The organism is Streptomyces sp. NPDC039480 (assembly GCF_055597165.1).
Window position 1 is genome coordinate 281,378 of record NZ_JBVITX010000003.1, and the last position, 112,078, is coordinate 393,455.

Annotated in this window: 99 protein-coding genes and 1 pseudogene (2 of these 100 cut by a window edge); 51 read left to right on the forward strand and 49 right to left on the reverse strand. The window is 72.2% G+C overall.

The genetic code is table 11. The features are described from left to right. The 4 genes from ACZ56E_RS11960 to ACZ56E_RS11975 form a co-directional block, all read right to left on the reverse strand. A protein-coding gene (locus ACZ56E_RS11960) for a cytochrome P450 (protein WP_471213473.1) crosses the window boundary here: on the reverse strand, positions 1-1,115 show its 5' portion. It extends 130 nt beyond the left edge of the window; the window shows 1,115 of its 1,245 coding nt (coding positions 1-1,115); the start codon lies at positions 1,113-1,115; its stop codon lies off the left edge, out of view. Positions 1,116-1,231: 116 nt separating this feature from the next. Further along, entirely contained in the window at positions 1,232-4,108 is a 2,877-nt protein-coding gene (locus ACZ56E_RS11965; RefSeq protein ID WP_471213474.1) for an AfsR/SARP family transcriptional regulator, read from the reverse strand. Between the two features lie 230 nt (positions 4,109-4,338). Then, positions 4,339-5,715, reverse strand: coding sequence for a diaminopimelate decarboxylase (gene lysA, locus ACZ56E_RS11970; protein WP_471213476.1), 1,377 nt, complete (start codon positions 5,713-5,715; stop codon positions 4,339-4,341). A gap of 55 nt (positions 5,716-5,770) precedes the next feature. Further along, positions 5,771-6,181, reverse strand: coding sequence for an SAV_915 family protein (locus ACZ56E_RS11975; RefSeq protein WP_471213478.1), 411 nt, complete (start codon positions 6,179-6,181; stop codon positions 5,771-5,773). 350 nt (positions 6,182-6,531) lie between these two features. On the opposite strand from ACZ56E_RS11975, the gene ACZ56E_RS11980 reads away from it, so the two are divergent. The 5 genes from ACZ56E_RS11980 (at position 6,532) to ACZ56E_RS12000 (ending at position 13,627) form a co-directional block, all read left to right on the forward strand. After that, a complete protein-coding gene (locus tag ACZ56E_RS11980) occupies positions 6,532-7,320 on the forward strand; it encodes a GNAT family N-acetyltransferase (protein ID WP_471213479.1) in 789 nt (262 codons plus the stop codon). Positions 7,321-7,470: 150 nt separating this feature from the next. Beyond that, positions 7,471-9,321, forward strand: coding sequence for a methylmalonyl-CoA mutase small subunit (mutA, locus tag ACZ56E_RS11985; RefSeq protein WP_471213481.1), 1,851 nt, complete (start codon positions 7,471-7,473; stop codon positions 9,319-9,321). Further along, on the forward strand, positions 9,321-11,522 hold the full coding sequence (scpA, locus tag ACZ56E_RS11990; protein ID WP_471213482.1) for a methylmalonyl-CoA mutase: 2,202 nt from the start codon (positions 9,321-9,323) through the stop codon (positions 11,520-11,522). The genes mutA and scpA overlap by 1 nt, the downstream gene beginning before the upstream one ends. An 18-nt stretch (positions 11,523-11,540) precedes the next feature. Continuing rightward, positions 11,541-12,533 (forward strand): methylmalonyl Co-A mutase-associated GTPase MeaB, encoded by a 993-nt coding sequence (gene meaB / locus ACZ56E_RS11995; RefSeq protein ID WP_471213484.1) that lies wholly within the window; start codon positions 11,541-11,543, stop codon positions 12,531-12,533. A gap of 32 nt (positions 12,534-12,565) precedes the next feature. Beyond that, positions 12,566-13,627, forward strand: coding sequence for an enoyl-CoA hydratase/isomerase family protein (locus tag ACZ56E_RS12000; protein ID WP_471213486.1), 1,062 nt, complete (start codon positions 12,566-12,568; stop codon positions 13,625-13,627). 22 nt (positions 13,628-13,649) lie between these two features. On the opposite strand, the gene ACZ56E_RS12005 is transcribed toward ACZ56E_RS12000, so the two are convergent. From ACZ56E_RS12005 to ACZ56E_RS12015, 3 genes are read right to left on the reverse strand one after another with little or no spacing between them, the layout of a single operon-like run. After that, positions 13,650-14,114 carry a hypothetical protein gene (locus tag ACZ56E_RS12005; protein ID WP_471213487.1) on the reverse strand — a complete coding sequence of 155 codons (465 nt, stop codon included), beginning with the start codon at positions 14,112-14,114 and terminating at the stop codon, positions 13,650-13,652. Between the two features lie 49 nt (positions 14,115-14,163). Further along, positions 14,164-14,910, reverse strand: coding sequence for an ABC transporter permease (locus tag ACZ56E_RS12010; protein ID WP_471213488.1), 747 nt, complete (start codon positions 14,908-14,910; stop codon positions 14,164-14,166). A 2-nt stretch (positions 14,911-14,912) separates the two neighbouring features. Next, positions 14,913-15,851 carry an ABC transporter ATP-binding protein gene (locus ACZ56E_RS12015; RefSeq protein ID WP_471213490.1) on the reverse strand — a complete coding sequence of 313 codons (939 nt, stop codon included), beginning with the start codon at positions 15,849-15,851 and terminating at the stop codon, positions 14,913-14,915. A 108-nt stretch (positions 15,852-15,959) separates the two neighbouring features. Here ACZ56E_RS12015 and ACZ56E_RS12020 point away from each other — a divergent pair, with 108 nt between their 5' ends. The 3 genes from ACZ56E_RS12020 to ACZ56E_RS12030 all read left to right on the forward strand — a co-directional run bounded on the left by ACZ56E_RS12020 (position 15,960) and on the right by ACZ56E_RS12030 (position 19,111). After that, on the forward strand, positions 15,960-17,171 hold the full coding sequence (locus ACZ56E_RS12020; protein ID WP_471213492.1) for a sensor histidine kinase: 1,212 nt from the start codon (positions 15,960-15,962) through the stop codon (positions 17,169-17,171). A 14-nt stretch (positions 17,172-17,185) separates the two neighbouring features. After that, positions 17,186-17,848 carry a response regulator transcription factor gene (locus ACZ56E_RS12025; protein WP_468610781.1) on the forward strand — a complete coding sequence of 221 codons (663 nt, stop codon included), beginning with the start codon at positions 17,186-17,188 and terminating at the stop codon, positions 17,846-17,848. Positions 17,849-17,953: 105 nt separating this feature from the next. Further along, complete coding sequence (locus tag ACZ56E_RS12030; RefSeq protein WP_471213494.1) at positions 17,954-19,111, forward strand: ROK family transcriptional regulator; 1,158 nt, start codon at positions 17,954-17,956, stop codon at positions 19,109-19,111. A gap of 39 nt (positions 19,112-19,150) precedes the next feature. Here the strand turns inward: ACZ56E_RS12030 and ACZ56E_RS12035 are convergent, their stop codons facing one another. Both ACZ56E_RS12035 and ACZ56E_RS12040 read right to left on the reverse strand, forming a co-directional pair. Next, a complete protein-coding gene (locus tag ACZ56E_RS12035) occupies positions 19,151-19,912 on the reverse strand; it encodes a GntR family transcriptional regulator (protein WP_468610777.1) in 762 nt (253 codons plus the stop codon). A gap of 308 nt (positions 19,913-20,220) precedes the next feature. Then, on the reverse strand, positions 20,221-21,111 hold the full coding sequence (locus ACZ56E_RS12040; RefSeq protein WP_471213495.1) for an RNA polymerase sigma-70 factor: 891 nt from the start codon (positions 21,109-21,111) through the stop codon (positions 20,221-20,223). 187 nt (positions 21,112-21,298) lie between these two features. Between ACZ56E_RS12040 and ACZ56E_RS12045 the strand changes: the two genes are divergently transcribed. Further along, a complete protein-coding gene (locus tag ACZ56E_RS12045) occupies positions 21,299-22,132 on the forward strand; it encodes an alpha/beta fold hydrolase (protein ID WP_471213496.1) in 834 nt (277 codons plus the stop codon). A gap of 87 nt (positions 22,133-22,219) precedes the next feature. Here ACZ56E_RS12045 and ACZ56E_RS12050 read toward each other — a convergent pair. After that, positions 22,220-23,008, reverse strand: a pseudogene (locus tag ACZ56E_RS12050) (EamA family transporter); the annotation flags it as partial. Positions 23,009-23,181: 173 nt separating this feature from the next. Between ACZ56E_RS12050 and pdxR the strand changes: the two are divergent. Beyond that, positions 23,182-24,735, forward strand: a complete 1,554-nt coding sequence (pdxR, locus tag ACZ56E_RS12055) for a MocR-like pyridoxine biosynthesis transcription factor PdxR (RefSeq protein ID WP_471214081.1) — start codon at positions 23,182-23,184, stop codon at positions 24,733-24,735. Here the strand turns inward: pdxR and ACZ56E_RS12060 are convergent. Beyond that, on the reverse strand, positions 24,693-25,103 hold the full coding sequence (locus ACZ56E_RS12060) for a VOC family protein (protein ID WP_471213498.1): 411 nt from the start codon (positions 25,101-25,103) through the stop codon (positions 24,693-24,695). The genes pdxR and ACZ56E_RS12060 overlap by 43 nt on opposite strands. Before the next feature lie 301 nt (positions 25,104-25,404). Here ACZ56E_RS12060 and ACZ56E_RS12065 point away from each other — a divergent pair, with 301 nt between their 5' ends. After that, positions 25,405-26,985 (forward strand): alkaline phosphatase D family protein, encoded by a 1,581-nt coding sequence (locus tag ACZ56E_RS12065; protein ID WP_471213500.1) that lies wholly within the window; start codon positions 25,405-25,407, stop codon positions 26,983-26,985. A gap of 127 nt (positions 26,986-27,112) precedes the next feature. Further along, complete coding sequence (locus ACZ56E_RS12070; protein WP_471213501.1) at positions 27,113-28,552, forward strand: GNAT family N-acetyltransferase; 1,440 nt, start codon at positions 27,113-27,115, stop codon at positions 28,550-28,552. On the opposite strand, the gene ACZ56E_RS12075 is transcribed toward ACZ56E_RS12070, so the two are convergent. Further along, on the reverse strand, positions 28,512-29,828 hold the full coding sequence (locus ACZ56E_RS12075) for a trans-sulfuration enzyme family protein (RefSeq protein ID WP_471213503.1): 1,317 nt from the start codon (positions 29,826-29,828) through the stop codon (positions 28,512-28,514). The two genes, ACZ56E_RS12070 and ACZ56E_RS12075, sit on opposite strands and share 41 nt — an antisense overlap. Positions 29,829-29,888: 60 nt before the next feature. On the opposite strand from ACZ56E_RS12075, the gene ACZ56E_RS12080 reads away from it, so the two are divergent. Genes ACZ56E_RS12080 through ACZ56E_RS12090 form a run of 3 tightly spaced genes read left to right on the forward strand, consistent with a single transcriptional unit; the run spans position 29,889 to position 33,072 of the window. Continuing rightward, positions 29,889-30,392 (forward strand): Lrp/AsnC family transcriptional regulator, encoded by a 504-nt coding sequence (locus ACZ56E_RS12080; RefSeq protein ID WP_468610763.1) that lies wholly within the window; start codon positions 29,889-29,891, stop codon positions 30,390-30,392. A gap of 32 nt (positions 30,393-30,424) precedes the next feature. Beyond that, a complete protein-coding gene (locus ACZ56E_RS12085; protein ID WP_471213509.1) occupies positions 30,425-32,143 on the forward strand; it encodes a DUF885 domain-containing protein in 1,719 nt (572 codons plus the stop codon). Further along, on the forward strand, positions 32,140-33,072 hold the full coding sequence (locus tag ACZ56E_RS12090) for an ATP-grasp domain-containing protein (protein ID WP_471213510.1): 933 nt from the start codon (positions 32,140-32,142) through the stop codon (positions 33,070-33,072). Before ACZ56E_RS12085 ends, ACZ56E_RS12090 begins: the two co-directional genes overlap by 4 nt. Here ACZ56E_RS12090 and ACZ56E_RS12095 read toward each other — a convergent pair. Then, positions 33,041-33,886: an SDR family oxidoreductase gene (locus tag ACZ56E_RS12095; RefSeq protein ID WP_471213513.1), complete on the reverse strand. Its 846-nt coding sequence runs from the start codon at positions 33,884-33,886 to the stop codon at positions 33,041-33,043. The genes ACZ56E_RS12090 and ACZ56E_RS12095 overlap by 32 nt on opposite strands. A 122-nt stretch (positions 33,887-34,008) precedes the next feature. Beyond that, positions 34,009-34,527: a rhodanese-like domain-containing protein gene (locus ACZ56E_RS12100; protein WP_471213515.1), complete on the reverse strand. Its 519-nt coding sequence runs from the start codon at positions 34,525-34,527 to the stop codon at positions 34,009-34,011. 456 nt (positions 34,528-34,983) lie between these two features. Between ACZ56E_RS12100 and ACZ56E_RS12105 the strand changes: the two genes are divergently transcribed. The 3 genes from ACZ56E_RS12105 to ACZ56E_RS12115 all read left to right on the forward strand — a co-directional run bounded on the left by ACZ56E_RS12105 (position 34,984) and on the right by ACZ56E_RS12115 (position 37,080). Continuing rightward, positions 34,984-35,724, forward strand: a complete 741-nt coding sequence (locus ACZ56E_RS12105; protein ID WP_471213518.1) for a S1 family peptidase — start codon at positions 34,984-34,986, stop codon at positions 35,722-35,724. A 140-nt stretch (positions 35,725-35,864) separates the two neighbouring features. Continuing rightward, a complete protein-coding gene (locus ACZ56E_RS12110) occupies positions 35,865-36,311 on the forward strand; it encodes an Lrp/AsnC family transcriptional regulator (RefSeq protein ID WP_468610752.1) in 447 nt (148 codons plus the stop codon). A gap of 91 nt (positions 36,312-36,402) precedes the next feature. Beyond that, positions 36,403-37,080: a hypothetical protein gene (locus ACZ56E_RS12115; RefSeq protein WP_471213522.1), complete on the forward strand. Its 678-nt coding sequence runs from the start codon at positions 36,403-36,405 to the stop codon at positions 37,078-37,080. Between the two features lie 71 nt (positions 37,081-37,151). Here the strand turns inward: ACZ56E_RS12115 and ACZ56E_RS12120 are convergent, their stop codons facing one another. After that, the gene (locus ACZ56E_RS12120; protein WP_471213524.1) at positions 37,152-37,700 is read right to left on the reverse strand and encodes a YciI family protein; all 549 of its coding nucleotides are present in this window, start codon (positions 37,698-37,700) and stop codon (positions 37,152-37,154) included. A gap of 59 nt (positions 37,701-37,759) precedes the next feature. Further along, the gene (locus ACZ56E_RS12125) at positions 37,760-38,212 is read right to left on the reverse strand and encodes a DUF6326 family protein (protein WP_471213526.1); all 453 of its coding nucleotides are present in this window, start codon (positions 38,210-38,212) and stop codon (positions 37,760-37,762) included. A gap of 162 nt (positions 38,213-38,374) precedes the next feature. Here ACZ56E_RS12125 and ACZ56E_RS12130 point away from each other — a divergent pair, with 162 nt between their 5' ends. Both ACZ56E_RS12130 and ACZ56E_RS12135 read left to right on the forward strand, forming a co-directional pair. Continuing rightward, positions 38,375-39,514, forward strand: coding sequence for a sensor histidine kinase (locus tag ACZ56E_RS12130; RefSeq protein ID WP_471213528.1), 1,140 nt, complete (start codon positions 38,375-38,377; stop codon positions 39,512-39,514). Next, a complete protein-coding gene (locus ACZ56E_RS12135; protein ID WP_471213530.1) occupies positions 39,511-40,167 on the forward strand; it encodes a response regulator in 657 nt (218 codons plus the stop codon). Before ACZ56E_RS12130 ends, ACZ56E_RS12135 begins: the two co-directional genes overlap by 4 nt. 95 nt (positions 40,168-40,262) lie before the next feature. Here ACZ56E_RS12135 and ACZ56E_RS12140 read toward each other — a convergent pair whose 3' ends face one another. The 3 genes from ACZ56E_RS12140 to ACZ56E_RS12150 all read right to left on the reverse strand — a co-directional run bounded on the left by ACZ56E_RS12140 (position 40,263) and on the right by ACZ56E_RS12150 (position 45,213). After that, on the reverse strand, positions 40,263-43,355 hold the full coding sequence (locus tag ACZ56E_RS12140) for an AAA family ATPase (RefSeq protein WP_471213532.1): 3,093 nt from the start codon (positions 43,353-43,355) through the stop codon (positions 40,263-40,265). Beyond that, positions 43,352-44,515: an exonuclease SbcCD subunit D gene (locus ACZ56E_RS12145; RefSeq protein ID WP_471213534.1), complete on the reverse strand. Its 1,164-nt coding sequence runs from the start codon at positions 44,513-44,515 to the stop codon at positions 43,352-43,354. Before ACZ56E_RS12145 ends, ACZ56E_RS12140 begins: the two co-directional genes overlap by 4 nt. A gap of 71 nt (positions 44,516-44,586) precedes the next feature. Then, positions 44,587-45,213: a YigZ family protein gene (locus tag ACZ56E_RS12150; RefSeq protein ID WP_362988575.1), complete on the reverse strand. Its 627-nt coding sequence runs from the start codon at positions 45,211-45,213 to the stop codon at positions 44,587-44,589. Between the two features lie 131 nt (positions 45,214-45,344). Between ACZ56E_RS12150 and ACZ56E_RS12155 the strand changes: the two genes are divergently transcribed. Next, positions 45,345-46,028, forward strand: coding sequence for a 4'-phosphopantetheinyl transferase family protein (locus ACZ56E_RS12155; RefSeq protein WP_471213536.1), 684 nt, complete (start codon positions 45,345-45,347; stop codon positions 46,026-46,028). Between the two features lie 111 nt (positions 46,029-46,139). Here ACZ56E_RS12155 and ACZ56E_RS12160 read toward each other — a convergent pair whose 3' ends face one another. Further along, entirely contained in the window at positions 46,140-46,841 is a 702-nt protein-coding gene (locus tag ACZ56E_RS12160) for a transcriptional regulator (protein ID WP_471213538.1), read from the reverse strand. Positions 46,842-46,990: 149 nt separating this feature from the next. On the opposite strand from ACZ56E_RS12160, the gene ACZ56E_RS12165 reads away from it, so the two are divergent. Further along, positions 46,991-47,446 (forward strand): tellurite resistance TerB family protein, encoded by a 456-nt coding sequence (locus ACZ56E_RS12165; protein ID WP_398306810.1) that lies wholly within the window; start codon positions 46,991-46,993, stop codon positions 47,444-47,446. Between the two features lie 104 nt (positions 47,447-47,550). Here ACZ56E_RS12165 and ACZ56E_RS12170 read toward each other — a convergent pair whose 3' ends face one another. Together ACZ56E_RS12170 and ACZ56E_RS12175 are read right to left on the reverse strand one after the other, a co-directional pair. Then, positions 47,551-48,483, reverse strand: a complete 933-nt coding sequence (locus tag ACZ56E_RS12170) for a M56 family metallopeptidase (RefSeq protein ID WP_468610731.1) — start codon at positions 48,481-48,483, stop codon at positions 47,551-47,553. A 20-nt stretch (positions 48,484-48,503) separates the two neighbouring features. Beyond that, positions 48,504-48,938 (reverse strand): BlaI/MecI/CopY family transcriptional regulator, encoded by a 435-nt coding sequence (locus tag ACZ56E_RS12175; protein ID WP_468610729.1) that lies wholly within the window; start codon positions 48,936-48,938, stop codon positions 48,504-48,506. A gap of 200 nt (positions 48,939-49,138) precedes the next feature. Between ACZ56E_RS12175 and ACZ56E_RS12180 the strand changes: the two genes are divergently transcribed. Beyond that, positions 49,139-49,714 (forward strand): TerD family protein, encoded by a 576-nt coding sequence (locus tag ACZ56E_RS12180; RefSeq protein ID WP_362988564.1) that lies wholly within the window; start codon positions 49,139-49,141, stop codon positions 49,712-49,714. A gap of 22 nt (positions 49,715-49,736) precedes the next feature. Beyond that, positions 49,737-50,144, forward strand: a complete 408-nt coding sequence (locus ACZ56E_RS12185) for a CoA-binding protein (protein ID WP_471213540.1) — start codon at positions 49,737-49,739, stop codon at positions 50,142-50,144. A 33-nt stretch (positions 50,145-50,177) separates the two neighbouring features. Here the strand turns inward: ACZ56E_RS12185 and ACZ56E_RS12190 are convergent, their stop codons facing one another. Next, positions 50,178-51,257 carry a PucR family transcriptional regulator gene (locus tag ACZ56E_RS12190; protein ID WP_471214083.1) on the reverse strand — a complete coding sequence of 360 codons (1,080 nt, stop codon included), beginning with the start codon at positions 51,255-51,257 and terminating at the stop codon, positions 50,178-50,180. A gap of 128 nt (positions 51,258-51,385) precedes the next feature. Here ACZ56E_RS12190 and ACZ56E_RS12195 point away from each other — a divergent pair, with 128 nt between their 5' ends. Continuing rightward, a complete protein-coding gene (locus ACZ56E_RS12195) occupies positions 51,386-51,826 on the forward strand; it encodes a nitroreductase family deazaflavin-dependent oxidoreductase (protein WP_471213542.1) in 441 nt (146 codons plus the stop codon). A gap of 37 nt (positions 51,827-51,863) precedes the next feature. Here the strand turns inward: ACZ56E_RS12195 and ACZ56E_RS12200 are convergent, their stop codons facing one another. The 5 genes from ACZ56E_RS12200 to ACZ56E_RS12220 all read right to left on the reverse strand — a co-directional run bounded on the left by ACZ56E_RS12200 (position 51,864) and on the right by ACZ56E_RS12220 (position 56,088). Continuing rightward, complete coding sequence (locus ACZ56E_RS12200) at positions 51,864-52,517, reverse strand: CGNR zinc finger domain-containing protein (protein WP_471213544.1); 654 nt, start codon at positions 52,515-52,517, stop codon at positions 51,864-51,866. A gap of 98 nt (positions 52,518-52,615) precedes the next feature. Then, positions 52,616-53,782 carry an oxidoreductase gene (locus ACZ56E_RS12205; RefSeq protein ID WP_471213545.1) on the reverse strand — a complete coding sequence of 389 codons (1,167 nt, stop codon included), beginning with the start codon at positions 53,780-53,782 and terminating at the stop codon, positions 52,616-52,618. Between the two features lie 75 nt (positions 53,783-53,857). Next, entirely contained in the window at positions 53,858-54,910 is a 1,053-nt protein-coding gene (locus ACZ56E_RS12210; RefSeq protein ID WP_471213547.1) for an LLM class flavin-dependent oxidoreductase, read from the reverse strand. Further along, entirely contained in the window at positions 54,910-55,455 is a 546-nt protein-coding gene (locus ACZ56E_RS12215) for an SRPBCC family protein (protein ID WP_471213549.1), read from the reverse strand. The genes ACZ56E_RS12210 and ACZ56E_RS12215 overlap by 1 nt, the downstream gene beginning before the upstream one ends. Positions 55,456-55,590: 135 nt before the next feature. Next, entirely contained in the window at positions 55,591-56,088 is a 498-nt protein-coding gene (locus ACZ56E_RS12220) for a winged helix-turn-helix transcriptional regulator (RefSeq protein ID WP_471213551.1), read from the reverse strand. A 179-nt stretch (positions 56,089-56,267) separates the two neighbouring features. Between ACZ56E_RS12220 and ACZ56E_RS12225 the strand changes: the two genes are divergently transcribed. Both ACZ56E_RS12225 and ACZ56E_RS12230 read left to right on the forward strand, forming a co-directional pair. Then, positions 56,268-57,137, forward strand: a complete 870-nt coding sequence (locus ACZ56E_RS12225; RefSeq protein ID WP_471213553.1) for an AAA family ATPase — start codon at positions 56,268-56,270, stop codon at positions 57,135-57,137. Further along, positions 57,134-58,567 carry a VWA domain-containing protein gene (locus tag ACZ56E_RS12230; RefSeq protein WP_471213555.1) on the forward strand — a complete coding sequence of 478 codons (1,434 nt, stop codon included), beginning with the start codon at positions 57,134-57,136 and terminating at the stop codon, positions 58,565-58,567. Before ACZ56E_RS12225 ends, ACZ56E_RS12230 begins: the two co-directional genes overlap by 4 nt. Here ACZ56E_RS12230 and ACZ56E_RS12235 read toward each other — a convergent pair. Continuing rightward, on the reverse strand, positions 58,533-59,501 hold the full coding sequence (locus ACZ56E_RS12235) for a tellurite resistance/C4-dicarboxylate transporter family protein (protein WP_471213556.1): 969 nt from the start codon (positions 59,499-59,501) through the stop codon (positions 58,533-58,535). The genes ACZ56E_RS12230 and ACZ56E_RS12235 overlap by 35 nt on opposite strands. A gap of 135 nt (positions 59,502-59,636) precedes the next feature. On the opposite strand from ACZ56E_RS12235, the gene ACZ56E_RS12240 reads away from it, so the two are divergent. The 3 genes from ACZ56E_RS12240 to ACZ56E_RS12250 all read left to right on the forward strand — a co-directional run bounded on the left by ACZ56E_RS12240 (position 59,637) and on the right by ACZ56E_RS12250 (position 64,783). After that, complete coding sequence (locus ACZ56E_RS12240) at positions 59,637-60,950, forward strand: ATP-grasp domain-containing protein (protein WP_471213557.1); 1,314 nt, start codon at positions 59,637-59,639, stop codon at positions 60,948-60,950. 72 nt (positions 60,951-61,022) lie between these two features. Beyond that, complete coding sequence (locus ACZ56E_RS12245) at positions 61,023-63,062, forward strand: CocE/NonD family hydrolase (protein ID WP_471213559.1); 2,040 nt, start codon at positions 61,023-61,025, stop codon at positions 63,060-63,062. Between the two features lie 176 nt (positions 63,063-63,238). Then, positions 63,239-64,783 (forward strand): FAD-dependent oxidoreductase, encoded by a 1,545-nt coding sequence (locus ACZ56E_RS12250; protein ID WP_471214084.1) that lies wholly within the window; start codon positions 63,239-63,241, stop codon positions 64,781-64,783. Here ACZ56E_RS12250 and ACZ56E_RS12255 read toward each other — a convergent pair. From ACZ56E_RS12255 to ACZ56E_RS12285, 7 genes are all read right to left on the reverse strand, one after another. Beyond that, positions 64,778-66,055 (reverse strand): carboxylesterase family protein, encoded by a 1,278-nt coding sequence (locus tag ACZ56E_RS12255; RefSeq protein ID WP_471213561.1) that lies wholly within the window; start codon positions 66,053-66,055, stop codon positions 64,778-64,780. The two genes, ACZ56E_RS12250 and ACZ56E_RS12255, sit on opposite strands and share 6 nt — an antisense overlap. A 91-nt stretch (positions 66,056-66,146) precedes the next feature. Then, the gene (locus ACZ56E_RS12260) at positions 66,147-67,115 is read right to left on the reverse strand and encodes an anti-sigma factor RsbA family regulatory protein (protein WP_471213562.1); all 969 of its coding nucleotides are present in this window, start codon (positions 67,113-67,115) and stop codon (positions 66,147-66,149) included. Then, positions 67,112-68,005: an MEDS domain-containing protein gene (locus tag ACZ56E_RS12265; RefSeq protein ID WP_471213564.1), complete on the reverse strand. Its 894-nt coding sequence runs from the start codon at positions 68,003-68,005 to the stop codon at positions 67,112-67,114. Before ACZ56E_RS12265 ends, ACZ56E_RS12260 begins: the two co-directional genes overlap by 4 nt. A 64-nt stretch (positions 68,006-68,069) precedes the next feature. Then, positions 68,070-69,266 carry an XdhC family protein gene (locus ACZ56E_RS12270; RefSeq protein WP_471213566.1) on the reverse strand — a complete coding sequence of 399 codons (1,197 nt, stop codon included), beginning with the start codon at positions 69,264-69,266 and terminating at the stop codon, positions 68,070-68,072. Further along, positions 69,259-71,388: a xanthine dehydrogenase family protein molybdopterin-binding subunit gene (locus tag ACZ56E_RS12275; RefSeq protein ID WP_471213567.1), complete on the reverse strand. Its 2,130-nt coding sequence runs from the start codon at positions 71,386-71,388 to the stop codon at positions 69,259-69,261. Before ACZ56E_RS12275 ends, ACZ56E_RS12270 begins: the two co-directional genes overlap by 8 nt. Next, positions 71,385-72,377: an FAD binding domain-containing protein gene (locus ACZ56E_RS12280; protein WP_471213569.1), complete on the reverse strand. Its 993-nt coding sequence runs from the start codon at positions 72,375-72,377 to the stop codon at positions 71,385-71,387. The genes ACZ56E_RS12275 and ACZ56E_RS12280 overlap by 4 nt, the downstream gene beginning before the upstream one ends. Next, a complete protein-coding gene (locus ACZ56E_RS12285; protein ID WP_398306851.1) occupies positions 72,374-72,919 on the reverse strand; it encodes a (2Fe-2S)-binding protein in 546 nt (181 codons plus the stop codon). The genes ACZ56E_RS12280 and ACZ56E_RS12285 overlap by 4 nt, the downstream gene beginning before the upstream one ends. Positions 72,920-73,166: 247 nt before the next feature. Between ACZ56E_RS12285 and ACZ56E_RS12290 the strand changes: the two genes are divergently transcribed. The 4 genes from ACZ56E_RS12290 to ACZ56E_RS12305 all read left to right on the forward strand — a co-directional run bounded on the left by ACZ56E_RS12290 (position 73,167) and on the right by ACZ56E_RS12305 (position 76,572). Next, a complete protein-coding gene (locus ACZ56E_RS12290) occupies positions 73,167-73,745 on the forward strand; it encodes a TetR/AcrR family transcriptional regulator (protein ID WP_468610691.1) in 579 nt (192 codons plus the stop codon). 164 nt (positions 73,746-73,909) lie between these two features. Continuing rightward, positions 73,910-74,605: a type 1 glutamine amidotransferase domain-containing protein gene (locus ACZ56E_RS12295; RefSeq protein WP_471213571.1), complete on the forward strand. Its 696-nt coding sequence runs from the start codon at positions 73,910-73,912 to the stop codon at positions 74,603-74,605. Positions 74,606-74,609: 4 nt separating this feature from the next. Continuing rightward, positions 74,610-75,173 carry a TetR/AcrR family transcriptional regulator gene (locus ACZ56E_RS12300; RefSeq protein ID WP_471213573.1) on the forward strand — a complete coding sequence of 188 codons (564 nt, stop codon included), beginning with the start codon at positions 74,610-74,612 and terminating at the stop codon, positions 75,171-75,173. A 64-nt stretch (positions 75,174-75,237) separates the two neighbouring features. Further along, positions 75,238-76,572, forward strand: coding sequence for an aldehyde dehydrogenase family protein (locus ACZ56E_RS12305; protein WP_471213575.1), 1,335 nt, complete (start codon positions 75,238-75,240; stop codon positions 76,570-76,572). Positions 76,573-76,588: 16 nt separating this feature from the next. On the opposite strand, the gene ACZ56E_RS12310 is transcribed toward ACZ56E_RS12305, so the two are convergent. Both ACZ56E_RS12310 and ACZ56E_RS12315 read right to left on the reverse strand, forming a co-directional pair. After that, a complete protein-coding gene (locus tag ACZ56E_RS12310) occupies positions 76,589-77,248 on the reverse strand; it encodes a M15 family metallopeptidase (protein ID WP_471213576.1) in 660 nt (219 codons plus the stop codon). A gap of 325 nt (positions 77,249-77,573) precedes the next feature. After that, positions 77,574-80,720, reverse strand: coding sequence for an AfsR/SARP family transcriptional regulator (locus ACZ56E_RS12315; RefSeq protein WP_471213578.1), 3,147 nt, complete (start codon positions 80,718-80,720; stop codon positions 77,574-77,576). 215 nt (positions 80,721-80,935) lie between these two features. Between ACZ56E_RS12315 and ACZ56E_RS12320 the strand changes: the two genes are divergently transcribed. After that, positions 80,936-81,562 (forward strand): histidine phosphatase family protein, encoded by a 627-nt coding sequence (locus ACZ56E_RS12320; RefSeq protein ID WP_471213580.1) that lies wholly within the window; start codon positions 80,936-80,938, stop codon positions 81,560-81,562. Between the two features lie 30 nt (positions 81,563-81,592). On the opposite strand, the gene ACZ56E_RS12325 is transcribed toward ACZ56E_RS12320, so the two are convergent. The 4 genes from ACZ56E_RS12325 to katG form a co-directional block, all read right to left on the reverse strand. After that, on the reverse strand, positions 81,593-82,957 hold the full coding sequence (locus ACZ56E_RS12325; protein ID WP_471213582.1) for an FAD-dependent oxidoreductase: 1,365 nt from the start codon (positions 82,955-82,957) through the stop codon (positions 81,593-81,595). 183 nt (positions 82,958-83,140) lie between these two features. Then, positions 83,141-83,677 (reverse strand): NUDIX hydrolase, encoded by a 537-nt coding sequence (locus tag ACZ56E_RS12330; RefSeq protein ID WP_471213584.1) that lies wholly within the window; start codon positions 83,675-83,677, stop codon positions 83,141-83,143. A gap of 5 nt (positions 83,678-83,682) precedes the next feature. Beyond that, positions 83,683-84,300 carry a TOPRIM nucleotidyl transferase/hydrolase domain-containing protein gene (locus tag ACZ56E_RS12335; protein ID WP_471213585.1) on the reverse strand — a complete coding sequence of 206 codons (618 nt, stop codon included), beginning with the start codon at positions 84,298-84,300 and terminating at the stop codon, positions 83,683-83,685. 104 nt (positions 84,301-84,404) lie between these two features. Beyond that, positions 84,405-86,630, reverse strand: a complete 2,226-nt coding sequence (gene katG, locus ACZ56E_RS12340; RefSeq protein WP_471213587.1) for a catalase/peroxidase HPI — start codon at positions 86,628-86,630, stop codon at positions 84,405-84,407. Positions 86,631-86,864: 234 nt separating this feature from the next. Between katG and ACZ56E_RS12345 the strand changes: the two genes are divergently transcribed. Next, positions 86,865-87,281 carry a Fur family transcriptional regulator gene (locus ACZ56E_RS12345; RefSeq protein ID WP_471213588.1) on the forward strand — a complete coding sequence of 139 codons (417 nt, stop codon included), beginning with the start codon at positions 86,865-86,867 and terminating at the stop codon, positions 87,279-87,281. 54 nt (positions 87,282-87,335) lie between these two features. On the opposite strand, the gene ACZ56E_RS12350 is transcribed toward ACZ56E_RS12345, so the two are convergent. Beyond that, positions 87,336-88,490 carry an acyl-CoA dehydrogenase family protein gene (locus ACZ56E_RS12350; protein WP_471213590.1) on the reverse strand — a complete coding sequence of 385 codons (1,155 nt, stop codon included), beginning with the start codon at positions 88,488-88,490 and terminating at the stop codon, positions 87,336-87,338. A gap of 251 nt (positions 88,491-88,741) precedes the next feature. Here ACZ56E_RS12350 and ACZ56E_RS12355 point away from each other — a divergent pair, with 251 nt between their 5' ends. The 5 genes from ACZ56E_RS12355 (at position 88,742) to ACZ56E_RS12375 (ending at position 94,936) form a co-directional block, all read left to right on the forward strand. Continuing rightward, positions 88,742-89,956, forward strand: coding sequence for a cytochrome P450 (locus ACZ56E_RS12355; protein WP_471213593.1), 1,215 nt, complete (start codon positions 88,742-88,744; stop codon positions 89,954-89,956). Between the two features lie 157 nt (positions 89,957-90,113). Further along, positions 90,114-91,181 (forward strand): polyprenyl synthetase family protein, encoded by a 1,068-nt coding sequence (locus ACZ56E_RS12360; protein ID WP_471213595.1) that lies wholly within the window; start codon positions 90,114-90,116, stop codon positions 91,179-91,181. Next, complete coding sequence (locus ACZ56E_RS12365) at positions 91,178-92,113, forward strand: terpene synthase family protein (protein ID WP_471213596.1); 936 nt, start codon at positions 91,178-91,180, stop codon at positions 92,111-92,113. The genes ACZ56E_RS12360 and ACZ56E_RS12365 overlap by 4 nt, the downstream gene beginning before the upstream one ends. Before the next feature lie 10 nt (positions 92,114-92,123). After that, entirely contained in the window at positions 92,124-93,515 is a 1,392-nt protein-coding gene (locus tag ACZ56E_RS12370) for a cytochrome P450 (protein WP_471213597.1), read from the forward strand. Positions 93,516-93,577: 62 nt separating this feature from the next. Continuing rightward, a complete protein-coding gene (locus tag ACZ56E_RS12375) occupies positions 93,578-94,936 on the forward strand; it encodes a cytochrome P450 (protein ID WP_471213599.1) in 1,359 nt (452 codons plus the stop codon). Between the two features lie 48 nt (positions 94,937-94,984). Here the strand turns inward: ACZ56E_RS12375 and ACZ56E_RS12380 are convergent, their stop codons facing one another. Further along, positions 94,985-96,175, reverse strand: a complete 1,191-nt coding sequence (locus tag ACZ56E_RS12380; protein WP_471213601.1) for a cytochrome P450 family protein — start codon at positions 96,173-96,175, stop codon at positions 94,985-94,987. A gap of 129 nt (positions 96,176-96,304) precedes the next feature. Here ACZ56E_RS12380 and ACZ56E_RS12385 point away from each other — a divergent pair, with 129 nt between their 5' ends. After that, positions 96,305-96,931, forward strand: a complete 627-nt coding sequence (locus ACZ56E_RS12385; RefSeq protein WP_471213602.1) for a TetR/AcrR family transcriptional regulator — start codon at positions 96,305-96,307, stop codon at positions 96,929-96,931. Beyond that, positions 96,928-98,202: a phthiocerol/phthiodiolone dimycocerosyl transferase family protein gene (locus tag ACZ56E_RS12390; RefSeq protein ID WP_471213604.1), complete on the forward strand. Its 1,275-nt coding sequence runs from the start codon at positions 96,928-96,930 to the stop codon at positions 98,200-98,202. The genes ACZ56E_RS12385 and ACZ56E_RS12390 overlap by 4 nt, the downstream gene beginning before the upstream one ends. A 54-nt stretch (positions 98,203-98,256) precedes the next feature. On the opposite strand, the gene ACZ56E_RS12395 is transcribed toward ACZ56E_RS12390, so the two are convergent. Beyond that, on the reverse strand, positions 98,257-98,679 hold the full coding sequence (locus tag ACZ56E_RS12395) for a secondary thiamine-phosphate synthase enzyme YjbQ (RefSeq protein ID WP_471213606.1): 423 nt from the start codon (positions 98,677-98,679) through the stop codon (positions 98,257-98,259). 102 nt (positions 98,680-98,781) lie between these two features. Here ACZ56E_RS12395 and ACZ56E_RS12400 point away from each other — a divergent pair, with 102 nt between their 5' ends. From ACZ56E_RS12400 to ACZ56E_RS12425, 6 genes are all read left to right on the forward strand, one after another. Further along, positions 98,782-98,865 (forward strand): putative leader peptide, encoded by an 84-nt coding sequence (locus ACZ56E_RS12400; RefSeq protein ID WP_355809829.1) that lies wholly within the window; start codon positions 98,782-98,784, stop codon positions 98,863-98,865. A 269-nt stretch (positions 98,866-99,134) separates the two neighbouring features. After that, the gene (locus ACZ56E_RS12405; RefSeq protein WP_471213609.1) at positions 99,135-100,019 is read left to right on the forward strand and encodes an ABC transporter permease; all 885 of its coding nucleotides are present in this window, start codon (positions 99,135-99,137) and stop codon (positions 100,017-100,019) included. Then, positions 99,992-100,747, forward strand: coding sequence for an ABC transporter ATP-binding protein (locus ACZ56E_RS12410; RefSeq protein ID WP_471213611.1), 756 nt, complete (start codon positions 99,992-99,994; stop codon positions 100,745-100,747). The genes ACZ56E_RS12405 and ACZ56E_RS12410 overlap by 28 nt, the downstream gene beginning before the upstream one ends. A gap of 54 nt (positions 100,748-100,801) precedes the next feature. Continuing rightward, the gene (locus ACZ56E_RS12415; protein WP_471213612.1) at positions 100,802-101,848 is read left to right on the forward strand and encodes an ABC transporter substrate-binding protein; all 1,047 of its coding nucleotides are present in this window, start codon (positions 100,802-100,804) and stop codon (positions 101,846-101,848) included. Between the two features lie 2 nt (positions 101,849-101,850). Continuing rightward, positions 101,851-103,059 carry an LLM class flavin-dependent oxidoreductase gene (locus ACZ56E_RS12420; protein ID WP_471213613.1) on the forward strand — a complete coding sequence of 403 codons (1,209 nt, stop codon included), beginning with the start codon at positions 101,851-101,853 and terminating at the stop codon, positions 103,057-103,059. 117 nt (positions 103,060-103,176) lie between these two features. Next, positions 103,177-104,244 (forward strand): NAD(P)-binding domain-containing protein, encoded by a 1,068-nt coding sequence (locus tag ACZ56E_RS12425; RefSeq protein WP_471214085.1) that lies wholly within the window; start codon positions 103,177-103,179, stop codon positions 104,242-104,244. Positions 104,245-104,270: 26 nt separating this feature from the next. On the opposite strand, the gene ACZ56E_RS12430 is transcribed toward ACZ56E_RS12425, so the two are convergent. The 4 genes from ACZ56E_RS12430 to ACZ56E_RS12445 all read right to left on the reverse strand — a co-directional run bounded on the left by ACZ56E_RS12430 (position 104,271) and on the right by ACZ56E_RS12445 (position 109,309). Beyond that, positions 104,271-105,611 carry a S8 family peptidase gene (locus tag ACZ56E_RS12430; protein ID WP_471213614.1) on the reverse strand — a complete coding sequence of 447 codons (1,341 nt, stop codon included), beginning with the start codon at positions 105,609-105,611 and terminating at the stop codon, positions 104,271-104,273. Positions 105,612-105,823: 212 nt separating this feature from the next. Then, positions 105,824-106,525, reverse strand: a complete 702-nt coding sequence (locus tag ACZ56E_RS12435) for an antibiotic biosynthesis monooxygenase (protein WP_471213615.1) — start codon at positions 106,523-106,525, stop codon at positions 105,824-105,826. Between the two features lie 119 nt (positions 106,526-106,644). Continuing rightward, entirely contained in the window at positions 106,645-107,457 is an 813-nt protein-coding gene (gene mltG / locus ACZ56E_RS12440; RefSeq protein WP_471213617.1) for an endolytic transglycosylase MltG, read from the reverse strand. 43 nt (positions 107,458-107,500) lie between these two features. Continuing rightward, positions 107,501-109,309, reverse strand: a complete 1,809-nt coding sequence (locus ACZ56E_RS12445; protein WP_471213618.1) for an ABC transporter ATP-binding protein — start codon at positions 109,307-109,309, stop codon at positions 107,501-107,503. A 94-nt stretch (positions 109,310-109,403) separates the two neighbouring features. Here ACZ56E_RS12445 and ACZ56E_RS12450 point away from each other — a divergent pair, with 94 nt between their 5' ends. Together ACZ56E_RS12450 and ACZ56E_RS12455 are read left to right on the forward strand one after the other, a co-directional pair. Beyond that, entirely contained in the window at positions 109,404-109,847 is a 444-nt protein-coding gene (locus tag ACZ56E_RS12450; RefSeq protein WP_471213620.1) for a MarR family winged helix-turn-helix transcriptional regulator, read from the forward strand. Positions 109,848-109,881: 34 nt separating this feature from the next. Further along, positions 109,882-112,078, forward strand: partial view of an FAD-binding and (Fe-S)-binding domain-containing protein gene (locus tag ACZ56E_RS12455; protein ID WP_471213622.1) — the 5' portion only. 728 nt of this gene lie beyond the right edge of the window; the window shows 2,197 of its 2,925 coding nt (coding positions 1-2,197); its start codon is at positions 109,882-109,884; the stop codon falls past the right edge of the window.

Genomic DNA, 112,078 nt, shown 5'->3' on the forward strand with positions numbered 1-112,078 from the left:
GTGCTGAGGACCGCAAGGGTGACGTCCTCGCCCGGGCAGCGGTGGCCCTGGGAGGCATCCCCACCGCCCTGCGGGACCAGTTCGTCGCGTCCGGGTTCGCGGCCGGTGAACCGCTCGGGGTCGAATGTGTAGGGCGCGTCCCACAGTTCGGGGTCGTGGTTCTGTCCGTAGAGGTCGAGGAGGACCATGGTGCCCTCGGCGATGGGTTCGCCGTGCCATTCGATGTCGTCGGGGGCGAGGCCTGCGACGAACGGCGCGAACGGGTAGAAGCGCCGCACCTCGTGGGCGAACGCCCGCGCGTAGCCCTCGTCCTGCGCGGCCAGTCGCTTCCGGAGCGCCGGGTGCCGGTGCAGGGCGTGCGCCCCGAACACCGTGAACCAGGTGACGGCGACGGTCGGCCGGAGGATGTTGAGGAGCTCGACGGCGGCCGTACGCGGTTCGAGCAGCTCACCGTCGGCGTCGCGGTGGAACGCCACGGCCGCCACCACGGAGGGCGGTTCCCCCGCCCCCTGCTCCCCCGCCGACCGGACGTCCTCGATCAGCCGGGCAAGGCGTGCCTCCTGGCGCCGCCGGGCGAGGCGGGCCTTCCAGTGCCTCGGCCCCGCCGTGGCGAAGCCGTCGACCATCGCCACCAGGTCCTGCGCGGTCCGCCGCGATTCGTCGTCGGGGTGCTCCGGAAGAGGGACGCCCGCCCACGCGCACACGGCCCGTGTGATCAGGACGCTCACTTCGTCGAACAGCGTCACCTGGGGGTGGTCGGCCCACTCCTTGCAGGACCGATCCCACTCGTCGGCGACATGCCGGGCCAGTCCGGTGACGCCCGCGGTGTCCTTGAGGACCGTCACGAAGAGCTCCTTGCGCCGCCGGTGCTCCGCCCCGTCGAGGGTGTGCACCGCGCCCTTGCCGAAGAGCGTGGCCAGGATGGGTTCGGGCAGGGCCGTCCGGCGGCGCACGTGGTCCTCGTCGTAGAAGAACCCGACGGCCGCGGGGCCGCGCAACGCGATGGCCTGCTTGCCCAGCAAGCGGGTACGGACGGCGCCCGGGCCCCGGCGGCGGGTCAGGTCGGGGAGCCACGCGTAACCCTGACTGAGCAGCGGCAGCGTGTTGTCCAGCATGGAGTCCTCCTGAAGGGAAAGGCTCAGGCCCAGGCGGTCGGCCGACGACTCGGTCGGCTCGGCCTCCGTGGCCTGTTGATCACTGCACACGGGTTCCCCGGTGCCGCCTTCGCGAATCAGGACGAAAGGGAGCTATTTGGGGCGTCCGCCTCCGGCTGGGCGACGCGACCCCGCTGGCCGACGAGACGGGCTTCCACCCGCTCGGCCGGTCCCGTGCGGTTCTGGGACCGGTACAGCGTCAGCGCCTGCTGCCAGGCCTCACGGGCGAGGTCGGTGCTGCCCATGGCGTCGTGGGTCTCGGCGAGGTTGGCCAGGGTGTCCGCCTCGTTCGACGCGTCCTCGTGCCCGCGGAAGAGGGCCAGAGCGCGCCGGTAGTACGCGAGGGCCTGCTCGTGTCGGCCGGTGTGGTGGGCGATGTAGCCGAGGCTGTCGAGCGTGGTGGAGGCGTCGATGGGGCGCGCGTGCTCCTCGTAGAGACGCAGCGCCTGCTCGCAGTGGGTGCGGGCCTGCGGATAGCGGCCGAGCTGCGCGTACATCCAGCCGACGGCGTTGAGCTGGTTGGCCTGCCAGACGGGGTTGTCCAGCCGCTGGTAGAGGGCGAGGGCGCGCCGCGCGTGGTCCAGGGCGCGGGCGTCGTCGCCGTGCTGTTCCCAGACCCGGCCGAGGGTGCGGGAGATGTGTGCCTGGCCCGCGACGTCGTCGGCGTGTTCGGCCAGGGTGAGGGCCAGGCCGAGGTGTTCCAGGGCTTCGTCGTAGTCGTCGGTCAGGGAGCGGGCGTGGCCGTAGCGCCAATGTGCCAGGGCTCTGGCGGCGGGGTTGTCGCCGTGGCGTTCGGCCGCGGTCAGGGCGGCCTGCCAGACGGTGACGTACTCCGTGAGGTGGTAGCCGCCCTGGTGGTACGAGATGAGGGACCAGGCCAGTCGCCACACCTGGGGCTCGCGGCCGGTTGCCAGGGCGAGGGACTGGACGGCGAGGAGGCACGCGTGTTCCTCCTCGAACCACCGGAGCGCGGCCGTGGTGTCCGCCGGGTCCAGCGGTTCGCACCCGGCCGCCGGCGGCTCGAGCCGGAAGGCGAAGGGGGTGTTCGGGCCGTCCAGGCGCCGGTTGGCCGCATGGGCGGAGTGGACGTAGAAGTCGACGAGCCGGGTGAGGGCGGCTGCCCGGTCCTGGTCGGGCCGCTGCTGGGCGAGTTCGGCCGCGTACAAACGCACCAGGTCGTGCATCCGGTAGCGGCCCGGGCGCTCCTGCCGCACCAGGTGGGCGGAGTCCAGCTCCATCAGCAGAGCCCGCGCCCTGGCCCGGGGCAGCGCGGCGAGGCTCGCCGCGGCGGCCAGGCCGATGTCGGGGCCGGGAGCCAGGCCGAGCAGGACGAACAGGGCGCCGGCCGCCGGGGTGAGGGCCCGGTGGGAGGCGGCGAAGGCGGCACGGAGGCTGGCCGTGAGGTCGCCGATGTCGAGTGCGTCGAGGCGGTCGGCGGACCGGCTCAGCTCCGCGGCGAGGACGGTCAGCGGGAAGTCCGGGTGGGTGGCGGCGCGGGCGGCCACGACCCCGAGGGCCAGCGGCAGTCCGGCGCAGTGGTCGATCAGCGCGGCCACGGAATCCGGTTCGGCCGCGACCCGGGACGCGCCGAGGTGGCTGACCAGCAGGTGGTGCGACTCGTCCCGGCCGAGGACGTCGAGCGGCACCAATTGGGCGCCGTGCGTCGCCGCCAGGGCGGTCAGGCGGTTGCGGCTGGTGATCAGGACGGTGCACGACGGGCTGCCGGGCAGCAGCGGGCGGACCTGGTCGGCGTCGCGGGCGTCGTCCATGAGGATCAGCATGCGCCGCCCGGCCACGAGGCTCCGGTACCGCGCGGCCTGCGCCTCCGGGTCCGCCGGGATGCTGTCCGGGTCGGCGTGCAGCGCGTCGAGCCACGCGCGTACCGCGAGGGCGGTGGGCATCGGCTGCTCGGCCGGGTCGAACCCGCGCAGGTTCACGTACAGCTGGCCGTCCGGGAACCGGTGGGCGTTCTCGTGCGCCCAGCGCAGGGCCAGCCAGGTCTTGCCCAGGCCGCCGATGCCGCCGATCGCCGAGATCACCACGGTCCCGCCGGGGCCCTCGCCCTCCGAGGCGTCCAGGGCCTGCGAGAGCTGGTCCAGTTCCTTGCCGCGGCCGGTGAACACCCCGGGCGGCGCCGGTAATTGACGGGGCACGGGCAGCGGGGCGGCGACCGCGGGCGGGGCGTCCGGCTCCAGCGAGGCGTCGGCCGTGAGGATCCGCTGGTGCAGGTCCCGCAAGGCCGCTCCGGGGTCCACGCCGAGCTCCTCCGCGAGCCGTTCCCGGGTGTGCCGGTAGTGGCCCAGGGCGTCGGCCGCCCGCCCGGATCTGTGCAGGGCGAGCATCAGCTGGCCGGCCAGCCGTTCGTCCAGCGGGTGCGCCTGCGCCCGCGCGGTCAGCTCGGCCAGCAGTTCACCATGACGGCCCCGGCCCAGTGCGAGGTCGGTGCGGTCCAGCTCGGCCGCGAACCGTTCGCGTACGAGATTCTCGCGCAGCCCGCCGAACCAGGGCGTGTCCAGAGTGGCGAACGGCTCGCCCCGCCACAGGGCGAGGGCTTCCTCGTACAGGGCCAGGGCGCGCTCGCCGTCCTCGGCGGCCCTGGCCCGCGCCACCAAACTCCGGAAGTGGTGCATGTCCACCGCTGAGGGGTCCACTGTGAGCCGGTAGCCGCCGGGCTCCTTCACGATCCGCGCACCGGCGCCGTCTGCTTCCTCGGCGCCCCCGGCCCCCAGCAGGGCCTGCCGCAGGCGGGACAGGTAGCTGTAGAGGGTGGTGCGGAACCGCCGCGGCAGCCGGTCCGCCCAGACGCGGTCGGCCAGTTGGTCCACCGAGACGGTGCGGTTGGCCTCGGCCAGCAGCACCGCGAGCACAGAGCGCTGCCGCAGATGACCCACGTCGATGTGCCGACCGTCCACCTGGACCTCGACGTCACCGAGCACCGTGAACCGCGCCGTCACTGCCCGGACCTCCCCGTTCCCACCGTCCCCGCCATCCCCACGGCTCAGCGTTACGACTCAGCGTTCGGCCGCTTCGCGGCCCAGCCTGACCTGGTGGTTCAAGGTCTGTCCAAGGTTTGGCCATACTCGGCCGGAAAAAGTGGGCTGTGCGGCGCCCGCCGGGGGGAGCGGGCGCCGCGTCGACCGTGGGGGGCGTGGGCCGACCGCCGAGGGCACGGGCGGCGGCAGGGCTACAGGCCCACGTCGCGGCTGCGGAAGTCCTCCAGGGATTCGCGGCGGACCAGCAGCCGCGCGTGGCCGTCGGTCACCGCGACCACGGGCGGGCGGCCCACCATGTTGTAGCCGGAGGCCATCGACAGGTGGTACGCCCCGGCGACGGGCACGGCGAGCAGGTCGCCCGGGCGCACGTCGCCGGGCAGCGGGACGTCCGAGGCGAGGATGTCACCCGCCTCGCAGTGCCGTCCGACGACCGTCGCCGGGGCGGCCTCCGCCGAAGAGCGCCGCCCGACCAGCCGGGGCACATAGCGCACTCCGTAGAGCGCGGGTCTCGGGTTGTCGCTCATCCCGCCGTCCACGGCGACGAAGGTCTTCCCGCCGGTGCGCTTCACGGCGAGGACCCGGTACAGCGCGACGCCGGCGGGGCCGGCGATGGCGCGCCCCGGTTCCACGATCAGGCGCGGCACCGGCAGGCCCGCCGCCGCGCAGCTCGCGGTCAGCTCGGCCCGCACCTTGCGGGCGAGCGCGGTGATGTCGAGCGCCTCCTCGCCGGGGCGGTACGCGATGCCGTGCCCGCCGCCGAGGTCCAGCTCGGGGAGGGTGACACCGTGCTGGTCCTCGATCCGGGCCAGCAGCCCGACCATGCGGCGCACCGCGGCGATGAAGGGCTTCTCCGTGGTGATCTGGGAGCCCAGGTGGCAGTGCAGGCCCACGAGCTCCAGCGTCGGCTGGCCGAGGATGCGGGCCACCGCGTGCTGGGCGGAGCCGTCCGCGAGGGACAGGCCGAACTTCTGGTCGTCGGTGCCCGTACGGATCTTGGCGTGGCCGCCGGCCGCGATGCCCGGCACCACCCGCACCAACACCTTCTGCCGGCTGCCCGGCGGGACGGCCGCGGCCAGGCGGGCGATCTCCGACGCGCTGTCGATGACGATTCTTCCCACGCCGAGCCGGAGGGCGGCCCGCAGGTCGTGCGGGCTCTTCGCGTTGCCGTGCAGGACGATGCGGTCCGCGGGGAAGCCCGTGGTGACGGCGAGCTCCAGCTCGCCGGCCGAGCAGACGTCGAGGCCCAGGCCCTCCTCGTCCATCCAGTGCGCCATGGCGCGGCACAGGAACGCCTTCGCGGCGTAGAGGACTTCGGCGTCGGGGAAGGCCTGCCGGTACGTACGGCAGCGGGTGCGCACGTCGTCCTCGTCGATGAGGTACGTGGGGGTGCCGAAACGCTCGGCTATGTCGGTGAGGGGCACGCCGCCGACGGCGAGGTCGCCGTGGGCGAGCCGTGTGGTGGAGGTGGGCCAGACGGACAGTTCTGCGGAGGCCGGGGCCGGTACTGGTGTGCTTTCCGGTGCCGGGGCCGGTGTTGCCGGGAGCGGGGATTCGCGGAGTGTGGTCATGACAGCTTCTCTCGTCGTCTCGCGTGTCGTCGGCTCGCGTGTCGTCGTCTCGTCGTCAGTCGTTCCGTGCCGCGGTCAGAGCGCCCACGAGGGCGGCGCCCGCACCCGTGTCCCGTGGTGCCTCACCGCCCCTCCGCGGGGCCGGACCCCGGCCGACGACGATCGACTGCGGCAGACCGACGGGGTGCGCGGCGAGGCGCGGATCGACGGTGACTTCGCTGACGCCGAGCGGCTCGGCGAGGGCCCGCAGCGCCGGTTCCGAGAGCCTGATCCAGGCCTGCCGGTGTCCGAGTGCGGTGCTCAGGCGGTGCGGAGTCGTGAAGGCGACGGCGGTGCGCCCGCCGACGGATGTGCGGAACAGGCGGGCCACGCAGCCCGCGGGTCCCGGCCGGACGGGGACGAACAGCGGCCCGGCCGGGCCCGGTTCACAGGGCTCGGGGTCCTCGCCGCACGGAAGCTCGGCCATGGGTACCTCCAGTGGAGACAGAGACAGCAGGAAAGCTGAGAAGCGCCGCAGGCCCGTTCGGTGCTCTGCGGCACACGACGACGTTATGCCCGTTAGCGGGTGGCAACCGAGCGGTCATGACGCGACGTTGACGTATCCGCGTCCACCCCTGACGCGATGCTGGCGTCCGGCCCGTGCCGTTGATCAGGGCAGCATCAAAGCGGCGGGACGCTCTTGCGGTCCGTAGGCGCGGACCAGTTGGATGACCCACGGAGCGGGAACCGGGCGCCGGGACGCCCGGCCCCCGGCCGTGGCCCGGCCGCCGCCCGGCGCACCGTTTCACTCGAAGGTTTCACTCCGGAGGAGCCCCGATGATCCAGCTTCCGCCGCACCACCTGCCCGCCGTGCCCCGCTGGTTCGCTCCCGGGGCGCCCGGGGCCGCCGCCCTGCCCGAGCACGTCGCGGCCACCGGCGTCGGCAGCTGGTGGGCCGACCGCGCCCTGGACCCGCGGGCCGTGGCGGTCTCGTGCGCCGGGCATGTGCTGCTGAGCGGTGATCCCGGCAGTGTCGCGCCCGACCTGCTGGCGCCGTTCGCGCACAGCCATGTCGAGGCTCCGGTCCGTTTCCTGCCGGTCCTCGGCAGCGCCTTCGACCGCGTCGTACCGGACGAACGCATGGTGTACATCCACCGCGAGCCGGTGGAGCCGCCCCGTCCGCCGCGGGGTGTGACCGTCCGCCGTCTGACACCCGCGGACGCGCCCGCGCTCGCCGCCCTGTCGACCGACTCGTCCTGGATACACGACAGTTGGGGCGGGCCCGAGGGACTCGCGGCCTCCGGGCACGCCTGGGCCGCGGTCGACCGCGACGGCCGGGTCGCCGCCGTGGCCTGCGGCTACTTCACCGGAAAGGCGTACGAGGACGTCGCCGTGCTCACCACGCCCGAGCGCCGCCGTGAGCGCCTCGCCCTCGCCTGTGTCACGGCCCTGTGCGCGGACATCACCGCGCGCGGCCGCACCGCGAGCTGGTCCTGCGGGCGCGAGAACCGCCCGAGCCGCCTGCTGGCCTGGACGGCGGGCTTCCGGCTGGAGCGCGAGTACGTGCAGTACGTCACCGGAAAGCACGTGGCACCACCCCGGCACGCCACGGACGTGCCCGCCTGAGCTGCCCGCCCGATGTGAGCGCCTGACGTGAGCGCCTGACGCGCCAAGCAATAGCCGCCCGCTCGTTCGAGATCAAGAGCGATCAGGAGAGGGCAAGGTCACAGGGTTCAGTGGCACCGCGTGCCATGGGTTGCGCCCTAGCATCGGGGCATGACGGTCCTGCCTGACGACGGGCTTTCCCTGGCCGCCGAGTTCCCTGATGCGACCCATGAGCAGTGGCACCGCCTTGTGGAAGGCGTGCTGCGCAAGTCGGGTAAGGACGTATCGGGGACGGCCGCAGAGGAAGCGCTGTCCACCACCCTCGAGGACGGGCTCACCACCCGCCCCCTGTACACCGCGCGCGACGCCGCGCCCGATGCCGGTTTCCCCGGCTTCGCCCCTTTCGTCAGGGGTTCCGTTCCCGAGGGCAGCACCCCGGGCGGCTGGGACGTCCGGCAGCGGTACGCGAGCGCCGATCCCGCGCGCACCAATGAAGCCGTCCTCACCGACCTGGAGAACGGCGTCACCTCGCTCTGGCTGACGCTGGGCTCCGCCGGTCTTCCGGTCACCGGCCTGGAGCGTGCGCTCGACGGCGTCTACCTCGACCTGGTGCCCGTCGCGCTCGACGCGGGCAGCGAGTCCGTGACCGCCGCGCGCGAGTTGCTGCGCCTGTACGAGGCCGCGGGGGTCGCGGACGACGCGGTGCGCGGCACGCTCGGCGCCGACCCGCTCGGGCACGAGGCCCGCACCGGGGAGAAGTCCACCTCGTTCGGGGCGGTCGTCGAACTGGCCCGGCAGTGCGGGGAGCGCCACCCCGGCCTGCGCGCGCTGACCGTGGACGCGCTGCCGTACCACGAGGCGGGCGCCTCCGCCGCGCAGGAGCTCGGCGCCTCGCTCGCCACCGGTGTCGAGTATCTGCGGGCCCTGTACGACAGGGGCATCGGCGTCGAGAAGGCCTTCGCACAGCTGGAGTTCAGGTTCGCGGCCACCGCCGACCAGTTCCTCACCATCGCCAAGCTGCGCGCCGCGCGCCGCCTCTGGGCGCGTGTCGCCGAGGTGTCCGGGGTGCCGGCCGCCGGGGCGCAGCGGCAGCACGCGGTGACCTCGCCGGTGATGATGACCCGCCGCGACCCGTGGGTGAACATGCTGCGGACCACCGTGGCCTGCCTGGGCGCGGGTGTGGGCGGTGCCGACGCCGTCACGGTCCTGCCGTTCGACCACGAGCTCGGGCTGCCGGACGCGTTCGCGCGCCGCATCGCCCGCAACACGTCGACGATCCTCCTCGAGGAGTCGCACCTCGCGCGTGTCATCGACCCGGCGGGCGGCTCCTGGTACGTGGAGCGGCTCACCGACGAACTCGCCCACGCGGCCTGGGACTTCTTCAAGGAGATCGAGCGCGCGGACGGTCAGATCGCGGCGCTCCGCTCCGGCCTGGTCGGCGAGCGGATCGCCGCGACCTGGGCCGAGCGCAGCAAGAAGCTGGCCCGGCGCCGCGAACCGATCACGGGCGTCAGCGAGTTCCCGCTGCTCACGGAGCGACCGGTCGAGCGTGAGCCCGCGCCCGCCGCCCCGTCCGGCGGTCTGCCCCGGGTGCGCCGCGACGAGGCGTACGAGGAGCTGCGGGGCCGCTCGGACGCGCATCTCGAAGCGACCGGCGCCCGCCCGAAGGTGTTCATCGCCGCGCTGGGGCCGGCCGCCGCGCACACGGCGCGCGCGACGTTCGCCGCCAACCTGTTCATGGCGGGCGGCGTCGAGCCGGTGCACGACCCGGTGTCGGTGGACGCGGAGACGGCCGCCGAGGCGTTCGCGGCGAGCGGCGCCACGGTCGCGTGCCTCTGCTCCAGCGACTCGCTCTACGCCGAGCAGGCGGAAGCGGTCGCGCGGGCCCTGAAGTCGGCGGGCGCGCTGCGGGTGTTCCTCGCGGGGCGCGGGGAGTTCGCCGACGTCGACGAGCATGTCTTCGCGGGCTGCGACGCGGTCGCGGTGCTCACCTCCACCCTCGACCGCATGGGAGTGGCGTAATGCGGATCCCCGAATTCGACGACATCGAACTGGGCTCGGGCGTCGGTCCGTCCGGCTCGGCGGAGCAGTGGCGCGCCGCCGTGAAGGAGTCCGTCGGCAAGTCCGAGTCCGACCTCCTGTGGGAGACGCCCGAGGGCATCGCGGTCAAGCCGCTGTACACGGGCGCCGACGTGGAGGGCCTCGACTTCCTGGCGACGTACCCGGGCGTGGCGCCGTATCTGCGCGGCCCCTACCCGACGATGTACGTGAACCAGCCGTGGACGATCCGGCAGTACGCGGGATTCTCCACCGCCGAGGAGTCCAACGCCTTCTACCGCCGCAACCTCGCGGCAGGACAGAAGGGGCTCTCGGTCGCCTTCGACCTGCCCACGCACCGCGGGTACGACAGCGACCATCCGCGCGTCACCGGTGACGTCGGCATGGCGGGTGTGGCCATCGACTCCATCTACGACATGCGTCAGCTCTTCGACGGCATTCCGCTGGACAAGATGACGGTGTCGATGACGATGAACGGTGCCGTGCTGCCCGTTCTCGCGCTGTACATCGTGGCGGCCGAGGAGCAGGGCGTACCGCCGGAGAAGCTGGCGGGGACCATCCAGAACGACATCCTCAAGGAGTTCATGGTCCGCAACACCTACATCTATCCGCCGAAGCCCTCGATGCGGATCATCTCCGACATCTTCGCGTACACGTCGCAGAAGATGCCGCGCTACAACTCCATCTCGATCTCCGGCTATCACATCCAGGAGGCGGGTGCGACGGCCGATCTGGAGCTGGCGTACACGCTCGCCGACGGTGTGGAGTATCTGCGGGCCGGGCAGGAGGCGGGCCTGGACGTGGACGCGTTCGCGCCGCGGCTCTCCTTCTTCTGGGCGATCGGCATGAACTTCTTCATGGAGGTCGCCAAGCTCCGCGCGGCGCGCCTGCTCTGGGCGAAGCTCGTGAAGCAGTTCGACCCGAAGAACGCCAAGTCTCTTTCGCTGCGCACCCATTCGCAGACGTCGGGTTGGTCGCTCACCGCGCAGGACGTGTTCAACAACGTCACGCGCACGTGCGTCGAGGCGATGGCGGCGACGCAGGGCCACACGCAGTCCCTGCACACGAACGCCCTGGACGAGGCGCTCGCCCTGCCGACCGACTTCTCCGCGCGGATCGCCCGCAACACCCAGCTCCTGATCCAGCAGGAGTCGGGGACGACGCGGACGATCGACCCGTGGGGCGGCAGCGCGTACGTGGAGAAGCTGACGTACGACCTGGCGCGCCGTGCCTGGCAGCACATCGAGGAGGTCGAGGCGGCGGGCGGCATGGCGCAGGCCATCGACGCGGGCATCCCGAAGCTGCGCGTCGAGGAGGCCGCCGCGCGCACCCAGGCGCGCATCGACTCGGGGCGTCAGCCGGTCATCGGCGTCAACAAGTACCGGGTGGAGACCGACGAGCAGATCGACGTCCTGAAGGTCGACAACTCCTCGGTGCGCAGCCAGCAGATCGCGAAGCTGAAGCGGCTGCGCGAGGAGCGCGACGAGGCGGCCTGCCAGGACGCGCTGCGCACGCTCACCGCGGCGGCCGAGCGCGGTCCCGGCCAGGGTCTCGAGGGCAATCTGCTCGCGCTCGCGGTCGACGCGGCCCGGGCGAAGGCCACGGTCGGTGAGATCTCCGACGCACTGGAGAGCGTGTACGGGCGGCACGCGGGCCAGATCCGTACGATCTCCGGTGTGTACCGCACCGAAGCAGGCCACTCCCCGTCCGTCGAGCGGACGCGTGCCCTGGTGGACGCGTTCGACGAGTCCGAGGGGCGCAGGCCCCGCATCCTCGTCGCGAAGATGGGCCAGGACGGCCACGACCGCGGCCAGAAGGTCATCGCGAGCGCCTTCGCCGACCTGGGCTTCGACGTCGACGTCGGCCCGCTGTTCCAGACGCCGGCGGAGGTCGCGCGGCAGGCCGTCGAGGCGGACGTGCACATCGTCGGCGTCTCCTCGCTGGCCGCGGGTCACCTCACTCTCGTACCGGCGCTGCGCGAGGAGCTGGCCGCCGAGGGCCGCGACGACATCATGATCGTCGTGGGCGGCGTCATCCCGCCGCAGGACGTCGAGGCCCTGCACGAGGCGGGCGCGACAGCGGTGTTCCCGCCCGGCACGGTGATCCCTGACGCGGCGCACGACCTGGTGAAGCGTCTGGCGGCCGATCTCGGCCACGAACTGTGAGCCGGTGAGAGCCACTCCATGCCTGTGACGATCGACATCGATGCGTATGTGAAGGGCGTCCTCGACGGGAAGCGCGCGTATGTGGCGCGTGCCATCACCCTCGTCGAGTCGACCCGGCCCCAGCACCGCGCCTTGGCGCAGGAGTTGCTGACGGAGCTGCTTCCGCACAGCGGGCGGGCGCGGCGGGTCGGCATCAGCGGGGTGCCGGGCGTGGGCAAGTCCACGTTCATCGACGCGCTCGGCGTGCTGCTCACGTCGCTCGGCCACCGGGTCGCGGTGCTCGCCGTGGACCCGTCGTCCACCCGCACGGGCGGCTCCATCCTGGGTGACAAGACCAGGATGGAGCGGCTCTCGCTGGATCCCGCCGCTTTCGTACGTCCCTCTCCCTCCGCCGGGACGCTCGGCGGGGTCGCCAAGGCGACGCGGGAGTCGATCGTGGTGATGGAGGCGGCGGGGTACGACGTGGTGCTCGTGGAGACCGTGGGCGTCGGCCAGTCGGAGACGGCGGTCGCGAACATGGTCGACACGTTCCTGCTGCTGACCCTCGCCCGCACGGGCGACCAGCTGCAGGGCATCAAGAAGGGTGTGCTGGAGCTCGCGGACGTCATCGCGGTGAACAAGGCGGACGGGCCGCACGAGCGCGACGCGCGCTCGGCCGCGCGGGAACTCGCCGGCGCCCTCCGTCTCATGCACCCCGCCGACGCGGCCTGGACCCCGCCGGTCCTGACGTGCAGTGCCCGTGAGGCGAGCGGTCTGGACACGCTCTGGGAACGCATCGAGCAGCACCGCGGACTCCTCGACTCGACCGGCCGCCTCGCCGCCAAGCGCCGCGACCAGCAGGTCGACTGGACGTGGTCGATGGTGCGGGACGAGTTGCTCGGCAGGCTGCGCGGCGACGCGGAGGTGCAGCGGGTGGCCCCGGAGCTGGAACAGCGCGTCCGCGAGGGTACGTTGACGGCCACGTCGGCCGCCGAGCGGATCCTCGACGCGTTCCGGGCCGACCGCCCCTGACCCCGCCCCACCCGAACGGAGCCACCCGCCCCATGCACGCCACGCCCGACGCACCCGCCGACTCCCCCGTGCTGCTCCGCCGCGAGGGACGCGCCGGACACCTCGTCCTGAACCGGCCCCGGGCCATCAACGCCCTGAACCACGCCATGGTGCGGATCATGGCGGACGCCCTCGACGCCTGGGAGCGGGACGCGTCGGTGGCGACGGTGGTCCTCACCGGCGCCGGGGAGCGCGGGCTGTGCGCGGGCGGCGACATCCGCTCCATCCACGACGACGTCCGCGCGGGCCGTGCGACCGCGTCCGCGGCGTTCTGGCGCGACGAGTATCTGCTCAACGCCCGGATCGCCCGCTTCCCGAAGCCGTACGTGGCCGTCATGGACGGCATCGTGATGGGCGGCGGCGTCGGCGTGTCGGCGCACGGGAGCGTGCGGGTGGTCACCGAGCGGTCGCGGGTCGCGATGCCGGAGACCGGCATCGGCTTCGTGCCCGACGTGGGTGGTACGTACCTCCTCACGCGCACGCCCGGTGAGCTCGGCACCCACCTGGCCCTCACCGGCACGGCGGTGGGCGCGGGCGACGCGCTGCTGTGCGGGCTCGCCGACCACTTCGTACCGTCGGAACGGCTGCCGGAGTTCACCGCGGCGCTCGCCGGGGCGGAGGCGGCCGATGTCGTACGGCAGCACGCGGCCGAGCCCGCCGCCGGTGAACTGGCCGGGCACCGCGAGTGGATCGACCACTGCTACGCGGCGGACTCCGTGGAGGAGATCATCGACCGGTTGCACGCCTGCGGTGACCGGCACGCGAAGGAGGCGGCCGAGACGATCCTGGCCAAGTCGCCGACCTCCTTGAAGGTCACCCTGGCCGCGCTGCGCCGGGCTCGTGAACTGCCGTCCCTGGAGGCCGTCCTCGAGCAGGAGTACCGCGTCTCCTGTGCCGCGCTGGGCTCGCCCGACCTGCCCGAGGGCATCCGGGCGCAGGTCGTCGACAAGGACCGCAGGCCGCGCTGGTCGCCGGCGGAGCTGGGGCAGGTGACGGAGGCGGACGTCGCCCGGTACTTCGAGCGGACGGGCAGGGACGCGCTGGGCCTCCTCTGACGAGAGCTCGGCGCTTTCGCCGTCACGGCGGGTCCGTCTCCGTGACCACGGCGAGGAGCTGGAAGGGCAGCTCCTTGTCCCACTGCGCGATGCCGAGGGCTATCCAGCGGCCGTCCACCTGCCACAGGTGCAGATCCGGCACGCAGGAGCTCAAGTGGGCCCACGGCTCCGGTATCTCCTCCGTCTCCTCGTCCGCGTCGCCGAAGTCCACCGCCACGGTGCGCTCGAAGAGGCTCGCCAGGCTGAACTTCTGCGGCGGTCCCCAGCGGTCGGCGAGGAGGACGGTCAGCGCGTCACGCTCGGCCTCGTACTGCTCCTCGGTGGCCTCTCGGAGGGTGCCGTCGTCCTCCCAGAAGGTCTCGCTCGTCAGTAACTCCGCGATATGGAACCCCGGTCCCCCGGAACCGCTCGGCGACCTGCCGGGTTCGGCGGGGAAGTCCCGGGAGCGCAGCAGGTCGAGCGTGGCGAGATGCTGTGCGGTACTCATGGCATCCAGACTCATGCCACCCAGTAAAGCGGGCGCCACTGACAATCAGTCACGCGTCGCGGCGCCGTACCGCCCACCAGCCGGCGAGGAGCGCGACGGCCGCCCAGGCGGCGCACACCGCGAGCCCGGCCGCCGGACCGAGGCCGTCTGTCGGATTCTCGTGCAGCACCTGCTGCCCCGCCTTGTCGGGCAGGTATCCCGCGGCGCCGCTCGCCACGTCGCCGACCACGAAGGAGACGATCAGGGTGAAGGGGATGAGGATGCTCAGGACGGCGACTCCGCTGCGCAGCACGGCTGTCAGGCCGGCCGCGAGGAGTGCCATCAGCGCCAGATAGACACCGCCTCCGACGCAGGCCCGCACGGCGCCCGGGTGGCCGAGCCCGATCGCGTGGTCCCCCATGAAGGCCTGGCTGGTCAGGAAGGCACCGAAGGCGGTGGCGACTCCGGCGACCAGGGCGAGGCCGCCGACGACCGCCATCTTGGCCCCGTAGAAGAGTCCGCGGCGCGGCACGGCGGCGAGCGAGATCCGCAGGGCGCCGCTCGTGTACTCGGCTGACACGGCGGTGGCGCCGAAGCTGATGGCGGCGATCTGGCCGAAGTTGAGGGCGTAGAAGGCGTCGAAGAGCGGTTCGGCGTCCGCGTTGTCCGCCTCGGCCTGGCCGACCGACGCGAAGGCCAGGGCGGTGATGGCGACGGTGACCGCGAACACGGCGATCAGTGAACCCCAGTTGGACCGCAGGGTCCTGATCTTGATCCACTCGGCGTGGGCCACGGGCAGCACGGCGGTGTTCGACATGGTCAGGCCTCCTGGCGGGACGTGGCGGCGGTGGCCGTCTTGAACTCGGTCTCGTCGGCTGTCAGGGCGAGGTACGCCTGCTCCAAGGAGGCTTGTTCGTCGGCGAGTTCGAGGATCTGGACCCCGGCGCCCGCGGCGATGGCGCCGATCTCCTCGGCCCTGGCCCCGTCGACGGTCCACCGGCCGTCCACGGCCTCGCCGAGGGTGTAGCCGTTCTTCTCCGACAGGATGCCGCGGAGCCGGTCGGGGTCCGTCGTGCGCACGCGGACCCGCGGCCGGCTGTGCGCCGCGATGAACTCGGCCATGGGGTCGTCCGCGAGGAGCCTGCCGCGGCCGAGGACCACGAGGTGGTCGGCAAAGGTCGCGGTCTCATTCATGAGGTGGCTGGAGACGAGGACGGTGCGGCCCTCCCGGGCCAGGCGCCGCAGCAACTCGCGGATCCAGATGATGCCTTCGGGGTCGAGGCCGTTGGAGGGCTCGTCCAGCAGCACGACCTCGGGATCGCCCAGGAGCGCGGCCGCGATGCCGAGGCGCTGCCGCATGCCCAGCGAGAACGTCTTGATCCTCTTGTCCGCGACGGACCCGAGCCCCGCCTCGTCGAGCGCCTCGTCGACGCGGCGCGCAGGGAGGCGGTTGCTCACCGCGAGGGCGCGGAGGTGGTTGCGGGCGGTGCGCGACCCGTGGGGCGCCTGGGCGTCGAGGAGCGCCCCGACGTGGCGCAGCGGGTCGGTGAGCGCGGTGTAGGGGCGGCCGCCCACCGTGGCCGTGCCCGAGGTGGGGCGGTCCAGGCCGAGGACGAGGCGCATGGTGGTGGACTTGCCCGCGCCGTTGGGGCCGAGGAATCCGGTGACACGGCCGGGGCGGACGCTGAACGTGAGGGTGTCCACGGCGCGGGTCGTGCCGTACTCCTTGGTGAGGTCTTGGACGTCGATGCTGGTCATGGACTCAGCCTGGCGGCCGGGGCCCCTAGGGGTCTTCCCCCGCCCGGGGAGGTCGTCTCCCCCGCACGGGGGAGCCGGGCGGCCCGTGTCACCTGGCACGATGGCGCAATGCCCGGCTTGCTGAGACCTCTGACGCGTGCGGTCACCTATACGCGGTGGCTGCACCTCCTCATCGGTTCGGGGGTCGCCTGGGTCTGCGGCGCGATCTACCCGGGGCTCTCCAGCCCGTCACGCACCGCCTGGCTGCTCGTGGTGCTCGATCCCATCCCCCTGCTGCTCATCGCGGCCATGGTGCCCGCCATGCGGCGTGCGGAGGGCCTGCAGGCCTGGATGATGCTGTTCCCCGGCCCGCACGCGACGCGGGGCGACAGGGAGGATCCGGGCGTCTCGGTGGCTCCTTCGGCCTCGTGGCGCGACCGGGGCAGGACCGCGGCCTGGCTCGTGCTCCGGCTGGAGGCCGGCTGCGCCATGGTCCTGATGACGGGACAGCTCCTCGGGATGGTCTTCGCGTCGCTCGGCGCGAACGACGAGCCGCCGGACACCGACGGGCTGCTCCTGCCGGTCGTGCGCGGGTGGGCGGCGCTGCCGCTGGGCGTTCTCCTGGTCCTGGCCGAGTTCGCGATGATCGTCGCGATGGGCCGCCTGATGGCCCGGGCCGCCCGCCGCCTCCTCGGCCCCTCCCCCGCCGAGCGCCTCGCCGTCCTGGAGGAGCGGACCGAGCAACTCCTCGAACGCAACCGCATCGCGCGGGAACTGCACGACTCCATCGGTCACGCGCTGACCGTCGCCGTCGTCCAGGCGGGCGCCGCCAGGGCCGCGGGCGACCCGGAGTTCACCGACCGCGCCCTGGAGGCCGTGGAGGAGACAGGCCGGGCCGCCCTGGAGGACCTGGAGCGGGTGCTGCGCGTGCTGCGGGAGGACGAGCGGCCCGCGAGCGCCCGGCCGACGCTCGCCGACGCCGAGCGCCTGCTGGACTCCGCCCGCGCCTCGGGGGCGAAAGTCGACGTCGAGGTGACGGGCCCGGTGGAGCGGGTGCCGGGGCCGGTGTCGCGCGAGGGTTACCGCATGCTCCAGGAGGCGTTGACGAACGTCCTGCGCCACTCGGGTCCGGTGCCGGTGCGCCTGCGCATAGCCGTCGACGACGCCCGCCTCGTCATGAACGTACGCAACGCGCTCCCGCCGGAGTCGTCCGCTGTCACCGGACGCGGCGGCAGCGGACTTCGCGGCATCAGGGAGCGGGCCACCCTGCTGGGCGGGCGTGCCACGACAGGACCGCACGAGCATGAATGGCAGGTGCACGTCGAGCTGCCCCTGAAATGATCTACGCTGGCCGGATGCCGGTCACAGTGCTCCTCGTCGACGACGAACCTCTCGTACGCGCGGGCCTGCGGGCCGTCCTCGAGGCGCAGCCCGACATCCGGGTGGTCGGCGAGGCGGCGGACGGCGCGGCGGTCATCCCCCTCGTCCGTGAACTGCGCCCCGACGTGGTCGCCATGGACGTCCGCATGCCGCTGCTCGACGGCATCGAGGCCACGCGCGCGGTGCTGCGCACGGTGCAGGACCCGCCGAAGATCCTGGTGGTGACGACCTTCGAGAACGACGAGTACGTGTACGAGGCGCTGCGCGCGGGCGCCGACGGGTTCCTGCTGAAGCGGGCCAGGCCGGCGGAGATCGTGCACGCGGTGCGGCTGGTCGCGGAGGGCGAGTCGCTGCTGTTCCCGCAGGCCGTCCGGCAGCTGGCCGGCGCGTACGGCGGGGAGCGCGGCAATCCGCAGGCGCGGGCCGCGCTGGAGAAGGCGGCGCTGACGGAGCGCGAGGCGGAGGTGCTGCGGCTGATGGCGCGCGGTCTGTCGAACGCGGAGATGGCCGCCCGTCTGGTCGTCGGCACGGAGACGGTCAAGTCGCACGTCAGCGCCGTGCTCGCGAAGCTGGGCGCGCGGGACCGGACGCAGGCGGTCATCGCCGCGTACGAATCCGGTTTCGTCTCCCCGGGGTGACGGGATGAGGAAGCCGCACGGTCCACGGACGGGCCCGGCACTCGCCGTCGAACCGTCGTGCGAGTACGATCCGGCCATCATGCGCACGAGCTGGGAGGACGGACGTTGGGGCGGCTGACCGGCGGGGACCCCTCTCTGTTGCGGCGGATCAACTCCGCGGTGGTGCTGCACGCGCTGCGCGCCGCGGACTTGGCGACGCTCACGGAGATCACCCGCGTGACCGGGCTCTCCCGGCCCACCGTCGAGGGGGTCGTCGAGGGGCTCATAGAGGCCGGGCTCGTGGTGGAGTCCGCGGCCGAGGAGGTCGGTGCCCGGCGCCAGGGACGGCCCGCGCGGAAGTTCCGGTTCCGTGCGGAGGCGGGTCATCTGCTCGGTCTGGAGATCGGCCCGCACCGGGTGGCCGCGGCCCTCTCCGATCTGGACGGCAAGATTCTCGGCACGGCGTCGAAGGGCGTCTCCGAAGAGGCCTCCGCGGACGACCGGCTGGAACGGCTGCGGACCGCGGTCGCCGATCTGCTGCGCCGGGCCGGGATCGCCCGCAGTTCGCTGCGCGCCGTCGGGGTGGGCAGCCCCGGGATCCTGGACGCGGACGGCACGGTGCGGCTGAGCACGGCGCTGCCCGAGTGGACGGGGCTCCAGCTGGGCGAGCGGCTGCGCCGGTCGTTCAAGTGCCCGGTCCTGGTGGAGAACGACGCCAACGCCGCGGCCGTGGCCGAGCACTGGAAGGGCGCGGCGACCGACACCGACGACGTGGTGTTCGTCCTGGCCGGGCTCAGTCCGGGTGCGGGGTCGCTGATCGGCGGGCGGCTCCACCGGGGGTACGGCGGTGCGGCGGGTGAGATCGGCGCGCTGCACCTGCTGGGCCGGGAGGTCACTCCGGAGACTCTGCTCTCCACCACGGGCGAGCCGCTGCACCCCTTGGACGAGCAGGCCGTCGCCGAGGTCTTCGCCCACGCGCGCGAGGGGGACGAGCGGGCGCAGGCGGCCGTCGAGCGCTTCATCCAGCGGCTCGTGCACGACGTGGCGGCGCTGGTGCTCGCCCTCGATCCCGAGTTGGTCGTGGTGGGCGGCTGGGCGGCGGGCCTGGACGGTGTTCTGGAGCCGCTGCACCGGGAGCTTGCGCGCTACTGCCTGCGGCCGCCGCGGGTCGCGCTGTCCCTGCTCGGCGAGGCGGCGGTGTCGACCGGCGCGCTGCGGCTGGCGCTCGACCACGTCGAGGAGCAGCTCTTCGCCGTCGAGGGGACCGTCACCGCGCGGCGGTGAGGATCCCCTCGACGGCGGCCGACGGCCCGCGGCCGGACGTCAGGAAGCGTCGCGCTCCGACTCGTGGTGTATCTCCACGCCGCCGGTGTCTCCGAAGGTGAGCCTGCAGGTGTCGGCGCGGTACGTGGCCACGGACACCGCCGCCGTACGTCCTTCGGCGAAGAAGCGGGTCGTCACGACGAGCACCGGCGCCCCGGGAAGCCGGTCGAGCGCCTTGGCGTCGTCGGCGCGGGCGGAGCCGAGCTCGACGGCCCGGTCCTGGCCTTCGAGGCCGAGCCTGGCCAGGTCGCGCAGGACCACACGCGCGCGTGCCGCGCCGGACGGGGCGTCCATGCCGGTCAGTTCGGCGACCGATGACGTGGGCACGTACAGCAGCTCGGCGGCCACCGGCTGGCCGTTCGATACGCGGGTGCGGCGCACCACGTGCACCTGCTCGTCCGCGGGGAGCCCCAGCATGCGGGCCACCTCCGCGGGCGGGGCCGCCGGGGCGCAGTCGGCGGGCTGCCAGGCGTCGCCGACCGCGCCCGGCCAGGCGCCCTGCGCGGATCCGACGGCCACGCCCATCCGCGGCGGGGCGACCGTCGTGCCCACTCCGCGGCGGCGCTGCAGCCTGCCTTCCAGTTCCAGCTGTTCCAGTGCCTGCCGGAGCGTGGCGCGGGCGACACCGAACCGGGCCGCGAGATCGCGCTCGTTCGGCAGGATCTCCCCCACGGCGAATTCGGAGTCGAGCGCCTCACTGAGCACCGTCTTCAGGTGCCAGTACTTCGGCTCCGGCGCCGTTTCGAGCTGCGTGGTCCCCACCCTGTCCTCCGCAATCGCCGTCGTCCGGCGGCGTTTTAGCGCCCTTGTTTATTAAAGGTTCCTGCACTATCTCTGCGACCATAGGCCTGCACCCACCCTTGGTCAAGACCAATCCTCGATCCGTTACAGCCTGCACAGGGGTGATGCCACAGAGCATTCATGCGGAGTTCGCACGGGGCCAAGCAGGCGTAATCGGCCACGCGCGCGTGAACGGCGGGCAAAGAGCGCGCGGTAAAGCCCCCGCCCATCCCGGACGGGGGCTCTGTACTGCGCGAACGCGCCCCTGAGGGCGATCCGGGTCCCGAGATCTACGGAACGAGCGCCGTGAGCTTGTCCGGATTACGGACGATGTAGACGTCCTGGATGCGACCGTCGACGACATCCAACTGGAAGACGCTGTCGGGCTTGCCGTCGATGAGGACGAACAGGGACTCGGCGCCGTTCACCTCGATGAAGCGGAATTCCAGCTCGGTCGCCTCCCTGCGCACCCTGGCCGCGGTGTGGTGCAGGAACCTGCCCACCTTGCCGGCGGTCTCCAGGACCCGCAGCGGAGCCTTCGTCTTGCCGCCGCTGTCGCCGACCAGCCGGACGTCCGGCGCGAGGAGGGACATCAGCCCGTCCAGGTCGCCCTCGGACGCCGCGGCGAGGAACCGTTCGGTCAGGTCGCGGCGCTCGGCGGGGTCCACCTTGTAGCGGGGGCGGCCCGCGTCGACGTGCTTGCGGGCCCGCCCGGCGAGTTGGCGCACGGAGGCCTCGCTGCGGTCGAGTGTCGCCGCGATCTCGGCGTACGGGAATCCGAAGGCCTCGCGGAGCACGAACACGGCCCGCTCCAGCGGCGACAGGGACTCCAGGACCACGAGGACGGCAAGGGAGACCGACTCGGCGAGGACGGCCCGCTCCGCGGTGTCGGGGACCGTCGGCCCGAACTCGGTGACGCAGGGCTCGGGGAGCCAGGGCCCCACGTACGCTTCGCGCCGGGACTGCAGGTGGCGCAGGCGGTCGATGGCGAGCCGGGTGGTGACGCGCACCAAGAAGGCGCGTGGTTCGCGCACTTGGCCGTGGTCGGTCGCCGACCAGCGCAGCCACGCCTCCTGGACGACGTCCTCCGCGTCGACCACCCGGCCGAGCATGCGGTAGGCGACGCCCATCAGGACTGGTCGGTGCTCTTCGAAGACGTCGGTCATGCTGTCGGTAGCCACCCTCCCATCCCAGCTCACGGGAGCGCGCCTGTCCAGGCACGGCCTTCTCGAGCCGGAGCCTCTCGCCACGGGAACGAATCGGAGCCTCCGGCCTCTTGTAACCGGCGCCTACCGAGCGGTAATTGTTGCTGACAACGTGTCTAACGCACTCAGGGGCCGTCGCCCGGCGGCGGGAACAGGAGCAGTCATGGCCACAGAGGTCTCCTTCGGCGTCGCGTCGCCCGACGGCCCGCACACGGCGACGATCTCCTACGAACGCGCGGGCGCGGGTGAGCCGTTGCTGCTGCTCCACGGCATCGGCCACCACCGGCAGGCGTGGGACCCGGTGTTCGAGATCCTGGCCGCCGAGTACGACGTGATCGCGGTGGACCTGCCGGGGTTCGGGCGGTCGCCCGTCCTCCCGGACGGTCTTGCGTACGGGCTCGCCACGATGGTCCCCGCGCTCGGTGCGCTGTGCGAAGCGCTGGAGGTGGAGCGTCCGCACGTGGCGGGCAACTCCCTGGGCGGGCTGCTCGCCCTCGAAATGGCCCGCGAGAAGCTGGTCCGCTCCGTCACCGCCCTCTCCCCCGGCGGCTTCTGGTCGCCCGCCGAGCGCCGGTACGCGTTCGCCACGCTCCTCGCCATGCGGCGGGGCGCGCGCCTGCTGCCGGTGCCCGCGATAGAGCGTCTTTCGCGCAGCGCGGCCGGGCGCACGGCGCTCACGAGCACCATCTACGCCCGCCCCTGGAGCCGTTCACCGGAGGCGGTCCTCGCCGAGACGCTCGCGCTGCGCGAGGCCGCGGGGTTCGCGGCGACACTGAAGGCCGGGCGCGACGTCCTCCTCCAGAACGATGTGACGGGCCTGCCGATCACCATCGCCTGGGGCACGCGGGACCGGCTGCTCCTGCGTCGGCAAGGGGTCCGCGCCAAGCGCGCCATCCCCGCCGCGCGGCTGGTCCGGCTCCCCGGCTGCGGACACGTCCCGATGCACGACGACCCGGCCCTGGTCGCCCGCGTCATCCTCGACACCTGCCGCCGCTGACCGACGCCGACCGACCACTCCGGAGCCCAGGGCCACCCCGGCGCCGACGAGCACGCTGCCGACGGCCTGGGGCGCCCCGTACGCGCCGGTGCCGACCAGCGGGGCGGTGCAGGCCGCCGCGACGGGGATGAGGCCGGAGAAGAGCGTGGCCCGCTCGGCGCCGATGCGCTGAACCCCCGAGTACCAGAGCACGAATCCGACGACGGTCACGACGACCGCCTGCCACAACAGGGCCGCGCCTTCGGTGCGGTCCGGCCACCGCACGAAGCCGCCGCCGTCGACGACGAGCCCCAGCACAGCCGATTCGACGGCGGCGACGGCACACACCGTCGCCGCAAGGAGCCGGGGCCCGAGCGGCCGCAGCACGGGGACGGCGAGCACCGCGAAACCGACCTCTCCCAGGAGCGCCCCCACCGAGAACAGGAGACCTGCCGCATCCGTGCGGCCCCAGCCCTGCACGGTGAGCGCCCCGGCGGCCACGAGCAGCGCACCGTGCAGGACCACCCGCTGGGGCGTGCGCCCTTCCATGAGCGGCACCAGGAGGGCGACGACCACGGGGGCGCATCCTACGAAGACACCCGGTACGGCAGGTTCCGCCGACCGTTCCGCAGCGAGGATCGCCAGGTTGAAGCCGACCATTCCCACGGCCGCGAGCAGCGCGAGACGCCCCCACTGGGGACGCGGCAGCCGGCGCAGCGCCGCGGTGCCGCCCCTGCCGAGCCACGGCAGCAGGAGCAGACAGGCCAGGCCGTAACGCAGGAACTGGCCGCCCGTGTACGGGTAGTCGCCCAGCAGGCTGTTGGCGGTGAAGGAGCCGCCGACGAGGAGACAGGCGAGGGCCGCGAGGAGCGCCCCGCGTGAGGAGTTCGCGTTCATGCCCCGACGCTAGGAAGTGGGGCGGTCCCCTTTAAGGTCCACTTCTGTGGCCGCTTAGGGGTCCACTTCTCAGCGGACCTCTCATCAGAGGACCACTTTCGCGACCGCCCCCGTGGACCACCTTCCCCTGTGGACCACCTTCATAGACAGCTCTTCCGGAGAGGTGCATCGCTCTGACGCCGAAGACCCCCGAGACAGCACAGAGTGCCGACGACGACCGCGCAGGGTGGAGCGCCGCCTGGGAGCTGCTGCTGCCCGCCGCGTCCGCCCCCGCGCGCAGCCGTGGCCGCAGCCTGGCGTCGGCCCTGCGCGAGGCCGTCAGGTCGGGGCGGCTCACGGCGGGGACCCGGCTGCCGTCCAGCCGCGAGCTCGCCGCCGACCTGGGCGTCTCCCGCGGCCTGATCACGGAGACGTACGAGCAGTTGACGGCGGAGGGCTATCTGCGCAGCGGGCGCGGGGCGGGGACATGGGTGGGCGACGCGGCGCGGGCCGCCGTGCCCGCAGTCCGTGACCTTGCGCCCCGGGACGGCCACGCGCGCGTGGACTTCCTGCCCGGTGTCCCGGACCTGTCCCTGTTCCCCCGCTCCGCCTGGTCCGCCGCCCACCGCCAGGTGCTCGCCGAACTGCCGCACCAGATGCTGGGCTACCCGGATCCGCGCGGCCTGCCGAGACTGCGCAGGGTCCTCGCGGACCTCCTGGTGCGGCGCCGTGGCGCGGTCGCGGACCCGGAGCGCGTCATCGTCTGCTCCGGAGTGGCCCAGGCCATGACGCTGCTGGCGCTGGCGCTCCGCGCGCGGGGGCACACGGCGATCGGGGTCGAGGACCCGGGCAGCCCCGAGCACGCCACGCTGCTCGCCGCGGCGGGCATCACGCCGGTGGGCATACCTGTGGACGACGAGGGCGCGGATCCCGGGGCGCTGCGGGAGCGAGGCGTACGCGCGGTCGTCACCACACCCGCCCACCAGTTCCCCTCGGGCATCGGCTACTCGGCCCGGCGCCGCACCGAACTCCTGGAGTGGGCCCGGTCCGTCGACGGGCTGATCGTCGAGGACGACTACGACGGGGACTTCCGTTACGACCGCGCCCCGGTGGGCGCCCTGCAGGGACTCGACCCCGAGCATGTCGCCTACACCGGGTCGGTCAGCAAATCGCTCGCTCCGGGGCTGCGGCTCGGCTGGCTGCTGGTGCCGGACGGGCTCGCCGCCGATGTCGTCGAGCGCAAGCGGGTGATGGACCTGGGCAATCCGGCGCTCGACCAGGAGCTGCTCGCCCGGTTCGTCGAACGGGGCGACTACGACCGGCAGTTGCGTCGTTGCCAGCGCGCCTACCGGGAGCGCCGGGACACCCTGGTGGCCGCCCTGCACGAGCACTTCCCCGGCGCGCGGGTCACCGGCATCTCCGCCGGTCTGCATGTCATCGCCCGGCTGCCGGGCCACTGGGGGCCGCAGGACGCGTTCCTGGCGCGGGCGGCGGCAGCCGGCATCGCGGTCCGGCCACTGAGCGACTACACCATGCCGACCGCCCCCGCCGACGGTCCCCGCGAAGGCACCGCCATCGATGGCGCCCCCGGAGACACCGCCGCCGACGGGGTTCACCTGGTCCTCGGCTACGCGCACCTCTCCCCGGCCCGGATCGCCGACGGCGTCCGCCTGCTGGCGGAGGCGGTGCAGAACGCCGAGGGAGCTCAGGAGTTGGACCACGCGCGCGTGCAGAGCACCAAGCGGTAGCCGTCCGGGTCCTCGACGGTGACGCCCCACTCGTTCCAGTAGGGGTTGGGGGACAGGACCCGCTTTCCGCCCTGCTCCTCGAGGCTCGCCACCAGCTCGTCGGGCACCTCCCCGTCGACGTACACGACGAGCAGGTCCTCCTCGGTGGGGCTCGGCCGGACGGGAGCGGCCGCCTCGTGGACGAGTTCGAGGTGCCAGGAAGCGTCGGGCCACCCCACCATGAGCAGGTCGTGCTCGCCGGGGGCGTCGCCGCCCTCCGCCCGGTACAGCACGCTCAGCCCGAGCCCGTCGACCCAGAAGTGTTCGGCGGCCGCGAGGTCGCGGGTCGGGCGGGCGACGCGGATGTGGCTCTGACCGTTGACCGGCACGGGACTCCCCCTTCGCTACGGCACGCCCGGTGACGTGCTCTCGTGCCGAGCGTAGGCAGTTGTGGATCTTGCGGCCATCGGTCGTACGTCCCCGGCCGTGCGTCCCCACCGCGTACGACCGGAGCCCTAGGCCGACGCCCGCACGGCCCCGGTTCGGGCCGGCTCCGGTTCGTGCCGGCTCCGCGCGGCGGTTCCCCTCCGCCCGTGGGGAGTTGTTCACTTGTGCTTCGCGTGGACGCTGTGGCGCGGTACCGGCCGGGCTCCCGCACACTGGTCGCACCCGTCAACTGGAGGCGCATTCATGTCGCAACGTCAGCCGAGCCCGTCCCCCCGCCGCCGCAGCGTGCTGCGCGGTTCGCTCGCCGTACCGGCGGCGCTCGCCGTGCCCGCGCTGGCCGGGGCGGCCCCCTCGCTCGCGCTCTCGGGACGCCCGAAGGCCGCGTGGGGCGTGCAGGCCGGAGACGTGAGCGCGCACTCGGGACTCGTGTGGGTCCGCTCCGACCGTCCGGCGCGGATGATCGTGGAGACGTCGGCCACCGAGTCGTTCCGCAACCCGCGCCGGTGGCACGGCCCGCTGCTCGGCCCGGACACGGACTTCACGGGGACGACGCAGCTGCGCGGCCTGCCCGCGGGCGAACAGATCCACTACCGGGTGCTCCTCACCGACCCCGACGACCCCCGGCGTGCGGGCAAGCCCGTCGAAGGCACGTTCCGCACGGCGCCCAGGAGCCGCAAGGAGGACGTGCGCTTCCTGTGGTCGGGCGACATCGCGGGCCAGGGCTGGGGCATCAACCCCGACCGGGGCGGCTTCCGCGTCTTCGAGGAGATGCGCGGGCGGAACCCGGACTTCTTCCTGTGCAGCGGCGACAACATCTACGCCGACAACCCCATCCCGCCGAGCCTCACACTGCCCGACGGCACCGTGTGGCGGAACATCACGACGGAGGAGAAGTCCAAGGTCGCCGAGTCCCTGGCGGAGTTCCGCGGCGCCTTCCGCTACAACCTGCTCGACGAGAACGTCAGACGGTTCAACGCCCAGGTGCCGTCCATCATCCAGTGGGACGACCACGAAGTGCGCAACAACTGGTACCCGGGGCAGATCCTCGACGACCCCCGGTACACGGAGAAGAGCGTCGACGTCCTCGCGGGCCGCTCCCTGCGGGCCTTCAGCGAGTACTTCCCCCTGTCCACCCTGCCGCCGGGCGACGAGGACGGCCGGGTGTACCGGGTGCAGCGGCACGGCCCGCTCCTGGATGTGTTCGTGCTGGACATGCGCACCTACCGCAACGCCAACTCGCCGGGCAGACAGCCCGACGAGGCCACCGGAATCCTCGGCGCCCGCCAGCTGGCCTGGCTCAAGCGTGAGCTGTCCCGCTCCCGTGCCGTGTGGAAGGTCATCGCCTCCGACATGCCGCTGGGCATCGTCGTGCCCGACGGCAGGACGAACTTCGAGGCCGTGGCGCAGGGCGACCCCGGCGCGCCGCTGGGCCGCGAGCTCCAGATCGCCGACCTGCTGCGGCACATCAAGCACCGGAGGATCACGGGCACGCTGTGGCTGACCGCCGACGTGCACTACACCTCCGCGCAGCACTACGACCCGTCGCGTGCGGCGTTCAAGGACTTCGCGCCGTTCTGGGAGTTCGTGTCCGGGCCGCTCGCCGCGGGCGGTTTCCCCGCGACTCAGCTCGACGCGACCTTCGGTCCCGAGCAGAAGTTCCTCAAGGCTCCGAGCCGGGCCAACACCTCGCCGGCCGAGACCCCGCAGTACTTCGGCGAGGTCGACATCGACGGCGGAAGCGGCGAGTTGACCGTGCGGCTGCGGCAGGAGGGCGGCGGCGTGCTGTTCAGCCAGGTCCTGCGGCCCGGGCGGGTGGGGCAGTAGCCTCCGTGCCGGACTGACGTCGGCCGAATCGCCGCCAAAAGGGGCAGATGACCTCTTTACCCATCAGTCACAGAGCGTTCGTGATCACGAAACACCGGTCCAGCACAGTAAACGTATGAGAGCTGACATGTCTGACGTGACACGGACCAAGCATGGCCGCCCCGTCCATCACTGGCGGCGCGACGTGGTGGAGCTGGCGGCCCTGTTCACCGCCGTCGCGGTGGCCGACGCCGTGGCGAACATGGTGGGGCACAGCCCCGACGGGCCCGCCCTGCTGCTCGTGTCGGCCGTGGTGCTGCTCGCCACGGCCGGCTTCCACGTCTGGTGGGCGCGACGCCACAACCACGCGCCGCCGCCGGCGCACGATACCGTCGCCCGGCCGCCCGCGGACGCGGAGCAGGCCGGGCACACCATGAACGCCACCTCGGGCGCACCCGTGGAGCCGGCCCAGCCGGGCGACACCACCCTGTGGCGCATGCGTACGACGGTGCGGGACGAGCCGGGCTCGCTGGCCGCGCTGTGCGTGACCCTCGCCGAGCGCCGCATCGACATCCTCAGCCTGCAGGCCCACCCGCTGGCCGAGGGCACCGTCGACGAGTTCCTGCTGCGTGCGCCCGCCGAGCTGTCCGGCGCCGACATCACGCGGTCGATCGCCGGGGCGGGCGGCGCGGGCACCTGGATCGAGCGCGCCGACGCCCACGATCTGGTGGACGCGCCCACCCGCATCCTCGGTCTCGCCACCCGCACCGCGCTCGACGCGGCCGAACTCCCCCTGGCGCTGCGCCATCTCCTGGGCCGCTGCACCATCCGCTCGCTGCCCGCCGCGTCGCGGCCGAAGCCCCGTCAGGACGAGGTCACGCCGCCGGACGGAACCCCGGTCGACGGCGTACTCGAAGGGACCGTCCTGCGTCTGAACGGTCCCGACGGCGAGGTCATCACCGTCGAGCGCCCCTATCTGCCGTTCACGCCCACGGAGTTCGCCCGCGCCCGGGCCCTCGTGGAGCTCGACACGCGGCTCGGCCCGCGCATCCCCCGGAGCCAGGACGTCCTGACCCTACCGGAGGGCAACTCCATCACCGTCCAGCGGGCCGACACGTCGGACGTCGAGGCCGCCAAGGCCATGCACGAGCGCTGCTCGCGGCGCACCCTCGACATGCGCTACCACGGCCCGGTGCACGACGCCGACCGCTATCTGAACCACCTCCTCAGCCCCCGCTTCGGCCGCACGCTCGCGGTGCGGACCGCGTCCGGGCGGATCGTCGGCATCGGCCACCTCCTCTGGGACGGCGACGAGACCGAGGTGGCGCTGCTCGTCGAGGACGACTGGCAGCGCCGGGGCATCGGCAGCCAGCTGCTCGGCCGCCTGGTGACGATGGCGGTCGAGGCGGGCTGCGAGAGCGTGTACGCGGTGACGCGGGCGTCCAACACGGGCATGGTGGCGGCGATGCGGGGGCTCGGCCTGCCGCTCGACTACCAGATCGAGGAGGGCACGCTGGTGATCACGGCCCGTCTCGACACCACGCCGGTCAGCTCGCGGCTGCCGTACGACCACGCGCGGCGCCCCTGAGGCCATCGGAACCCGTGCCGGTGGCCACCGGCGCGGGGATGGTGACGGGGACGGGGCCGAGGGCCCGGTCGAGGTCGCGCCACAGGTCCTCGGCGTCCTCCAGGCCGCACGACATCCGCAGCAGCCGGTCGCTCACGCCGGCCGAGCGCCGGTCGGCGGCGTCCACCACGCGGTGGCTGATGGACGCCGGGTGCTGGATGAGCGAGTCGACGCTGCCGAGGCTGACCGCAGGGGTGATCAGCCGTACGCCGGCGATCACCGCGTGCGGGTCGCCGCGTACTTCGAAGGCGACCATGGCACCGCCGAGGCGCGGATAGTGGACGCGGTCCACGCGCGGGTCGGCGGCGAGGCGGCGCGCCAGTTCCGCCGCGTTCGCGGAGGCGGCCCGCACCCGGACCGGGAGCGTGGACAGGCCGCGCAACAGCAGGTAACCGGCGAGGGGATGCAGCACCCCGCCCGTGGCGAACCGCACCTGGCGCAGCCCGCGCGCGAGCTCCTCGTCGCAGGCGACCACGCCCCCGAGGACGTCGCCGTGCCCGCCCAAATACTTCGTGGCGCTGTGCAGCACGAGCCGGGCGCCGCTCTCGGCGGGCCGCTGGAGCACCGGCGTGGCGAAGGTGTTGTCGGCGAGCAGCGGCACCGTGCCGCACGCGCGGGCGACCTCGGCCAGGTCGAGTTCGGCGAGGGTGGGGTTGGCGGGCGACTCGACCATCACCAGGCCGGTGTCGGGCCGGATGGCGTCGGCGATGCCCTCCGGGTCCACCCAGGTCACCTCGGTGCCGACCAGGCCCGCGGTCAGCAGGTGATCGCTGCACCCGTACAGGGGCCGGACGGCCACGACGTGGCGCAGCCGCGCGGATCCTCGTACGAGGAGCACCGCGGTCAGGGCCGCCATGCCGCTCGCGAACGCGACCGCGCTCTCGGTGCCTTCGAGCCGGGCGAGGGCGGTCTCGAAGCGGGCGACGGTGGGGTTGCCGAGCCGGGCGTAGACCGGCGGTCCTTCGTCGACGGCACCTTCGGCGGCGAAGGCGTCGATGCGGGCGGCCTCCGCCCGGCTGTCGCGGGAGGGGTAGGTCGTGGAGAGGTCGATCGGCGGGGCGTGCAATCCCATGTCGGCCAGATCGTCGCGCCCCGCGTGCACGGCCTCGGTGGCCAGCGCACGCGGCGGTGACGTCCGGTCGGCGGACGGCTTGTTCCGCGCTGTCCCGGTGTTCGCCGCTGTTCTGGTGTTCGCTGCTGTTCTGGTGTTCGCTGCTGTCCCGGTGTTCGCTTCCATGCGGCACAGGCTGAACAACGACCGGGCCTCGCGGCCCATGTCCCGTGCTACGTTCGGCCGATGGCCGATTCCGTCGCACTGGACCCGGTGGACCTCCACATCCTGCGTCTGCTGCAGAACGACGCCCGGACCACCTACCGTGACCTCGCCGCGCAGGTCGGTGTCGCGCCGTCCACGTGTCTCGACCGGGTGACGCGGCTGCGGCGGTCGGGGGTGATTCTCGGACATCAGCTGCGGCTCGACCCGGCGAAGCTCGGCCGTGGGGTCGAGGCGCTCCTCTCCGTGCAGGTGCGGCCGCACCGCCGGGATCTCGTGGGCCCCTTCGTGGAGCGTGTGCGGGCGCTGCCCGAGTCCCTGTCGCTGTTCCACCTCACGGGCCCCGAGGACTTTCTGGTGCACGTGGCGGTGGCCGGTCCCGCCGATCTGCAGCGGCTCGTCCTCGACGAGTTCACCGCACGGCCCGAAGTCGCGCGCGTGGAGACCCGGTTGATCTTCCAGCAGTGGTCGTGCGGTCCGCTCCTGCCACCCGACGCCCCGCAGGATCCGCCGGGCGAATCATGGTGACGCGCACCCGTCCCTCGTACGAGGATGTCCGCATGTCAGCCTCGAAGAACCCGCATCCGAACACCGGACCCCTGCCCCGCGCCGTCGCCGACGCGTACGTCGACGAGCTCATCGCCCTCGACCCCATCACGGGCACCTACCTCGGCGTGAAGGAGAGCAACAGCAAGCTCCCCGACACCTCCCCCGAGGGCCAGGAGGCGCTGGCGCGGCTGGCACGCACGACCCTGGCACGGCTGGCCGAGGCCGAGGCGCGGCCCGGCGCGGACAGCGATGTCGAGCGCCGCTGCGGTCGGCTCCTGCGCGAGCGGCTCACCGCGCAGCTGGCCGTGCACGAGGCCGAGGAAGGGCTGCGCGCCGTCGGCAATTTGCACACGATGCCGCATCAGGTGCGGGAGATCTTCACCGTGTCCCCCGTGGACACGGAGGACGACTGGGCGGCGCTCGCCGAGCGGCTGCGTGCCGTACCGGCCGCTCTGGAGGGTTACCGCGCGTCGCTCGAACTCGGCCTGGAACGCAAGCTGTACGGAGCTCCGCGCCCCACCGACACGTTCATCGGGCAGCTCACCGAGTGGGCGGGGGCGGCCGGCGGCGGCGCGAGCGGGCGCGGCTGGTTCGAGGAATTCGCGTCCGCGGGCCCCGAAAAGCTGCGCGCCGACCTGGACGCCGCGGCGCTTGGCGCCACCGAGTCCGTCGTGGCGCTGCGCGACTGGATGCGGGACGTCTACGCGCCCGCGATCCAGGGCTCCCCCGACATCGTGGGCCGCGAGCGATACGCCCGCCTGTCCCGCGAGTGCAACGGCACCGATCTGGACCTCGACGAGGCATACGCGTACGGCTGGTCGGAGTTCCACCGGCTGCTCGCCGAAATGCGGACCGAGGCCGAGAAGATCCTGCCCGGCGCGGCCACACCGTGGGTGGCGCTCGCCCACCTCGACGAGCACGGGGCGCACATCGAGGGCGTGGAGGAGGTGCGGGTCTGGCTGCAGGAGCTCATGGACGAAGCCATCGACGCCTTGGACGGCACGCACTTCGAACTGGCCGAGCGGGTACGGAAGGTGGAGTCCCACATCGCGCCGCCCGGTGGCGCCGCCGCGCCGTACTACACGGCCCCGACGGAAGATTTCTCCCGCCCGGGCCGCACCTGGCTGCCGACGATGGGCGAGACCCGCTTCCCTGTCTACGACCTCGTCTCCACCTGGTACCACGAGGGCGTGCCCGGCCATCACCTCCAGCTCGCCCAGTGGGCGCACGTCGCGGAGGACCTCTCCCGCTACCAGGCGACCGTCGGCATCGTCAGCGCCAACGCCGAGGGCTGGGCGCTGTACGCGGAGCGGCTCATGGACGAGCTGGGCTTCCTCACCGACCCCGAGCGCAGGCTCGGCTATCTGGACGCCCAGATGATGCGGGCGCTGCGGGTCATCGTCGACATCGGCATGCACCTGGAGCTGGAGATTCCGGCGGATTCGCCTTTCCGTCCGGGTGAGCGCTGGACGCCCGACCTCGCCCAGGAGTTCTACGACGCGCACTGCAGCCGCCCCACGGACTATGTGGCGAGCGAGATGACGCGCTACCTCACCATTCCGGGCCAGGCCATCGGCTACAAGCTGGGTGAGCGTGCCTGGCTGCTCGGCCGGGAGAACGCGCGGCGTCGGCACGGCGACGCGTTCGACGCCAAGGCGTGGCACATGGCCGCGCTGTCGCAGGGCTCGCTGGGCCTCGACGACCTGGTGACCGAATTGTCCGAGCTGTGAGCTCCGCGTTCCTCTTCCCGTCCGATCCCCTGCGCGCCACGCGGCCCGACCCCGAGTTCGCGCCGGAGGTCACGGCCGCGCGCGCGACGGGTGCCGAGGTCGCCCTCGTCGACCACGACGCGCTGCTGGCCGGTGACGCGGCTCGCGCCGTCGGACGGGTGCCGCGCGGGTCGGGGCCGTACTGGTACCGGGGGTGGATGGTGCCGGTCGCGCGCCACGGAGAGCTGGAGCGGGCTCTCGCGGCGCGCGGCTGCGCCCTGCTCACCGGGTCCGGCGCGTACGGTCGCGCTCACGAACTGCCCGGCTGGTACGACACGTTCGAGCGGGCCTCGCTCACGCCGCGCAGCGTCTGGTGCGCGGCGGCTCCGGGTGAGCCGCCCTCGGCCGAGCGGCTCACGGACCTCGTGGCGCCGCTCGGCCCCGGCCCGGGGATCGTCAAGGATTACGTGAAGTCCCGCAAGCACGAGTGGGACGAGGCGTGCTTCGTACCCGAACTGGCCGACAGCGCGCGGCTGTCCGAGGTCGTCGACCGGTTCTTCGCGCTCCAGGAGGAGACTCTCGCGGGCGGGTTGGTGGTACGCGCCTATGAGCCGTTCGTCGCGGGAGGCGAGGCCCGCGTGTGGTGGCTGGACGGAGAAGCGCTGCTCGTGACCGCACATCCGGACACCCCGGACCGGTCCCCCGAGCCCGAACTCGACGCTGTGCGAGGGGCGGTGGCGGAGCTCGGCTGCCGGTTCGTGACGACGGATCTCGCGCTGCACTCGGACGGGCGGTGGCGGGTCGTGGAGGTGGGTGACGGACAGGTCAGCGGGCTGCCGCGGGGGGCCCGGGACACCACGGCCACCACCGCGCTGTACACCGGCCTGGCAGGCGCCCCCGCGGGTCGGGACGGCGACGTCAGTGGCGACAGCCACCCTCCGAGTCGATGACCTGGCCGGTGATCCACTCGGCCTCGTCCGTGGCGAGCCACGCGATGAGCCGGGCCGGGTCGTCCGGCATCCCCCACCGGCCCGCCGGGAAGCACGCGGCGACCGCCTCGTACGCCTCACCGGTGAGGTAACCCGTGTCCACGGGGCCGGGGTTGACGCAGTTCACGGTGATGGCGAGGTCGGCAAGCGCGGTGGCGAGCGTGCGGGTCGCGGACGCCAGCGCGCCCTTCTGCAGGCTGTACGCGATCTCGTCCGGCATGCCGCCCGCGATGTCCTGCCCGGACGTCATCATCATGACGCGCCCGCCAGGAGTACGGTCCGGCAACCGCGCACGCAGCCGGGCGTACGCCTGGACGAGCAGGATCACGGAGCGGGTGTCGACCGCCCAGTGCGCGTCGAGCATCGCCGCGTCGATCGCGTCGAGCGTTCCGTCGCTGCCGCTCAGCGCGTGGTTGGCGACGAGGATGTCGATCCGGCCGCCGAGCGCGTCGGCGGCCGTGTCGATCAGGCGGGCCGGGGCGTCGGTCTCCGTCAGGTCGCCCGGCCCCGCGTGGACCGGCGCGTCCGGGTCGCCGAGTGCTTCGCGCACCCCGGCGAGGACGGCCTCCGGGCGGTCGGCGCCCCAAGGCATCGCCGCGTCTTGCGGGACGTGGTGGTGCAGATAGACCCCGGCGCCGTACGCGGCGAGCCGCCGGGCGACGGCGTATCCGATGCCGCCGCGTCGGCTGGCCCCGGTGACGAGCGCGGTGCGTCCGCGCAACGGGAGCGGGTCACGGCGGAGTTGGGCGGGTGAGGGCTGCGGCAGGTGAGGCATGACAGACCATGCTGGACTCCCGGGCCCGCACGCGCACCCGGATTTTTCGCGCCTCCCGGGCGCGTGGGCGCTGTCCCGGGCGCGTTGGGCGCTGCGCCGGGGCAGGCGGGCGGACGTGGCCGTCAGCAGCCGCAGTCGTCGGCGTCCACCGGCGCGGTGAGCGCGTCGGGAGCGTGCCGCTCGCGGCCCTGCCACGTCTCGTACGCGAAGCCCTCGCGCGCCCAGTACTCGAAGCCGCCCAGCATCTCCTTGACCTGAAAGCCCAGTTGGGCGAGGGCGAGGGCCGCGCGGGTGGCGCCGTTGCAGCCGGGCCCCCAGCAGTAGGTGACGACCGGCACCGACTTGTCGAGGAGCGCTTCCGCCTGCTCGGGGATGAGGGCGGTCGGCAGGTGGACGGCGCCGGGGATGTGCCCTTGGTCCCAGGAGGCGGTGGAGCGGGTGTCGATCACGACGAAACCCGGGTCGCCGCCGGCGGCGAGGGTGGCGGCCACGTCGGATACGTCGGCGTGGAAGGCGAGGCTGGCGCCGAAGAACGCGGCGGCTGCCGCCGGTGAGGCGGGAGGCACGCTCAGGACCCGGTTCGCACCCGGGCTCCCGGCTTCCGTGGCGTTCGTGTTGTTCATGTTGTCCGTCTTGTTCATGGCGAAAAATCTACGGCCGGCGGCCGGAAGGCTGAAGCGCCGAATCCCGGCGTTCCGCCGATGACGCCGACGAATCCCCGGCACATCGCGCGTACGGCACGACTTTCCCGCGTCAGCCGTACAGGCGGGTCCAACAGGGTTGTCGCGAAAGGGCGTTGGCAAGGCCACACCCCTTCCGCCGAGAATGGTCCGTACCAGGAATCGGTTTGATCATGCAGTGGGTCGCAAGCCCACCCACAGCACCCCGGTCGTCACCGAGCCGCCCGAACGATGACGCCGCACAGGAAGCCCCGCCCGCCTCTTGCGCCGCGCACAACTCCTCTGCCAGATTCACCTCTGCCGCACATGGCATGCACGCGACAGAAGAACCCGCCTTCCGAGCGTGCCCTCGGGCTGCATACCTATGCGGCCTTGTCCTCATCCAGGACGCTTCACCCCCACACAATGGAGACGAACATGCGTATATCCAGACTCGTCCCCGCGCTCGCGGCCACCGCCCTCGCCGTTCTGGGGCTCGCCCCCACGGCAGCGGCCCAGGCCGCGGCCCGCGCGGACGCCCCCACCGTGGCGGCGAGCAGCAACGGCCCCCAGCCGATCATCGGCGGCGGTTACGCCAGCAACGCGCCCTGGGCCGCCAGGCTCTTCTCCAACGGCCGGCAGACCTGCAGCGCCACGATCATCGCCCCGACCTGGATCCTCACCGCGAAGCACTGCGTCAGCGGCGGCGGCCTCTCCTTCCGCATCGGCAGCCTCGACCAGACGTCCGGCGGCACCACGGCCAACGGCATCAGCATCAGGAACCACCCGTCCTCGGACCTGTCCCTGGTCCAGCTGGACCGCTCCGTGGCGGGCACCTACGCGCGCCTCGGCAGCCCGGGCTCCGTGTCGGTGGGCCAGACCGTGCAGGTGTACGGCTGGGGGGCGACCTCCCAGTGCGGCTCGGAGATCAACTGTCAGTCCCGGCTCCTGAAGGTCGCCAACGTCGTGGTGACCGGCGGCTGCCGTGACGCGTACCAGGGCCAGGCCATCTGTGCCCGGCGCGGCGACGGCATCACCGCGGGCGGCGACTCGGGCGGCCCGATGATGGCCAACGGCGTACAGGTGGGCGTGGCCTCCACGAGTGACCGCCAGACCACGACGGCGTACACGAACGTGACGGCGTACCGCTCCTGGATCCAGAGCATCGCGGGCGTCTGACACCCACGCTGCAAGCCACGCCGCAACCCGCACTGACACCCGCACTGGTACCCGCACTCGGGTCCTCGGTTACGACTCGGGTACGAACAATCCCCGGCCGCCTCTTGAACGGCCGGGGATTTCCCTGTTACCTCTCGGGGATGACCGGATATTCCACGGACGCCACCGACTGGCGCATACTCGACGTCCTCCAGCGGGAGGGCCGCGCCAGCTACGCCGAGTTGGCGCGCGCCGTCTCGATGTCCGCGAGCGCCGTCACCGAACGCGTGCGGCGCCTGGAGGAGGCGGGTGTGATCCAGGGGTACGCGGCGGTGGTGGACCCGGACCGCCTCGGCCTGCCGATCCTCGCGTTCGTACGCCTCCGCTACCCGACCGGAAACTACAAGCCCTTCCACGACCTGGTCGAGGTGACTCCGGAGATCCTGGAGGCGCACCACGTCACGGGCGACGACTGCTTCGTCATCAAGGTCGCCGCCCGCTCGATGCAGCACCTGGAAGAGGTGTCGGGCAGGATCGGCTCACTCGGCTCGGTGACGACCAGCGTCGTCTACTCCTCTCCTCTGCCCCGCAGACCACTGGGCCGCTGACGACCACTGGGCGGCTGTCCCCTCCGGGGGAGAGAGTGGTAACGTCGCTCTCTTCTCCGGCCCGGCCGGACGGAGTCCAGTCAGGCACCCCATGACCGACCCGCACCAGCGCCTCCAGAACGCCCTCGACGCCCTGGACATCGCCTTCGCCCCGCTCGCCGACCTGCCGTTCCCCGTGAGCGGCTGCACCTACTGCTACGCCGAGTCCGACCTCGAAGCCGTCGCCGGGCCCGTGCACCTGGTGCCGGAAGACCTGATCCCGTACGTCGCCCATGAAGCGACGAACCACTGGGACGACTTCCCCGGCCTGTACCGCAGACTGACCCCCCGCATCGTGCGTGCGCTCACCGAGGGCCGGCTCCACAACGCCATGGTCGCCTCCCGCTTCCTCGCCGCGGGTTGGCGGGACTGGCCCGCGCCCGAACAAGCGGCGCTGGAGGAGGTCTGGCACGCGTGGTGGCGCTCGACCCTGCACACTCACCCCAGCACCACACCAATCCACGACCTTCTCGAAACACTCGCAGTCACCACAGGCACCCTCACCCCCTGGCTGACCGAATGGGCGGCAACCCGCACGGAGGCATCCGCCCGTCACCTCAAGGACGCCCTCGACATCTGGCTCATCGAGGACGACATCGCCGACCTGCAACTCGGCTTCTACGACGAGCTGTACGCCGCACCTCAACTGCTCCGCTGGCTCTGCTCCCTGGAAAGGGGACGCATCAACACCGCCCAGCTCAGGGAGATAGAGCGCATCGTGTGCGGCTGAGAGGACGCTTCACATCAAGCCCCGTTCTCCGGCGCGGCGGCGGTGCGGCCGACCTCAACACCTCCGGTTCATCACGACCGCCCGCCGAACTGCCAGTTGTGGACCTCGATGTCGGCGTACCGGTCCGAGGTCAGGACGGTCCGTGCCGTGTCCGGGTCCGGCGCCCTGACCAACGCCGCCGTACCCAGCCACTCAGCTCCGCTGTCGGACAGCAGCGGCCCGTAGGCGATCAACTCGTCCTGAACGAGCGGCACGGCGACATCGGCGGCCCGTCCCGCACCCAGGCCGAGCACCAGATACCGGTTGCCGCCGGTCCGGCCGCCGGGGAAGTCCCACATGGTGCGCCCCAACACGTTGCGCCACCGTCGCAGCAGCACGTCCCGGTAGACGCCGGCCTGGTAGTTCGGTTCATCGAAGGCAAACGCGCGGGCAGCGGCGGGATCGGGCAGGTCGACGATGTGCAGGCTTCCGGTGGGTGTGTCGCCGTCGTCGGAGAAGGTCGGCCCCCGGGCGATCATCTCCTTCGCACACCCGTCCATATAGGACCAGTGCTCTTCCAACAGCTCGTCACGCAGCGGCAGGGATCCGGGCCGGTCACGGTGATAGCAGAGAAACTCCATGCCAAAGGATCTCTTCAGGAGACGGCCGGGTCCAGCAGTTCCCGTGAAGACCTGAGCCCTCAGATCCCACCCGCTGCCGCACCACCTACCTGGGGCCAGGTCCAGGCGTACCGCAGGATGAGGGCGAGAACGATTACTTCCAGTGCGACGCCAAGACCGTAGAAGTACGTCCAGGACTCGCCCACCGCGTTGAATGCCGCGAAGGGGACCTGTACCGAGGCCACGATGAGGTTCGTGATGCGGTTTGCCCGGGCGGGCAGCGTCATCGACAGCACGACCATGAGGATCGGGATCGCCATGAGCACGAGGAAGGCGGTCAACAACGTCTGGCTGATGTTGAACTCCCAGACGATGCCGGCCTCGATGTCATCGATGACGCCGGGCTTGAAGAAGGCGAGGATGTCCACGTAGACGTACAGGAACAGGAAGCTTGTCCACGCTGCGGCGAGCTTGGCTCTCACCGGGATCTGCTCGTTTTCCAGTGCGGTCGTGGTGGGTTGACGCGTTCTCATCACAGGCTCCGTTGTTGTGGTGAGGGCTGGTGGGCCCACGATCGGTGAGCCCGGCGGCGCGCACATCGGCGTCGAGGCCGGATCCGCCTCGGCCGATGGGAGAAGCGGCGTCTCGTTCTTTCGGTCGGTCCCCGACGCCTCGGCGGTCCCTAAGCTGGGAGCGTGACCACCAACGCCCTGGGCTCGCTGTGGGCCGAGCCCCGCGCCACGGACGCTCCCGAACGGGTGTCGCGCGACTGGGTGCTGGTCGGGGTGTCGATGGTGACGGCGCTGCTCGAAGGGGTCCTTCGGGACGACGTCGCCTGGCGGCCGTTTGCGACCATCGTGGCGGTCGGACTTGCGCCGGTGCTGCTGTGGCGGCGTACCCACCCGTTGGCCTGTGTCGTGGTGGCCTTCGGCACCGCGATGGCGTTGGGACTGGCGAGCCTGCTGGGCGGGGCCCCGAGCGTGGGCCTCGACACGATGTTCTACGTCCTGGTGCTCGTCTACGCGCTGGTCCGCTGGGGTTCGGGGCGCGAGATCGTGATCGGGCTGGCGGTGGTGGCGGTCGCTGCGGGGATCGGTACGGTCGCCGACTACACCGGGCCGGCCGACGTCATCGGCGGGTTCGCCGTCCTGACGGCGGCGGCGGGCGGAGCGGCGTTCCGCTACCGCGCCGAGAGCTGGCGCCGGGCGTTGGACCAGAGCCGCAGCCAGGAGCGGGTCGGCCTCGCGCGCGAGCTGCACGACATCGTCGCCCACCACGTCTCGGCGATCGCTGTGCAGGCGCAGGCGGGCCGGGCGATGGCCGGGCAGCGACCTGAAGCGGCGCTCGAGGCGCTGGTGGTCATCGAAGGGGAAGCGTCGCGGACGCTCGCGGACATGCGGGCGATGGTCCGGGTGCTGCGCGACGGAGCGCCGGCGGAGTGCGCCCCTCAGCCCGGCGTTGCCGACCTGGTGTCCCTCGCCCGACGCGCCCCGGTCCCGGTCGTCGACGTAGAGCTGCCGGACGACAGGGGCGAACTTCCGCCCCAGGTCGACGCGGCGGTCTACCGGCTGGCGCAAGAGGCGCTGACCAACGCCCTGCGGCACGCCCGCAACGCCTCGCGTGTGGAGATCCGGGTCATAGAGGGCGCGGGAACGCTGCGACTGCGCGTCACCGACGACGGACAGATCGACCCGGCTCGGTCGGTGCACCACGGCTTCGGGCTGCTGGGGATGACCGAGCGCGTGCAGCTGCTCGGCGGCACGCTGCGTGCCGGCCCTGCGCCCGAGGGCGGGTGGACGGTCGACGCCGAAATGCCGACGAGGGTGGGCCGATGACGGTACGCGTGCTGGTGGCCGACGACCAGGATCTGGTGCGCACCGGCCTTTCGATGATCCTTGACGCGCAGCCCGACATCGAGGTCGTCGGTCAGGCCGCCGACGGCCACGCCGCCGTCGAGCTGGCGCAGCGGCTCCGCCCCGACGTGTGCCTGGTCGACATCCAGATGCCCGGGCTCGACGGCATCGAGGTGACCAAGCTCCTCGCGGGGCGGGACGTCCCGGACCCGATCGCGGTAGTGGTGATCACGACATTCGACCTCGACGAGTACGTCCAGGGCGCCCTCCGGGCCGGCGCCCGAGGCTTCCTGCTCAAGGACGCCGGACCGGCGCTGCTCGTCCAGGCCGTCCATGCCGCCGCCGTCGGCGATGCCCTGATCGCGCCGAACATCACCCGGCGGCTGCTGGCCACCCTGGCCGCCAAGGAACCGTCGAGCCGACGGACCCGACCGATCGAGCCGCTCACCGAACGCGAGGAGGAGGTGCTGACGCTGGTCGCCCGTGGCCGCACGAACGCCGAGATCGCCGCCGAGCTGTTCATCGGCTTGACGACCGCCAAGACCCACGTCGCCAGCCTGCTGGCCAAAATCGGCGCCCGCAACAGGGTCGAGATCGCGATGTGGGCCTACGACACCGGCCGGGTGGGGCCCTGAACCTGGGCCCACCGCGCTGCAGTTCCTCGGCGAGCGCGTCCGGCTCGCTCCGGCGCGCCGTGATCCGCTCCAGCTCGGGCCGTGGATCTGGGCCCTCACCCACCGCCCCGCTGCCGCACCGCCGACCCCGCCCGGCCCTTCACGACCTCCAGTTGTGCGTGGACGCGTCGTCGGAGGTCTGCGACGTGGCTGACGATGCCTACGCTGCGGTCGCGTTCGCGTAGGGAGTCCAGGACGTCCAGGACCTCGTCGAGGGTCTGGTCGTCGAGGCTGCCGAAGCCCTCGTCGATGAAGAGGGTGTCCAGGCGGACACCGCCCGCCTCGTCCGTGACGACGTCGGCCAGGCCCAGTGCCAGTGCGAGGGAGGCAAAGAAAGTCTCTCCGCCCGACAGGGTCGCCGTGTCGCGTTCGCGGCCCGTCCAGGCGTCGACGACGTGCAGGCCCAGGCCCGAACGGCCGCGGCCCGTGCGGTCGTCGGAGTGGACGAGGGTGTAGCGCCCGGACGACATGCGTCGTAGCCGTACAGTCGCGGCCGCAGCCACCTGTTCCAGGCGGGCGGCGAGCACGTACGACTCCAGGCGCATGCGGCGTTCATTGTCCGCCGAGGTGCCCGCGGTGAGTCCTGCGAGCCGGGCCACCCTGTCGTACGCGGCCCGCAGAGGGCCCAGCTTGCGCATCGTGGCGAGCGAGCGGACGGAGAGCCGGTCCAGTTCGGCACAGCGTCGCGCGGCGGCGTCCCGCGCGGAGGCGGCGTCCCGCAGGCGTCGCCCCGCCGCCTCGGCCGCGGCCTGTGCGGTCGGGAGGTCGGCGGGCGGCTGCTGGGCGGCGGCGGCCGTGTCCGGCTCGGCGAGGACGGAGCGCACCGCGGCCTCTTCGTTCCGCCAGGCGTCGATGCGGTGCTGGATCTCGCGGTACCGGGCGTCGTCGAGCAGGGCGTCCGCCGCGGCCGTCGGCGTGTCGAACCCGGCGCGGAAGGCCGCGTCGGCGAGTCGCGCGTCGGCGGTTTTCAGGCGCTCGGCGGTGTCGTCGGCGGCGCGGGCGGCGTCGGCGGCCTCGGTGAGGAGTGCGGCCTGCCGCTCCAGCTGGGCGGCGCGTGCGGCGACACTGTCCGCGGCGCCCCGCGCGCGCGTCAACTCCGCTTCCAGTGAGAGCTGTTCGCGTTCCAGGGCGTCGCGGAGCGTCGCACGGGACGCGGCGCGCCGGGCGGCCTCCTGCTGCTCTGCGAGCCTGCGGTCGTACTCGCGCTCCGCCTGCGCCAGCGCCTCCCGGGCGGCGTGCAATCCGGAGGCACGGTCTCGGGCTTCCGCGTATGCCTGTCGCAACTCTGTGACGGCCGTGGCGAGTTCGTCGGCCGTGGGCTGGGTGTCGGAGGGCGCTTCCTTGGAGTCGGTCTCGTCGGCGGTGCTCGTCTCGTTCGGTTCCGTCACCGGGCCGCTGCCGGCCGCGGCCGTCGCTGCGGCCAGTGATCCCCGTACGTCCCCGAGAGCGCGCTCGGCGGCGGCGCGGGCCTCGTCCGCGCGGCGGTGCTCGGCGAGGGCGGCCTCCTCGGTGTGGCGGTCCACGTGTCCGGCGATCTTCCGCGCGGGCGCGGGGTGCTCCGTGGCGCCGCATACCGCGCAGGGTTCACCGTCGGTCAGGTGCGCGGCCAGTTCGGCGGCGATGCCGGTGAGGCGCTGCTCCTTGAGGGCGAGCCAGTGTTCGTGCGCGGCGGTGGCGGACTCGCGGGCGGCGAGGGCACGTTCCTTCGCCGCCGCCGCGTCCTCGGCGAGGCGGTCGCGGCGGCGGGCCGCGTCGAGGCGGGCCTGGGCCGGTTCGAGCCGGCCCGCGAGGCGCTCGGCGCGGGTGGCGGCTTCCTGGGCGGACTCGATGCGCTCCTGGAGCGCGGCCCGGGTGGCCTCCCAGCCGTCGAGCCAGCCGGACGCGTCCTGGAGCAGTTCATCGTCGGCCCGCTCCTGGCGGTCCAGCGTCGCGCGTTCCGCGGTGATCTCGGCGGTCCGCCGCTCGGCGCGCCGAGCCGATGTGAGACCGCCCAGCTCCTCGGCCGCCGTGCGCGCGGCGGCGGCGAGGCCCGCGGCGCCGGCGGAGGCGAACGTCGCGGGCAACAGGCCACGCGCGTGTGCCTCCGCTTCCGTGGCACGCCGGTGTTCGGTGTCGGCGGTGTCGCGCAGACCGAGCGCGGGCGCGACCGTCTCGGCCTTGCGGGCCCGTTGCAGACGCTCTTCGAGGTCGCGCTGTTCGTCCACGCGCGCGTGGAGCCGCGCGGCGCGTGACTGCGCCTCGGCGAAACGGCCCTGCAACCGGTCGAGTTCGCGTACGTCACCGAGCCTGCGCTCCGCTGCCGCCTGGGCGGATTCGGCGGCTGTGAGCGCGCAGTCCGCGACAGTGAGGCGCTCCCGCGCGCTCGTGCGGGCGACGGCCGCCCAGGTGAGGACGGCGTCCGCCAGGCCCGGGTCGCCGGGCGCGAGGTCCGGCAGGGGCACTTCGGCGTCCCGGCCGCCGTCGTCCGCGGCCTGCTGCATGCGGTGCGCGTCGGCGAGGAGCGCGGCGTCCCCGTCCTTGACCTCGGCCTCGGTGGTGCGCCGCTGCTCGGCGAGCCGCTGTTCCACGGCGGCGAACCTGCGCGTGTCGAAGAGCCGCCCGAGCAGCTTGCCGCGCGCCTCCGCGTCCGCGCGCAGGAACCGCGCGAAGTCACCCTGGGGCAGGAGCACGACCTGGCAGAACTGCTCCTTGCTCATGCCGAGGAGCTGGGTGATCTCCTCGCCGATCTCCTGGTGGGACCGGCTCAGGTCCTTCCAGGCGCCCGGGGTCGCCGCGGCGTCGTACTCGCGCAGCCAGCTCTGGGCCTTCTCCGTGGTGGTGCCCGTGCCGCGCTTCTTGGGGCGCGCCCACGGCGGCTGGCGGGTGATCTCCAGGCGCCGCCCGGCAACGGTGAGTTCGAGGCACACTTCTGTGCGCGTGCCCTGCTCCGCGTGGTCGCTGCGCAGCGTCATGCCCTGTCCGCTGCCCTGCCGGGCGCCCGGCACCGAGCCGTAGAGGGCGAAGCACACGGCGTCCAGGACGGAGGTCTTGCCGGCGCCGGTCGGGCCGTGCAGCAGGAACAGTCCGGCGGCGCTGAGGTCGTCGAAGTCGATGTCCTGGGTGGTGCCGAAGGGCCCGAAGGCGGTGATGCGGAGCCGGTGGAGCCTCATCGGGCGACCTCGCTGAGCGTGGCGTCGGTGCGGACCGCGTCGAACGCCGACCGCAGTACTTCCTGTTCCTCCTCGTCGGGCCCCGCACCGCGCACATGGGTCACGAAGTCCTCGGCGACCTGCTGGTCGCTGCGGCCCTTGAGGCGCTGGGCGTACGAGACGTCCGGGTCGTCAGGGGCCCGGTCCGGGGCGAAGACGAGGCTGAGGGTGTGCGGGAACCGCTCGCAGAGGCGGGCCATCGGGTCGTCGGGGCGGACCGCGTCGGTGAGGGTGGCCTCGACCCACGCCTCTTCGTGGCGGGCGAGACCGGGGTCGTCGAGCAGGTCGTCGAGGGTGCCCCTGATGCGGGCCAGCAGGCGCGGCACGGGGCAGTCGACGCGCTCGGCGTCGATGTCCCCTTCCGGGCCGAGGTCGACGAGCCACATGCTCTTGCGGTGGTCGGCCTCGGAGAAGGAGTACGGCAGGGGGGAGCCCGAGTAGCGCACGCGCGTGGAGAGGGTCTGGCTGCCGTGCAGGTGGCCGAGGGCCGCGTAGTCCACGCCTTCGAAGACTCCGGCGGGCACGGCGGCGACCCCGCCGACCGTGATGTCCCGCTCGCTCTCGCTGACCTGGCCGCCGCTGACGAAGGCGTGGGCGAGGACGACGGAGCGGGTGCCCGGCGCGCGGGCGGCGAGGTCGGCGCGCACCCGGTCCATGGCGGCTCCGAGGACCGCCTCGTGCCCCGCCTTGGCCACTCCGAAGGTGTCCTTGACGAGGGCGGGTTCGAGGTAGGGCAGGCCGTAGAACGCCACGTCCCCGTGGCGGTCGGTGAGGATCACGGGCTCCGCGCAGGCGGCCGGGTCGGTGCGCAGGTGGATGCCTGCGCGGTCGATGAGGCCCGCGCCGACGCCGAGGCGGCGCGCCGAGTCGTGGTTCCCGGAGATCATGACCGTCGGCACGCCGAGGTCCGCGAGCCGGTGCAGGGCGTCGTCGAAGAGCTCGACGGCGGCGAGCGGCGGCACCGCCCTGTCGTACACGTCCCCGGCCACCACGACGGCGTCCACGTCACGCTCGCGCACGGTCGCCAGCAGGTGACCGATGAACGCGGCCTGGGCGTCGAGCATGTTCACACGGTGGAACGATCGCCCCAGATGCCAGTCGGACGTGTGCAGAAGCCTCATGATTCCCGAGACTATCGGGCGGGTCGGACATCACGGGTGGCCACTCCCGTAACTCCTGCCGGCCGGGCTTGTCAGGCGTCCCCGTACGCCTCTCCCCCGAGCTCCAGGACGGCGCTGCCCGCGGTGGCGTCGGCCAGCCAGCCGCGGAAGGCGTCCACGTCGGCGTCGGGCAGGCCGATCTCGATCGTGACGGCATCGCCGTAGCGGACGTCGCGCACCTCGCGGCCCGCCGCCCGCAGATCGTTCTGGACCTTGCCCGCGCGCTGGTGGTCGACGGTGACGGTGGCGAGGCGGAAGCGGCGGCGGGTGACGGTGCCGAGGGTGTCCAGTGCCTCGCCGACCGCTCCTCCGTAGGCGCGGATGAGTCCGCCCGCGCCGAGTTTGACCCCTCCGTAGTAGCGTGTCACGACCGCGGCGACGTACCGCATGTCGCGGCGCATCAGCATCTGCAGCATCGGGACGCCCGCGGTGCCGCCGGGCTCGCCGTCGTCGCTCGCCTTCTGCACGGCGGCGTCGGCCCCGATGACGTACGCGAAGCAGTTGTGGCTGGCGGTCGGGTGTTCCTTGCGGACGCGGGCGACGAAGTCCTGGGCCTCCCGCTCGGTGGCCGCGGGTGCCAGGGCGCACAGGAAGCGCGAGCGGTTGATCTCAGTCTCGTGCACGCCCTCGCGGGCCACTGTGCGGTATTCGTCCTGCATCACGCCAGCGTAGGCGCTCCTCGGGGGCCGGCCGCGACCGGGAGGGGCGCCGGGTGGCGTAGGCCACAGCACGCGTTCCCGTGCGGGCCGCCCCGGTACCGTGATCTCTTGTGACGTCACCTTCGACAACCGTGCCCCAAGTCCCGGACCCGACGGGCCCTTTGGCAGCCCTGCTCGCCGGCGTGCCCGTCACCGTCGTCGAGACCCACGACGACCCGGCGGACGCCGTCCTCTTCCCGGAGGAGGAGGCGGTGGTCGCGAACGCGGTGGCCAAGCGGCGCAACGAGTTCACCACCGTGCGGCACTGCGCCCGCACCGCGCTGGCCCGGATCGGTGTGCCGCCCGCGCCGATCCTGCCGGGACACCGGGGCGCGCCCGGCTGGCCGGCCGGCGTCGTCGGCAGCATGACGCACTGCGCCGGGTACCGCGCGGCGGTCGTGGCCCGCGCGGGCGAGGTGATATCGCTCGGCATCGACGCGGAGCCCGGCGAGCCGCTGCGCGATCCGGACGTCCTGAACCTGGTGGCCGACGAGACGGAGCGTGCCGCGCTGGCCGCGCTCGGCTCCCGCTATCCGGCCACGCCCTGGGACCGGCTGCTCTTCAGCGCGAAGGAGTCCGTCTACAAGACGTGGTTCCCGCTCACCGGGCGGTGGCTCGGTTTCGAGGAGGCACGGGTGGAGCTGAAGCCGGACGGCACGTTCACCGCGCGGCTGCTGGTCGAGGGGCCCGTGGTGGCGGGCGTCGAACTGAAGGTGTTCGCAGGTCAGTGGGTGGTGCGGGACGGGATCGCCGCCACGGCCATCGTGCTGCGCTGAGGCCCTGGCGCCCGACGGCCGGCCGGGCCGGTGCCCGGCACGCGCGCGTGGCGCATGTCCGCCGGGTCGCCCGCGCGCGGCACGGCGGGGTGAGTCAGCGGCTGCGGCGAGTCAGCGCCCGCCCGCCGTCGCGTCCCCGTCCCCGCCCCCATCCCCCTCGGCAAGCGTCCTCCAGAACATCTCCTCGTACTGCCCCAGCAGGCGCCCGTAGCGCAGGTGTGCCGTCGTGATCCGGCCCCGGTCGAGACCGGCCTGCACCGCGGCGAGTGCCTGCCGGTCGAGGTCCGGCGCGGGCTCCGCGAAGAAGTCGAAGAACCCGCAGGCCTCGTCGCCGAAGCCGTAGTGGTCGCGCAGCGCGCGGGCGACGGTGGCGCAACAGGCGCCCCAGGCGGCGAAGTTGACGGTGAGCGCGAGGACGACGTCGGCCGGTTCGCCGTTCAGGGCGAGCCACGCCACGTACGCGGGGTAGGTCTGGCAGCCCGCCCGCGGTTCGTACGCCGCCGCCTCGGTCCTGCTCACCCCGCAGGCGTCGAGCAGCGGCGCGAGCCGTTCCCGGGCGAGGCTCTCGCCGTCGGCGAGGGTGTCGAAGAAGGCGGCGGACTCGGGGTCCTTGGCCTCGGCGGCCCGCCTGGTCAGGTGCTGGAAGGAGCGCCGGTCGGCGGGGATGACGTGCCGCTGCTCCAGTGCGAGGACGGCGACCGTCCGCGCCCGCGCCCGGCCGCCGGCGATGCGCGGCACGAGGGGGTTGGCGGCCGGGTCGGGGGCGAGGCGGGCGGCTGTGGTCCGCAGGAGCTCATGTGCCGTCGGAGTCATCACGCGCACCTTCCGCTGGGCGGGAACTTCTCGGCCCGGCTGCTAGTTTCTACTCTGCTGTAGAAATTGGCGGGGGCCCGGACTTGCGCGCAGCGTACCGGGGCCGCGCCGGACACCCCTGATTCATCAATACGTTTATGGAGTTCCCCATGGCTCTGTGGGACCGCGTCAAGGAATCCGCATCGACGATGCAGACCCAGTTGATGGCGAAGAAGAACGACCTCAAGAGCGGCGCCTTCCGCGACGCCAGCATGGCGATGTGCGCCCTGGTGGCGGCCGCCGACGGCACCGTGGACCCGTCCGAGCGCCACCGCGTCGCCCAGCTCATCGGTACGAACGAGGTGTTGCAGAACTTCCCCGCGGACGACCTGCGCCGCCGCTTCGACGAGTACGTGGACAAGCTCACCGCGGACTTCGCGTTCGGCAAGGTGAGCGTGCTCCAGGAGGTCGCCAAGGCGAAGAAGAAGCCCGCGGAGGCCCGCGCGGTGATCCAGATAGGCATCGTGATCGGCGGCGCCGACGGCGACTTCGACAAGGACGAGCAGGGCGTGGTGCGCGAGGCGTGCTTCGCGCTCGACCTGCCGCCGCACGAGTTCGACCTCTAGTCACTCCTGTAGTCACTCCTGCCGGACCGGCCCCCTGCGGCCGGTCCGCCCCCGGCGTCGACGCTCGACGCCAAGGGGCAGCGCCGGGGCGCGGAGCCGGGAGCTCAGAGCGGTGTGGCCGCCCGCAGGATGAGGACCATCGTCACGGCGGAGTTCGCCGAGGACATCGCGGACACGGCGGTGCCGACGGCCGCGGACCACAGCGCGAGCCCGACCGCCGTGAACACGGAAGGCCGGGTGCGGGCGGACGGCGCCGGGGCGAGGAGCGCGGCGACGCGGCGCGGCACCGGCCCCGGCGCCGCGAGGCCCGCGAGGGTCGGCGCGGGCACGCCCCGGGAGACCATGGCCGCCTTGCCGATGGCACGGGCGACGGCCCGCCGGTCGCGCACCGCGCCGGCCGCCGCCTCGTCGGCCCAGCGCTCGGCGGCGTAGGCCACGGAGGTGCGCAGCGGCCGCAGGAAGGGGTTCGCGCGGGCCGCCAACTGCGTGACGAGCAGGTGCCGGTGGTGCCGTGCGGAGAGGTGGGCCCGCTCGTGGGCGAACAGCGCGCGGCGCTCGGCGGACGCGAGCCGGGACAGCATGCCGGTGGTGACCACCACACGGCCGCCGGCCCGGGTCGGCAGGGCGTAGGCGTACGACGCCTCGTCGGTGAGTACGGCGACCGAGCCGCCGCGCAGCCCTTCGAGGGCGCGGCGCCCCCTGCGTCGTACGCGCGCGTGCCGCCACAGCGTGCGCGCGCACGCCGCGCACACGGCGAGCAGCGCGGGGATCGCGGCCTTCCCCGCGACCTCGTCATAGGGGACGGCCGCCCGCACCTCGGGGTCGGACCAGCCGTCCGGCAGGGGGTTGCCCGGCAGTTGGGCGGTGCCGACGACCATCAGGAGCGCCAGACAGAGCGTGCTGCACACGGCCATCACGCCGGCGACGGCGGTGAGCAGGCGGGTCGCGGTGCGCGGGTGGAGGTGCTGCTCGGCGAGGCGGGCGATCGGCCACGCGGTCAGCGGCAGCACGAGAGGCAGGAAGACGAAGACGCCCATCAGTGAACCTCCCTCGGGCGTCAGTCGTCGGCCTCGGCGCCCGCCTGCCCGAGCAGGCCGCGCAGCAGCTCCTCGTCGTCGGGCGTGAGCGTCGTGACGAAGCTGGCGAGCACGGCCTCGCGGTCGCTCTCGCCGTCGAGCACCTTGCGCATGCGGAAGGCGGCGAGCCCGGCCTCGTCCGACGCGGGCAGCCATGCGAACGACCGGCCCGCGCGCTCGCGGGTGACCGCGTTCTTCGCGAGGAGGCGGGTCAGGATCGTCATGACGGTGGTGTACGCGAGGTCGCCGCCGATCCGCTCCTGCACCCAGGCGGCGCTGACGGGTCCGCGCGCGGCGTGCAGCGCGGCGAGGACCTGCGACTCCAGTTCGCCCTGCGCACGGCGGCGCAGTCGCGGCTGCCGCTCGGCGCGCTCGGGGTTCTCGGGGTGCTCGCCGTACCCGTCGGCATGCGTCATGCCCGCAATCCCTCCAGCCTCAGTGTGCTCACCAGTCTCTGTGCGCTCCACGGCGGACGGGGAGCGCCCTATCGTAACGGGGCACCGCCGCACCACCCACTTCTACACTCCTGTAGATTTTTGGGAGCCAGAATCCATATCGCGCCAAATTCAGATCGCGCGGTATCCGCATCGCAGAACTCTGACCGTAGGAGGACATCGTGGGAGTTTCCCTGGCCAAGGGCGGCAACGTCTCGCTCAGCAAGGAGGCGCCGGGCCTCACCGCCGTACTGGTCGGCCTGGGCTGGGATGTGCGCACCACGACCGGCACGGACTACGACCTCGACGCCAGCGCGCTGCTCTGCGACGACTCCGGCAAGGTCGTCTCCGACCAGCACTTCGTCTTCTACAACAACCTGACGAGCCCGGACGGCTCGGTCGAGCACACCGGCGACAACCTCACCGGTGAGGGCGAGGGCGACGACGAGGCCGTGAAGGTGAACCTCGCGCAGGTGCCCGCCGACATCTCGAAGATCGTCTTCCCGGTGTCGATCCACGACGCCGAGAACCGCGGCCAGAGCTTCGGCCAGGTCCGCAACGCCTTCATCCGCGTGGTGAACCAGGCGGACGGCGTGGAGATCGCCCGCTACGACCTGTCGGAGGACGCCTCCACCGAGACCGCCATGGTCTTCGGCGAGCTCTACCGACACGGCGCCGAGTGGAAATTCCGTGCGGTCGGCCAGGGTTATGCCAGTGGGCTGCGCGGCATCGCGACAGACTTCGGTGTGAACGTCTGACAGTTTCGAGGAGGCAGGTCATATGTACGGCGACCAGGAGACGGTGCGCAGGATCCTGACGGAGCTCGGCGACACCTGGGCCGTCGTGGGCCTGTCCAACAACCGCGACCGGGCGGCGTACGGCGTCGCGGCCGTCCTGCAGCGCTTCGGCAAGCGCGTCGTGCCGATCCATCCCAAGGCGGAGACGGTCCACGGCGAGCAGGGATACGCGTCCCTGTCCGCCGTGCCGTTCCGGATCGACGTGGTGGACGCGTTCGTCAACAGCGCGCTGGCGGGCCAGGTGGCCGACGACGCGGTGGCCGCCGGCGCGCGGGCGGTCTGGTTCCAGCTCGGTGTGGTCGACGAGGCGGCGTACGACAGGACGCGTGCGGCGGGCCTGGACATGGTCATGGACCGCTGCCCCGCCATCGAGATCCCGAAGCTGGGCTAGCCCGAAGCCACCCTCCAGAAGGCCCGACCGGCCTCAGAACGGCTGGTCGGGCCAGTCCAGCAGGCGGGCGCCGATCACCGCGGTCTGCAGGGTGTAGCGGTGCACGGGATCGGCCGGGTTGGCGCCGGTGAGCTTGTGTATGCGCTCCAGACGGTACGTCAGGGCGCGCACGCTCAAGGAGAGGCGACGGGCCGCCTCCGCCGCGACGCAGCCCACGTCGAAGAACGCGGCGAGCGTGTCGATGAGCGGCTGCGCCCCGCCGCGGGCCTGCCGCAGCGGGCCGAGCGTATGGACCACCAGGTCGGCCATGGCCTGCCGGTCGCGGGTCAGCACGGGGTAGACGAGCAGATCGGCGGCGCGCAGCACGGGCTCGTCGAGTTCCAGGCGTTCGGCAAGGTCGAGGGCGTTGAGTGCCTCCTCGTACGACTGGACGACACCGCCCGGGCCCGGTTGCGAGCGGCCGATGACGACCCGGCCGCCCTCGACGGCGGCGTACGCGTGCTTGGCGAAGAAGGCGAGAACCTCACCCTGGTCGCCGGGGGCGATGCACACCAGCCGGCCGTCCTTGGTGGTGAGCAGGATGCTGCGGTCGCCGAACCGGCCGAGCAGGGCGCGCTCGACCTCGCGGGGCACGGCGTCCCCCTCCTCGTATCCGCTCGCTCCCTGGGCGACGGCGACCGCGTGTTCGTAGGAGAGGCGAAGGCCGAAGCGTTCGGCTCGTTCGGCGAGCAGGCCCAGGTCGCTGCGTCCGTGGAGGAGGTCGTCGATGAACTCGCGCCGGGCGGCCTCCTCCTGACGGACCGCGAGGCGCTGTGCGCGTTCGTACCCCTCGGCGAAGGCGTCCACGGCCTGCTCGACGGCGGCCAGCGCGCTGTCCGTGGAGACCGTCCGTGCGGCGGGCCAGTGCTCGCGGGCCGCAGCCAGGTGTGCGCCCACCAGAGTCCGCAGTCCGAGCCCCGCCTCGGCCGCCCGCTCCCCCAACACCCGCCGCGAGTCCAGCTCGTCGCGGTTCAGCCTGCGCCCGGTCGCGGCCGCGGCGGCCAGGATGCGGGCATAGCCGTCGAGGTACTCCCCGGGTACGCCGTACCCCTCCACACCTGATCCGTCCGCCATGCCCGCCCCGATGCCGTGGTGAACCGCTGCCACCGTACTGAATGATTTGATACCTTTTTAACGCATACGGAGTCGGTAGCCGCCGACCGGGTCGGAACAATCGGCGGTCCCGCGCCGTTGAAGCCGGTATGCCTCTGACTGGTGAATACGAACCCGGCACATGGGACTGGGCGAGCAAGCAGGCCCAGCTGTACGAGAGCTCCGGCGGCACCGACGGGACGACCATGCAGGGAAAGCCGGTCATCCTGCTGACCTCGGTCGGCGCCAAGAGCGGCAAGCTCCGCAAGAACCCCCTGATGCGCGTCGAGTTCGACGGGGAGTACGCGGTGGTCGCGTCGAAGGGCGGCGACCCGGCGCACCCGTCCTGGTACCACAACCTGATCGCGCATCCGCATGTGGAGCTGCAGGACGGCCCGGTGAAGAAGGACTACCGCGCGCGGGTCGCCTCCGGTGAGGAGCGGCGGCTGTGGTGGGAGCGGGCGGTCGCGGTCTGGCCGGCGTACGACGAGTACCAGAAGAAGACGGACCGGGAGATCCCGCTCTTCATCCTGACCCCGTTCGAGTCCTGACCCTCTTCGGGTCGGGTTCCGAACCTGTTCGGGAGGCCTACCGCTCTCGCTGTCGGGCGCGGTAGGCCCGCAGGTTCGCCGCGTTGCCGCACGTCTTGACGTCGTGCCAGACGCCGCTGTTGTTGCGGGAGCGGTCGTAGAAGGCCACGCGGCAGACGGGGTTGCGGCAGGACTTCAGCCGCCGGGCGGTGTCCGCCTGCTGTGCCTCGTACACCGCCGCGAGGACAAGTGCGGTGAGCCGGCGCCACCCGTCGTCGCCGTGGGGTTCGAGTCGTACGACACCGTCCTCGCCGAGCCGCAGTGCCGCCGCGGCGGTGTGCTCCGGCACCGGTGGCGGGTCCCCGGCCTCGCCCCGCGTTCCCCGCGCGGCGATCTCCTGAAGGCTGTCGCGGAAGGCCCGGAGCTCGGGCAGCGCGCCGACGTCCAGGATCACGCGCGGCGCCGGTCGCCCGGTGACGGCCGCCCACTCGGCACACGCCTCGCCCGCCCACGCCTGCGCGTCGGCCACGTCCGCGAGGAAGTCAGCCCTTCCGGATCCCGCCGATCCCGCCGATCCTGCTGAACCCGCCGCTCCCGCCGAACCCGCGTCCCCCGGCGCCCCCGCCGACACGGTGTTGAGCAGGTCCTGGACGAGGCCGAGCCCACCGGGCGCGGGCTCCAGCCGGTACCGCTCGGTCGCCGACCAGCTCATCGTGGATCACCTTCCGGGGTGCGCGGGAACGCCCCGATCTTCGGGGCGCCCCACTCTTTCACGCCGGACCGGCACCACCGTCCCCCTGCCGTCAGGCGTCACACCAGCGCGCTCAACAGCGCGGCGTCGTACGGCACCGCCTCGTCGAGGTGCCCGGTGAGAGCCTTCGTCGGCCACTCGGGATCGGCGACGAGCGCGCGGGCGACGGCGACCAGATCGAACTCGTCGCGCTCCATGCGGTCGAGGAGCGGGGCGATGCCGGTCACGCCGGACCGCTGGGTGCGTCCCGGCGCGCCCGCGAACTGCTGAGCGAGACCGACGGAGCCGACGGTGACCGACGGCTTGCCGGTGAGCTTCTTCGTCCAGCCGGCGAGGTTCAGGTCGCTGCCCTCGAACTCGGGGAGCCAGTAGCGCCGCGTCGAGGCGTGGAAGGCGTCCGCTCCCGCCTCGGCCAGCGGGACGAGGAGCGCCTCCAGTTCCCGCGGCCCCTCGGCGATCCGCGCGTCGTAATGGTCGGTCTTCCACTGCGAGAGGCGGAACAGGACAGGGAAGCCGGGCGAGACCGCCGCCCGCACGGCGGCGACGACCTCGGCGGCGAACCGGGCCCGGGACGCGGGGTCACCGCCGTAGGCGTCGGTGCGGGTGTTGGTGCCGCTCCACAGGAAGTTGTCGATCAAGTAGCCGTGGGCTCCGTGCAGTTCGACGCCGTCGAAGCCGATGCGTTCGGCGGCGGCCGCGGCCTCGGCGAAGGCGCGGACGACCGCGTCGATGTCGTCGAGCGTCATGGCCCTGCCGTGTGCACGCCCGTCGAGGTCGACGCCGGACGGCCCCTCCGCGGGGACGCTGGACGGACTTTCCGCAGGGCCGCCGTGCGGCTGCCCGGCACCGGCCACCCGCAGCACACCCGTGTGCCACAACTGAGGCATGATCCGGCCGCCCGCCGCGTGGACCCGCTCGACCACCGCCGCCCAGCCGGCCAGGGCCCGCTCACCGTGGAAGTGCGGCACGCCGTCGTACGCGGCGGCCGCCTCCCGCCGCACATAGGTGCCCTCCGTGACGATCAGACCCGCGCCACCGGCCGCGCGCCGCGCGTAGTACGCGGCGACGTCCTCGCCGGGCACGCCGTCCGGCGAGAAGCGCCGGGTCACCGCGGCCATCGCGATGCGGTTGCGCAGCGTCAGGTCGCCGAGGGTGAAGGGGCGGCCCAACAGACGTGCGGCGCGCGACGCGTACTCGTTCGATACGCCACTGTCCACGGTCTCCATGGCGGGTTCCTCTGTTCTCTAGTGCTCTTGAGTACGAGCACTATGACAGAAGCGTAGCCACTTTGCCTATGTCGCTCAGCCAGGCTCCCCCTCCCGTACGAGCTCGATCGCCCGGCCCAGCGTGCTCAGCCGCGCGTCGAGCGTGTCGCCCTCCGGATAGAGCCGGACCGTGTCGACGCCCGCGGCGCGCCAGACCCGCAGGCGTTCGCGCACCATGTCCTCGGTGCCGATCAGGGTGGTCGCGAGGACCATCTCGTCGCTCACGAGGCCGGCCGCGCCGTCCCGGTCGCCCGCCTGCCAGCGTTCGCGGACCGCCGCGGCGACCTCGGCCCAGCCCTGCCTGCTGTAGGCGGCGTTGTAGAAGTTGGTGGTGGCGGAGCCCATCCCGCCGAGGCTGAAGGCGAGTTCCTTCTTGCGGCCCGCGACCATCGCGCGCAAGGCGTCCTCGTCGTCCGCGAACGCCACTTCGGCGCCCTGGCAGATGTCGAGGTCGGCGCGGGTGCGGCCGGCCGCGGCGAGGCCCGCGTCCAGATGGTCGAAGTACGCCTCCTTGGCGCCCTCCGGCACGAAACTGGTGCCGAGCCAGCCGTTCGCGACCTCTCCCGTGAGGCGGAGCATCTTCGGGGAGAGGGTGGCGAGGTAGATCGGCAAGTCGTGCTCGGTGCGCAGCGACAGACGCATGGGCCTGGCCTCGCCGCCGGGCAGCGGGACGGTGAACTCGCGCCCCTCGTGGACGATCTTCTCGCCGGAGGCCGCCCGCCGGATGATGTCCACGGTCTCCCGCATCCGGGAGAGCGGCCGCGCGAACGGCACGCCGTGCAGCCCCTCGATCACCTGCGGCCCCGACGGACCGAGACCCAGCAGGAACCGCCCTTCGGAGATGTGCGAGAGCGTGAGGGCGGCCCGGGCGATGGCGACGGGGCTGCGGGTGCCGAGCTGGATGATGGCCGAGCCGAGCAGCAGCCGTTCGGTGCGGGCCGCCAGGTAGCCGAGCGGGGAGGGCGCTTCGGAGCCCCATGCCTCTGCCACCCAGCAGATGTCCATGCCCAGCTTCTCGGCCTCGGTGACGAAGTCGACCGTCTCCCGCCAGTCCGCCCCGGACGCCTCGATCGTCGTCGACGTACGCATCAGGACCGTGCCCCTTCCGCGGTGGGCGCGCCGGCCGTGCCCTCGGCCAGCGCCTTGATCGCGTCGACCGTGGCGGTCATGCTCCGCTCGAACTCCCGCAGCCGTACGAACACGATCTTCTGTTCCTTCTCCGGCATCCGTTCGATCGCGTGGCTGAGTCCCGAGCGGCCGGGGCCGAGCCGCATCCACTGCGTCAGGAGCGTGCCTCCGTCGTCCTGCGCCGCGAGGCCGAACCTCCACAGGGCGCTGGGGTGTTCGGGGTCGCTCACCGCCCACGCGAACTCGCGCGGCGCCTCGCACGCCACGACGTACGACGTGGTCTCCCACTCCCCCAGCGAGTCGTGCCTGCTGCGCCCGGTGAACCGCGCGCCGAGAGCGGGGCCGCTCGCTCCGTCCAGCCATGCGACCGACTGCAACTCCGCACTCAGCGTCGGCAGCAGGCCGATGTCGGAGACGAGCTCCCAGACCCGTTCCGGTGACGCGGCGATCCGCCCGCTCACCTCGACCGTCGGCCCGTCCGCGTACCGTGCGCCTGTCCACTCCATCGAAGACCGCCCTCCACGTCGCCTACGAGGCTTACGCCTCTGAGTCATGCGCCTTCTGACCTTGAGAGTTGCGTAGATAGACTCACTCGTCAAGGGTCGAGCAGCGTCGTACGGACGCGGCGGCGCGCGCCGTCTTCAGCGGTTGAACCGCGCCTGCACGTCCGGGCGTTCGGCGAGGCGCGGCGGGTAGCCGGGGCCGAGCCGCGGGCTCGTGTTCGCGGCCGTCATCGGCTCCCCACAGTCGGCGCAGACGACCTCGGCGCGACTGTCATGGCCGCAGCGGTCGTGGTGGAACACGACCGGCGCGCCTTCCTCGCCGCTCAGCCAGCGGTCGCCCCAGCTGTTCATGGCGGCGAGGACACCGAAGAAGTCGCGGCCCTTCTCGGTGAGCACGTAGTCGTAACGCATCGGCTCGCTCTGGTAGGCCCGCTTCTCCAGGAGGCCCTCGTCGACGAGGCGGCGCAGCCGGTCGGTGAGGGTGTTGCGGGCGATGCCGAGCTCTCGCTGGAAGGCGTCGAAGCGCTTGATGCCGTAGAACGCCTCGCGCAGGACGAGCGGTGTCCACCAGTCGCCGAGCAGGTCCATCGTGCGGGCGATGGAGCACGGCCAGTTCGCAAAGGAAGTCCGCCTCATGACGCCAGCATACGAAGGTCGGTCTCAGCATGAGACCCAGCAGAGAGGAACGGCTCCCGGGGACGTGACGTTCGACGCAAACGACGCCCGCCTGTTGTGAGCGGGCGCCCGCGGCTGATCAGGTACGGGGACCGGGCCCCGCGGGAACCGGCCGAGCCGAGCAGTCAGGAGAACTCCCCATGACGACCGGGTACTTCACATCCGTCGACGACGTCTCGGCACGCCTGGCCACGACCGGCTATCTGGCCTCCCCCGCCGTCGCCACGACCGTCTTCCTCGCGGACCGGCTCGGCAAGCCGCTGCTCGTCGAGGGTCCGGCCGGCGTGGGCAAGACGGAGCTGGCGAAAGCCGTCGCCGAGGTCGCGGACGCCCGGCTCGTACGGCTGCAGTGCTACGAGGGTGTCGACGAGTCGCGCGCGCTGTACGAGTGGAACCACGCCAAGCAGCTCCTGCGCATCACCGCGGGCCGCGACGAGTCGTGGGACGAGACGCGCACCGACATCTTCAGCGAGGAGTTCCTGCTCTCGCGCCCGCTGCTCACCGCGATCCGCGGCGACGGGCCGAAGGTCCTGCTGATCGACGAGACGGACAAGGCCGACGTCGAGGTCGAGGGACTGCTCCTGGAGGTCCTCAGCGACTTCCAGGTCACGGTGCCGGAGCTGGGCACGATCCGCGCCGGGCGCCGCCCGTTCGTCGTCCTCACCTCCAACGCGAGCCGCGAGCTGTCCGAGGCCCTGCGCCGCCGCTGTCTGTTCCTCCACATCGGCTTCCCCGAGGAGGATCTGGAGCGGCGCATCGTCCGGATGAAGGTGCCCGGGCTCGACGAGGCGCTCGCCGCGTCGGTGGTGCGGGTGGTCGGCGCGCTGCGCGCGATGGACCTGCGGAAGGTGCCGTCGGTCGCGGAGACCATCGACTGGGCGCGTACGCTCCTCGCGCTCGGCGCCGACACGCTGGACGAGACCGTCGTACGCGACAGCCTCGGCGTGGTCCTCAAGCATCAGGACGACGTGCTGAAGGCCGTCGCCAAGCTGGACCTGGACGCCGTGTGACGGCCCCGCCCTCCGAAGGCGGGCCCCGTCTGCCCGTCCCCGGTATCACCGGCCGCCTCACCGGCCTGGTCGGCACCCTCCGCTCGCATGGCCTGCGCATCGGTCCCGGTGAGACCGTCGACGCCGCGGCCGCCCTGGAAGCGCTCGGTCTCACCGACCGGGAGCGGGTGAGGGAAGGGCTCGCCGCCGCGCTGCTCCACCGGGAGGACCAGCGCGCGGTCTTCGACCCGGTTTTCGACCTGTACTTCCCGCTGGGCGTGGGTGCGCCGGACGACGGGAGCGGCCGCGTGCACGAGGGCGGCGGTGACGCCGAACGGGACGCGCTGCGAGAACGGCTCGTCGCCGCGCTCGCCGCGAACGACCAAGCACTCCTCGGCCAGTTGGCGGGTGAGGCGGTGGACGGCTTCGGCGGTTACGGCTCCTCCTCGTCGGGCGCGGACGGCTGGTCGTCGTACCAGACACTGAGCCGGCTGCGTCCGGAGACGCTGCTCACCCGGGTCCTCGCCGCCCTCCGCGCGGGCTCCACCGGGCAGGACACCGGCGAGGCGGCGTTCACGGACCGCCTCCTGGCGGACGAGGTGCGGCGCCGCATCGAGGGGTTCCGTGAGCGGGTCCGTACCGAGGCGCGCCGCCGGGTCGCCGAGCGGCGCGGCACGGAGGAGATCGCCCGCCGTGCCGTGGCGACCACCGCCGACCGCGTCGATTTCCTCCTGGCGGGCCGTGCGCACCTGGACGAACTCCGCCGGGCGGTGCATCCCTTGGCGCGCAGGCTCGCGACCCGGCTTGCGGCCCGTCGCAGGCGGGCCGCGCGCGGCAGCATCGACCTGCGCCGCACCCTGCGCGGTTCGCTGTCGACGGGTGGGGTGCCGATGCGCCCTGTGCTGCGTCGTCGCCGTCCGGCGCGCCCCGAACTGGTCCTGCTGTGTGATGTGTCCGGCTCGGTGGCGGGCTTCGCGAACTTCACGATGCTGCTGGTCCAGGCGTTGCACGACCAGTTCAGCAAGGTGCGCGTGTTCGCCTTCGTCAACCGCGTGGACGAGGTGACGGGGCTGGTCGCGCGCGGCGCCGCCGACCCGGGTGGCCTCAGCGCCCGGATCCTCGGGCAGGCCACCGTGACGGGCTGGCACGGGAGCAGTGACTACGGGACCTCCCTGGGCGAGTTCGCCGAGCGGTACCTCGACGCGGTCGGCCCGCGCTCGACGGTCTTCGTCCTCGGCGACGCCCGGACGAACATGAGCGATCCGAACCTCCCCGCGCTGCGGCACATCGCCGAGCGGGCCCGCCGGGTCTACTGGCTCAATCCGGAGGGGCGCTCGCAGTGGTCGACCGGGGACTCGGCGGCGTACGCGTACGCCGATCTCGTCGAGATGCACGAGTGCCGCAACGCGCGGCAGCTCAGCGGTCTGGTCGCACGTCTGCTGCCCGTCTGACCATTCCCGCGAACGCGCACAGCCAGGCCGCCACCGCGATCCACAGCAGCACCCTGCCCGGCTCCCGCAGCCAGGGGATGTCCGCCGCCGCGCTCACCGAGAGCGTGGCGACGGCCGTCATTCCCATCGGGAAGACCGTGGCCCAGCGCCGCACGTCGTAGCGCGGGCGCGGCCAGCGCACCTCGGCGACCAGCAGGACGAGGTACCAGGCGAGGTCCAGCGCGAGGACGAGCAGGGTCACCATGCGCAGGACGTCGTGCCAGGCACCCGTGAACAGGGGCGCGGCCACGAGCTTCGTCCCGGCGAGGGCGGAGATCGCAAGGGCGCCGCCCGCCACCCACTGGTCGCCCGCGCCCGTCCGCAGGCCGGAGAGGTCGAAGCGGGCGAAGGCCGCCCCGTACAGCACCAGGCCCAGGCAGAAGAAGCCGAGCGCGACGCCGGAGAGCGGGCGCGCGGGCAGGGCGAGGGCCAGGGTGCCGCACAGCACCGCGATCCCCTGGGTGGCGACGCAGACGAGGAAGACCGCGCCCGGCATGCGGTGTCCCCAATGGCGTACGACAGCGGGCAGCAGGACCGGCCAGAGGACGGCGGCGATCACCAGCAGGGTCACGGCGAGCGGCTGCCGGCCGAGCAGCGAGAGGCGGGTGCCCAGCACACAGGTGGCGGCGACGGCGGTGAGCGCGGGCGGCGTGTCCGCCTCCGCCGCCCAGCGCGAGCGTCGGCGCGTCAGGCGGAACGTGAAGTCCGCGGCGAGCGCGATCCAGGCGGCCGCGGCCATCGCCAGGGCCGCGCGGGAGAGCGTCTCGTGGCCGAGGAGGTGCAGGCCCACGGAGATGATCCCGGTGGCCATCACCGCGGATCCCGCCGCGGGCGGCAGCCCCGTCCACCAGGCGGTGAACCGGGCCCGGCGGGTCGTCGGCGGGCTGGGCGTCATGGCTCCAGGATCGGCGACCGGGCCCGGGTCCGCCGGTCGGGCGGAGCCGGTCGGGATCTTCCCGCGCCCCACCTGACGTGTGCCTTTTCGACGTGCGGGTACCCGGCCGCTCCGACGACGACTGGAGGAGAATCCGTGGCTGCACCCCGCAAGAACGTCTTTGTGCTCGGTCTGGACGAAGCCAATCTGCCCATCCTGAACAGCGTTCCCGACGCGGCGCACTACCGCTTCCACCCGCTGCTCACCGTCGAGGAGCTGCAGGGCGGTGAGGTCTCCGTGCCGGATCTGCTCGACAAGGCCCAGGGCATCCTCGACTCGTTCGACGGAAGCATCGACGCGATCGTGGGCTACTGGGACTTCCCCGTCAGCACGCTGGTCGCGATACTCGGCGACCGCTACGGCACCCGCAGCACCAGCCTGGAGTCGGTCGTCAAGTGCGAGCACAAGTACTGGAGCAGGCTGGAGCAGCAGAAGGTGATCGACGAGCACCCGCGCTTCGGCCGGGTCGATCTCGACGCCGACGATCCGCGGCCGCCGGAGGGGGTGCGGTTCCCGATGTGGCTCAAGCCCGCGCTCTCCTATTCCTCCGAGCTGGCGTACAGCGTCAAGGACCAGGACGAGTTCCGGGAGGCCTGTGCCCGGATCAAGGAGGGCATCAGCCGGGTCGGGCGCCCCTTCGAGTACATACTCCAGCAGCTCGACCTGCCCCCTGAGATGGAAGGGGTCGGTGCCCAGGTCTGTCTCGCGGAGGAGGCGATATCGGGCGTCCAGGTGGCCGTCGAGGGATACGTGCACCGGGGCGAGGTCACCGTCTACGGCGTCCTCGACTCCATCAACTATCCCGACTCCTCCTGCTTCCTGCGCCACCAGTACCCCTCCGGCCTGCCGGAGCCAGTGATACGGCGGCTGCACGACGTGTCGAAGCGGGTGATCCGACAGGTCGGCATGGACTCGGCGACGTTCAGCATCGAGTACTTCTACGACCCGAGCACGGACGCCATCAACCTCCTGGAGATCAACCCCCGGCACTCCCAGTCGCACGCGGAGCTCTTCGCGTACGTCGACGGCGTCCCCAACCACCACTGCATGGTCAGCCTCGCCTTCGACGAGGACCCGGCGCTCCCCCACCGCGGAGGCCCGTACGCGACGGCGGCCAAGTGGTACTACCGCTGGTTCGCCGACGGCGTGTCGCACCAGGTGCCGACGCCCGAGGAGATCGAGCGGATCGAGCACGACAACCCGGGCGTACGCGTCGATGTCCTCGCCGAGGAGGGCAGGAAGCTGTCCGAGGTGACCGACCAGGACAGCTACAGCTACGAGCTGGCCCACATCAGCACCGGCGGCGACAGCGAAGAGGACCTGCGGCGCAAGTACGACCGGTGCGTGGCCGCGCTGGGGCTCGCCTTCGACGGCACCGAGCCCGGCGGCCGCGACCTCACCAACGACTAGCCGCACCACCGAACCACCCCGCACCACCCGTCGGCCCCGGCGGGAAAGCAACTGAGAGGACGGCCCCGCACCATGCGTTACGTGGGCAATCTCCCGTACGCGACGAAAGAGGAAGAGCACGTCGTCATCCCCATGTCCGACGGCGTCCGGCTGTCGGCCCGCGTCTGGCGGCCCACCGCGTCGGACGACGACCCGGTGCCCGCCATCCTGGAGTACATCCCGTACCGCAAGCGCGATCTGAGCTCGCAGCGCGACTCGATCCACCACCCCTACATCGCGGGGCACGGGTACGCGTGCGTGCGGGTCGACCTGCGCGGCACCGGCGAGTCCGAGGGCGTGCTCACGGACGAGTACCTGGAGCAGGAGCAGACCGACGCCGAGGAAGTCCTCGCCTGGCTGGCGGAGCAGCCGTGGTGCGACGGCTCCACCGGCATGATGGGCATTTCCTGGGGCGCGTTCGCCGCCCTCCAGGTCGCCGCCCGACAGCCGGAGAGCCTCAAGGCGATCGTCATCTCGTCGTTCACGGACGACAGGTACGCCGACGACATGCACTACATGGGCGGCGCGATGCTGTCGGACAACCTCGCCGAGGCGGGCACCATGTTCGCCTACGCCACCTGTCCCCCGGACCCCGCGGTGGTCGGCGACCGCTGGCGCGAGATGTGGCAGGAGCGGCTCGACCACGCCCGGCCCTGGGTCCTGGAGTGGCTGCGCCACCAGCGCCGCGACGCGTACTGGGAGCACGCCTCCGTCTGCGAGGACTACCAGGCCGTGCGCTGTCCCGTCCTCGCCTCCAGCGGCTGGGCGGACGGCTACTCCAACGCCGTGACCCGGCTGCTCGGCCATCTCGACGTGCCGCGCAAGGGCCTCGTCGGCCCCTGGTCGCACAAGTATCCGCACCTGGGTGAGCCCGGCCCCGCCATCGGCTACCTGCAGGAGGTGGTGCGCTGGTGGGACCACTGGCTCAAGGGTGAGGACAACGGCGTGATGGAGGGCCCGATGCTGCGGGCCTGGATGCAGGAGAGCGTGCCGCCCTCCACCTCGTACGAGGAGCGTCCCGGGCGCTGGGTCGGCGAGCCCGACTGGCCCTCGCCGCACATCGAGCAGGTCAGCCGCCCACTGGCGCGGCACCGCATCCTCATGGACGGTGAGGCGCCCGGCGACGAGGTGCCCACGGGCGAGGCGATGACCGTGCAGTCCCCGCTCTCCGTCGGCCAGTTCGCCGGAAAGTGGGCGTCCTACAACGCGCCGCCGGACCTGCCCTACGACCAGCGCGAGGAGGACGGCGGGTCGCTCGTCTTCGACTCGCCCGAGCTCACCGAGACCGTGGAGATCCTCGGCTCGCCCTCCGTCGAACTCGACCTGTCGGTCAGCGAACCGGTGGCCACCGTCGCCGCCCGCATCTCCGACGTCGCCCCCGACGGGCGCGCCACCCGGGTCACCTACGGCGTGCTCAACCTGACCCACAGGAACGGCACCGGCGAGCCCGAACCGCTCGAACCGGGCCGCCGCTACCGCGCGACCCTCCAGCTCAACGGCGTCGCCCAGTCCTTCCCGCCCGGCCACCGGATCCGGCTCTCCCTGTCGACGTCGTACTGGCCGCTGGCCTGGCCGCCGCCGCGACCGGTGGTGCTCACCGTGTACGAGGGGTCCAGCGCGCTGCGGCTTCCGGTGCGCCCGACGGCGGAACCGGACAACGCGCCCCAGCGGCCCTTCGGCGAGCCCGAGGGCACCCCGCCGCTCTCCACCACCCAGCTGTCGCCGCCGGAGCAGCGCTGGGAGGTCAAGCGCGACCTGGTCGGATACGACTCCTCGCTGGAGATCGTCAAGGACCGCGGCACCGTGCGCTACGACGAGATCGGCCTCGATGTCGGCTGCCGGGCGTACGAGCGGTACACCGCTACCGGGGACGACTTCACCTCGGTGGGCGGCGAGTCCGACTGGACGATGCGGTTCCGGCGGGACGACTGGGACGTCAGCGTGCGGACCCGCACGGTGCTGAGGTGCGACGAGGAAAACTTCTTCGTCGACGCGACCCTGGACGGCTACGAGGGAGAGCGTCGCGTGTTCTCCCGCACCTGGAACGAGACCCTGCCGCGCGACTGCCTCTGACCCGTGCCCGCCCGACCCGGCCGCACCTCCGGGAAGCCGCCGGCCGGTCCTCCGACCGGCCGTGACCGGCGGCGCGGCGGCCGGGTTTGGCGCACGGGCCGGGGGAGACTCGCCCTCACGCACGCCGAGACCCTGGAGGCCGCCATGTACACCGTCACGGATGCCGCATGAACGACATGAAGACACCCGGTGCGCTGCCGGGCCGCCCCGAGTCGTACTGGATGGAGACCAGCGCGTCGACGTCCCACCCGCCCCTGGCCGAGGACATCGAGGTGGACGTCGCCGTGGTCGGCGGCGGCGTCGCGGGGCTCAGCACCGCGTGGGAACTCGCCCGCGCCGGGCGGTCGGTCGCCGTCCTGGAGGCCGACCGCATCGCCGCCGGCGTCACCGGCTACACCACCGCCAAGCTCACCGCCCTGCACTCCCTCGTCTACGAGCGGCTGCGCCGCACGCGCGGCCCGGAGGGCGCCCGCCTCTACGCGGAGTCGCAGCAGCGGGCGGTGGAGCACGTGGCGGCGGTCTCCGCCGAGCTCGGCATCGACTGCGACCTGGAACGCGCACCGGCCTTCACCTACACGACCCGCGCCGACCGCACCGACGAGCTGCGTGCCGAGGCCGCCGCGGCCCGGGAGGCCGGCCTCGCCGCCTCGTACACGGAGGAGACCGGCCTGCCGTTCCCCGTGGCGGGCGCGGTGCGCGTCGAGGACCAGGCGCAGTTCCACCCCCGCTCCTATCTGCTCGCGCTCGCCGACGACCTGCTGGCGCGCGGCGGTGTCATCCACGAGCGGACCCGGATCACCGGGCTGCGCGAGGGTTCGCCGTGCACCGTGACCTCCGAGTCCGGGCACACGGTCACCGCCAGGGCGGTCGTCATCGCCACGCACTACCCGGTCTTCGACCGCGCCCTGCTGTTCGCCCGGCTCTCCCCCAGGCGCGAGCTCGTCGTCGCCGCTCCCCTGGCGGCCGGCCAGGACCCGGGCGGCACGTACATCACGCAGGACGACGGCAAGCGCTCGGTGCGCACCGCGCCGTACGGCGGTGACGGCGGGCGGCTCCTCATCGTCACGGGCGACAGCTTCACGCCGGGCACCGGCGACCCCGCCGCGGGCTTCCGCAGCCTGGACACCTGGATGCGGGAACGCTTCGACGTCGGTGAGACGGCCTACCGGTGGGCGGCCCAGGACAACGACGTGTCCGACACCGTCCCGATGGTCGGCCCCTTCCACCCCGGCGCCCGGCACACCTACGTGGCGACCGGGTTCGGCGGCTGGGGCATGAGCGGCGGCGTCATGGCGGGACAGCTGCTCACCAAGCTGATCTCGGGCGAGAAGTCGCCGTGGGCCGAGCTGTACGATCCCCGCCGGCTGTGGAGCACCGTGCGGGAGATGCCGTCCCTGCTGAGCACGCAGGCGGAGGTCGCACGGCACTTCATCGGGGACCGGCTCCGCCCGACCCACCTCGACTCCGTGGACGAGATCCCCGCGGGGTCCGGGGCGGTGGTCCGGGTCGAGGGGCGGCGCTGCGCGGTGCACAGGGACGCGTCGGGCGCGCTGCACGCGGTCTCCGCCACCTGCACCCACCTCGGCTGCCTGGTCTCCTTCAACGACGCCGAGACGACGTGGGAGTGTCCCTGCCACGGTTCCCGGTTCGCCACCGACGGTTCGGTCCTCCAGGGTCCTGCGACCCGCCCGCTGGAGCCGCGGGAACTGCCCGGCTCATGAGGCCTCGGCCCTGACCCTGTCCTTGGGAGCCGGTCCACCGGTCAGGGGCGCGGGCAGGGCGCCGGGCGTGCCCGTGCGGGCGAAGGTGAGCCACGCGGAGCGCAGCGCCCTGCCGAGCCGGTCGGTCTCCTCCCACGGCGTCCCGCCCAGCATGGGTGCCGACCGCCACGCGTCGCGCGTCCCGAAGAGCAGGGGCAGTTCGAGGCAGTGGGTGGCGCCGAACGGGGATCCGGCGGGGCGCCAGTCGATGCGGTACGCGTGCACCCGGTCGCCGGCCCGCGCCAGGCGCTCCCCGTAGCGGGACAGCGGCTCCTCGTACACCTCGCGGGTGCGCGCCGCCGGGTCCTCGCCGTCGCCGAGGAACACGGTCATGTCGTCGGCGTTCCAGCCGTACAGGACGTCGAGGCCGCGTGCGTTCCCGTCGGGCGGGGTGTCCGGGGGCGGGAGGGGTGCGACTCCTTCCACGGGGATGAAGGCGGGCTCCATCCGCCGTCCCGCCGTGCGCAGGTGGACGGCCGCCGTCTCGCGCTGGGCCGCCAGGATCGCGGTCACGTCGGCCGTGCGCGGATCCGTGCCGAGGGCGTCGGCGAAGACCTGCCCGAGCGCGAGGGACTCCTTGTGGGGGCGGGCGGTGATCTCCAGCGGGGCGCTCTGCAGGACGGCCCGGCGGAACAGGCCGCGCGCCTCGGGGAGTTCCATCAGGAGGCGGACGGAGATGCCGCCGGCGGACTGTCCGATCACGGTGACGTTCGCGGGGTCGCCGCCGTAGTCGGCGATGTGTGAGCGCACCCAGCGCAACGCCTCCACCTGGTCGTAGAGGCCGAGGTTGCCCTCGCTCACCCCGTCGAGGCAGAGGTAACCGAGAGCCCCCAGGCGGTAGTTGACACTGACGACGACCACATCGCCCTCGGCCGCGAGGACTCCCCCGTCGTACCAGTCCATGAGGCCCGCGCCGGTGGCGAACCCGCCGCCGTGCAGCCAGACGAGCACCGGTCTGGCCGCCGCGTCCCTGGCCGGTGTGGCGATCGACAGGTTGAGGCAGTCCTCGCCCTGCGGGAGGGTGTCGGAGGGCGGGCCCATCACGAAGTCGAGCCGGGAGGGGGGTTGTGGGCAGATCTCGCCGGTGGAGGGGCGGGGGTCCCGGGCGGCTACCGGCCGGGGCCGGGCGAAGCGTTCGGCGGTGGCGAAGCGGATCGGTCCCGTACGGATCACTTCTGTACCGATCACTTCTGTACCGATCACTTCCGTACGGGACGGCGTGCTGTCGCTCATGCTTCCGCACCTTCCGTGGTGACTACACTCAACACGGCGAAGTCTCCGCCACCGGGCGGCAATGCGCCACCAGTTCGACCCGGGCGTGCGGTCAGCGGCGGAAGTGGACGCGTACGGTCGAGCCGTCGGCGCCGAGGTGTGCGGTGACCAGATCACTCAACTGCCGCACGGCCCACAGGCCGTGGCCCTTCTCGGCGCGCGGGTCGGGCGGGACGTGGCCCAGATAGCCCGCATCCCGCGCCTCGGCGGTGGGGCGCCCGCCGCCGGAGTCGGCGATCTCGCAGACCACCCAGTCGGCGTCGCTCCACAGCCGCAGCACGCCCCGGCCGCCGCCGAACCGGACGGCGTTGACCACGGCTTCGTGCACGGCCGCCGCCATGTCGCGTGCGCGGTCGTCGGTGAGCCGGCAGCGGCGGGCGTACTCGGCGACGGCGATCCGGACGGCCACCGACTCGCCACGGGCGAAGGAGACCCTCCGGGGCGCGTGCGGCGGCGCGGGCGTCTCGGGTGAGGTGCGCACGAGTTCGTCGCACTCGGCGTAGAAGGCGGGCGGGTCCGCGTACCGGCCGCCGTCGGCCGAGCCGTTACCCGGGACCATCTCCGGGTGGGTGCGCCGGGCGTCGGCGAGGATCGCTTCGGGCAGGACACGGGCGTCGTAGGGGCATAAGACCCAGTGGCCCGAGTCGGCGAACGCCACGTTGATCAGGGATTCGTAGCGCGTCCATTCGCGGGTCTCGAAGGTGGTCCGCCCCGTCCACACCGGCTCGCCGATGACGCGGACGCGCCGGTCGCCGCCCTCCTCGCGCTCCGTGCAGTAGGCGTGGTACCGGCCCAGTGTGCGGGACGGGAAGTGGTACCAGTCCAGGGCGTCGACGAAGTCGACCTCCCGCGCGGCGCCGCCGAGCGCGTCCCGCAGCAGGGCGAGGTTGCCGCCGCGGACGACGGCGAGCACCGCGTCCCCTGCCGTGAGCCCGTCCCGGACGAATCCGACCGTGCCGGACAGGAATTCCTCGTCCGAGGAGTAGCGGAGTGCCTGGTGGACGAAGCCGGTCCGCCTCATCGCCCCTCGCGCCCCCTTCCCAGGTCCAGGCCGGGGATGCGGTCCCAGCCGGTGGCGTGCATGACCCGGCGCACGTGCGGGGCGACGCCGTCGAGGACCAGGCCGCCGCCCAGCGCGTACAGACCGAGGCCCGTGAAGACGAACAGGCGCAGCGCGCACACGTCGATGAAGGTGAGGTCGCGCAGGTCGAGGCGGGCGCGGTACTGGTCGTCCGGCCGGTCGGCGGCCCGCTCGGTCTCGGCGCGCAGCGCGCGGGCCACCGCGGTGAAGTTGCTGTCGTCGACCTCGCCGCACAGGGCGAGACCGGGCGGCGTGAACGTCCGGGTGATGCGCAGCAGTTCGTCCTGCCACACGTCGTCGGCGATCACCCTGCCCTGGTGCAGCGCGTCGAGGGCGGCCAGTTCGTCCGGGCCGAAGAGGCGGCGGTCGTACTGGCACAGGCCGAGCACGGGCAGCGTCGCGAAGAGGGGGTCGAGGCGTCGCTCGGCGTCGCAGAGTCCCTCGGCCGTCTCGGTGGCCCGGCGCGGCGCCACCTCGAAGGCGATCCGCAGTCCGAGGAAGCCGTCGGCCTCGGCGGCCGCCGCTTCGTGGCGCACCAGTCCAGGGAGGTCCCGCAGCCGCCCGGGCTCGCTCAGCCGGGAGCTCGTCCGCAGCCGGCCCTCGGCGAGCGCGCCCGGCACGTCGCACCCCTGGCGCCGCAGAAAGCCGAGCAGGGCGGCGGGCGGCTCGTCGGCCGAGGTCAGCAGGAGGCCGCGTTGACCGCAGGCCAGGGCGTCGAGGAGGTACGCAGCGAGCACCGCCTCGCGCTCCTCGTCCGTCCGGTGGCCGAGGAGGAGATGGTCCCCCGGCCGCATCTGCCCGACGGCTCGCAGGGCCGGCGTGGTGTCCATCTCACGCATCCCCTCCGCACAGCGTCCGCCGCGCCGCTACCCGGTGTGGCTGGACGACTACACGTTACGCATGTGAGGCGCCCTCCGTAACGGGCCCCCGGTGTTCCCCACCCTGCCGGGCGTCACCGGGCACGTCGTGGTGGATCGGAGTCCGCGAGCCGGTCAGTGGCAGGCCGGTGCCGCCCTGTCGCGCCGCGACGATCTCCGCCGCGATGGACAGGGCGGTCTCCTCGGGCGTGCGGGCCCCGAGGTCGAGGCCGATCGGCGAGTGGAGCGCGGCCAGTTCGTCCTCGGTGAGGCCCTCCTCGCGCAGGCGGCGGTCACGGTCCTCGTGGGTGCGGCGGGAGCCCATCGCGCCGACGAACGCGACGGGCAGCCGCAGCGCCGCCGCGAGGAGCGGCACGTCGAACTTGGCGTCGTGGGTGAGCACGCACAGGACGGTGCGGCTGTCCGTGGCGGTGCTCCGGAGATAGCGGTGCGGCCACTCGACCACGATGTCGTCGGCCTCGGGGAAGCGGGCCGGGGTGGCGAAGACGGGGCGGGCGTCGCAGACCGTCACGTGGTAGCCGAGGAACTTGCCCGCGCGGACCAGGGCCGCCGCGAAGTCGACGGCACCGAAGACGATCATGCGGGGCGGTGGCACGCTCGACTCGACGAGGACCGTCACGGCGCTCCCGCAGCGCGTACCGCTCTCGGAGACGACGAACTCGCCGGTGCGGCCGGCCGCCAGCAGGGCGCGGCTCTCCCCCGCCGCCGTGCGGTCCAGCTCCGGATGCCCGCCGAGTGTTCCTTCGTACGTCCCCTTCGTCCCCTCCTCGCCCTCCGGGGCCACGAGGAGGGGTCTGCCGAGGAGTTCGGCCGGGCCCTCGAACACACGGGCCAGGGCCACGGCCTCGCCGCGTCCCGCGGCGGACAGGGCGGCGGCGTACACCGCCCTGTCCGGCGCGGCCGCGGTCACCGGGGCGACCAGGACCTCGATGACCCCGCCGCAGGTCAGCCCGACGGCGAAGGCGTCCTCGTCGCTGTAGCCGAACCGCTCGACGGTGGCTTCGCCGTCCTGGAGGGCCTGGAGGCACAGGTCGTAGACCGCGGCCTCGACGCAGCCGCCGGAGACCGAGCCGATGACGGTGCCTCCGGCGTCGACGGCCAGCGCGGCGCCGGGACCCCGCGGTGCGCTGCCGCCGACGCTCACGACGGTGGCGACGGCGAAGTCCCGGCCCTCCTCGACCCAGCGGTTCAGGTCGTCGGCGATGTCAAGCACGGGGCGCTGTTCCCGCCAGCAGGACGCGGTCGGGGCGGATCGGCAGAGACCGGTGGCGGACGCCCGTCGCGTGCCAGACCGCGTTGGCGACCGCCGCGGCGGCGCCGACGATCCCGATCTCTCCGATGCCCTTGATGCCCACCGGGTCGTCCGCGTCCGGGTCGGGCACCCAGTCCGCCTCGATGTCCGGCACGTCGGCGTGCGTGGCGATGTGGTAGCCCGCGAGGTCGGGGCCCACGAGACCGCCCGACGCCGCGTCCCTGACCGCCTCTTCGTGCAGTGCCATGGACAGGCCCCAGGTCATGCCGCCGATCAACTGGCTGCGTGCGGTCAGCGGGTTGACGATGCGTCCCGCGGCGAAGATGCCGAGCATGCGCCGCACCCGCACCTCGCCGGTGGTGACGTCCACGGCGACCTCGGCGAACTGGGCGCCGAAGGCGTGCCGTTCCTTCTGGCTGAGCGCGCCGATGGCCTCGCTGGTGTTCGCCCGTGCGGTGATCCCCTCCGGAGGGATGTCCCCGCCGGGTACCAGCTTCTCCCGCAGCTCGCGCGCCGCGAGCGTGACCGCCCAGCCCCAGGACCGGGTGCCCATGGAGCCGCCCGCGATCATCGCGGGCCCGAAGTCGCTGTCGCCGATGTGGACACGGACCCGGTCCGGGGCGACTTCCAGGGCGTCGGCGGCGATCAGGGTGAGCGTGGTTCGCGCTCCGGTGCCGATGTCCGCCGCGGTGATGCGCACGGTGTAGGTGCCGTCGGCCTCCGCCGTCACGGCCGCGGTGCTCGGGGCTACGAGCACCGGGAAGGTGGCCGCGGCCGTGCCGGTGCCGAGCAGCCAGCGTCCCTCGCGGCGCACGCCGGGGCGCGGATCGCGGTCCGCCCAGCCGAACCTGCGGGCGCCCTCGTCGAAGCACGCCAGTAGATTGCGGCTGCTGAACGGCAGGCCGGAGACGGGGCCGACGTCCGGTTCGTTGCGGGCCCGCAGCGCGATGGGGTCCATGCCGCACTTCTCGGCGAGTTCGTCGAGGGCCGACTCCACCGCGAAGGATCCTGGCGCCTCACCGGGGGCGCGCACCCAGGTCGGTGTGGGCACGTCGAGGCGTACGACACGGTTGACGGTGTGGTGCGCGTCGGCGGCGTACATCGAGCGTCCGAACCCGGCGCTCTCCTCGACGAACTCGTGGACGGTCGACGACAGGCTCTGTGCCTGGTGGTCGAAGGCGAGCAGCCGCCCGTCGGGCTCGGCGCCGAGCCGGACGCGTTGCGTGGTGGGGCTGCGGTAGCCGACGAGGGAGAACATCTGGCGGCGCGTCATGACGACGCGGACGGGCCGGTCGAGGGTGGTCGCCGCCATCACGGCGAAGACCTGGTGGATCCGCAGCCCCTTGGACCCGAAGGCGCCGCCGACGTGCTCGGATCGCACCCGCACCGAGGTCGGGTCGAGGGAGAAAAGCTTCGCCAGCTCGTCCGCGACCCAGGTGCTGCCCTGATTGGAGTCGACGATGTCGAGGCGGCCGTTGTCCCAGCGCGCGGTCGCGGCGTGCGGCTCCATGGAGCTGTGGTGTTCTTCGGGGGTGCTGTATTCGGCGTCCACGATGTGCGCGGAGGCGGCGAGTTGGGACTCCAGGTCGCCCTTCTCCTTGCGCATGCCGTCGCCGTCCGGCGTGTATGTGCCCGGGCGTCCGGCGGAGAACTCGACGTCGTGCGGCTCTTGGTCGTAGTGGACCACGAGCGCCTCGGCGGCCTCCCTCGCCTGTTCCGGCGTCTCGGCGACGACCAGCGCCACCGGCCAGCCCACGAAGGGCACCCGGTCGTGCTGGAAGGCCTCGACGATCGGGTCGGGCCGCCCGAGCATGCCCACGTAGTCGGCGTCGACCCGCGGCGCGTTCCCGTGGTGCAGCACGGCGAGGACGCCGGGCATCGAGAGGACGGCCGCGGTGTCGAGGGAACGGACGCGGCCGCGGGCGATCGTGGAGAGCGCGAGCCAGCCGTGGGCGAGGTCCGCGAAGGGGAGCTCCCCGGCGTAGCGGGCCGCGCCGGTGACCTTGTCGCGGCCCTCGACGCGGGTGTGCGCGGTGCCGACGGCACCAGTGGTCGCCGTGGTCGTTGTCGTGGTGGTGGTCATCGGGGCGCCTCCTCGGTGAGTTCGGTCAGCAGGGCCACGACGAGGTTGCGCGTGAGCGTCACCTTGTAGCCGTTGTCGGGCAGGGCGCGGGCGGCGGCCAGTTCGGCGTCGGCCGCTGCGGCGAAGGCCTCGGCGCTCGCCGGGCCGCCGGTCAGCACGCGCTCGGCCTCCCGGGCCCGCCACGGCCGGGACGCGACCGCGCCGATCCCTATGCGCACGTCCCGTACGACACCGTCCCGTACGTCGAGGGCGGCGGCGATCGAGCCGATGGCGAAGGCGTAGGAGGCGCGCTCGCGCACCTTGCGGTAGCGGGAGACGGCCGCGACCGGGGCGGGCGGCAGGGTGACGGCCGTGATGAGCGCGCCGGGCGGCAGCGCGGTCTCCAGATGCGGGGTGTCGCCCACGGGCAGGTAGAAGTCGGTGATCGGCAGCGCGCCGGGTCCTTCCGCCGTTTCGTAGTGGACGACGGCGTCGAAGGCGGTGAGGGCCACGCCCATGTCGGAGGGGTGGACGGCCACGCAGTGCTCGGTGGCGCCGAGGATCGCGTGGTTGTGGTGCACGCCCTCGACGGCGGAGCAGCCGGTGCCGGGCTCGCGCTTGTTGCAGGGCTTGCTCAGGTCCGTGAAGTAGCCGCAGCGGGTGCGCTGCAGGAGGTTCCCGCCGACCGTCGCCATGTTGCGCAGCTGGCCGGAGGCGCCCGCGAGGACCGCCTGCGCCAGCGCCGGGTAGCGGCGGCGCACGTCGGGGTGGGCGGCGAGATCGCTGTTGGTGACGGTCGCGCCGATGCGCAGGCCGCCGTCCTCGGTGGTCTCTATCCGGTCCAGGGGCAGTTCGCGTATGTCGACGAGGAGCGCGGGCCGCTCCACGCCTGTCTTCATCAGGTCGACGAGGTTGGTGCCGCCGCCGAGATAGCGGGCGTCGGGGTCGGCGCCGAGCACGGCGACCGCGCCGGGCACGTCATGGGCGCGCTGATAACCGAAGTCCCTCATGCGGTGGCACCTTCCTCGGCGCTCGCGGCCTTCGCGACGGCCTGCACGATCGATACGTACGCGCCGCAGCGGCAGAGGTTGCCGCTCATCCGCTCGCGGATCTCCTCGGCGGTGAGCTCGGGCACGCCGGCCTCGGGCCGCACGTCGGTGGTGGCGGCGCTCGGCCAGCCCGCCGCGTGCTCCTCGAGGACGCCGAGGGCGGAACAGATCTGCCCCGGCGTGCAGTAGCCGCACTGGTAGCCGTCGAGGTCGAGGAAGGCCTGCTGGACGGGGTGCAGCCGGTCGCCGTCCGCGACGCCCTCGATGGTGGTGATCTCGCGCCCCTCGGCGGCGACCGCGAGCTGTAGACAGGAGACGGCCCTGCGGCCGTCGATCAGCACTGTGCAGGCCCCGCACTGGCCCTGGTCACAGCCCTTCTTGGTGCCGGTCAGATCGAGTCGCTCGCGCAGCGCGTCGAGCAGGGTGGTGCGGTGGTCGACGGTCAGTGTGTGCTTCTCACCGTTGATGTTCAGGGTGAGGGCACTGGACGTCGATGGAGCCATGAGCAGCCTTCTTTCGCGAATCGCGTCGAACGAGGCGGTCCCGGCGGGAGGTACGGGAAGGGATGGCGCTGAACAGGGAGGAAGACCCTGCCGCTCCGACAGCGGGGGTCCCCAGCGGCCGTGACTGCCGCTATGGTGACCCTAAGCGGACAGCCGTCCGTTAACCGTCGAACTTAGCGGACAGTTGTCCGCTCAGCAAGGCACAACTGGCCGTGATGCGGCGCGTGATGGGTCGAAGGAGAGCGAAATGGGCCGGCACAAGGACGCGCCCTTGCGCTCGGACGCGCAGCGCAACCGCGAGCGCATCCTCGAAGTGGCCCTGGCGGAGCTGACCCGGGCGAGCGACGCGCCGCTCAGCGCGATCGCGAAGAAGGCGGGCGTCGGACAGGGCACGTTCTACCGCAACTTCCCCAACCGCGAGTCGCTGGTCCTAGAGGTGTACCGCTACGAGGTCCAGCAAGTGTCGGACGCCGCCTGCCAGTTGCTGGAGACCCGCGCCCCGGACCGGGCCCTGCGGGAGTGGATGGACCGCCTCGTCCAGTACGCGATGGCGAAGGCGGGCCTCGCCGACGCGATCCGCAAGGCCACGAGCACGCTCGGCAGCCTGGCCGGGGTGGGTCCCGGCCCACTGACCGAGGCCGTCGCACACCTCCTGAGGGCGAACGAGGAAGCGGGCACCATCCGGCCGGGGGTCACCCCCGACGACTTCCTGCTCGCCATCGCCGGGCTCTGGCACATCGACCCGCACAGCGACTGGGAGTCGCGGGCCGGCCGCCTCATGGATCTCGTCATGGACGGACTGCGGGCGGGCGCGCCGGGCCGCTGAGCGCCGCCGCGCCACCTGGCATCGGTTTTCCGATACCTGCCATCGGTTTCCTCATTGGATACCTATGTCCGAAAGATTTACCGTCGGGAACATCACCGTGCTGACGGTCTGCATCCAGAACGTCAGTGCGACCGGAATGTCACCCCGCCACGGGAGAGCACCGCATGTCGAAGATCCTGTTCGTAGTCACCGCAGTCGATCACTGGACGCTGGCCGACGGCACCCGGCACCCGACCGGCTTCTGGGCCGAGGAGGCCGTCGCCCCGTACGAGGCGTTCAAGGCCGCGGGGCACGAGATCGTCGTCGCCACCCCGGGCGGCGTCGTGCCCACCGTCGACCGGGGCTCCCTCGCCCCGGACGCCAACGGCGGACAGGAAGGCGCCGACAGGGTCGCCGCCTCCCTCGCCGCGTTCACCGAGCTCCTGCACCCGGTCGAGCTGGCCGGGGTGGACCTCGACGAGTACGCCGCCGTCTTCTACCCGGGCGGCCACGGCCCCATGGAGGACCTCGCCGTCGACACCGACTCCGGCCGCCTGCTCGTCCGCGCCCTGGAGAGCGACAAACCGCTCGGCATCGTCTGCCACGCCCCGGCCGCGCTCCTGGCCGCCGTCTCCGCCGACGGCACCCCCGCCTTCGCGGGCCGCCGCCTCACCGGCTTCACCAACGCCGAGGAGACCCAGGCCGGACTCGCCGACCGGGCCGTGTGGCTGCTCCAGGACCGCCTGGTCCAGGGCGGCGCGGACTTCCAGGAGGCCGAGCCGTGGGCCCCGCACGTGGTCGTCGACCGCAATCTCGTCACCGGCCAGAACCCGGCCTCCTCCGCCCCGCTCGCCGACGAGCTGCTCAAGAAGCTGGCCTGATCCCATGGGCACCGACCGGCTCGACGAGGTCCTCGACGCCGCCTACGACTGCCTCAGGCGGTACGGCGTGCGACGCACCACGATGGACGACATCGCCACCGCCATGGGCGTGTCCCGGTCCGCTGTCTACCAGTACGTCCGCGGCAAGGACGACGCCTTCCGCAGGCTCGCCGGACGCCTCCACGAGCAGGCGCTCCGGCGGGCCCGGGAGGCCGCCGCCGCCGACACGCCGTACGCGGACCGGCTGCACGGCGTGCTGGCCGCCAAGCTCGACCTGGTGCTCCAGCTCGCCGGGGACTCCCCGCACACCGCCGAGCTGACCGACGAGAAGACGCGCCTCTTCGGCGACATCTGCACGTCGTTCACCGGTGACCTGCGCTCCCTGGTGAGAGACCTTTTCGCCGAGGCGGGCACGGTCGCCGGGGTCGGCCCCGAGCAGGCCGCCGACATCTGTATCGCCCTGGTCGTCGGCCTGGAGTCGGCGCCCGATGCCCGAGGGCTGCTGCCGCCGGCCACGGACGCCCTCGCGGCCGGCCTGCTCGCCGGCCAGGCCAAGGCCCCGGAGTGACGACCTCCCGTACCGCACCATCTGCACCGCACCACCTGCACCACAACCCCTGAGGACTCCCCCCATGACCACCGATGTGACCCTCACCGACCAGACCGCGACCCTCGTCGCCCGCCTGCGCGCCACCTTCGCCACCGGCCGCACCCGGCCCCTCGCCTGGCGCCAGGAGCAGCTGACCCGGCTGCGCGCGCTGTTCACCGAGAACCGCGAGGCCATCGCCGACGCGCTGCACAGCGATCTGCGCAAGCCCCGCCCCGAGGCGTACGGCGCGGAGGTCGACCTGCCCGTCCACGAGATCGACCACACGCTGGCGCACCTGGCCGAGTGGCTCGCCCCGCACCCTCTCGACCAGGCGTCCCTCGCCGGACTGCCCGAAGGGTCCACGGCGGGGACGCAGTACGAGCCGCTGGGCACCGTGCTGGTCATCGCGCCCTGGAACTACCCGGTGCAGCTGTCCCTCGTGCCGGTCGCGGGCGCCCTCGCCGCGGGCAACACCGTGCTCCTCAAGCCGAGCGAACTCGCCCCCGCCACGTCGGCGCTGATGGCCGACCTCGTGCCCCGCTACCTGGACCCGGAGGCGGTCGCCGTCGTCGAGGGCGGCGTGCCGGAGACCACGGCGCTGCTCGCCCAGCGCTTCGACCACATCTTCTACACCGGCAACGGCACGGTCGGCCGTATCGTGATGCGCGCCGCCGCCGAGCACCTCACCCCGGTCACCCTCGAACTCGGCGGCAAGTCCCCGGTGTTCGTCGACCGCGACGCGGACGTCGCCGTGGTCGCCGCGCGTCTCGCCGACGCCAAGTTCCGCAACGCCGGGCAGACCTGCGTGGCCCCGGACTACGTCCTGACCGACCCGGCCACCGCCCGCGCCCTCGAGGTCGCGCTCGCCGAGGCCGTGGAGCGGCTCTTCGGCGCCGACCCGCAGTCCTCCCCTGCGTACGGGCGGATGGTGAACGAGCGGCACTTCGACCGCGTGTCCGCGCTGCTCGGTTCCGGTACGACGGCCTTCGGCGGGCGGACCGACCGGGACGACGTGTACATCGCGCCGACCGTCCTGACCGGAGTGACGGCGGACGACCCCGTGATGCGGGAAGAGATCTTCGGCCCGGTGCTGCCCGTCGTGGAGGTCGAGGACCTGGACGAGGCCATCGCCTTCATCAACGACCGCGACAAGCCGCTCGCCCTGTACGGCTTCACGGAGAACGAGACGACCCGGCGCCGCCTCGCCGCCGAGACCTCGTCCGGCGGACTCGGCTTCGGACTGCCGATGGCCCATCTGCGCGTGGCCGAGCTGCCGTTCGGCGGTGTCGGCGAGAGCGGCATGGGCAGCTACCACGGCCCGCACTCCATCGCCACGTTCAGCCACCGCCGCGCCCGCCTCGACGTGCCGCTGGGCTAGAGCCTGCGTCTCACCCTTAACCGGACCGGAAGGCGACCGCTCCGTAGTGGGCCCTGGGGGCGCTGGTGGCAAGGGCCCAGTAGCGGTCGCCGTAGGACCAGTGCCACCACTCGGTGGGGTAGTTCACCAGGCCCGCCGTGGCCAGGGCCGCGACGAGAGTGCGGCGGTTGCGGCGGGCCGCGGCGGAGATGCGGTCGGTGTCCGTGTAGCAGGCGCCGTCGCTCTCCTCGGGGCTCGCGTTCACCGGTGTGCCCAGGTCGAGTTCGGTGCCGCTCGCGGTGCACAGGGTGATGTCGACGGCGGCGCCCGCCACGTGCGGGGCCACCTCGGGCGGTGACAGGGACCGGCTCGCCTGGTGGTGGAGGTGATCGTCCGACCAGTCGGGGTGGGCCCGTCGGAGCTCGGCGGCGTACTCCTCGAAGTACTTGATCTGCAGGTCGATCGGCCGGTAGCCCTCGGTGATCAGCAGGCGGAGGCCTTCGGGCAGCAGCCGGGCGGCGCGGGCGAGCCGCCAGGTGACGCCCTCGCGGAGCTGGGCGTAGGCGCCGACGGGGTCGGCGAGGCGGTCGTCGACGTCCACGAAGGGCAGGTGGCGCAGGTCGACGAGGGCTTCGCCGCAGTCGTGGACGGGCATGTCGACGACCCGGGGGTCGCTCATGAGGATGATCGGCGGCATGCTCGGCTCCCTTTGTCACGGAAGTCTTCGCGGCGGGCACAGCTCCGGGGACGGGCTGCTGCCCGCCCCCGGAGTCCCCCGGTCTTGCCGTGGCTCCACGCGCCGTTGCAGTGGCTCCACGCGCCGCAGGCCCATACGGCCGACTGCCTCGGTCGTATGGGCCGTGAGCGCAACAGTGGCCTTTCCCCCGATAGTCCCCCGTTGTTTCCCCCGTTGCCGTCGGCCTCACTGCTCCGCCGACACGTAGAGCCTGACGCACACCGCTGCAAGTTCTCTGCAATTCCGCGCCAAGTGGGCTTGTGGTGCGGTTGGTTCGGGTGACCGGTCAGTTCTCGTGCCGTTCGCGCGCCTCGTACGCCGTGAAGACCTCCTGTGCCTCCGCGCGCAGCGCGCGCGCCTCCGCCCGCGCGCCCGCGGCCTCCCGCGCCGCCGCGAGGTCGCGCAGCGTGCGGGCGCGGGCCAGCGGGAGGCCGAGGGCCGCCCAGAGGTCGGCCGCCTCGGTGAGGAACTGTTCGGCGGCGGCGACGCGCCCTGAGGCGAGTTCGCACTCGCCGATGGTGCGCAGGGCCAGCGCCTCACCGAAGCGGTCGTGATGTGTCCGGCAGGTGTCGAGGACGCCGCGCAGCTCGGCGGCCGCCTCGGCCGAACGGCCGAGCCGCATCCGGCACTTGGCCCTGGCCTGCACGGCGTACGCCGACATCAGCGAGTCCCCGATGGAGGAGAGGAGCGTCACCGCCCGGTCGGCGAGCCGCTCGGCCTCCGCGTACTCCCCGAGTGCCCGGTGCACGAGGCTCAGCGACCGCAGCGTGAGCGCCTCGCCGCGGCGGCTGCCGAGCCTCCGATAGGCCTGGAGGGAGTCGTCGAGGAGCGCGAACGCCGCCTCGTGCTCGCCCAGTTCGAGGTGCACGGTGCCGGCGAAGCGGCAGGAGAGGCCGAGGCCCGGGTCGTCGTGGAGTTCGCGGAAGCCGTCGACGGCCCGGCCGAGGACGTCCAGCGCGGCCCGCAGCCGTCCCGCCTCGCGCAGGGCGCTGCCGAGTCCGGCGAGGGCGGCGGCCCGGCCGCGGACGTCCCCGAGGTCGGCGCAGAGCCCGGCCGCCTGCCTGAAGTACTCCTGCGACTCGGGGAATCTGTCCTGTTCGTAGCGGAGTTGGCCCAGACCGATGAGGAGCAGCGCCTCTCCCGAGCGGTCCTCCGCGCGTCGGGCGGCGGCCAGGGCGGCGTCGTGGCTGCGCCACCAGGCCTCGAAGCGGTTGCCGACGGCGTACGCGGACGAGCACAGGGCCGCCGCGGCCTCGCAGGCCAGGGTGTGCAGGTCGAGGGCGGCGGCGCGTTCCACGGCGGCGGCGAACGCGTCGGCCTCGGCCTCGAACCAGGCCGCCGGGTCGGCGAGCGCCCGTCGGGTGGCCGCCGGTCCTACGGGCCGTACGAGCTCCCGCAGGGCGCCGGACGCCGAGCCCGCGGGCCCGCTCGAGTCCAGGAAGCCGCGGTGCAGTTCGACCGCTCCGGAGGGTGTGGCGGACGCGACGCGGCCGGTCAGCCAGAGCCCGGCGCCGAGGGCCCGGCCGACGGCGGCGGAGCGTTCGGCGGGGGTGTCCTCGGCCTCGGCGCGTTCGGCGGCGTACACCCGGACGAGGTCGTGCGGCCGGTAGCGGGGCTGGCCCGCGCGGTCCACGAGGGTGCAGTGCAGCAGCTGGGCGTCGATGAGCTGCTCCACGACGCGTTCCGCGTCGGCCTCCGGCACGTCGAGCAGCGCGGCGACCACCCAGGACGCGACGTCGGGCGCGGCGAGCAGGCCGAGGCGGCGCAGGGCGGTCCTTGCCGGGATGTCGAGGGCGCGGTAGCTCAGGCCCAGGCCGGCCCGGACCTCCAGGTCGCCGACGGTGAGCTCGTCGAGGCGGTGGTGCTCGTCGGCGAGCCGGTCGGCGAGGGCGCGCGCGGACCAGTGGCTGCGGGTCGCGAGGCGGGCCCCGGCGATGCGGAGGGCCAGCGGGAGCCCGCCGCACAGCTCCACGATGCGGCGGGCGGCCGCGGGGTCCTCGCGCACCCGCCGTTCGCCCGCGACCTTGGCCAGCAGGTCGGTGCCGGGTGCCGTGTCGAGCACGTCGAGGTCGGTGCGGTGGGTGCAGGGCAGCGCGCCGAGGCGGGCGCGCGCGGTGATCAGCACGCCGCAGGTGGCGCTGCCCGGGAGCAGCGGGCGCACCTGGGACTCGCTGCCCGCGTCGTCGAGGACGAGCAGGACGCGGCGGCCCGCGACGAGGCTCCGGAAGAGGTCCCTGCGTTCGGCGTCGCCCTCCGGGGGGTCGGCGCCCAGGGCGCGCAGCAGACGGCCGAGGACTTCGCCGGGGGCGACGGGGTCGGTGGCGCCCCGCAGTTCGGCGTAGAGCTGGCCGTCGGGGTAGGCGTCGGCGGCCCGGTGGGCGGCCGTGACGCCGAGGACGGACTTGCCGATGCCGCCGGGCCCGGAGATGACGACGACGGGCACAGCCTGCCGCGGCCCGGGGGGCGTCAGCGCGGCCCGCACCTCGTCGAGCTGGGTCTCGCGTCCGGTGAAGTCGCCGATGGCGGGCGGCAGGAGGGCGGGGGGCGGGCGGGTCGCCGTCGGGCCGGTGTCGGGGGCGGGGGCGGTGTCAGGGGCCTGGTCGGGGGCGGCGCCTTCGGAGGTACGGGCGCCCTTCGTCCCGGGCGTGGCGGTGGTCGTGACTGCTGTCGTCCGCCCTGGGGTCGGCAGCAGTGAGGCGTCCGCCCGCAGGATCGCCTCGTGCATCGAGCGGAGTCCGGGTCCGGGGTCGAGGCCCAGCTCCTCGGCGAGTACGTCGCGCCCGTCGGCGTACACCGCGAGGGCGTCGGCCTGCCGGCCCAGCCGGTAGAGGGCGAGCATCAGCTGGGCGCGCAGCCGTTCGCGGGTGGGGTGGGTGGCGACGAGCGCGGTGAGCTCGCCGACCAGCTCCGTCTCGCGGCCCGCCTGCGCGAGGTCGGCGGCGATCCGCTCCTCCAGGGCGGCCTGCCGGGCCTCCTCCAGCTGGTCGGCCATGGCGCGCAACGTCTCGCCGATCCCGCCGAGCGCGGGGCCGCGCCACAGCGCGAGGGCGTCGCTGAGCAGCCGCGCCGCCTGGGCGTGGTCGCCCGCGGCCGCCGCCTGCCGGCCTCGCGCCGCGAGCTGTTCGAACGCGACGCGGTCGACGACGTCGGCGTCCGCGTGGATGAGATAGCCCGGCGGTTGTGTCTCGATGACGTCGGCGGACAGGGCGCGGCGCAGCGCGGAGACGTACGACTGGATCAGGGACCGCGCGGTGTCCGGCGGCCGGTCACCCCAGATCACGTCGATCAGCGCCTCGGCGGAGACCACGCGCCCCGGTTCCAGGAGCAGTGCCGCGAGCAGCGCGCGGGGCTTGGGGCCGCCGAGGGCGAGGCGACGGCCCGCGCGCCACGCTTCGACCGGCCCCAGCAAGCGGTAGTGCATGTCCCTGTTCACGCCCAGCTCCATGGGTCCTTGCCCCGCACCGCCCCCGCTCCACGATCTCCACCCTTGGTCCGGCCGCCCCGCCCCCGCCCCGAAACCGGCTCACCGATCGACAGGTCATGCTACGACGGCGCGCCACCAACTCGCCTGCGCACGCGGCGGATCAGGCCAGCTCCGCGACACGGCATCATCTCTTGCGGAGCCACTCGGCGGAAAGGCAGGAACTGATGCGGAGCATGTACGTCGTCGCCCACCCGGAGGCGACCCACCACGTCGAAAAGGTCGTCGGCGGCTGGCACGACTCACACCTCACGGCGGCGGGCCGGCGCGCGGCGGCCGCCATCGCGCGGACGCTGCGGGCGCAGATCCCGGAGGGCACGGAGGTCGAGGTGGTCTCATCGGACCTGTGGCGGGCCCGGGAGACGGCGGACGAGATCGCCGGAGTGTTCGGCGTGACGCCGATCCTCGACCGCAGACTGCGGGAGAAGTCCTACGGAGAGGCGGAGGGCCGCCCGCAGGAGTGGCTGGACCGGCGCTTCGTCCCGCCACCGGCCGACGGTGACCGGATGGGCCATCACGAGGGCGTGCGGGGCGCCGAGAGCAGAGGGGAGTGCGCGCGGCGCGTCCACGCCGCCATGGACGACATTCTGGGGCGCTCCCGCACCCACCAGATCGTCGTGACCCACGGTTTCGCCCTGACGTTCGTCGTGACGGCCTGGATCAAGATGCCGTACGAGTCACTGGGCTCGGTCAGTTTCCGGGCGCCCTCGGGCAGCATCACCGAGCTGCGCGAGGACGACTTCTTCCACAACCGGCAGGTCGTCAGCCTCGGCGCCACGGGGCACCTCGACTGACGACCGGAATCAGTCTTCCTGCCGGGAGCCTTACGCGCCGCTCGCCTTGAGCATGTCCTCACGCTCGACGATCTTCACGCGCTCGCGGCCGTGCGGCTCGCCCAGCGCCTTCTCGGCGGCGTCGAGGCGGTACCAGCCGTCCCACGTCGTGAAGCGGACGTTCCGCTCGCCGAGGAAGGCGTCGACGGCCTCGGGCTCGGGCGAGGCGGGGGTGTGCAGCCGGCCGTTCTCGCGGTCGTCGAGGAGGCTGGCGACGGTTTCGTTGGCGTCGCCCTTGGTGTGGCCGATGAGACCCACGGGACCGCGCCGGATCCACCCGGTGACGTACGTCGACCGCAGGTGCTCGCCGCTCTCCTCGATGACGCGTCCCGCCTGGTCCGGGACGGTGCCGGAGGCGATGTCCCAGGGCAGCTTGGGCAGTTCGTCGGAGAGGTAGCCGACGGCACGGTAGACCGCGCCGAGGTCCCAGTCCTTGAACTCGCCGGTGCCCTTGACGTTGCCGGTGCCGTCGAGGGCGGTGCGCTCGGTGCGCAGGCCGACGACCTTGCCGTCCTCGCCGAGGATCTCGACCGGCGACTCGAAGAAGTGCAGGAACAGCTTGTGCGGGCGGTCGCCGACGTCGCGGATGGCCCAGTTCTCCAGGGTCTTGGCGACCATGTCGGCCTGCTTGTTGCCGCGCCGGGTCGCGATCGACCCGTCGTCGTAGTCGATGTCCTCGGGGTCGACGATGACCTCGATGTTCGGCGAGTGGTCCAGCTCCCGCAGCTCCATCGGGCTGAACTTCGCCTGGGCGGGGCCGCGGCGGCCGAAGACGTGGACCTCCAGCGCCTTGTTGGCCTTCAGGCCTTCGTACACGTTCGCCGGGATCTCGGTGGGCAGCAGCTCGTCGGCGGTCTTGGCGAGGACGCGGGCCACGTCGAGCGCGACGTTGCCGACGCCGAGGACGGCGACCTTCTCGGCGTCCAGCGGCCATGTGCGCGGCACGTCGGGGTGCCCGTCGTACCAGGAGACGAAGTCGGCGGCGCCGTGCGACCCTTCGAGGTCGATGCCGGGTATGTCGAGGGCGCGGTCGGCCGTCGCGCCCGTGGAGAAGATCACCGCGTCGTAGAACGTGCGCAGGTCGTCCAGGCTGATGTCGCGCGGGTAGTCGACGTTGCCGAAGAGGCGGATCTGGGGCTTGTCGAGCACCTGGTGCAGGGCCGTGATGATGCCCTTGATGCGCGGGTGGTCGGGGGCGACGCCGTAGCGGATCAGGCCGAAGGGGGCCGGCATCCGCTCGAAGAGGTCGATCGACACACCCGGCTCGACCGCCACTGCGGACTTGAGCAGCGCGTCGGCGGCATAGATTCCGGCGGGGCCGGCTCCGACAATGGCTACCCGCAGAGGGCGAGGCATGTTGAGGTTCCCTTCGAGCGGTGATGGAGTGACTCGAGGGAAAGCCTAAACTAAGGCAAGCCTAAGTAAGTAGGCGGGTCGGCTTTATGACCCCATAAGGCTGCCTTATGGGTCCTGTCGCCGTGATCTGCGCGCCACGGATGGCCGATATCCGGGGCGCGCCACCGCCGACTCGGCCCTCGCTCAATGCTGAATCAGACCGCCGACCTGCACGGGAGCAACGTGGCCGGTTTCGGGTCGGGTCCGGGCCAGGGCGAGACCGATGTCGACCAGTGACGACCGACGCAGGCGGGCGACGTCGGCGAGCGGAGTCCACACGCACTCGGCGATCTCATCCCCCGGTTCGGGCCGAAGCAGGCCGCCGGTGATGCGGACCTGATAGAAGATGCCGACGTTCTGATGATCGGACAAGCGGGGAGAGCCGGGCGGACCGGGGGAACCAGACGGGCCGGGCGGGTCGGGCAGACCGGGCGGGTCGGGCGGGCGGCGCTCGGCGGCGGGGATCACCCGGGAGTCCACACCCAGCAGCCGTTCGACCACCGCGTCGCAGCCGGTTTCCTCGGCGACCTCCCGGATCACCGCGTCGAACGGGTCCTCCGTGTGCTCGACCCTGCCGCCGGGAAGCGTCCAGTTGCTCTCGCCCGCGGGCGGTACGTGACGGGCGAGCAGCACCCGGCCGTCCTCGACACACACGGCGTACGCCGCAAGGCGGAAGCTCATGCCGGTCACACGCTCGCGAGAAGGTCGTCGAGGGGGGCCGGTGTCCCGTCCGGGTCGAGGGCCGCCACCAGGAGGTGGCCGTAACGGATCTTGCGCCCCTTCTTCGTGCCGAGGAAGCGTCGCAGCTGCTGGTGCCGGGGGCTTCCCTGATGGGCGGGCTGCCGCTGCAGGGTCTGCCAGGCGCGCAGGTCACCCTCGTCCTCGACGATCTCCTCGACCCGTGCCGTGCCGAGCGCGCGGATGAGTTCGTCCTCCAGGTCGGCGGCGCAGACGTGGACGTCCTGCGGGGAGGCCCCGGCCCGCTCGAGACCACGGTCGTAGAAGCGCCGCTCCCCCACGTCGCACAGCCCCGTCAGGCGCAGGCCCAGAGCGGTCGGCCCGAGGAGCCCGGCATAACGGGCGACGCTCATGGCCCCGCCCATGGGTACGACGCACACGCCCTCGGCGGCGAGGTCCCGGCCCCGCCGCGCGGCGAGCGTTTCGACGGCCGCCAGGTCGCTGGGCCCCTCCAGAAGCACCGCGGTCCGCAGCCCCAGCCGCACCGCGAGCTCCCTCGCGGGTCCGCCGGGAGCCCCCGCCGCCCAGCTGCTGACCGCGTCCCTGAACGCCCACATGTCCGCCATGCGACGAGTCTGCACGCCGGGCGCCCGGGACGGCACCGAATATCGGCGCGCGGCACTCGGCCCGGCGACCGGTCGCCCGGTGTCACCCGGGCGACCGGCACATGTCACGCGATGTCGAACCGGTCGAGGTTCATGACCTTCACCCACGCCGCGACGAAGTCGTTCACGAACTTCTCCTGCGCGTCGTCGCTCGCGTACACCTCGGCGAGCGCGCGCAGTTCGGAGTTGGACCCGAAGACCAGGTCGGCACGGGTGCCGGTCCACTTGACCGCGCCCGAGGCGTCGCGCCCCTCGAACGTGTCCTGGGCCTCCGACGTCGACTTCCACTGCGTACCCAGGTCGAGCAGGTTGACGAAGAAGTCGTTGGTCAGGGTCCCGGGCCGCGTGGTGAGGACGCCGTGCTGGGACCCCTGGTGGTTCGCGCCCAGGACGCGCAGGCCGCCCACGAGGACCGTCATCTCCGGGGCGCTCAGCGTGAGCAGGTTCGCCTTGTCGACGAGCAGGAACTCGGCCGGCAGGCGGTTGCCCTTGCCGACGTAGTTGCGGAACCCGTCGGCGGGCGGCTCGATCGCGGCGAACGACTCCACGTCGGTCTGCTCCTGCGTCGCGTCGACGCGGCCCGGCGTGAAGGGCACCTCGACGGCGAAGCCGGCATCCTTGGCGGCCTGCTCGACCGCCGCGCTGCCGGCCAGCACGATCAGGTCGGCGAGCGAGACCTGCTTGCCGTCGGTGCGGCCCGAGTTGAAGGACTCCTGGATGCCCTCCAGGGTGCGGAGGACCGCCGCGAGCCCGTCCGGGTTGTTGACCTCCCAGCCGCGCTGCGGCTCCAGGCGGATGCGCGCGCCGTTGGCGCCGCCGCGCATGTCGCTGCCCCGGAACGAGGAGGCCGCCGCCCACGCGGTCGACACGAGCTGGGACACCGACAGGTCCGACTCCAGGACCTGCGCCTTCAGCGCGGTGACGTCCTGCGCGTCGATGGTCTCGTACGTCGCCTCGGGCAGCGGGTCCTGCCACAGCAGCGTCTCGCTCGGGACCTCGGGGCCGAGGTAGCGGACGATGGGGCCCATGTCGCGGTGGGTCAGCTTGTACCAGGCCCGCGCGAAGGCGTCCGCGAACGCGGCGGGGTCGTCCTTGAAGCGGCGGGAGATCGGCTCGTAGACCGGGTCGAAGCGGAGCGACAGGTCGGTCGTCAGCATCGTCGGAGCGTGGGTCTTCGACGCGTCGAAGGGGTCGGGGACGGTGCCCTCGCCGGCGCCGCCCTTCGGCCGCCACTGGTGGGCGCCCGCGGGGCTCTTGAAGAGCTCCCACTCGTAGCCGAAGAGGATCTCGAAGAAGCTGTTGTCCCACGTCGTGGGGGTGTCGGTCCAGATGCCCTCAAGACCGCTGGTGATCGCGTCGGCGCCCACGCCGGTGCCGTGCGTGCTCTTCCAGCCCAGGCCCATCTGCTCCATCGGGGCGGCCTCGGGGTCGTCGCCGACCGCGTCGGCCGGTCCTGCGCCGTGGGTCTTGCCGAAGGTGTGACCGCCCGCGATCAGGGCGACCGTCTCCTCGTCGTTCATCGCCATCCGGCGGAACGTCTCACGGATGTCGCGGGCCGCCGCGATCGGGTCCGGATTGCCGTTGGGACCCTCGGGGTTGACGTAGATGAGGCCCATCTGGACCGCGCCGAGCGGGTTCTCCAGCTCGCGGTCTCCGGTGTAGCGCTCGTCGCCGAGCCAGGTGGTCTCGGGTCCCCAGTAGACGTCCTCGTCGGGCTCCCACACGTCGGCACGGCCGCCGCCGAAGCCGAAGGTCTCGAAGCCCATCTGCTCCAGGGCGACGTTGCCGGTGAGGATCAGGAGGTCGGCCCACGAAAGGGCCTTGCCGTACTTCTTCTTGACCGGCCACAGCAGACGGCGGGCCTTGTCGAGGCTGGCGTTGTCCGGCCAGCTGTTGAGCGGGGCGAAACGCTGCTGGCCGGCGCCGGCGCCACCGCGGCCGTCACTGATCCGGTAGGTGCCCGCGCTGTGCCACGCCATGCGGATCATGAACGGGCCGTAGTTGCCGAAGTCGGCGGGCCACCAGTCCTGCGAGGTCGTCAGGACCTCGGCGATGTCCCGCTTCACCGCGGGCAGGTCGAGGGACTTGAACGCCTCGGCGTAGTCGAACTCCTCGCCGAGCGGGTTGGCCACGGCGGGGTTCTTGGCGAGGATCTTCAGGTTGAGGCGCTCCGGCCACCACTGCCGGTTCCCGCCGCCCTGCGTCGGGTGCGGCGCGCGGTGCGCGACCGGGCAGCCGCCCGTCTCCTCCGGTTTGGGGTCGGTGACGATCGCGTCGTGGTTCTCGGTCATGGGAATCCTTCCGGAGAGGGCGGATCGCGGTGCTCAAGAGCGGAGGGTGGTGGAGCGGGCGCCCACGCGGGCCGGAAGGCGATCCAGTGAAGTCCCGTGTCAGCACCTGCTGTTGCCCTGTCCCTTGGCTGTCAGCCGGATCCGATCCTACGATGGACGAAATCCAAGTCAATACGACGGACAGGCGCACGCGGACTCATTCATCGGTAGGCACAGTGAGGACTGGTGGTGGTCATGAGTGACCTGCTCCAACGGCTTCGGGGGCGCGGCTGGCGGATGACCGCCCAGCGCCGAGTGATCGCCGAGGTGCTCGACGGGGACCACGTCCACCTGACCGCCGACGAGATACTGGCCCGGGCGACGGCCCGCCTGCCGGAGATCTCCCGCGCCACGGTCTACAACACGCTCGGCGAACTCGTCTCGCTCGGCGAGGTGATCGAGTTCGCCACGGACGGCCGAGCCCAGCGCTACGACCCGAACGCCCACCGCCCCCACCAGCACCTGGTGTGCTCGGCCTGCGGCACGATCCGGGACGTCCATCCGGACGGCGACCCACTGGCCGACCTGCCGCCGTCCGAGCGGTACGGATTCACGGTCGCGACGGCCGAGGTGACCTTCCGGGGCCGCTGCCCGGACTGCGCCACCGCCTGACCGGCCGCCCCCAGCACCCTCGGGTCAGCCGGAACCGCCGCACGCGGCCGGATTTCACAGGCCCATCGATTTGGCGACGATGGTGCGCATGATCTCGTTGGTGCCGCCGAAGATCTGGCTGGCGCGGATGTCGGCGTACAGGCGGGCGATGGGGTACTCCGTCGTGTAGCCGTAGCCGCCGTGCAGTTGGAGGCAGGCGTCGACGACCTGTGCGGCCGCGGGCGCGCAGTACAGCTTGGCGGAGGCGGCCTCCTCCGCTGTCAACTGCCCGGCGTCGAAGGCCTCCAGGGCCCGGTCCACGACCGCCTGCAGCGCGTCGACGCGGGCCTTGCAGTCGGCGAGAGTGAACTTGGTGTTCTGGAAGGCCGCCACCGGCTTGCCGAACGCGGTGCGCTGCTGGACGTACTCGGTGGCGAACCGCACCGCCGCGGCGGCGTGCGCATAGGAGCCGACGGCGATCCCCAGCCGCTCCTGCGGGAAGATGTCCGCCAGGCAGGCGAAGGCGTTGCCCTGCTCACCGACCACGTCGGCGACCGGGACACGCACATCGGTGAAGGTCATCTCGACGATGTCCGAGGAGCGCAGGCCGAGCGTGGCCTGCTCGGCGCTGACTGTGACGCCCGGGGCGTGCGCGTCCACGGCGATCAGCGAGAGGCCGCCACGCCGGTCTTCCTGCCCCGAACCGGGCGTACGACAGGTGACGAGGACCAGATCGGCCTGGGCGCCGCCCGAGACGAACGCCTTGACGCCGTTGAGCACGAAATGCGTGCCGTCTTCGGAGAGCTCGGCGGTGGTCTGTATGCCGGCGACGTCGGAGCCGGCGCCCGGCTCGGTGATCGCGATGGCCGTCATCAGCTCGCCCGACACGAATCCGGGCAGCCACCGCCGCTTCTGCTCCTCCGTCGTGTACTTCACGAAGGTGGCGGGAAGCGCGAGATGGGCGCTGGCACCGCCGAAGGTCACGCCCGCTTGGGCACACTCCTCGGCGATGACCGCGTTGAACCTGAAGCCCCGCTCCCCCGCGCCGCCGTACTCCTCCGGAATCCCGAGCCCCAGGATGCCGATCTTGCCCAATTTTCGGTAAAATTCACGGGGCACGCACCCCGCGCTTTCCCACTCTCCATAGACCGGGACGACTTCCATTGCAATGAAGTCACGCAGGACCGAGCGGAACGCCTCGTGGTCCTCGTCAAAAACAGTGCGTCGCATCGTGAAGACCCCCAGTGGCACAAGACAGATTTTCCGTCGAACGTCCCGAACCTAAGACGGGATCGGGGGCTCTGTCCAGCGCGGGATGGTGCGGAACGGCTCACGCACAACACCGCAGTCGGCCTCGCCTGACGGGTTCTTAAAGTCCTTGTGGCTGCAGGTTGTTGTGTGCTTAGTATCTGATCGTCGGGGTCGGTGCCGGTACGGCGGCCGCCCCGACGCAGCACTGCCGCTATCAGGGGGAGATAGAGATGGATTCCTTACCGCCCGACGTGCTGTTCAATGCACGGGATCCGCGTCTGCAGAGCGACCCCTATCCGCTGTACAAGCGGGTGCGCGAAGCGGAGCCGATACACCTTACGCCCTACGGACATTGGGTCATTTCCGGATATGGCGAAGCCTCGTCCGTCATCCGCGTGAATCGGCTCAGCAGTGAGTATCCGAAGGACCCCAGATGGTCCGAGCAGCGCGGCGGCCAGGACAGCCCGATCGTCGAGGCCACTCGGAGCTGGATGCTCATGAGGGACGGGGACGCGCATCGCCGGCTGCGCGGCCTCGCCAATCCGGTCTTCACGGCCAAGGCGATCCGGGAGATGGCTCCACGCGTCGCCGGGATCGTGCACCGGATCATGGACGACATGGGCAGCGGCCGCGACATCGACCTCATCGGCCGGCTGGCCGCCCAGGTTCCCGTGACGGTCTTCTGCGGGCTCGGCGGACTGCCCGTGGAGGACCGCGACCTCTGCCGCAAGTGGACCGACGCGCTCGGTCACGTCATCGACCCCGCCGTGGACGAGACGACGCGCCGCGCGATGAACGACGCGGCCGCGGAGTTCGGTGCCTATATCGCCGAACACCTGGCCAGGCGGCGGGCGAACCCCGGGGACGACCTGCTCTCCCGGCTTCTCCTCGCCGAGTTCGACGGTGCGAGGCTGAGCGACGACGAGATCATCGCGAACGTGATGATGTTCTTCATGGGCGGCCACGAGACCACGGTCAACCTGATCGGCAACGGCATGCTCGGCCTGCTGCGCCACCCGGATCAACTGCGCGCACTGCGCGAGGATCCCACCCTCATCGACAACGGGATCGACGAGCTCCTGCGGTACGACGCACCCATCCAGCTCGTGGCCCGCATCGCCACCGCGGACATCCAGGTCGGCGACAGGACCATTCCGGCCGGCGCGAAGGTGATGATCCTGCTGGGGGCCGCGAACCGCGACCCGCGGCGCTACCCCGACCCCGACCGTCTGGACCTGCGCCGTCCGGACATCCGCCCCCTGTCCTTCGGCGGTGGGCCCCATTACTGCATCGGGGCCCTGCTGGCGAAGTCCGAGGCCCGCCTGGTCTTCTCGGAGCTGGTCCGCAGATACCGTGACATCACCCTGGCGCACGAGGACGTCGTATGGCGGCCTCAGGTCAACATCCGCGGTCTCAGCGAACTCCGCGTGGACCTCATGTCCTGACGCCGACTGCTCACCGCACGTCCATTTTCAGGCCCTGGGGCCTCGCAGCCGCACCCACCATCCCGTGGCGCGCCGGTCGTTCCGGCATGCCGTCTCCCGGGGTGCCGCGGCGTGCGCGCGGAGCCGGCAGGGCCGTACGAGGGGATGAAAGACGAACATGACGATGCAGACCGCGGCTCCCGAGGATTTCGAGGCCGAGGTGGTGATAAAGGCCGTCGACATCGCCTTGGAAAGTTTCCTGGCGAGCAAGCAGAACGTCGCCGAGCAATCGCAGATGAGCCACCTGCTCACACTCTTCGCCGAATTCATGGCAGAGGGGAAACGCATCCGCCCGGTGCTGACTGTGTTGGGCTGGCAGGCGGCCGGTGGTTACCAGGGAAGCGACAGTGTCGTGCGCGTCGCCGCAGCCCTGGAAATGTTCCATGCATTCGCCCTTATTCACGACGACATCATGGACGAGAGCGACATCCGACGCGGTCGCCCCACTCTCCATCGAGCGCTGGCCGAAGAGGAGGGCGTCGACAGGTCCGAACATTTCGGTGTCAGCGCCGCACTCCTCTTGGGCGACCTCGCCTTCACATGGTCGGACGAGCTTCTGCACACCGCGGATCTCACCTCGCGGCAATTCCGGGACGTCCTGCCGTTGATCACCGAAATGCGCAGCGAAGTGATGGTCGGTCAATACCTGGACCTCAGGGCCACCGGTGAACTCACGGACGACGTCGACGCCACAATGACGGTGAATCGCTACAAGACAGCCAAGTACACCGTCGAGCGTCCGCTGCACATCGGCGCGGCGCTCGCGGGCGCGGGCCCGGAGGTGATGGCCGCGTACAGCGCCTACGCCATTCCGCTCGGCGAGGCGTTCCAGCTCCGCGACGACCTGCTCGGTGTGTACGGGGACACCGGGGAGACCGGCAAGTCCCGCCTCGACGACCTGCGCGCCGGCAAGAACACCACCCTCGTCGCGCTCGCCCTGCGCGCCTGCGACACGGCGCGGGCCGCCCGCCTGCGCACGCTCATCGGCGATCCCGAGCTGACGGAGGCGGGCGCGGCGGAGGTGCGTGCCGTCTTCGCGGCCACCGGCGCCAGGGAGGCCGTCGAGCGCATGATCGACGACCGCTACCTACAGGCCCTGCGGGCACTGGACGCCGCCCCGTTCGCGCCCGGAGCCGCCGCCGCTCTGAAACGTCTCGCTCTCACAGCCACCAGGAGGAACTCATGACCACGGACCTCACCGCACCCGTCTCCCCCGACGCGGCCTCCCCCTCGAACCCGCCGGGGATGACGCGTTACTGGCAGGAATGCACCGACCGGTTCGCTGAACTGTTCGATCGGCATGTGGGGTACGAAGCGCAGAAAGTGCCGATGTCGGAGGCGGAACTGCGAGAAGTCATCGACGCCTGCAATCGGGCGGTGACTCCGCTGGGCGCGGTGGTGTCCGACAAGCGCTGGGTCTCGTACATGGACGTCGTGCGGTGGTCCCAGAGTGCGCGCAACATCAAGGACATGGAGGCGTTCAAGGCCGTCTGCATACTCAACTGCGTGACGTTCGTGTGGGACGACATGGACCCCCGGCTGCACGACTTCGATGTCTTCCTGCCGCAGCTGCGCGCCGTGTGCGAGCGGTACTACACGCCGGAGGACGCCGCGTTCGCGTATGAGGGGGCCCGCGCCTTCGTCACCAGTGATCATATGTTCCGTGACTCGCCGATAAAGACGGCGCTGTGCACCACCTCGCCCGAACAGTACTTCCGCTTTCGGGTCACCGATGTCGGCGTGGACTTCTGGATGAAGATGTCCTACCCGATCTACGGGCGGCCGGAGTTCACCGAGCACGCCAAGACCGGCCTCGCCGCGCGGATGACGACACGCGGCCTGGCCATCGTGAACGACTTCTACTCCTACGAGCGGGAAGCGGCGCTCGGGCAGATCACCAACTGCTTCCGGCTGTGCGACGTGACGGACGAGGCCGCCTTCCGGGACTTCTTCCGCGCCCGGCTGGACGACATGACCGAGGATCTGACCTGCATCGCGGCGTTCGACGAGACCACCCGCGACATCCTGTTCGACCTTGTGCAGGGCAACTTCGTCTGGACCACCCGCGACCGGCGCTACCAGGCAGCCGTGAACGACGTCAACGCGCGCATCCAGTAAGGGGACGGTCATGACCTCTTCCGCCCATCCGTCACCCCCTGCCTCTCCCCCGGCAAGATCCGCCCCGGAGGACCGCCCCTGGCGGTTCGGCACCGCACCGGGCGGTCTGCCCCTGCTGGGACACGTGCTGTCCCTGTGGCGCCGCCCGCTGGACTTCCTCGCCTCGCTGCCCGCCCACGGAGATCTGGTCGAGGTGCGGCTCGGACCCAAGCGCGCCTACCTCGCCGCCCACCCCGAACTGGTCCGGCACGTCTTGCTGCAGACCCGCGTCTTCGACAAGGGCGGCGTGTTCGACAAAGCGCGGCAGCTGCTGGGCAACAGCCTCTCGGTCTCCCGCGGCGAGGAGCACCGCTTCCAGCGGCGCCTCATCCAGCCGGCCTTCCATTCGACGAAGATCGCCGAATACACCACGGCCGTCGCGGACGACACCCGCACGGTGACCGACGCCTGGCGGCCCGGAGAGACCCGCGACATCAGCGACGCCATGCACGCGCTGCTGATGCGGGTCGCCGCCCGGACGCTGTTCTCCACCGGTCTCGACGACGCGGTGATCGAGGAGGCGCGGCAGTGCCTGCGTACCGTCTCGCACGGCATCTACAAGCGGACCACGGCACCGCTGGGCATCAAGGAGAAGCTGCCGACGCCCGGCAACCGCGCCTACGACCGCGCCAACGCACGGCTGCGCGAGATCGTGGCGGAGATGATCAGCGTGCGGCGCGGCTCCGACACGGACGGCGGCGACCTGCTGTCCGTCCTGCTGCGCGCGGAACACCCGGAGACCGGCGAACGGCTCCAGGACCACGAGGTGTTGGACCAGGTCGTCACCTTCCTGGTCGCGGGCAGCGAGACCACCGCGTCCACGCTGGCCTTCGTCTTCCATCTGATGGGCACGCTGCCGGAGGTGGAGGCCCGGGTGCACGCCGAGGTCGACGAGGCGCTCGGCGGCCGCACCCCCGTCTACGAGGACCTGCCCGCCCTGCCGTACACGCGCACCGTCATCACCGAGGCACTGCGCCTGTATCCGCCCTCCTGGATGGCGATGCGAGTGACGGCCCAGGACGTCGAGCTGGGCGGCCGCACCCTGCCGTCCGGCACGATGATCCTCTACAGCGCGTACGCCCTCCACCACAACGCGGACCTGTTCCCGGACCCCGAGACCTTCGATCCGGGACGCTGGGAGGCGGACCGGGCGCGGGAGATCCCCCGCGGCGCCCTGCTGCCGTTCGGCGCGGGGAGTCACAAGTGCATCGGTGACGTGCTGGCGCTGACCGAGACCGCGCTGATCGTCGCGACCATCGCCGCGCGCTGGCGACTGCGCCCGGTGCCAGGGACGGGGCTGCGGCCCGAGCCCAAGGCCACCTTGGAGGCCGGCCCGCTGCCGATGGTCTGCGAGCGCCGCTGACCGTGGCCTCTTCCGGTAGCCGCCCCACTCCACCCGCCCCGCCACCGAAGGACATCCGACGCATGAGTACCACTGCCGACACCGCCGAGCGCGCCTGGCGAGTGGCCACGGCACCCCACCGACTGCCGCTGGTGGGCCACGCGCTGAGCATGGGCCGCCGCCCGCTGGAGTTCCTGAACTCCCTGCCCGAGCTCGGGGACCTGGTCGAACTGCGGATCGGCAGCAAGCCGGCGTTCCTGCCCTGCCACCCCGACCTGGTGCAGCAGGTCCTCCTCAATGCACGGGTCTACGACACCGGAGGCCCGGTGAAGGAGAAGGCCCGCCCGATCCTGGGCAACGGCCTGATCACCTCCGATTGGTCCGACCACCGCCGCCAGCGGCGCCTGGTGCAGCCGGCCTTCCACAAGGCGCGCATCGCCGCCTACGCCGAGGTCATGCAGGAGGAGTGCGCGGCGCACGCGGACTCCTGGGAGGCCGGAAAGCCGGTCGACATCAGCGACGCGATGCAGGGACTGACCGCCCGCGTCACGGCTCGCGCCCTGTTCTCCACGGAGATGGCCCCGGACGCGGTCGCCGAGATCCAGCGCAGCCTGCCCGTGATGGTGCGGGGCGCCTACCGCAGAGCGGTGGATCCCACCGGGCTGCTCGCCAAACTGCCGCTGGCCGCCAACCGTGAGTTCGACCAGGCCCTGGGCCGGCTGCACACACTCATCGACGGCATCATCAGCGGCTACCGGCGTGCCGGTGAGGACCGCGGTGACCTGCTGTCGGCGCTGCTAGACGCCCGCGACGACGAGGACGGCAGCCGGTTGTCGGACCAAGAGGTCCACGATCAGGTGATGACCCTGCTGCTCGCCGGGGTGGAGACCACGGCGTCCGCCCTGACGTGGGCGTGGCACCTCCTGGCCGGCCACCCCGAAGTGGCCGTGCGGCTGCACACGGAGGTCGACGAGGTGCTGGGCGGCCGGACGCCCACGTACGCCGACGTACCGCGCCTTGCGTACACCCAGCGGGTCTTCACCGAAACGCTGCGACTGTATCCGCCCGCGTGGATGTTCACGCGGGCGGTCACGGAGGACACCACCCTGGGCGGGCACCCGCTGCCGGCCGGGACCGACGTACTGATCAGTCCGTACGTCGTCCACCGCATCCCGGAGTTCTTCGCCGATCCCGAGAAGTTCGACCCCGACCGGTGGCTGCCCGAGCGGGCCCGGGACATGGCCCGCGGCGCGTATCTGCCGTTCGGCGCCGGCAGCCGCAAGTGCATCGGGGACGTCTTCGGGATGACGGAGGCGACTCTGGCGCTGGCCGCGCTGGCTTCCCGCTGGCGGCTGCTTCCCGTCTCCGGCAGCGAGGTCCGCGCCCACGCCGGGATGAGCCTGACGACGGGGCCGCTGCCGATGGTTCCCGAGCCGCGCTGATGTCCCGCCGCTGCCCCGGGCCCGCGCAGGGCCCGGGGCAGCGGGCCGTCAGCCGAAGGTGACCGGCAGCTGATGAAGACCGCGCAGCATCATGCTGGGGCGCCAGGCGAGGTCGCCCGGGTCGGTGTCGAGCGCCAGGCGAGGGCATCGTTCCAGGAGCGTGCGGAAGGCGATGGCGCCCTGCATCCGGGCCAGTGGGGCGCCCAGGCAGTGATGGATGCCGTAACCGAACGCCAAGTGTCCGCGGGCTTCCCGGTGGATGTCGAACCGGTCGGGCTCGGTGAACTTCTCGGGGGCCCGGGAGGCGGCTCCCAGGACCACGGCCACGGACTCGCCCTGTGCGATCGTCCGGCCGCCGATGTCCAAGGTCTCCCTGGCGTAGCGGAAGGCCGTGGTCTCCACCGGTCCTTCGTAACGCAGCATCTCCTCCACCGCGTTCGGCAGCAGCGACCAGTCGGCGCGCAATGCCGCCAACTGGTCGGGGTGGCGCAGCAGGGCGAGGGTGCCGCTGGAGATCAGGTTGGCCGCCGTCTCGTACCCGGCCACCAGCAACAGGAAGGCCATGCCCAGCATTTCCTCGAAGGACAGGCGGTCCTCGTCGTCGGCCATGTTCCGGGCCAGAGCGCTCAGCAGGTCGTCCTCGGGCGCGCGCTGCTTGGCGGCGACGAGGTCGGCGAGGTACCCGGTCATCGCCTGCGCCGCGGCGGCCGCCGCCTCCGGCCGGGAGAAGTCGGTGCTCTCCAAGTACCAGTCGTGGAAGGCCTTGCGGTCCGTGCCGGGCACGCCCAGCAGTTCACAGATCACGGCCAGGGGCAGCGGCAACGCGAACGCCTCAACGAGGTCCGCTCGGCCCACCGGCAGCATGGCGTCCACGAGTTCGTCGGCGATCTGCTGGATCCGCGGGCGGAGCGCCTCGATCCGCCGGGCGGTGAACTCCCGGGCGACCAGCTTGCGCAGCCGGGTGTGCTGCGGCGGATCGGTCTGCACCATGTTCAGGCCGATGGAGTTGCCACCGTCGTCCGACCAACCGGCCGAGTGTCGTATGTCGTTGGACAGGCGCGGGTCGGTGAGCGCCGAGCGTGCCTCCTGATACCCGACGACCAGCCAGAACTCACCGGAAGCGGCTGTGCGCACGCGGTGCACGGCGCCCTGGGCGCGCAGACCCGCGTAGACCGGATGCGGATCATCCACGAACTCCTGGCCAAGTGCTGACAGATCCTCAAAAGGCCTTGTTGCCATGGCAGTTCCTCGCGGTCGTACGGCCCGGTGCCGGGAGCGGCAACGAGGCCGGGAAGATCCCCGGTCACCTTGATCATGACCCTAACAACGAAGCGGGGAGCAGTCCACGGTTGCTGTTAGGGTGCCGCCATGCCGAGCAGCGACGACGGTCGGGCCCCTCTGCGCAGGGACGCACGGCACAGCCGCGACCTGCTGATACGGGCCGCCCGGGAGATCTTCGCCCTGCGTGGCGTCGACGCTCCGCTGGACTGCGTCGCCCGCCGGGCCGGGGTCGGGAACGCCACCCTCTACCGCCACTTCGCCCACCGGGCCGACCTGCTGGAAGCCGTCTTCCGTGACCCCCTCACCGCGATGCTGCGCACGGCGGAGAAGACGAGAGCCGAACCGGACGCCTGGAGGGCCCTCACCGCCTACCTCGATGTCGTCTTCACACTGCTCGCCACCGACCGCGGCGCCAACGACGTCATCACCACCGGTGTCCGGGGCAGCCACACGCTCGACGCCTGCCGGGAAGCCCATCGCCGGACCCTCGACACCCTGCTGCGCCGGGGCCAGGACCAAGGTGTCGTCCGCGGCGACCTCGCCGTCGACGATCTGCTCTTCCTGCTGGCCGCGCTCGGCCGCGCCGTACCGGCCGCGCCCACGTCCTGGCGCCGCCCCCTGGCCATCCTCCTGGACGGGCTGAGGCCTCTCGCCGCCCGCCCGCTTCCTGCCCCGCCCGGTCGACCCCGCACATCGGAGAACCCCATCACATGACCAGCCAACGCCCTGTCTCACCGTTCGAGAGCGTCTATTTCGTCGAGGCCGCCGGACTGCCGCTGTGCGACATGCCGGCCTACGTCGAGTCCCTGGTGGACGGCCGGCTGCGCCCCGCCCTGATATCCCGGGCCCTCGGTCTCCTGGCCGACCGACACCCGATGCTGCGCACCGAGGTCGTGGCCGGCGACGCGGGGCCCCTCCTCCGCGTCCGGGACCGAGTCCAACCGCCGCTTACCGTGCTGAACGGCATCGAGGGCCCCTTCGCGGAACTCATCAACTTCCGCCCCGACTGGACCGAGAGCATGCTGCACGCCTGGCTGCTCACCGACGACGAACGCAGCCAAGTCGTGCTCGGCGTCCACCACGGTCTGGCCGACGGCCGCTCCGCCTTCGCCCTGCTGGACGAATTCTGGCGGCTCTACACCGCCCTCGCCGCCGGGGCGGACCCCGCGGCCGAGCGACGTGAGGAACTGCCCGAGGCCATCGACAGCCGGCTGGCCGGCGCCTTCCCGGCCGGTGAACTCGACGAGCTGGTCGACGCCCTCGTCCAAGGAGCGGACGGCTTCAAGCCCGCCACGCTGCCGACGGAGGCCGTGGGCCGCGCCGACCGTACGGCTGCGGACCGGCGCTTCGTCGTCGACCGGCTGGAGTTCGACACCGCCACCACCGACGCCGTGACCGCCGCGGCGCGCACCCGTGGGGTCACCGTCAACAGCCTGGTCACCGGCCTGGTGCTCGCCGCCGTGCGCGCGCAGCTCGCGCCCGAGCACGGCCCGCTGCCGATGGTGTGCGGCCACGGCGTCGATCTGCGCACCAGGCTGACGCCCCAGCTGCCGCTGAGCACCGTGCTCAACTGCATCACCGGTCTGCAGACACCGCTGTCCGTCTCGCCCGAGGACCGGGTGGAGGGCATCGGTCAGCAGGTGGCCACGCAGTTCGCCGAGGCCCTGCGCCGACGCGACCCGGAGCGCTTCCTGCTCGCCGCCCTCCGCGCCGGTGCCCGCGGCGTCGCGCTGCCGGCCCCGGTCGTCAGCTACGGCATATCCAACGTCGGTCGCATCCCCGCCCACCCGGTCCCGGAGGGGACGCGGCTGCTGCGCTTCGGAGGCACCGCCAACGCTGCCGGCATGCCGCCGAAGATCGGCACCGCGAGCTTCGGCGGCCATCTGCTCGTACAGAACGAGTACGACAGCTGGACCTACGGCACCGAGCAGATGGGCCAGCTGCGGGAAACCCTTCGGTCGTCCCTCGAAACCCTCGCTCGCTGACCTTCGGTTCAGGCGCCCGCTCGCCCCTCGGCCGACCGCGTCGGGCCGACGCGGTCAGCCGAGGAAGCTCAGCCGCACCTTCCGCTCCGGATTGTCGACGTTCGTGTCGACCAGGCACACCGACTGCCAGGTGCCCAGCTCCAGGCCGCCGTTGACGACCGGCAGCGTCGCGTGCGGGGGGACCAGGGCCGGCAGGACGTGGTCGCGGCCATGGCCCGGGCTGCCGTGGCGGTGCTGCCAGCGGTCGTCGGCGGGGAGCAGGGTGTGCAGCGCCGCGAGCAGGTCGTCGTCGCTGCCCGCGCCCGTCTCCAGGACGGCGATGCCCGCCGTGGCGTGCGGGACGAAGATGTTGAGGAGGCCGTCGCGGCCGCCTGCCGCCTCGCGCAGGAAGGCCTCGCAGTCGGTGGTGAGGTCGACGACCACCTCGCTCGAACCGGTGGTGACCTGCAGGACTCGGGTGGTGAATGCATCGGACATACACCCATCTTCCCCCACGCCACCTCCCATTCCCTGATACCGCGAGTCCGCCTTTCGAGACGCCATTGACCGTGCGTGCACGATCTGGCTACGTTCTGCGGCATGTTGCGTTCAGCCCTGCTCACCACGCGCGGTCACATCGACCTGCTGCGGGTGGCCTCCTCCGCGTGTCGCCGCGGCTGCTGACGCCCTTTCACCCGCTTTCGCGTTTTCCCTCCGCCGCCGGTTCTTCCGGCCGGTAGGCGCCCGTGCTGTCCGCGTATGCCTGCATGCGCGGTCTGAGACACGGACCGATCCGCGGGCCGAGCCACGGGCCTAGTCACGGGCCGGACCGCGAGCCGAGCCACGGGCCGAGTCACGGGCCGAGTCACGGGCCGATTCGCCTCCGCATTGGGCGTCCGTAACCCTTCCCCCTCTACACCCCTCCCCTTTCCCTCTCCTCCCCTGGAGCGCCTGTGCGCGTCAGTCATGCCCCTCCGCATGCCTCATCAGAACCCGACATATCCCCTAAATCCGTGTTCGACCCTGTACCCGGACCTGAACTCGTAGCCCTCGTCCCCTCCTCCAGTCGCCGCGCCCGCGTCCCCCGCTGGGTGCGTCGCACCTCGGGCCCGCTCGCGCTGCTCGCGCTCTGGCAGGTCCTCAGCGCCACCGGCGTGCTGACCGGCGACGTGCTCGCCTCGCCCGGGACCGTCGCCCGGGTCGCCGGTGACCTCATCGGAGACGGGTCCCTGCCCAACGCCATGGGTGTATCGCTGCAGCGCGTCGCGCTGGGGCTGCTGTTCGGCACTGTCGTCGGCACGGCGCTCGCCCTCGTGTCCGGGCTCTTCCGCATCGGCGAGGACCTCGTGGACGCCAGCGTGCAGATGCTCCGCACCGTGCCGTTCGTCGGGCTCATCCCGCTGTTCATCATCTGGTTCGGCATCGGAGAGGCGCCGAAGATCGCCATCATCACCCTCGGTGTCTCGTTCCCGCTCTATCTGAACGTGTACGCCGGCATCCGGGGCGTCGACGCCCAGTTGATCGAGGCCGGGGAGTCGCTGGGCCTGTCGCGGTGGGGGCTCGTGCGGCACGTCATCCTGCCGGGGGCCCTGCCCGGAGCCATGACGGGACTCCGCTACTCGCTGGGCATCTCCTGGCTCGCCCTCGTCTTCGCCGAGCAGGTCAACGCCGACGCAGGCATCGGCTTCCTCATGGTCCAGGCCCGCGACTTCCTCCGTACCGACGTGATCGTCGTCTGCCTGGTCGTCTACGCCTTCCTCGGCCTGACCGCCGACTTCGTCGTCCGAACCCTCGAAAGGCTGCTGCTGCAATGGCGACCGACGTTCACCGGCCGGTGACCACCACCGCGGCCCCGTCCGCCGTGCGCGTCGACGGGCTCACCCGCACCTTCGACGGGCGCGCCGTCATCGACGACCTGCACCTCGACGTGCGGCAGGGCGAGTTCGTGGCGCTGCTGGGCCGGAGCGGCTGCGGGAAGTCGACGTTGCTGCGCATCCTCGCCGGGCTCGACCGCGACATCGAGGGCACCGTGCTCGTCCCGCGCCGCAAGGCCGTCGCGTTCCAGGCGCCGCGGCTGATGCCGTGGAAACGGGTGTGGCGCAATGTGCTGCTCGGGCTGCCGGGCCGGCCCGACCGGGGCGTCGCGGAGCGGGCACTGGACGAGGTGGGCCTGAAGCACCGCACCACGGCCTGGCCCAAGACGCTCTCCGGCGGCGAGGCCCAGCGCGCCTCGCTGGCCCGGGCCCTGGTCCGCGAGCCCGACCTGCTGTTGCTCGACGAGCCGTTCGGCGCGCTCGACGCGCTCACCCGCCTCAAGGCGCAGCGGCTCGTCGACGAACTGTGGCAGCGGCGGGGCTGCGCGGTGCTGCTCGTCACGCACGACGTGGAGGAGGCCGTGCTCCTCGCCGACCGGGTGCTCGTCATGGACGGCGGTGTCATCGCGTACGAGAAGGAGATCGGCCTGGAGCGGCCGCGCGGCATCTCCGACCCCCGCTTCGGCGAGCTCCGCGCGGAGTTGCTCCAGCGGCTCGGCGTCGAGGCACCCGCCGAAGCCCCCGCCGCCTGAACAAACCCCGATCCCCCACCCCCGTCCCCACGTATCGAAGCGAACGGAACCGTCATGCGACGACCACGCCCGACCCCCGCCCTCCTCCTGCTCCCCCTGGCCCTGCTGCTCGCCGCCTGCTCCGGCACCTCGTCCGCCGGCACATCGATCGGCGGCGCCGGCGGCGGCACCGACGGCAAGGGGTCGCTGACCTTGAACGTCGGTGACCAGAAAGGCGGTTCGGAAGCCGTGCTGCGCGCGGCCGGGGAGCTCGACGACCTCGACTACAAGATCCGCTGGTCCACCTTCACGTCCGGCCCTCCCCTGCTGGAGGCCATCAACGCCAAGGCCGTCGACATCGGCGGCATCGGCAACACCCCGCCGGTCTTCGCGGCGGGCGCGGGCTCGAAGATTTCCGTGGTGGCCGCGAGCCACGGCACGGCGGCCGGGGACACGATCCTCGTGCCCAACGGCTCGCCGCTGAAGAAGACCAGGGAGCTGAAGGGCAAGTCCGTTGCCGTGGCGCAGGGTTCGTCGGCGCACTACCAGCTGATCGCGTCCCTGAAGAAGGCCGGGCTCGCCTTCAAGGACGTCGACGTCAAGTACCTCCAGCCCGCCGACGCGCTCGCCGCGTTCACCAGCGGGAAGGTCGACGCCTGGGCCGTCTGGGACCCGTACACCTCGCAGGTTTTGCGCGGCAAGAAGGGCCGCGTCCTGACCGACGGCGACGGGGTGGTGAACGGCCTCGCCTTCCAGGCCGCGGCGCCCGGCGCGCTCGACGACAAGAAGAAGAGCGCGGCGATCTCCGACTACCTGGAGCGGCTCCGCAGGGCGCAGGACTGGGTCCACAAACACCCGGAGGCCTGGGCGAAGGTCTGGGCGAAGGACACCGGCCTGCCCTACGAAGTCGCGCTCGACGCGGTCAAGCGCACCAACGGCACCCGCGTCACGGTGGCCGTGGACAAGAACGTGGTCAGGTCCGAACAGAAGATCGCGGACACCTTCGCCGAGCTGAAGCTGATCCCGCGCCGCATCGACTTCGGCGACTACGTCGACACCCGCTTCAACGGCGATCTGCCGCCCTCCACCAGCAAGCCGCGCACGTACCGCAAGGAGTCCTGACCATGACCGTCCACCTGCACTGGTTCCTGCCGACGGGCGGCGACGGCCGCACTCTCGTCGACCGGCACGCCTACACCGACGGCGGCATCACGCGCTCCCGCGTCACCCCGGTGAGCGGCGTCCGCGCGCCCGACATCGAATACCTGGCCCAGATCGCCAAGGCCGCCGAGCAGTTGGGCTTCGAGGCGGTGCTCACCCCGACCGGCACGTGGTGCGAGGACGCCTGGCTGACGACGGTCGCGCTCGCCCAGCACACCGAGCGCCTCAAGTTCCTCGTCGCCTTCCGCCCTGGCGTGCTCTCCCCCGTGCTCGCGGCGCAGATGGCGGCGACGTATCAGCGCATCACCCGCGGCCGACTGCTGCTCAACGTGGTGACGGGCGGCGACTCGACCGAACAGCGGCGGTTCGGCGACCACTTGGACCACGACCGCCGCTACGCCCGCACCGACGAGTTCCTCTCGGTCGTACGAGGGGTGTGGAGCGGCAAGCCGTACGACTTCGACGGCGAGCACTTCCAGGTCGAGGGCGGTCTGACCGCGCTGCCGCCGGACCCGCTGCCGGAGATCTTCTTCGGCGGGTCGTCGGCGGCCGCCGGGCCCGTGGCCGCGCGGCACACGGATGTGTATCTGACGTGGGGCGAGCCGCCGGAGCAGGTCAAGCAGAAGATCGACTGGATTCGCGGACTCGCCGAGAAGGAGGGCCGCACGGTCCGTTTCGGCATCCGTCTGCACACCATCTCCCGGGACTCGGCCACGGAGGCGTGGGCGACCGCGAACCGGCTGCTCGACGACCTGGATCCGGACACCGTCGCCGCCGCTCAGGAAGCCCTCGGCCGCAGCGAGTCGGTGGGCCAGCAGCGCATGCTCGCGCTGCACGGCGGCTCGCGGGACAAGCTGGAGATCTCGCCGAACCTGTGGGCCGGTGTCGGCCTGGTGCGCGGCGGCGCGGGCACGGCCCTGGTCGGCAGCCACGCCGACGTCGCCGACCGGATCGAGGAGTACCACGCGCTCGGCGTCGAGCACTTCGTGCTGTCCGGTTATCCGCACCTGGAGGAGGCGTACTGGTTCGGTGAGGGCGTCATCCCGGACCTCGCCGCGCGCGGGCTGCTGCCCCGCATTCCGGCGTCGCCGCTCGCGGGCGTGCCCGCGGCGAACGGCCGCCCCGCCTCCGCCCCCGGCGGCGCGCCGCTGCTGGTGGCAGGAGGACGCTGAGAAATCCGCCCCGTCGGGAAGATCCCGGACCCCGGTGAGGTTAGTAGAAACGTGAACGACATCGGGGTACGGGAAGCGGCAGCGCCGGCGGCGGTAGGGGAAGCGGCGCGGGAGGCGGTGCACGACGTGGACGTCGTCGTCATCGGCGCCGGGCAGGCGGGCCTGTCCAGCGCCTACCACCTGCGGCGGGTCGGTTTCACGCCGGGCCGGGACTTCGTGGTCCTCGACCACGCTCCCCGGCCCGGCGGCGCCTGGCAGTTCCGGTGGCCTTCCTTGACGTACGGGAAGGTGCACGGCATGCACGCGCTCCCCGGCATGGAGCTGACGGGCGCGGACCCCGCGCGCCCGTCGTCGGAGGTCATCGGCGAGTACTTCGAGGAGTACGAGCGCCGCTTCGACCTGGGGGTCCGGCGCCCCGTCGACGTGCACCGGGTCCGCGAGGGCGACGGCGGCAGGCTGCTCGTCGAGACGTCGGCGGGCACCTGGTCGACGCGGGCGCTGATCAGCGCGACGGGCACCTGGGACCGGCCGTTCTGGCCGCGCTACCCGGGCCAGGACACCTTCCGCGGGCGACAGCTGCACACGGCGATCTACCCCGGACCCGAGGCGTTCGAGGGTCAACGGGTGATCGTCGTGGGCGGTGGCGCGTCCGGCACTCAGCACCTCATGGAGATCGCCCCGTACGCGGCCGCGACGACCTGGGTCACCCGGAGCGAGCCGGTGTTCCGCGAGGGGCCGTTCGACGAGAACTGGGGGCGTGCGGCCGTCGCCATGGTCGAGGAGCGCGTGCGCCAGGGCCTGCCGCCGCGGAGCGTGGTGTCGGTGACGGGACTGCCGGTGAACGACGCGATCCGGCAGGCACGGGCCGACGGCGTCCTCGACCGGCTGCCGATGTTCGACCGGATCACGCCGACCGGCGTCGAGTGGGACGACGGCCGCCGTGTCGACGCCGATGTGATCCTCTGGGCGACGGGCTTCCGCCCGGCGGTCGACCACCTGGCGCCGCTGCGGCTGCGCGAGCCGGGCGGCGGCATCCGGTTGGAAGGCACCCGGGCCGCCGCCGACCCGCGCGTCCACCTCGTGGGGTACGGGCCTTCGGCCAGCACGATCGGCGCCAACCGCGCGGGGCGTGCGGCGGTGCGCGACATCCAGCGGCTGCTGGCGGGCGCACCCGTCGCGGTATGACGCGGCCTGCCCCCCCCCCGGCGGGCCTAGCGCAGGTACAGGGTGTAGAGGAGCCTGTCGGGTGTGACGGGTGGGGTGCCCTGCAGCACACCCGTGGTCGCGTTGTCGACGAGGCCCCGCTTGACCTGCGCCGGCGTGTCCGTGGGCCGGAAACCGAGGTGCAGCGCGGCGGCGCCGGCCGCGTGCCCGCTGGCCATCGACGTGCCGTTGAGCGTGGCTGTCGCGGTGTCGCCGTCCTTCCACGCCGAGGGAATCTGCACGCCCGGCGCGAAGAGGGACACGCAGTTGCCGTGGTTGGAGGAGGAAGCCCGGCGGTCGCCCCGGTCGCTGGCGCCGACACTGATCGTCTCGGCCACCCGCGAGGGCGAGGTGTTGCAGGCGCCGCCCGCCTGTCCGGAGCTGCCCGCCGCGACGGTGTAGGTGACCCCGGAGCGTATGGAGCGCCGCACCGCGCTGTCGAGGACGTCGCTGGCTCCGCCGCCGAGGCTCATGTTCGCGACGGCGGGCCTGGCGCCCTTCGCCGTCACCCAGTCGACGCCCGCGACGACGCCCGATGTGGTGCCCGAGCCCTGACAGTTGAGGACCCGCACCGCGACCAGGCGGGCCTGCTTCGCCACGCCGTACGTCGCGCCTGCGGCTATGCCTCCCACATGGGTTCCGTGACCGTTGCAGTCGTCGCCGTTCCGGCCGTCGCCCACGGTGTCGGTACCGACCGTGGCGCGGCCGCCGAACTCCGTGTGTGTGGTCCGCAGTCCGGTGTCGATGACGTACACGCTCACGCCGGGTGCGGTGGTGCGGTAGGTGTACGTGGTGGACAGCGGGAGCCGCCGCTGGTCGATGCGGTCCAGTCCCCAGGGCGCGTCGGGCTGGGTCTGCTCGCGGGTGGAGACCCCGTCGGCCTCGGCCCGGGGCGGGGCGGCCCGCGGGGTGTCGATGCGGACCCGGGTGTCCTGGCGGACGTACGCGACGCGGGGGTCGGCGGCCAGCTCGGCGGCCTGTGTGCGGCTCATCCGGGCGGAGAAGCCGTGCAGCGCCGCCCGGTAGATGTGCCCGAGCCGTGCCCCTTCGGCCCGGCCGACGAGCTCGCGCGCCACGCCGGGCACGGCGGAGGAGCCGACGGCTGCGCTTCGGTTCCCCGGACCGGGCTCCTTCAACACGGCGATCCAGCCGTTCGGCACGGGATGCTCCGAGCCGCTCGCGAGGCGCAGTTTCTTGTCGGGGAGGGTGGAGCCGACGGAGTTCCCGGAAGCCGCGTCCGTGGCGGAAGTGTCGGGAGCGGCGGGAGCGGCACCGAGCAGGCCGCTGGCGGTCAGCGTGGTGGCGGAGAGCAGCACCGCTGCCTGCCGCCAGCGGGAGGGCATTCTCATTCCCGGTGCACCTGAACCTTTCGTTGACCGGAAGGGGTCGGATCATGTGCGGTGCGGTGCGGTGCGCGGTGCGGTTATAGCCCGTGGTTCTACTGCTTCTGCATGGAGCGCATGCCAGCCTCTCGCGCCGCTCAGCGCGGCACAAGAGGCCGGACGGCCACTCCGGGCGCCCAGTTCAAGGTGCGGCGACGTTCACCTTCGGGTGCCGCCGTTCAGGGTGCGGCGACGTTCACCAGGCTCTTGTACGGGAGGTAGCGCGGCACACTGGGCTGGGTGGGGGCCGGAGTGACGCCCTCCAGGCCGTCGATCATCACGCCCAGCTCGACGGTGCCGCCCCCCTCGGTGAAACGCCGCCAGGCCGACATGTCCCGCCACTCCCCGTGGTTGAGCACCAGCCGCCCGTCCTTGCTCGTGTGGAAATGGGCCGCGAGGAGCCCCGGCGGGCGGGTCCGCTCCAGGATCGCCACGACGCCGTCGATGAAGGCGCGCTGCCGGTCGGGCCCGTCGGTCTGGAAGATGGGGGTGACCAGTGCGCCGGGGGTGCTTTCCGCCCTTTCCTCGGTGGCGTAGCTGCGATAGAGCGAATAACGGACCTCCCCGGGCCGCTCGATGCCCAGGACCATTCGGTCGACCCTGCTCATGTCCTCGGAGGCCTGCGCCGCACGTGCCCACGCGCGATGGGAGTCGTCATCCGTCCACTGCGCGTAATTGAGCACCTCACGGCCGTTCTCGCTGAGGAATGTGGTGAACGACAGCATCCCCGCCGGGCGTTCCTGGTGTTCCCACTCCTCGATCACCAGGTCCGCGGCCTGCTTCTGGACCCCCGGGGCCGGCAGGGTCCAGGAACTGACGAGGATCGTCCCTGCGTCCGCGCGCCGGACGTCGGGAAAGGCACGTGCTATCGGTGCGGCCATGGTCGGCTCCTCCTGCATACTGAGCGGTACGGTTGAGAAAAGCGTTGTACCTGAACCACGGTTGAGGTCAAGGAGAAGCCGAACCTCGGCGAGTCCCCCTATCTCGCCCTGGCCTCCTGCTACTTCTCCTTGTTGAACTCCCCCACGTTCTTCTGGTGTTCCTCAAAGCTCGCCGTAAAACGCGTGTCCCCCGGCTTTACCGTCACGAAGTACAGCCAGTTCCCCGGAGTCGGGTTGATGGCCGCCCGCATCGCCTCTTCTCCGGGGTTGCCGATCGGCGTGGGCGGCAGACCCATGCGTGCGTAGGTGTTGTACGGGCTGCTGATCTTGGTGTCACGTTCACTGGTGGCCAGTGTGGAGCGGTTGAGCGCGTAGTTGATGGTGGAGTCCATCTGTAGCGGCATGCCCTGGTCAAGGCGGTTGTAGATGACCCGGGCGACCTTGCCCATCTCCTCCTTGGAGCCCGCCTCGGCCTCGATCATGCTCGCGATGGTGATGGTTTGGTAGAGGTTGACGGCATTCCGGTCCGCGCCCGCCGTGACCTGACCGCCGCCGAACTTCTTGTTCGCGGTGTTCACCATGTACGACAGGACGGATGCCGGAGTCGACTGGGAGTCGATCGGGTACGTCGCCGGGAAGAGGTACCCCTCGGGGTTGCCGCCGGCGTCGCGGGGGAGTTTGAGGCCGGCCTTCGGGAGAGCCTTCTTCGTGGTGCCGGCGGGCACCCCTAGAGCCTTGTCCACGGCCGCGTACACCTGACCCGAGCGCCACCCTTCCGGGATGGTCAGGGTCTTGGGCTGAGTGTCGTCCTCAGGAAGCAGCAGCGGCACCGCCACAGCGGCTGCCGCGACGGCGGCTCCGGTCGCGATCAGGGCGATCCGGCCCCGGCGCGTCAGTTGAGTCGTGCCACGTCTCGGAGTCTTGGTCTGCATGCGGGCACGGTAACCCGCAAATGGTCATATTCCTGGCATATCTTCACGTAACCGGCTCCAGTTGGGCGTCTCTGCGGACGAGAGCGGCGTAACGGCCGTCGCGCTCCATGAGCTCCTCGTGGGTGCCGCGCTCCGCGGTGCGGCCTGCGTCCAGGACCACGATCTGGTCGGCGCCTCGGACGGTGGAGAGGCGGTGGGCGATGGTCAGGGTGGTCCGACCCGCGGACAGCGCGTCGATGGCCTCCTGCACGGCTCGCTCCGTGCGCGTGTCCAGGGCGCTGGTCGCTTCGTCGAGGATGAGGACCGGCGGGTCCCGCAGGATGGTGCGGGCGATGGCCAGGCGCTGCTTCTCACCGCCGGAGAAACGGTGGCCGCGCTCGCCGACGACCGTGTCGTACCCGTCGGGGAGTGAGGCGATGTGGTCGTGGATCTGGGCGGCTCGGGCGGCGGTCTCCAGCTCCTCGTCGGTGGCGTCGGGCTTGGCGAAGCGGAGGTTGTCCGCGACCGAGGCGTGGAAGAGATACGTCTCCTGGGAGACGACGCCGACGGCACGCGCGAGGGTGTCGAAGTCGAGTTCGCGCACGTCGACCCCGTCGAGGGTGACGCGGCCGGCCGTGACGTCGTAGAGCCTGGGCACCAGATGGCTCAGGGTCGACTTGCCGGAGCCGGTGGCGCCGACCACGGCGAGGCTGCCGCCCGCGGGTATGGCGATGTCGATGTCCTGGAGCGTGGGGTCCGACTTCTCGTCGTAACGGAACTCGACCTTCTCGAAGCGGACCTCGCCCTTGATCTTGTCGAGGTGCACCGGCTTCTCCGGCTCGGTGATGTCGATGGGCAGGTCGAGGTACTCGAAGATGCGCTGGAAGAGGGCGAGCGACGTCTGGATCTGCACGCCGGTCGAGAGCAGGCTCACGGTCGGGCGGAACAGACCCTGCTGCAGCGAGACGAAGGCGACGAGCGTGCCGATCGAGACGGTCGGGCCGCCCGTCTGGAAGGCGATGCCCGCGGTCCAGTAGATGACGGCGGGCATGGCGGCCATGACGATCGAGATGACGGCCATGCGCCAGCGGCCCGCCATGTTCGACCGGATCTCCAGGTCGACCAGGCGCTCGGACTCCTCAGCGAAGGACTTGGTGAGGGAGTCGGCCCGCCCCATGGTGCGGCCGAGGACGATGCCGCTCACCGAGAGCGACTCGGTGACCGTCGCGGCCATCGCGGCCATCTGCTTCTGGCGCTGCGTGGCGATCTTCTTGCGCTCACGGCCGACGCGGCGGCTGATCCACACGAAGACCGGGAGCAGGAGGAGCGAGACGACCGTGAGCCGCCAGTCCAGGGCGAGCATGGCGACGACGGTCGCGATGACACTCGTGAGGTTCGAGACCAGGGAGGTGGCGGTGGAGGTGACCGTCGCCTGCATGCCGCCGATGTCGTTGGCGATGCGGGACTGGACCTCGCCCGTGCGGGTGCGGGTGAAGAAGGCAAGGGACATGCTCTGCAGCCGGCCGTAGACCGCGGTGCGCAGGTCGTGCATGACGCGCTGGCCGACGGATGTGCTGATCAGGGTCTGCAGGACGCCGAAGACGCTGGTGACGACCGCGCTGAGGAACATGCCGAGCGCGAGCAGGCTCAGCAGGCCCGTGCGCCCCTGCGGCAGAGCGGTGTCGAGGATCTCCTTGAGCAGGAAGGGGGTCGCCACCGAGACGAGCGACGCGGCGCAGACCAGCAGGCCCACGATCGCGAGGCGGCCTCGATAGGGCCGGAAGAGGCGGAGGATGCGGCGCATCTGGCGCGGCTGCGGCTCCTCGCCGGGGGCGGGGGGCTGCGGCGTCCAGGTGGGTTCGTCGTGACGCATGGGCTCCTTCGGGATTTCGGACGACGATGACTCAGGGAGCATAGCTCACTGTTACCTATACTCACAATGCACAAGGTCCTGGTAAAGTTCCCGTATGAACACCCCGGACCCAGACGGCCTGCTCGCCGAACAGTTGCTGCGGCTGACCCGCAGGCTGCAGCGGATCCAGAAGCGCCATCTGGTGCCGATCGGCATCACGCCGGCCCAGTCCCGCCTGCTGCGCACCCTCGCGCACTACGAGACCCCGCCGCGCATGGCCGACCTCGCCGAGCGCCTCGAAGTCGTCCCGCGCGCCGTGACCACCCTGGTCGACGCGCTGGAATCCGCCGATCTCGTCCGACGCGCGCCCGACCCGACCAATCGCCGGGTGATCCGGATCGAGCTCACCGACGCCGGGCTGAAGGCCCTCGGTGAGCTGCGCGGCGCGCGGCGCGCCGCCGCGGAGGACATCCTGGCTCCACTGGACACCGAGCAGCGCGCCCAGCTGGGCATCCTGCTGAACGCGCTGTTCGACGTGCCGGACGTCCGCCGCTGCTGACACCGTCCGCCGCCGCAACCGTCGAGGAGAGCTCATGCCACTGCTGGAGCCCGAGCCGGACGCCCTGCGCCCCGGTCCCGCGTCGCGCACGGACGGCCCGTCGCACGACCGCGTGCCGGACGGGCGGGGCGGCGGCACCCCCGAGCCGCTGCGCTCCGACCTGACCGCGCTGCTCGGCGCGGACAAGGTCCTGACGAAGATCTCCGACCTCGTGCGGTACGCGTCGGACGCCAGCCCCTATCGCTTCGTGCCGCAGGTCGTGGTCGTCCCCGAGGACATCGACGACGTGTCGGCCGTCCTGTCGTACGCACACGGCAAGGGCCGCGAAGTCGTCTTCCGCGCGGCGGGCACCTCGCTGAACGGCCAGGCGCAGGGCGAGGACATCCTCGTCGACGTGCGCAAGCACTGGTCGGGCGTCGAGGTACTCGGCGAGGGCGAGCGCGCCCGCATCGGCCCCGGCACGACGGTCGTGCGCGCCAACACCACGCTGTCCCGGTACGGCCGGGTGCTCGGCCCCGACCCGGCGAGCGCGATCGCCTGCACGGTCGGCGGCGTCGTGGCGAACAACGCGTCGGGCATGACCGCGGGCACCACCCGCAATGCGTACCGCACAGTCGCCTCCCTGACCTTCGTCCTCCCCTCCGGGACTGTCGTGGACACGGCCGAGCCGGACGCCGACGAGCAACTGGCGCACGCGGAGCCGGAGCTGTGCGAGGGCCTGCTGGCCATCAAGCGGGAGATCGAGGCGGACGCCGAGCTGGTGGCCCGCATCCGCGCCAAGTACGAAATCAAGAACACCAATGGGTACCGCCTGGACGCCTTCCTCGACGGCGCGACGCCCGTGGAGATCCTGCGCGGCCTGATGGTCGGCTCCGAGGGCACCTTCGGCTTCATCTCCGAGGTCGTCTTCGACACGCTGCCTCTGGAGCGGCACACGACAACCGCTCTGCTGTTCTTCCCCTCGCTGCCCGCGGCCGCCGCGGCGGTGCCGTTGTTCACCTCCGCGGGCGCGCTCGCCGTCGAGCTGATGGACGGCAACACCTTGCGCGCGTCGGTCAGCGTGCAGGGCGTGCCCGCCGACTGGGCGGACCTCCCGAAGTCCACGGCCGCCCTCCTGGTGGAGTTCCGCGCCCCGGACGAGGCCGCCCAGGAGGCGTACGAGGCAGCGGCCGCCCAAGCCCTCGAAGGGCTCGAACTGGTCGCGCCCGTCCCGTCGGTGACCAACACGTTCACCCGCGACGCGAAGACGATCGGGGGCTATTGGAAGGCGCGCAAGGCCTTCGTCACCGCTGTCGGCGGCTCCCGCCCTTCGGGGACGACACTGATCACCGAGGACTTCGCCGTTCCGCCGGGTCGGCTCGCCGAGGCCTGCGAAGCGCTGCTCGGCCTCCAGACGCGGCACGGCTTCGACACCGCCGTCGCGGGCCACGCGGCGCACGGCAACCTCCACTTCCTGCTCGCCTTCGACGCGGCGGTCCCCGCCGACGTGGAGCGCTACGCCACGTTCATGGACGAGTTCTGCCGCCTGACGGTCGAGCGTTTCGACGGCTCCCTGAAGGCCGAGCACGCCACAGGACGCAATATCGCGCCCTTCCTGGAGCTCGAATGGGGCGCCAAGGCGACCGAGTTGATGTGGCGCACCAAGCAGGTCATCGACCCGGACGGCGTGCTCGCGCCCCGCATCGTCCTCGACCGCGATCCGAAGGCCCATCTGCGCGGCCTGAAGACCATCCCCAAGGTGGAGCCGATCGCCGACCCGTGCATCGAGTGCGGCTTCTGTGAACCGACCTGCCCCAGCGAGGACTTGACCACGACACCGCGCCAGCGCATCGTGCTCCGCCGCGAGATGATGCGCCAGCCCGCGGGCTCCCCCGTCGAGGACGGCCTCGTCGAGGCGTACGGCTACGACGCCGTGGACACCTGCGCGGGCGACTCGACCTGCCGGATCGCCTGCCCCGTCGGTATCGACACGGGCGCCCTGATGAAGGACTTCCGTCATGCGCGGCACTCGCCCCGCGAGGAGAAGGCGGCCGCTCTCGCCGCGAGGAACTTCAAGGCTGTCGAGGCATCCGCGCGGCTGGCGGTGGCCGCCGCCGACAGAATCGGCGACCGGCTGTTGACCGCGGTGACCCGCACCGCCCGCAAGGCCGTGCGTCCGGATCTGGTCCCCGAGTGGCTGCCGCAGATCCCCGGTGCGGCCGCACGCAGACTGCCGCGCACCCGACGCGTCG

Excerpts from the sequence above, each read along its gene's own strand:
- lysA (WP_471213476.1), bottom strand. The coding sequence starts at position 5,715 with ATGACCACACTCCGCGAATCCCCGCTCCCGGCAACACCGGCCCCGGCA.
- ACZ56E_RS11975 (WP_471213478.1), bottom strand. The coding sequence starts at position 6,181 with ATGGCCGAGCTTCCGTGCGGCGAGGACCCCGAGCCCTGTGAACCGGGC.
- ACZ56E_RS11980 (WP_471213479.1), top strand. The coding sequence starts at position 6,532 with ATGATCCAGCTTCCGCCGCACCACCTGCCCGCCGTGCCCCGCTGGTTC.
- mutA (WP_471213481.1), top strand. The coding sequence starts at position 7,471 with ATGACGGTCCTGCCTGACGACGGGCTTTCCCTGGCCGCCGAGTTCCCT.
- scpA (WP_471213482.1), top strand. The coding sequence starts at position 9,321 with ATGCGGATCCCCGAATTCGACGACATCGAACTGGGCTCGGGCGTCGGT.
- meaB (WP_471213484.1), top strand. The coding sequence starts at position 11,541 with ATGCCTGTGACGATCGACATCGATGCGTATGTGAAGGGCGTCCTCGAC.
- ACZ56E_RS12000 (WP_471213486.1), top strand. The coding sequence starts at position 12,566 with ATGCACGCCACGCCCGACGCACCCGCCGACTCCCCCGTGCTGCTCCGC.
- ACZ56E_RS12005 (WP_471213487.1), bottom strand. The coding sequence starts at position 14,114 with ATGAGTACCGCACAGCATCTCGCCACGCTCGACCTGCTGCGCTCCCGG.
- ACZ56E_RS12010 (WP_471213488.1), bottom strand. The coding sequence starts at position 14,910 with ATGTCGAACACCGCCGTGCTGCCCGTGGCCCACGCCGAGTGGATCAAG.
- ACZ56E_RS12015 (WP_471213490.1), bottom strand. The coding sequence starts at position 15,851 with ATGACCAGCATCGACGTCCAAGACCTCACCAAGGAGTACGGCACGACC.
- ACZ56E_RS12020 (WP_471213492.1), top strand. The coding sequence starts at position 15,960 with ATGCCCGGCTTGCTGAGACCTCTGACGCGTGCGGTCACCTATACGCGG.
- ACZ56E_RS12025 (WP_468610781.1), top strand. The coding sequence starts at position 17,186 with ATGCCGGTCACAGTGCTCCTCGTCGACGACGAACCTCTCGTACGCGCG.
- ACZ56E_RS12045 (WP_471213496.1), top strand. The coding sequence starts at position 21,299 with ATGGCCACAGAGGTCTCCTTCGGCGTCGCGTCGCCCGACGGCCCGCAC.
- ACZ56E_RS12065 (WP_471213500.1), top strand. The coding sequence starts at position 25,405 with ATGTCGCAACGTCAGCCGAGCCCGTCCCCCCGCCGCCGCAGCGTGCTG.
- ACZ56E_RS12070 (WP_471213501.1), top strand. The coding sequence starts at position 27,113 with ATGTCTGACGTGACACGGACCAAGCATGGCCGCCCCGTCCATCACTGG.
- ACZ56E_RS12075 (WP_471213503.1), bottom strand. The coding sequence starts at position 29,828 with ATGGAAGCGAACACCGGGACAGCAGCGAACACCAGAACAGCAGCGAAC.
- ACZ56E_RS12080 (WP_468610763.1), top strand. The coding sequence starts at position 29,889 with ATGGCCGATTCCGTCGCACTGGACCCGGTGGACCTCCACATCCTGCGT.
- ACZ56E_RS12085 (WP_471213509.1), top strand. The coding sequence starts at position 30,425 with ATGTCAGCCTCGAAGAACCCGCATCCGAACACCGGACCCCTGCCCCGC.
- ACZ56E_RS12095 (WP_471213513.1), bottom strand. The coding sequence starts at position 33,886 with ATGCCTCACCTGCCGCAGCCCTCACCCGCCCAACTCCGCCGTGACCCG.
- ACZ56E_RS12100 (WP_471213515.1), bottom strand. The coding sequence starts at position 34,527 with ATGAACAAGACGGACAACATGAACAACACGAACGCCACGGAAGCCGGG.
- ACZ56E_RS12105 (WP_471213518.1), top strand. The coding sequence starts at position 34,984 with ATGCGTATATCCAGACTCGTCCCCGCGCTCGCGGCCACCGCCCTCGCC.
- ACZ56E_RS12110 (WP_468610752.1), top strand. The coding sequence starts at position 35,865 with ATGACCGGATATTCCACGGACGCCACCGACTGGCGCATACTCGACGTC.
- ACZ56E_RS12115 (WP_471213522.1), top strand. The coding sequence starts at position 36,403 with ATGACCGACCCGCACCAGCGCCTCCAGAACGCCCTCGACGCCCTGGAC.
- ACZ56E_RS12120 (WP_471213524.1), bottom strand. The coding sequence starts at position 37,700 with ATGGAGTTTCTCTGCTATCACCGTGACCGGCCCGGATCCCTGCCGCTG.
- ACZ56E_RS12125 (WP_471213526.1), bottom strand. The coding sequence starts at position 38,212 with ATGAGAACGCGTCAACCCACCACGACCGCACTGGAAAACGAGCAGATC.
- ACZ56E_RS12135 (WP_471213530.1), top strand. The coding sequence starts at position 39,511 with ATGACGGTACGCGTGCTGGTGGCCGACGACCAGGATCTGGTGCGCACC.
- ACZ56E_RS12140 (WP_471213532.1), bottom strand. The coding sequence starts at position 43,355 with ATGAGGCTCCACCGGCTCCGCATCACCGCCTTCGGGCCCTTCGGCACC.
- ACZ56E_RS12145 (WP_471213534.1), bottom strand. The coding sequence starts at position 44,515 with ATGAGGCTTCTGCACACGTCCGACTGGCATCTGGGGCGATCGTTCCAC.
- ACZ56E_RS12150 (WP_362988575.1), bottom strand. The coding sequence starts at position 45,213 with ATGCAGGACGAATACCGCACAGTGGCCCGCGAGGGCGTGCACGAGACT.
- ACZ56E_RS12160 (WP_471213538.1), bottom strand. The coding sequence starts at position 46,841 with ATGACTCCGACGGCACATGAGCTCCTGCGGACCACAGCCGCCCGCCTC.
- ACZ56E_RS12165 (WP_398306810.1), top strand. The coding sequence starts at position 46,991 with ATGGCTCTGTGGGACCGCGTCAAGGAATCCGCATCGACGATGCAGACC.
- ACZ56E_RS12170 (WP_468610731.1), bottom strand. The coding sequence starts at position 48,483 with ATGGGCGTCTTCGTCTTCCTGCCTCTCGTGCTGCCGCTGACCGCGTGG.
- ACZ56E_RS12175 (WP_468610729.1), bottom strand. The coding sequence starts at position 48,938 with ATGACGCATGCCGACGGGTACGGCGAGCACCCCGAGAACCCCGAGCGC.
- ACZ56E_RS12185 (WP_471213540.1), top strand. The coding sequence starts at position 49,737 with ATGTACGGCGACCAGGAGACGGTGCGCAGGATCCTGACGGAGCTCGGC.
- ACZ56E_RS12190 (WP_471214083.1), bottom strand. The coding sequence starts at position 51,257 with ATGGCGGACGGATCAGGTGTGGAGGGGTACGGCGTACCCGGGGAGTAC.
- ACZ56E_RS12195 (WP_471213542.1), top strand. The coding sequence starts at position 51,386 with ATGCCTCTGACTGGTGAATACGAACCCGGCACATGGGACTGGGCGAGC.
- ACZ56E_RS12200 (WP_471213544.1), bottom strand. The coding sequence starts at position 52,517 with ATGAGCTGGTCGGCGACCGAGCGGTACCGGCTGGAGCCCGCGCCCGGT.
- ACZ56E_RS12205 (WP_471213545.1), bottom strand. The coding sequence starts at position 53,782 with ATGGAGACCGTGGACAGTGGCGTATCGAACGAGTACGCGTCGCGCGCC.
- ACZ56E_RS12210 (WP_471213547.1), bottom strand. The coding sequence starts at position 54,910 with ATGCGTACGTCGACGACGATCGAGGCGTCCGGGGCGGACTGGCGGGAG.
- ACZ56E_RS12215 (WP_471213549.1), bottom strand. The coding sequence starts at position 55,455 with ATGGAGTGGACAGGCGCACGGTACGCGGACGGGCCGACGGTCGAGGTG.
- ACZ56E_RS12220 (WP_471213551.1), bottom strand. The coding sequence starts at position 56,088 with ATGAGGCGGACTTCCTTTGCGAACTGGCCGTGCTCCATCGCCCGCACG.
- ACZ56E_RS12225 (WP_471213553.1), top strand. The coding sequence starts at position 56,268 with ATGACGACCGGGTACTTCACATCCGTCGACGACGTCTCGGCACGCCTG.
- ACZ56E_RS12235 (WP_471213556.1), bottom strand. The coding sequence starts at position 59,501 with ATGACGCCCAGCCCGCCGACGACCCGCCGGGCCCGGTTCACCGCCTGG.
- ACZ56E_RS12245 (WP_471213559.1), top strand. The coding sequence starts at position 61,023 with ATGCGTTACGTGGGCAATCTCCCGTACGCGACGAAAGAGGAAGAGCAC.
- ACZ56E_RS12250 (WP_471214084.1), top strand. The coding sequence starts at position 63,239 with ATGAAGACACCCGGTGCGCTGCCGGGCCGCCCCGAGTCGTACTGGATG.
- ACZ56E_RS12255 (WP_471213561.1), bottom strand. The coding sequence starts at position 66,055 with ATGAGCGACAGCACGCCGTCCCGTACGGAAGTGATCGGTACAGAAGTG.
- ACZ56E_RS12260 (WP_471213562.1), bottom strand. The coding sequence starts at position 67,115 with ATGAGGCGGACCGGCTTCGTCCACCAGGCACTCCGCTACTCCTCGGAC.
- ACZ56E_RS12265 (WP_471213564.1), bottom strand. The coding sequence starts at position 68,005 with ATGGACACCACGCCGGCCCTGCGAGCCGTCGGGCAGATGCGGCCGGGG.
- ACZ56E_RS12275 (WP_471213567.1), bottom strand. The coding sequence starts at position 71,388 with ATGACCACCACCACGACAACGACCACGGCGACCACTGGTGCCGTCGGC.
- ACZ56E_RS12280 (WP_471213569.1), bottom strand. The coding sequence starts at position 72,377 with ATGAGGGACTTCGGTTATCAGCGCGCCCATGACGTGCCCGGCGCGGTC.
- ACZ56E_RS12285 (WP_398306851.1), bottom strand. The coding sequence starts at position 72,919 with ATGGCTCCATCGACGTCCAGTGCCCTCACCCTGAACATCAACGGTGAG.
- ACZ56E_RS12290 (WP_468610691.1), top strand. The coding sequence starts at position 73,167 with ATGGGCCGGCACAAGGACGCGCCCTTGCGCTCGGACGCGCAGCGCAAC.
- ACZ56E_RS12295 (WP_471213571.1), top strand. The coding sequence starts at position 73,910 with ATGTCGAAGATCCTGTTCGTAGTCACCGCAGTCGATCACTGGACGCTG.
- ACZ56E_RS12300 (WP_471213573.1), top strand. The coding sequence starts at position 74,610 with ATGGGCACCGACCGGCTCGACGAGGTCCTCGACGCCGCCTACGACTGC.
- ACZ56E_RS12305 (WP_471213575.1), top strand. The coding sequence starts at position 75,238 with ATGACCACCGATGTGACCCTCACCGACCAGACCGCGACCCTCGTCGCC.
- ACZ56E_RS12310 (WP_471213576.1), bottom strand. The coding sequence starts at position 77,248 with ATGCCGCCGATCATCCTCATGAGCGACCCCCGGGTCGTCGACATGCCC.
- ACZ56E_RS12320 (WP_471213580.1), top strand. The coding sequence starts at position 80,936 with ATGCGGAGCATGTACGTCGTCGCCCACCCGGAGGCGACCCACCACGTC.
- ACZ56E_RS12325 (WP_471213582.1), bottom strand. The coding sequence starts at position 82,957 with ATGCCTCGCCCTCTGCGGGTAGCCATTGTCGGAGCCGGCCCCGCCGGA.
- ACZ56E_RS12330 (WP_471213584.1), bottom strand. The coding sequence starts at position 83,677 with ATGAGCTTCCGCCTTGCGGCGTACGCCGTGTGTGTCGAGGACGGCCGG.
- ACZ56E_RS12335 (WP_471213585.1), bottom strand. The coding sequence starts at position 84,300 with ATGGCGGACATGTGGGCGTTCAGGGACGCGGTCAGCAGCTGGGCGGCG.
- katG (WP_471213587.1), bottom strand. The coding sequence starts at position 86,630 with ATGACCGAGAACCACGACGCGATCGTCACCGACCCCAAACCGGAGGAG.
- ACZ56E_RS12345 (WP_471213588.1), top strand. The coding sequence starts at position 86,865 with ATGAGTGACCTGCTCCAACGGCTTCGGGGGCGCGGCTGGCGGATGACC.
- ACZ56E_RS12350 (WP_471213590.1), bottom strand. The coding sequence starts at position 88,490 with ATGCGACGCACTGTTTTTGACGAGGACCACGAGGCGTTCCGCTCGGTC.
- ACZ56E_RS12355 (WP_471213593.1), top strand. The coding sequence starts at position 88,742 with ATGGATTCCTTACCGCCCGACGTGCTGTTCAATGCACGGGATCCGCGT.
- ACZ56E_RS12360 (WP_471213595.1), top strand. The coding sequence starts at position 90,114 with ATGACGATGCAGACCGCGGCTCCCGAGGATTTCGAGGCCGAGGTGGTG.
- ACZ56E_RS12365 (WP_471213596.1), top strand. The coding sequence starts at position 91,178 with ATGACCACGGACCTCACCGCACCCGTCTCCCCCGACGCGGCCTCCCCC.
- ACZ56E_RS12370 (WP_471213597.1), top strand. The coding sequence starts at position 92,124 with ATGACCTCTTCCGCCCATCCGTCACCCCCTGCCTCTCCCCCGGCAAGA.
- ACZ56E_RS12375 (WP_471213599.1), top strand. The coding sequence starts at position 93,578 with ATGAGTACCACTGCCGACACCGCCGAGCGCGCCTGGCGAGTGGCCACG.
- ACZ56E_RS12380 (WP_471213601.1), bottom strand. The coding sequence starts at position 96,175 with ATGGCAACAAGGCCTTTTGAGGATCTGTCAGCACTTGGCCAGGAGTTC.
- ACZ56E_RS12385 (WP_471213602.1), top strand. The coding sequence starts at position 96,305 with ATGCCGAGCAGCGACGACGGTCGGGCCCCTCTGCGCAGGGACGCACGG.
- ACZ56E_RS12390 (WP_471213604.1), top strand. The coding sequence starts at position 96,928 with ATGACCAGCCAACGCCCTGTCTCACCGTTCGAGAGCGTCTATTTCGTC.
- ACZ56E_RS12395 (WP_471213606.1), bottom strand. The coding sequence starts at position 98,679 with ATGTCCGATGCATTCACCACCCGAGTCCTGCAGGTCACCACCGGTTCG.
- ACZ56E_RS12400 (WP_355809829.1), top strand. The coding sequence starts at position 98,782 with ATGTTGCGTTCAGCCCTGCTCACCACGCGCGGTCACATCGACCTGCTG.
- ACZ56E_RS12410 (WP_471213611.1), top strand. The coding sequence starts at position 99,992 with ATGGCGACCGACGTTCACCGGCCGGTGACCACCACCGCGGCCCCGTCC.
- ACZ56E_RS12415 (WP_471213612.1), top strand. The coding sequence starts at position 100,802 with ATGCGACGACCACGCCCGACCCCCGCCCTCCTCCTGCTCCCCCTGGCC.
- ACZ56E_RS12420 (WP_471213613.1), top strand. The coding sequence starts at position 101,851 with ATGACCGTCCACCTGCACTGGTTCCTGCCGACGGGCGGCGACGGCCGC.
- ACZ56E_RS12430 (WP_471213614.1), bottom strand. The coding sequence starts at position 105,611 with ATGAGAATGCCCTCCCGCTGGCGGCAGGCAGCGGTGCTGCTCTCCGCC.
- ACZ56E_RS12435 (WP_471213615.1), bottom strand. The coding sequence starts at position 106,525 with ATGGCCGCACCGATAGCACGTGCCTTTCCCGACGTCCGGCGCGCGGAC.
- mltG (WP_471213617.1), bottom strand. The coding sequence starts at position 107,457 with ATGCAGACCAAGACTCCGAGACGTGGCACGACTCAACTGACGCGCCGG.
- ACZ56E_RS12445 (WP_471213618.1), bottom strand. The coding sequence starts at position 109,309 with ATGCGTCACGACGAACCCACCTGGACGCCGCAGCCCCCCGCCCCCGGC.
- ACZ56E_RS12450 (WP_471213620.1), top strand. The coding sequence starts at position 109,404 with ATGAACACCCCGGACCCAGACGGCCTGCTCGCCGAACAGTTGCTGCGG.